Source organism: Nocardia sp. XZ_19_385 (assembly GCF_015355755.1).
GTDB lineage: Bacteria > Actinomycetota > Actinomycetes > Mycobacteriales > Mycobacteriaceae > Nocardia.
This window is the reverse complement of the sequence record NZ_JACVEE010000001.1, coordinates 740315-854974: the sequence shown is the minus strand read 5'-3', so window position 1 is coordinate 854974 and position 114660 is coordinate 740315. Positions and strand designations below refer to the sequence as shown.

Genomic DNA, 114660 nt, shown 5'->3' with positions numbered 1-114660 from the left:
GTTCCCTGGCGGGAGCGCCGGGGCCGAGGGGCGGCGGACCGCTGGTTACCGCGCTCATCAGAGCGCGCGCCGGTTCGCCGACCAGTTCGTGCAGCAGCCCGGCGCGACTACCGAATCGGTGAAAGATGGTGCCTTTTCCGACGCCCGCCGCCGCGGCGACCCGATCCATGGTGACGGCTTCGGCTCCGTGCTCCGCGAGCAGGGCCTTGGTGGCGTCGAGAATCGCGCGCCGGTTGCGCGCGGCATCGGCCCGTTCCCTGGGTTGCCCGTCGGACATCGCACCCGCTTCCTTCAACAGCATTGAGCCACAAGAGCATTGACAAAGTTGACCGACAGTCCATAACGTCGGAGTCAATTGGACCGCTAGTCAACTTATGGAGTTATCGATGAAGGCAATCGTAATGACGGGCGTCGGCGGGCCCGAGGTGCTGGTCCCTCGGGAAGTGCCCGAGCCTCGGCCTGGTGCGGGCGACGTGGTGATCCGCGCCGCGGCGATCCCGGTGTTGTTCGCGGAGACGAGGCTGCGCTCGGGTGAATACCCGCTGCCGGTCGAGCCGCCGTTTTTGTTCGGATTTCAAGCCGTAGGGACGGTCACCGAGGTCGGCGCGGACGTGGACGCGGGCCTGATCGGTCAGCGCGTCGCGATGGCCACCATGGGCTTCGGCGCATACGCCGAATACGTTTGCGCCCCAGCCACTTCCGTGACTCCGTTGCCGGACGGTTTGTCCGCGACCGACGCGGCCGCCGTTCTGATGGGCGGCTCGGTGGCACTGACCTTGCTCGACACCGCCCGCCTGACCGGATCGGAAACGGTACTGATCGAAGCCGCCGCCACCGGTGTCGGCGCCGCCCTGACTCAGCTCGCCAAGAACAGCGGCGCCGCCCGCATCATTGCCACCGCCGGCGGCCCGGCCAAAATCGCCCACGCCCGGAAACTCGGCGCCGACGAGGTAATCGACCACACCGACCCGTCCTGGCCCACCCACCTCCACGAAACCCTCACAAGCACAACCCTGGACGTCGTCTTCGACTCGATCGGCGGCCCCACCGCCGCAGCCCTCCTCGACACCGTGACCCCACTACACGGCCGCATCCTCAGCTACGGATTCCTCTCCGGCACCCCCGCCCAGATCTCCGCCGCCGACCTGATCCCCCGCGGCCTCACCCTCACCGGCTGCGCCGGCCCCCACTGGCTCACCCGCGTCGCCCAATCCCGCCCCGCCGCCCTCAACCTAGCCGCCGCCGGAACCCTGATTCCCCAAATCGATTCGATCCTCCCCCTCGACGAAGCCGCCACCGCCCACCACCTCCTGGAGTCCCGAACCCCCCTCGGCACCGTCATCCTTACCCCCACCCAAGCCTGAGCGGTTGTATCCAACACCCCAACCACGCGTGACGCAGCGCCCCCCGAACCCCTGATCGCGCGTGAAGGCCACCCTCAAACCTCAGTCACGCTTGACGCGGCCGCCCTCTCAAAGTCCAGTCACGCGTGACGCGGCCGCCCTCAAACCCCCTGTCACGCATGACGGGCCGTCTTCAAAGTCCAGTTTGCGCGTGACGCGGCTGCCCCCAAACCCTGTTACGCGTGACGCGGCAAACCCCCGGTCAGGCGTGACGCGGCTGCCCCCAACTCCCGGCCACGTTTGAAGGAGCCGCACTCAGTAGCGGTCGGGATTGCCTTCGGGCCGGTCGGCGGTTGCGGCGACCGCGTCCGGGGCGCACTCACCGCGCCCCAACTGCTCGCATCCCGCGCAGCCGTGAACCGCGTCTCAGGCTTCACAGCACGTGTTGATGCTTCACAGCACCTCCAACCGGCTGCAGGTGCTGTGAAGCATCAAGCGGGGTTGTGAAGCTTGAGTGGGGGACTGAAGGAGGAGATATTCAGAACTGGGGGGTTTATCCACATTTGGGGGTGGGGGTGGGTGACAGGGGTTTTGGTGGTCATGCTGCGGGGATGGGTGTGCAGCGGCCGATTTCGCGGCGGGATGCGTTGGAGGCGGGGATGTCGGATGTTGAGTTGCGGCGGCTCTGTCGGAGTGGGGAATGGCGGCGGGTGCGGAGGGGGCAGTATTTGGGGTCGTCGGGTGGGGATTTGGATGGTGTGGGGCGGCATTTGGTGTTGGTGCTGGCGGCGTTCGGTGGGGTGTCGGATTGTGCTGTGGCGAGCCACTGTTCGGCTGTGGTGCTGCATGGGATGGACTGTTGGGGGGTAACGATGGGGCGGGTGCATTTGACGCGGGATCGGCCCAACGGTGCTCGGGTGGGTAGGAGGACGGTTGTGCATTCGGCGCGGTTGGCGGCGGATGAGATCACTGTGGTCGATGACATCCAGGTGACCACACCAGCGCGGACGGTGGTCGACATGGCGCGGTCGGTGGATTTCGAGCAGGCGGTGGTTATTGGGGATTCAGCCTTGCGGAAGGGCCTGACCACGGCGGATGAGCTGCGTCGTCATTTGGGGCGAGCTCCGCATCGGCCGGGTTCGCGCAAGGCGGCCAAGGTGATCGAGTTTCTCGACGGCCGCAGTGAGAGTGTCGCGGAGTCGCGCTGTCGGGTGGCGTTCCGGCGTGCGGGACTGCCGGACCCAGAGCCGCAGGCCCAGGTTTGTACAGATGATGGTGCCTGCGTCGGTCGCGTCGATTTCTTGTTCGCCGAGCTCGGTGTCATCGTCGAGTTCGACGGAAAGGTGAAGTATCAGAGCGAATTACGGGGTAGGCGCACGGCCGAGCAGGTCGTGATCGCCGAGAAGATCCGTGAGGATCAATTGCGTGCGCTCGGCTGGCTTGTGGTTCGACTGACTTGGGCTGATCTCGAGGATCCGGTAGAGCTGGTCCGGCGGATCCGCGCGGCCGCGGCGATCGCTGCGCGCGTCCGGCGCGGTGGTTACTGGACTACGACACCGAAGTGAGCCGCGCATCGAGTCGGCAGGAGGGGTGCCGGTTGCGAGGTTCGCAGAGGAGCTTGCTGCGTCACACCGTCGGCTGACGGGCCGCGGAAGGAGAAGGAGGCGGGGCGGCCGCGGGCGGGTTGGCGCCCGCGGCCGCCGGCCCGGATCAGAAGATGCCGGGGTCGGGGTTGTAGGCGAAAAAGCTGAAGAACAGTGCCAAGAAGTCCATTTCATCCCATCCTGCGTGTGAACGACGCGCAATGTTAGCGCGCTGGTTGGGCAAACGGAGGTGGAATCTCGGTGACCGGATGGTTGTGGGCCGCAAGGGAACTCGGGGGAGGGGTTGCGGGGTGCGGAGCTAGCGCGGAGCAAGCGGGGGCGGGGGACGGGCGGGGAGCGGTGCGTGGCCGGGCTCACAGGGGCGCGCGTGGCCCGGCTCACAAGGGATATGCCTGGTGGAAGCACGGATTGGGGCGCTGTTAGGCTGCTAGCCGTAAGACATCCTTTAACGGACCGTTCAGTGAGGCGGGGAAGGAGGTCGGCATGGCTGTGCCTGGAGATCGGGCGGCCAAGTCCGGCGAGCAATCGCAGAGGCATACCCCGGAGTGGGTGGCAGCGGGGCGTGAGCTGCTGTCGCCATCCGATGTCAGTCGGACCATCGCGCGTATCGCGCACCAAATCATCGAGAAGACCGCCCTGGATTCGGACGATCCCACCGCGCCGCGTGTGGTGCTGATCGGTATCCCGACCCGCGGCACCACCCTGGCCGCGCGGCTGACGGAGAAGATCGAGGAATTCTCCGGTGTCCGCCCGGCGCTCGGTTCCCTCGACATCACCCTTTACCGCGACGACTTGCGGACCCGTCCGCATCGCCCGCTGGAGCGCACCTCGGTGCCCGAGGGCGGTATCGAGGACGCGCTGGTGGTCCTCGTCGACGACGTACTGTTCTCCGGCCGCACCGTGCGCTCCGCCCTGGACGGGCTACGCGACCTCGGTCGCCCCCGCTCCGTGCAGCTGGCGGTGCTGATCGACCGCGGCCACCGCGAACTCCCGATCCGCGCGGACTTCGTGGGTAAGAACGTCCCCACCTCCCGCTCGGAAGACATTTCCGTACTGCTCGCCGAACACGACGGCCGCGACGGCGTCTACCTGCATCAGGAGGACGAGGCGTGAGGCATCTGCTCAGCGTCACAAATCTGAACCGGGCCGCCGCCGTCGAAATGCTCGACGAAGCCGAACGTTTCGAGCAGGCACTGCTGGGCCGCGAGGTGCACAAGCTGCCGACGCTGCGCGGCCGCACCGTGATGACGGTCTTCTACGAGAACTCCACCCGCACCCGCGTCTCCTTCGAGGTCGCCGGCAAGTGGATGAGCGCGGATGTCATCAATGTCAGTGCCAGCTCCTCCTCGGTCTCCAAGGGCGAATCGCTGCGCGACACCGCGCTCACCCTGCACGCGGCCGGCGCGGACGCGCTGATCGTCCGGCACCCGGCCTCGGGCGCCGCGCATCAGATCGCCCGCTGGATGGATGCCTGGGCCGGCCAGGAAAACCGGCAGGGCCCGGCGATCATCAACGCCGGCGACGGCACGCACGAGCACCCGACCCAGGCCCTGCTGGACGCGCTCACCTTGCGCCAGCGCCTCGGCGATATCGAGGGCAAGCGGGTCGTCATCGTCGGTGACATCCTGCACAGCCGGGTCGCCCGCTCGAATGTCTTCCTGCTCGCCACCCTCGGCGCCGACGTCACGCTCGTCGCGCCGCGCACCCTGCTGCCGATCGGCGTCGAATCCTGGCCCTGCCGCGTCGCGAACTCCCTGGACGCGGAACTGCCCGGCGCCGACGCGGTGATGATGCTGCGCGTCCAGCAGGAGCGGATGAACGGCGGCTTCTTCCCGTCGCCGCGGGAGTACGCGGTCAACTACGGACTCAGCGAACGCCGGATGGCGCTGCTCGACGACCACACCGTGGTCCTGCACCCCGGCCCGATGCTGCGCGGCATGGAAATCGCTCCCGCCGTTGCGGATTCGGAGCGGGCCGCGATTCTGCAGCAGGTCACCAACGGTGTGCACATGCGCATGGCGGTGCTGTTCCGCCTGCTGGTCGGCACCCAGGAGGCAGTCGCATGACACAGAAAGGTGGTGCCGTGGAACTGGTGATCAAGGGCGCCCGCCCCTATGGCGAGGGCGACCCGGTCGACGTGCTGATCCGGGACGGCGTGATCGCCGAGATCGGCACCGACCTCACAGCTGACGAGGTGATCGACGCCCAGGGCCAGATCCTGCTCCCGGGCTTCGTCGACCTGCACACGCATCTGCGCGAACCCGGCCGCGAGGACACCGAAACCATCGAATCCGGTTCCTCCGCAGCCGCTCTCGGCGGTTACACCGCGGTCTTCGCGATGGCCAACACCAACCCGGTCGCCGACTCCCACGTCGTCACCGACCATGTGTGGCGTCGCGGCCAGGAAGTGGGCCTGGTCGACGTCTACCCGGTCGGCGCGGTCACGGTCGGCCTCAAAGGCAAGCAGCTCGCCGAAATGGGCACCATGGCAGCGGGTGTGGGTCAGGTCCGGATGTTCTCCGACGACGGCCACTGCGTCTACGACCCGCTGATCATGCGCCGCGCCCTGGAGTACGCGACCTCCCTGGGCGTGCTCATCGCCCAGCACGCGGAGGAGCCCCGCCTCACCGAAGGCGCTGTGGCACACGAGGGCCCGAATGCCGCCAGGCTGGGCCTGGCGGGCTGGCCGCGCGCCGCCGAGGAAGCCATCGTGGCCCGCGACGCCCTGCTCGCCCGCGACGCGAAGGCCCGCGTGCACATCTGCCACGCCTCCACTGCGGGCACCGTGGAACTGGTGAAATGGGCCAAGGCCCAGGGCATTTCGATCACCGCCGAGGTCACCCCGCACCACCTGCTGCTGGACGACTCGCGCCTGGAAACCTACGACGCGGTCAACCGGGTCAACCCGCCGCTGCGCGAGGCCTCCGACGTCGCCGCGCTGCGCCAGGCCCTGGCCGACGGTGTCCTCGACTGTGTCGCCACCGACCACGCCCCGCACGCCGAACAGGACAAGTGCTGCGAGTTCTCCGCGGCCCGCCCCGGCATGCTCGGCCTGGAAACGGCGCTGTCGATCATCGTGCAGACCATGGTCGAGCCGGGCCTGCTGGACTGGCGCGGCGTCGCCCGGGTGATGAGCGAGAAGCCCGCCGCGATCGTCGGATTGGACGAGCACGGCCGCCCGATCGAGGTCGGCGAGCCCGCCAACCTCACCCTGGTCGACCCGGACGCGTCCTGGACCGTGCGGGCCCAGGAACTCGCCAGCATCTCGAACAACACACCGTTCGAGGAGATGACGTTCCCGGCGAAGGTGACGGCGACGATGCTGCGCGGCCGGGTCACCGCTCGCGATGGGAAGGCAGTGCTCTAAATGGAGAGAACGCTGTGGGCTGTCGGTTGCTTCGCGCTGTGCGCGCTGGCGCTGTGGCTGATGTATCGGGGCTGGCAGAACCGGGCGGCCCGCCAGGCCGAACGGATCGGTGAACTGCCGCAGGTCCCTGCCGATCTGGGCGCGCAGGTGCTGGAACCGACCACGGGCCTCTACCTGGGCAGCACCTTCGCGCCCAGCTGGCAGGACCGGATCGCGGTCGGGGACTTGGGTTTCCGCGCTACCGCGGAATTGACCCGGTTCGAAAAGGGAATCCTGCTCGAACGCGACGGCGCCACGGTGCTCTGGATTCCGCAGGAGTCCATCAGCACCGTGCGGACCGAGCGCGGTCACGCGGGCAAGGTAATGACAGAAGATGGTGTGCTGGTAATTCGCTGGACACTGCCGACCGGAACCGAGATAGATACCGGTTTCCGAGGTGACGACAAGACGGTGTATCCGGCCTGGGCCAGGACTTTGACGGGAGACGACGAGTGACGAAACAAGAACAAGCCGCTCTCGTGCTGGAGGACGGCCGCGTGTTCCGCGGCTCGGCCTACGGCGCGCTGGGTGAAACCCTGGGCGAGGCGGTGTTCTGCACCGCGATGACCGGCTACCAGGAGACCTTGACCGACCCCAGCTACCACCGCCAGATCGTGGTGGCCGCGGCCCCGCAGATCGGCAACACCGGCTGGAACGACGAGGACGACGAGTCCAGCAAGATCTGGGTCGCCGGTTATGTCGTGCGCGACCCCGCGCGCCGCGCCTCCAACTGGCGCGCCACCACGACACTGCCCGAGGAGATGCAGCGCCAGAACGTGGTCGGCATCGCGGGCGTCGACACCCGCGCCCTGGTCCGCCACCTGCGCACCCGCGGCTCGATGAAGGCGGGCATCTTCTCCGGGCCCGCGCTGGCCGACGCCGAGCAGTTGCTGTCGCGCGTCACCAACCAGCCCTCGATGCTCGGCGCGGACCTGGCCGACGAGGTCAGCACGAACGAGATCTACACCATCGACCCGGTCGGTGACGCCCGCTTCACCGTCGTCGCCGTCGACCTGGGCATCAAGACCAACACCCCGCGCATGTTCGCCGAGCGCGGCATGCGGGTGCACGTGGTCCCGTCCAACGCCACCCTGGACCAGATCAAGGAACTGAACCCGGACGGCGTCTTCCTGTCCAACGGCCCGGGCGACCCGGCCACCCAGGACGGCGCGGTCGCGCTGACCCAGGGCATCCTCTCCGAGGGCCTGCCGCTGTTCGGTATCTGCTTCGGCAACCAGATCCTGGGCCGGGCACTGGGCCGCAACACCTACAAGATGAAGTTCGGCCACCGCGGCATCAACATCCCGGTCGTCGAGCACAGCACCGGCCGCATCTCCATCACCGCGCAGAACCACGGTTTCGCGCTGGAGGGCGAGCGGGGCGAGGTCTTCGACACCCCGTTCGGCAAGGCCCAGGTCAGCCACATCTGCGCCAACGACGGCACCGTCGAGGGCGTGCAGCTGGTCGACGGCCGCGCGTTCTCGGTGCAGTACCACCCGGAGGCCGCCGCCGGCCCCCACGACGCCGCTTATCTCTTCGACCGTTTCGCCGGTCTCATGGAAGGAGCCTGATGCCTCGCCGCGAGGATCTGAAGCACATCCTGGTGATCGGCTCGGGCCCGATCGTCATCGGCCAGGCCTGCGAGTTCGACTACTCCGGCACCCAGGCGTGCCGCGTGCTCAAGGCCGAGGGCTTGCGCGTCTCGCTGGTCAACTCGAACCCGGCGACGATCATGACCGACCCGGAGTTCGCGGACTCGACCTACGTCGAGCCGATCACCTGGGAGTTCGTCGAGAAGGTCATCGCCAAGGAGCAGCCGGACGCGATTCTGGCCACCCTGGGCGGCCAGACCGCGCTGAACTGCGCGGTCGACCTGCACGAGAACGGCATCCTGGAGAAGTACAACGTCGAGCTGATCGGCGCCGACTTCGAAGCCATCCAGCGTGGTGAGGACCGGCAGAAGTTCAAGGACATCGTCGCCAAGGTCGGCGGCGAGTCCGCGCGCTCCAAGGTCTGCTTCACCATGGACGAGGTCCGCGAAACCGTTGGCGAGCTGGGTTTCCCGGTGGTCGTGCGCCCGTCGTTCACCATGGGCGGCCTCGGCTCCGGCATGGCCTACAACCACGAGGATCTCGATCGCATCGCCGGCGGCGGCCTGGCCGCCTCGCCCACCGCGAACGTGCTGATCGAGGAATCCATCCTGGGCTGGAAGGAATTCGAGCTCGAGCTCATGCGCGACCGCAACGACAATGTGGTCATCGTCTGCTCGATCGAGAACGTGGACCCGATGGGCGTGCACACCGGTGACTCGGTCACCGTCGCCCCGGCCATGACGCTCACCGACCGCGAATACCAGAAGATGCGCGATCTCGGCATCGCCATCCTGCGCGAGGTCGGTGTCGACACCGGCGGCTGCAACATCCAGTTCGCGGTGGACCCGGCCGACGGTCGCCTGATCGTCATCGAGATGAACCCGCGTGTCTCGCGCTCGTCCGCGCTGGCGTCCAAGGCGACGGGTTTCCCGATCGCCAAGATCGCCGCGAAGCTGGCCATCGGCTACACCTTGGACGAGATCGTCAACGACATCACCAAGGAAACCCCGGCCTGCTTCGAGCCCACGCTCGACTACGTGGTCGTGAAGGCGCCGCGGTTCGCCTTCGAGAAGTTCCCGGGCGCCGACGCCACGCTGACCACCACCATGAAGTCGGTCGGCGAGGCGATGTCGCTGGGCCGCAACTTCTCCGAGGCACTCGGCAAGGTGCTGCGTTCGCTGGAGACCAAGGCCACCGGCTTCTGGACGCAGGAAGACGGCCAGTGGGCTCCGGTCGACGGTGATGTCCGCGGCGCGATCGAGAAGATCCTGGAAGACCTGCGCACTCCCACCGAGGGCCGGATCTACCAGGTCGAACGCGCCCTGCGCTACGGCGCGAGCATCGAAGAGGTCGCCAAGGCCTCCGGTATCGACCCGTGGTTCGTCGCCGAGGTCGCGGGCCTGGTGGAACTGCGCCAGGAGATCCTCGACGCCCCCGTGCTGGACGAGGAACTGCTGCGCCGTGCCAAGCACTACGGCCTCTCCGACCGCCAATTGGCCGCGCTGCGACCGGAATTGGCGGGTGAGACCGGCGTGCGCGCACTCCGCCACCGCCTGGGTGTGCGCCCGGTGTACAAGACCGTCGACACCTGTGCCGCCGAGTTCGAGGCCAAGACCCCGTACCACTACTCGGCTTACGAACTCGATCCCGACGCGGAATCCGAGGTCGCGCCGCAGCCCGACCGCGACAAGGTGCTGATCCTGGGTTCCGGCCCGAACCGGATCGGACAGGGCATCGAGTTCGACTACTCCTGTGTGCACGCCGCGCTGACGCTGTCGGAGGCCGGGTACGAGACCGTGATGGTCAACTGCAACCCGGAAACCGTCTCCACCGACTACGACACCGCCGACCGCCTCTACTTCGAGCCGCTGACCTTCGAGGACGTGCTCGAGGTCTACCACGCGGAATGCGAATCCGGCACTGTCGCAGGCGTTATCGTCCAGCTCGGCGGTCAGACCCCGCTGGGTCTGGCGCAGCGCCTGACCGACGCCGGTGTCCCGGTGGTCGGCACCAGCGCCGCCGCCATCGACCTGGCCGAGGACCGCGGCGAGTTCGGCGACGTGCTGGTGGCCGCGGGCCTGCCCGCGCCCAAGTACGGCACCGCCACCACCTTCCCGCAGGCCAAGAAGATCGCCAACACGATCGGCTACCCGGTGCTGGTGCGCCCGTCCTACGTGCTGGGCGGTCGCGGCATGGAGATCGTCTACGACGAGAACGCGCTCGAGGGTTACATCTCCCGCGCCACCGAGATCAGCCCGGATCGCCCGGTGCTCATCGACCGGTTCCTCGAAGACGCCATCGAGATCGACGTCGACGCCCTGTGCGACGGCGAAGAGGTCTACCTCGGCGGCGTGATGGAACACATCGAAGAGGCCGGTATCCACTCCGGTGACTCCGCCTGCGCGCTGCCCCCGATCACCCTGGGCCGCAGCGACATCGAGGCCGTGCGCCGCTCCACGGTGGCTCTGGCCAAGGGCATCGGCGTCAAGGGCCTGCTGAACGTGCAGTACGCGCTCAAGGACGACGTGCTCTACGTCCTCGAGGCCAATCCCCGTGCCAGCCGGACGGTTCCGTTCGTCTCCAAGGCCACCGCGGTGCCGCTGGCCAAGGCGGCGGCCCGAATCACCATGGGCGCCACCATCGCCGAACTCCGCAAGGAGGGCATGCTGCCGGCCGAGGGCGACGGCGGCCACGTCCCGTTCGACGCTCCGGTCGCGGTCAAGGAAGCGGTCCTGCCCTTCCACCGCTTCAAGCGCGCCGACGGCAGCGGCGTGGATTCGCTGCTCTCCCCGGAGATGAAGTCCACCGGTGAGGTCATGGGCATCGACGCCGACTTCGGCACCGCCTTCGCCAAATCGCAGGCCGCCGCCTACGGTTCGCTGCCTACCGAGGGCGCGGTGTTCGTCTCCATCGCCAACCGTGACAAGCGCGCCATGGTGTTCCCGGTGAAGCGCCTGCACGACTTGGGTTTCCGCATCCTCGCCACCGAGGGCACCGCGGAAATGCTGCGCCGCAACGGCATTCCGTGCGAGCAGGTGCGCAAGCACTCCGAGGACAGCCCGGCCGACCAGCCCACCATCGTGGAGATGATCCGCGACGGTGAGGTCGACATGGTGTTCAACACCCCGTACGGCAACTCCGGCCCCCGCGTGGACGGTTACGAGATCCGCACCGCCGCGGTGGGCGCGAACATCCCGTGCATCACCACCGTGCAGGGTGCGGCCGCGGCCGTGCAGGGCATCGAGGCCGAGATCAACGGCGGCATCGGCGTGCGGTCCTTGCAGGAACTGCACTCGAAGCTGCGCAGTGTTTGATTGGCGGCGCCTGCGGCACCGCGTGTTCGCGGCCCCCTGATGTCTCGCTTTCGAGCGGCCGAGACTCGCGCCTGCGGCGCATGCGCTTCGGCCGCTCGAAAGCGAGACGGGCCGCGAACGGTCGGTCGTAAGACTCCCTCCGTGCGGGGCCGGGTTTTGTACGGAAGGCTCGTGAAAGCTCGGGCATTGCAGGTGATTACAGGAGGTTCTCAGTGACATCGTTCGGCACGCGTTTGCAGCACGCGATGCGGCAGTTCGGTCCGCTGTGCGTCGGCATCGACCCGCATCCGCCACTGCTCGCGTCCTGGGGCCTGACCGATGACGTGGCGGGCCTCGCGAAGTTCACCGAACTCTGCGTGGACGCTTTCATCGGCACCGTCGCGCTGGTCAAACCCCAGGTCGCCTTCTTCGAGGCCTACGGTTCCGGCGGACTCGCGGTCCTCGAGCACGCCATCGCGGACCTGCGCGACGCGGGCGTCCTGGTGCTCGCCGACGCCAAACGCGGCGACATCGGCTCCACCATGGAGGCCTACGCTCGCGCCTGGCTCGGCGAGAGCCCACTCGCCGTGGACTCGCTGACCGTCTCGCCCTACCTCGGATTCGGTTCGCTCGCACCGGCATTGGACCTCGCCGAGCGCAACGGCCGCGGCCTGTTCGTGCTGGCCGCGACCTCCAATCCCGAAGGGGCGCAAGTGCAAGGCGCGCTCGGCGCGGACGGGCGCAGCATCGCCCAGACCATCGTCGACGAGTGCGCCCAGCGCAACGCGGGGCAGGAATTCGGTTCTGTCGGAGTCGTTGTCGGCGCGACGCTGACCGAGGCACCCGACTTGTCCGCGCTGAACGGTCCGATTCTCATGCCCGGCGTGGGCGCGCAGGGCGGCGGCGCGGAGTCCATTCGCGCGCTGGTTCCCGAATCGGTGCTGCCCCTGGTGGTGCCGAACGTCTCCCGTGAGGTCCTGCGCGACGGCCCCACCGTCGCGTCGCTGCGCGCCAAGGTGAGCGCCCTGCAGGAGGACTTCGCGTTCCTGCGCGCATAACCGCCGAAACACCCTGCAAATGCCTCTGACGGCGCCCAGAACGCATGCTGGGCGCCGTCAGAGGTATTGGGCCTAGAGCCGGAAGATGCGCCCGCCGGAGCCCCATCCCGCGCTGGACCAGTTCGGGCCGAAACAGCCGACGGTGCCGGCCTGGCCGACCGGCAGGTCCTGCCGGACCGTGTAGGGCCCGAGGGCGAGCGGGTTGAGGCTGTAGCCGAAGCAGTCGACCTCGAGGCGGTACATGCCCTCGCCGCCCTTGCAGACGCCGTTGTAGGCAAAGCCCGCGTTCATCACGCCCTCGCAGCCGTCAGGGCCCGGTGCGGCGTCTGCCGTAGCGGGCGCGTCACAGCGCATCCCATGGACATGTGTTCGATCCGACACGCGGGTGAAAGCGGCGACACGCGGAAAAATTCGAGAAACTTCCTGGTCGCGCGCGTGACTGTTTGCTACGCGGCCGAAACCCGTTGTCGCAACTATCCCGCTAACCCAGTTCGGTATCGAAAACCCGCTGGTACCAACACATTTCGGGTTCGTCCCAGCAAGATCGCCAGCGTGACCGGGGCGTCCTTCGCATCCACGCGCGCGCACCCTTACGACATCGGCGAATCATGCGCTGACCTGGGGGGTGGGTTCGCAATCGCGGACCGACGTGGGTACGGTCGCTGAGACTGCCGGGGTTACTGGCAGGGTTGATGCAATAAACGATGAGACGGAGGAACCGTGGCCCTTCCCCAGCTGACTGACGAGCAGCGCGCCGCTGCTTTGGAGAAGGCGGCTGCCGCTCGCCGCGCTCGGGCGGAGCTCAAGGAGCGCTTGAAGCGCGGTGGCACCGACCTGAAGAGCGTCCTCAAGGATGCCGAGACCGATGAGATTCTCGGCAAGATGAAGGTGTCGGCTCTGCTCGAGGCCCTGCCGAAGGTTGGCAAGGTCAAGGCTGCCGAGATCATGAGCGAGTTGGAGATCGCCCCCACGCGGCGTCTACGCGGCCTGGGCGACCGGCAGCGCAAGGCGCTGCTGACGCGATTCGACTTCGACGCCTCCTGATTACGAGGGTGATCGAACACACGCGGAAGGGTCGACTGGTTGTACTGGTCGGCCCCTCGGCCGTGGGTAAGTCCACGGTCGTGCGGTGCGTGCGGGAACGTCTGCCGCAACTGGTCTTCAGTGTGTCCGCGACTACCCGGGCCCCCCGGCCCGGGGAGGTCGACGGACGCGACTACCGGTTCGTGTCCCGAGACGAGTTCGACGCCATGATCGAGGCGGGCGAACTCCTCGAATGGGCAGACATCCATGGCGGGTTGCAGCGCTCGGGCACCCCGGCGGCCCCGGTTCGGGAGGCCATGACAGCGGGACTGCCCGTGCTCGTCGAGGTAGACCTCGAGGGCGCGCGGTCGGTGCGCGCCGCGATCCCCGAAGCGACATTGGTGTTCTTGGCCCCGCCGAGCTGGGATGAGTTGGTCTCCCGGCTGGTGTCGCGCGGCACCGAGACACCGGAAGTCATCGAACGCAGGCTGACCACGGCGCGGACCGAAATGGCGGCCTGTGACGAGTTCGACATAGTCATCGTGAACGACGAGGTGACCAGCGCCTGCGAGCAGTTGGTATCCTTGTTCGTTAGCACAAATTCGAGGTAGGCCCCACACTCTCGTGTGATCCGCTTGCGACTGCTTGCAGGTCGCTCGAAAAGGCCAGCTCGAAGACCCGCCGATTTCCATCGACTACCTCCCAGGAGCCTCCCTAGTGAGCGACACCAAAGTTGTGCCCGCGTACGACACTCCGATCGGCCTGACCAACCCGCCGATCGACGAGCTGCTCGAGCGCACGTCGTCCAAGTACGCCCTGGTCATCTACGCGGCCAAGCGCGCGCGTCAGATCAACGACTACTACAACCAGCTCGGCGACGGCATCCTGGAGTACGTCGGCCCGCTGGTCGAGCCGGGTCTGCAGGAGAAGCCGCTCTCGGTCGCCATGCGCGAAATCCACTCCGATCTGCTCGAGCACTCCGAAGGCGAATAGTCTTCAGCACAGATCGTGTCCGTTGAGCAGCAGGCAGCCGGAGGGGCAGTGACCACACGCATCGTCGTCGGAGTCGGCGGCGGGATCGCCGCGTACAAGGCGTGCGCGCTGGTCCGGCGGTTTACCGAGACCGGCCACCAGGTGCGGGTCATCCCCACCGCCTCGGCGCTGGAATTCGTCGGCAAGGCGACTTTCGAGGCGCTGTCCGGGAACCCGGTGCACACCGACGTGTTCTCCGATGTGCCCGAGGTTCCGCACGTGCGGCTGGGCCAGGAGGCGGATCTCGTGGTCATCGCCCCCGCCACCGCCGACCTGATGGCTCGTGCCGCGCAGGGCCGCGCCGACGACCTGCTCACCGCCACGCTGCTGACGGCTCGCTGCCCGGTCCTGTTCGCGCCCGCGATGCACACCGAGATGTGGGAGCACCCCGCGACGCAGGAGAATGTCGAGACGCTGCGCCGGCACGGCGCGATCGTGATGGAGCCCGCGCACGGGCGGCTCACCGGCGCCGACACCGGCGCCGGGCGGCTACCCGAGCCCGAGGAGATCTTCGCGCTGGCTTCGCTGCTGCAGGAACGCGCCGACGCCATCCCGCGTGATCTCGAAGGCCGGCGCGTGGTGATCACCGCGGGCGGCACCCGGGAACCGCTGGATCCGGTGCGCTTCCTCGGCAACCGCAGCTCCGGCAAGCAGGGTTACGCGCTCGCTCGCGTCGCCGCCCAGCGCGGTGCGCAAGTGACGCTGATCGCGGGCAACACGATCGAGATGGCCGCCCCCGCGGCCGTCGAACTGGTGCACGTGACCACCGCCGAACAGCTCAAGACCGCCGTGGACAAGCACGCGATCGGCGCGGACGCGGTGATCATGGCGGCGGCGGTGGCCGATTTCCGGCCCACCTCGGTGGCCGCGGCCAAAATCAAGAAGGGCGCCGGCGAACCCGACGTCATCGCGCTGACCAAGACCGAGGACATCCTCGCCGGTCTGGTGCAGTCGCGCCGCGACGGTCAACTGACCGATACCGCGATCGTCGGATTCGCGGCCGAAACCGGTGACGAGCACGGCGACGTGCTCACCCATGCGCGCGCCAAGCTGGCGCGTAAGGGCTGCGACCTGCTCGTGGTCAACGCCGTCGGCGAGGGTAAGGCGTTCGAGGTGGATACCAACGACGGCTGGCTACTCGGGGCCGACGGCACCGAACAGGCTCTCGACCATGGATCCAAAGCGCTGCTGGCGAGTCGAGTGCTTGATGCCCTCGGCCCACTGCTGCGGAAGTAGTCCCGGATGATGTCGCGATACCAGCGCAATCGATGTTACGAATGTCGTTGACCCGCTGAGTAATTAACGATCTGTGGCCGAGCCCGGCGCGATCGATACGAGCGCAGCAAAAGCTGCGCCGGAGATGACGGTTCGCCGAATAGTCTCCTGACAGCGATCCGACCTGGATCGCCGTGTCGATGGTTTGGAATAGTCTGAGAAGGGTTGCGGCGTGCGAACACCGCAGAATCACCGCGACCCAATACGACCCGTTGAGGGAGAGGGAACAACTGTGCGCACGTCTGGCAGCCGCCTATTCACCAGTGAGTCCGTGACCGAAGGTCATCCGGACAAGATCTGTGACGCCATCAGCGATTCCATCCTCGACGCGTTGCTCGCCGAGGATCCCCGCAGTCGCGTCGCGGTCGAGACCATGGTTACGACCGGTCAGGTTCACGTCGCCGGCGAGGTCACCACCTCCGCCTACGCCGATATCCCGCACATCGTGCGGGAGAAGATCCTGGAGATCGGATACGACTCCTCCGCAAAGGGTTTCGACGGAAACTCCTGCGGTGTCAATATTGCCATCGGCGCGCAGTCGCCGGATATCGCGCAGGGCGTGGACACCTCGCACGAGGCCCGCATCGGCGGTTCCGACGACGAGATCGAAAAGCAGGGCGCGGGCGATCAGGGCCTGATGTTCGGCTACGCCACCACCGACACCCCCGAGCTGATGCCGCTGCCGATCGCGCTCGCGCACCGGCTGTCCCGGCGTCTGACCGAGGTGCGCAAGTCCGGTGTGCTGCCGTACCTGCGTCCCGACGGTAAGACCCAGGTCACCATCGAATACGACGGTGACAAGCCGGTCCGCCTCGACACCGTCGTCATCTCGACCCAGCATGCCGCCGATATCGACCTGGACAACCTGCTCGCGCCCGATATTCGCGAGAAGGTGCTGGAGTCGGTGCTGGCCGATCTGAATCTGCCGAACCCGCTCGACACCGCCGATGTGCGGCTGCTGGTCAACCCGACCGGCAAGTTCGTGCTCGGTGGCCCGATGGGTGACGCGGGCCTGACCGGTCGCAAGATCATCGTCGACACCTACGGCGGCATGGCCCGTCACGGTGGCGGCGCGTTCTCCGGCAAGGACCCGTCGAAGGTGGACCGTTCGGCCGCCTACGCCATGCGCTGGGTCGCGAAGAACGTCGTCGCGGCCGGCCTGTCCGAGCGCGTCGAGGTGCAGGTCGCCTACGCCATCGGCAAGGCGGCCCCGGTCGGTCTGTTCGTCGAGACCTTCGGCACCGAGAAGATCGACCCGGTCAAGATCTCCGCCGCCATCGGCGAGGTCTTCGACCTGCGTCCGGGCGCGATCATCCGCGACCTGGACCTGCTCCGCCCGATCTACGCCCCCACCGCCGCCTACGGCCACTTCGGCCGTACCGACGTGGATCTGCCCTGGGAGCGGACCGATCGCGCGGAGAAGCTGCGCGCCGCCGCCGGACTGTAAACTCCGGACCGCGTGGACGACATCGCGGAAACGACATCGACAACAGCGGGACACCCGATCGCTCGGGTGCTCCCGCTGTTGTCGCCTGCCCACCTCGACCGCGACTTCGACTACCTGGTACCCCCGGAGTTCGACGAGATCGCCCAGCCGGGCGTACGGGTACGCCTGCGTTTCGCGGGCCGCCTGGTCGACGGTTACCTGCTCGAACGCCTCGAAAAATCCGAGCACACAGGCAAGCTCGTCAAACTCGAACGCGTCGTCTCACCCGAACGCGTCCTCACCCCGGAAATCCTGCAACTCGCGATCGCGGTAGCCGCCCGTTACGCGGGCACCCGCGCGGATGTCCTACGCCTGGCCATCCCACCCCGGCACGCGGGCGCGGAAACTGGCAAGAAACCAAAGGTCAGCAAGAAGGCCGCAGCGGCCCGAGCGGAACCGGTACCAGTGGATCTCGACGACGAAAATGTCGCCGAGTCGATGGAGACTGAGGCTACGGCATCACGAACGGTCGGAGCCGAATCCCGTAGTGCCGACGCGCTTTCGGCCGGGGTGCAGGTGGGGATCCCTGAGCCGAGCGCCGCATCCGGCGCTGATGCCCTGGCCCCCGGCCAAAAGCATGCCGAGTTGGCGGAGTCTGGGTTGTCGGGAGCGACGGAGGTTGAGGCTGGGCGTGCTGCGGATGTGGCGGCCGGGCAGTCCGACGGCATCGCGGGTGAGTCGGGCACTGTTGCTGTGCAGGGCGATTCGGCCGCGATATCGGTAGCGCCAATAGATCTCGGACCTTGGGGGCGGTATGTGCATGGGGAAGCGTTTGTTTCGGCGCTAGCCCAGGGCAAGGGGGTTCGGGCGGCGTGGCAGGCGTTGCCGGGGGAGGACTGGGCGGCGCGGTTGGCGGAGCTGGCGGCGACGGTGGTGGGGAGTGGGCGCAGTGCGGTGTTGCTGGTGCCGGATCAGCGGGATTTGGATCGGCTGCTGACGGAATGTGTTCGGTTGGTGGGGGATTCGGCGGTCGGGTTGTCGGCTGGGCTGGGGCCCTCGGCGCGGTATCGGCGATGGTTGTCGGTGCTGCGGGGGAGTGCGCGCATTGTGGTGGGGACCCGGGCTGCTGTGTTCGCTCCTGCGAAAGACCTTGGGCTGATCGCCATTTGGGATGACGGCGATGACACCTACGCCGAACAGCGCTCGCCCTATCCGCATGCGCGTGAGGTGGCGATGTTGCGGGCGCACGAGAGCGGGGCGGCGTTCGTGGCCGCTGGTTTCGCGCGGACCGCGGAGATCCAAGCGGTGGTGGACTCCGGCTGGGCGCATGACTTGGTTGCCGATCGCGATGTGCTGCGCCAGGCGACACCGCGGATCAGTGCGCCCGGTGACAGCGATTGGGCGCTGGAGCGCGACCCGATCGCCAACGCGATCCGCATCCCGGGCATCGCTTTCGCCGCGGCTCGTGCCGCGTTGAAAGAAGGTGCGGCTGTCCTCGTGCAAGTGCCTCGGCGCGGCTACGTCCCCGCCTTGTCGTGTGCGAAATGCCGCACTCCAGCCCGTTGCCGACATTGCAACGGGCCCTTGGCCTTACCGCAGGGCCCGCGGGCGGATGAGGCGCACAGCCCGAGCTGTCGCTGGTGCGGCATCGTAGAGGCCGCGTACCGCTGCCCGGCCTGCGCTTCACGGGCGTTGCGCGCGGTGGTCATCGGCGCTGTCCGGACCGCCGAAGAACTCGGTCGTGCGTTCCCCGGTGTGCCGATCCGTGGGTCCGGCGGCGGCGCCATTCTCGACACTCTCGAGCCCGGCCCCCAGGTCGTGGTCGCCACTGTCGGCGCCGAACCCCTGATTCGCGGCGGTTATGCCGTGGCGTTGCTGCTCGACGGCTGGGCGCTGCTCGGCCGCGCGGATCTGCGCGCCGCCGAGGACACCCTGCGCCGCTGGATGTCGGCCGCCGCCCTCGTGCGCTCGCGCGGCCAGGTCATCGTGATGGCCGAACCGTCCGTCCCGACCGTGCAGGCTTTGATCCGCTGGGATCCGCTCGGCCACGCCCGCATCGAGGTCGAGGGCCGCACCGAGGTGGGGTTCCCGCCCGCCGTCCGCCTCGCCGCCGTCGACGGCACCACCGAGTCCATCGCCGAATTGCTCTCCACCGCACAGCTTCCCGACGATGTCGAAGTGCTGGGCCCGGTCCCGCTCCCGCCCGGCGCACGCAAACCGTTCTCGAGCGGCGACGATCCCGCCGAAGTCGAGCGCATGCTGCTGCGTGTCCACCGCCGCTCCGGAGCCGCGCTCGCGAAGGCCCTCACCACCGCCCAGGCGATCCGCAGCACCCATCGCTCCGACGCCCCGTTGCGCGTGCAGATCGATCCGATCGACATCGGCTGAGGCCCTGCTGCACCCTGCCGCCCCGGGTTTGCTGCGGCCTGCTGGGCGGTGACCCGCTGGTCACGGGCCGGAAAATCCGCGTACCGTAGGTGTTTCGAACACGTCGTGGACGCGATCGGGGGCGAAGCGACATGGCTGGATCCGGATGTCCGCCGGTGCCTACAGGAGATAAGTGTGGCCCGCGGTGAGTGGGCCGGAGACGAGTCGATAGACCGCGAGCCCGCCACCGGTCCGCCGGCAGGACACCGCCCGATACCCGCTTGCCATCAGCTCGTGCACGACGGCGCAGAGGTCGTGGTGCTGGGCGGCGGTGGCGGAGTGGTAATCCCAGTCGTCGGGGATGGCCAGCAGCATCGAGTCGTAGTCGACCCGGCGGTCGCGGACCGGCTGCCCGAGGACGAGGCCGGGCGGGGGTTCGGGCCAGTGCCGCCCGGGGGCGTCGAGATCCCAGCGGGCGACGAGGCGGTGGGTCGGGAAGCCGCGGTCGCGTCCGGAGTCCTCGACGCCGTACATGTTGTCGATGAACTCGTAGCCGCAGGCGCCGATGACGTCGAGGTAGAAGTGGGCGTTGGCGGCGCGCAACGGGTCGTAGGCCCAGTAAATTCGTTGCAGCCCACGGCGTATCGCGATGGCGCGTACCTGGTGCATGAGGGTGCGCCCGATCCCGGCGTTCTGGCAATCCGGCCGGACCACAAGCAATTCCATGTAGTGGTAGGCCCGTTGCGCATCGAGGTGCCCGATCGGGGCGCGGCCCGGGAAACCGTAGCTGAAGCCGACCAATTCCCCGTCCAGGTAGGCTCCGACAGCAATTCCGCCGTTACGAACCAGCGACACGAGCAGGCGCGGACTGGGCGCGGGATCGGTGGTACAGAGCCGAAAGACCTGGCGGTAAAGGGCAATTGGGTCGCGCATGGTGTCGACGCTGGTCAGTTCGCTGACCAGTACCTGCCGGACTACCGTGGTCACCCCATCACCGTACCCACCTTGCCCGGTAATCGGCCAGCCCCAACGGCTTCCAGTTTCCAGGGCGTGACCAACGGCCAAACTGTCGGCAATAACGTGACATTCGACGTCCTCGTACGCGGGGGAGTTATCTTCGACGGCACCGGCAGGCCCGGCTATCGTGCCGATATCGGCATCGCGGACGGCCGGATCCGCGTCATCGGTGACCTGGCGGCCGCCCAGGCCAGGACCGAGGTGGATGCGGCCCAGCGGTACGTACTGCCGGGTTTCATCGATGCCCATGTGCACGGCGAGGGCGCGGTGCTGGACCCGGCGGTGCAGCTCGCGACGCTACGGCAAGGGGTGACGACCTTCGTACTGGGCCAGGACGGCTTGTCCTTCGCCCCGGCGACACCGGCGGCATTGCGCTGGGTGGCCCGCTATTTCGCGGCGGTCAATGGGCCTGTCCCGTCGGTGCTGACCTGTTCGGACAACGGACTGACCGTTGCCGAGCTAATGTCGTGTTACCACCACACCACCGCGATCAACACCGCGTATCTGGTGCCGCACGGGACAATTCGCTACAGCGTCATGGGGGGTTCGCCGCTGCCCCCGGACGCGGAGCAACTCGCCGCCATGGTCGCCCTCGCCGAGCAGGGATTGGACCAGGGCGCGGTGGGCGTGTCCTCCGGATTGGGTTATCTCCCAGGACGATTCGCCGACGCGGAGGAGCTGGGGGCGGTCTGTGTGCCGGCGGCCCGGCGCGGGTTGCCCTATGTCACGCACATGCGGACCTACGGCGACGCCGCCGACAAGGGCATGTCCGAGGCGTGCGCGGTGGGCCGGATCAGCGGTGCCGCCGTGCACATTTCGCACTATCACGGCCCGGGGGAGATGCTGGCCGGGCTGGTCGACACGGCCCGCGCGACCGGTCAAGATGTCACCTTCGACACCTATCCGTATCTCCGTGGTTGCAGCATTCTCGCCAAAATGCTGCCGGACTGGCTGGCCACCGCCGACTTGGACGGCACCCTCGAGGCCCTGTCGGACCGCGCGGTCCGGGAACTGCTCGACACCCAGATCGACGAGAGACTCTGGCACGCTTTCATACTCGCCCACGTCCCGGCCGGGCGCTACCGGTGGGCCGAAGGGTTGCCGCTGGATATTGCGGCGGCATGGGCGGGCGTCCGCCCGGCCGCGTTCTGCGCCGACGTGCTCGTCGAGTCGGCATTGGATGTCGGCATCGTCTTCGACTATCCCGAGCGCGCCCTGGAGGAGTCGGTGCGCTGCCTGCTCCGGCACGAAGCCCACATGGGCGGCTCGGACGGCATCTACCTGGGCGGACGTCCGCACCCGCGGGGCTACGGCGCCTTCGCGCGGATGCTGTCCCGGCACTGCCGGGAGCTCGGCGACTGGACCTGGGTGGACGCCGGCGTGCACCTGGCGGCCCGGCCGGCGCAACGGTTCCGGCTCACCGATCGGGGTGTGCTGGCCCGGGGCAAGGCCGCGGATCTGGTCGTCATCGACCCGCGCACCATCCGGGATCGCGCCACCTACGCCGCGCCGCGCGAGCCCGCGACCGGAATCGATGACGTGATCGTGGGCGGGGTGCCGGTGCTCGCGGGCGGGCGGCGGACCGGGCGATTACCGGGCACTGTGTTGTCCGCGTGTTGAAAGCTCAACGACGGGAACGAGTTTCGGCTACCGTTACCCGCAAGTCCCGCCCAGCTGAGGTGGTTACCCGCCCTGGGCGCCCGCGAGGAAGGACTTGACGTGGCAACCACCGGGCGGCCGCTCACCGTCGGGGAGCGGATCGAGATCCGGCGGCGCAGGCTCGGGCTTTCTCGCCGGGTCGTGGCGCAGTTGGCCGGTCGCAGCGAGGAATGGCTGCGGCAGATCGAACGCGGGCACCGCGAACTCGACAGCATCGCCGCGCTCTATCGCATGGCCGAGGTGCTGCACCTGGACGATCCGACCGCGCTGCTCGGGCATCCGACGTCGAGCCGGTCGGCCGCGCGCGATATCGCGCCCGTGCTGACCCCGCTGAACCACGCGATCATGGATCACCCCACCGCACGGGCCTTCGGTGTCGAACCCGGGCCGCCGCCGCCACCGGAGCGGGTGCGGGCCGCGCTCGAGCAATGCTGGCAGGCCTGGCTCGGCGCACCCGATCGCTACACCCGGCTCACCACCCACCTACCCGTGGTGCTGCGGTCGGCACGCTCGCTCCGGGCCGCAACGCGCACTACCGCGAGCGGCTCGGCGCACGACGCCGGATTGCTGCTGGCCGAGTCCTATCACCTGGCCCGCTTCCTGCTCACGCGCGTCGGCGACTATCACCTGGCCTGGCTGGTGGCCGACCGCCCGGTCGGCATCTTCGCCGACGCGAAGCAGCCGATCCTGGTCGCGGTCAGCGCCTGGCATGTCGCCGCGGCGCTGAACAATCTCGGATATCACGCCGAATGCCGGGACTATGCGCTGGCCGCGGCGCGCCGGCTGGAACCGGTGCGCGCGGGGCGATCGGTGCTCGGAGCATTGCAGTTGGTCGCGGCGTACGGCGCTGCGGGCGTGGGTGATTCGATCGGCAGCCAAGATCTGGTGACAGCGGCCCGGGCGACTGCGGCCGGGTTGGATCCGGAGGCTGCGGAGCGGCGCGATGTCTGGTTCGGGGTTGCCGAGGTGGCCATTGCCGAAATCGATATCGCGGTCCGGCTCGGTCGGCTCAGTGACGCCGTCCGCCACGCCGCCCAGGTGGAATTGGCCGACAGCGCCTCGATCGAACAGCGAGTTCGCTACTACACCACCATCGCTCACGTCTATGGGTTGCTCGGTGACGACATCGCCGCCGTGGTCGCGCTGCAACGAGCATGCCAGGCCTGTCCCGAGGACATCCGCTACGACTGGCTGGTGCACCGCACCCTGCAACGACTTTCTCGTCGCGACCACCACCTGGTGCGCCGTGAGCTGACCTCCTTGCTCACCGTCGCCGGTCTGGCCTGATCATCCCGGCACGCTCCAGACCCCAACTTTTTTGGACCCGGAAACCCACAAATAGTTGGACCCGAGCAAACCCGCACGGAGCCAGCACTTTTCGCGACCGAAATGGTCGCCTGCCAGCGTGGCGAACTACCGGGCTCATCGAACTTATGGTCGGTTATCACCAACTCCGTCGAGGAACGGACGAACCCATGACCACACCACTGACCAACCCGCCCGCCGAGCCCCGGCATCCAGTCAACGGAACCGCCGCCGCCCAGCCCGAATTCGCGCCCCCGATTCTCGGTGTCGCTACCCAGCCGCGCCTGGACCGGCTCGAATGGCCGTGCCTGCTCGACGCCCGGCACGAGTACATGCTCGGTCATCTCTTCGCCGGTCGGCCGGTCCTGTCCGGCGCGGCGTATCTCGAGCTGTGGCACGCCGCGGCCAAGGAACTCTCCGGCGCCGACGAGATCACGTTGCGCGACATTCGTTTTCGCCAGATGTTGCCGCTGTCCGGACTCGGCACCGGCACCGTGACCTTGCGCATAGTCGCGCAGGCCGAACAGCACGCGTGGCGGTTCCTCGCGGTCGGCCCGGACGAGAGCGTTCTCGCCCAGGCGCGCACCGAGGACGACCCGCCCGCCCTGGAGCCGCCGGTCCTCGCGGAGGCGCGATCCCGCTGCATCCGCTGGCAAGCCGGAGGACGGTTCTACAACCAGCACTATCTCGCCGGAAACCAATGGGTCGGCGCTTTCCGCCGCATTGCCGAAATGTGGTTCGGGCCAGGCGAAACCGTCGCCCGCATCCGGGGCGCCTCGGCCGGTCACACCACACTGCCCGCGCTGGATGCCTGTCTCCAAACGGTTTTCACGCTGCTGCCCACCGCCGCCGACAGCCCGATGATGCTGACGGCTATCGACCGGGTCCGCTTCCGGAACACACCACTGCACCCGCAGTGGTGCCTGACGCGCGCCGTCCGCAACGACGACAGCGGTTTCGCCGGTGACATCACCGTCTACGACGGAAATGGCACGGCCATCGCCGAACTCAGCGGTGTGCGGGTCGGGGCGGTGCGCGTTCGCCGCGCCGCGCCGCCACCGCCCGCCCGGGAAACCCCGCTGCGTTCGCTGCCCTTCCACCCCCGAAGTGGTTCTCCTGCCCGCGAAGCCGAGTTGCACCCGCTCCAGCGCGGTAGCGCTACCTCGATGGCCGAATTCCGGACTGCCTGGCAGACAGTCGAACTCGGAAGTCCGGAACGCGAGGACCGCGGCCGGGTGCTGATCCGGCAGAGTGGGACCGCCCTGGATGCCGCGGTGATCGCCGAACTCCGGAACGCGGGCCACACCGTGTTCCCGGTCGCAGCACACGCCGACGCCGACGCGATCCGCGCCGACCTGGGACCGGACCGGCCGCTGCACGCAGTGCTGAACATGGCCGCGCTGGGCTCGGTGACGCACACGAATTCCTCTGCCCGCCAGGTGTTGTCGACCGCGGTCGGCCTCTGCGCCGGCGCTCTGGCCACCGCCCAGGCCACGCCGGCCGGAGCCCCCACGATCCTGGTGACCCGCGGTGCCCGGGCGGCCGGCCCCGACCCGCGCTGCAGCGCGCCCTGGCAGGCGGCCCTCTGGGGACTCGGCCCGGTACTGAGTCGCGAGCAGCAGCGCGAGGTCATCCTGGTGGATCTGCCCGAAAGCGGCGAGTCCCTGGCGACCGAGGCGGCCCGGTTGACCGCCGTGGCTCGCGCCGCGGCGACCGAAACTCGGCTTGCCCTGCGCCGCGGCCGCTGGTGGGTGCCCCGCCTGGTCCCGCTCGACACCGCCTACCGTGCCGATCCGGACGCGATCTGCGGCGGCATCCGGCCCGGCGTGACGTATGTGATCACCGGCGGCCTCACCGGAGCCGGCGAACACTGCGCCCAATGGCTGGTCGACCGGGGCGCGCGGTCGCTGCTCGTCATCGGGGCCACGGAAGTCGAATCGGCGGTGCCACAACGACTTCGAGGGTCGGGGGTGGTTGTGGAACAGCACGTGGCGGACATCGCCAACGAGCACGCCGTCGCCCGCATCCTGGCTTCGGCCGAACGCCGCTCGATGCCGATCGCCGGTGTCGTGCACGCCGCCGTGCAACCGGAGCATTGCCACCCCGATCCGACACCGGCCCAACTCGAACACGCGCTACGTGCGAAGGTGGCCGGCGCCTGGACCCTGCACCGGCTGCTGTCCGCCCGCCCGCTCGACTTCTTCGTGCTGCTGTCCCCGGCGACAACCCGCCAGCTCGGCGCCGACGCCGCGTCCAATGCCTTCCTGGACGCGCTCGCCGACCACCGCCGCGCCGCGGGTCTGCCTGCCACCGTGGTGAATTGGAGTATCGCCGGTGACCCGACCCCGGCCCCGCCCACCAGCGCCCACCTGGACCTGGAGAACTATCTCCTGGATCAGGTCGCCCGAATGCTGGGCGCCGCGGTGGGATCCCTGGATCGGCACGGCTCGCTGATCCAGCTCGGCCTGAGCTCTCTGCACGCGGTGGACCTGGCCCACCGCCTGCGCGAGGATCACGGCATCGAGCTCACCCTGTCGGACGTGCTGGACGCGGCCAGCGTGGCCGAGCTGGCGCTACGGCTCTTGATGGGCACGCTGGCGTGAACCCCGCTCAACCCGCAGCTGCGGCAACGAGGTTGCCTTGCCGCTCGTACAGATCCGGCAGCTCTCCGGTCTCGGTGCACCAGCTGATCAGTTCCGCGATATCGGCTGGTCGCACCTCCCCGGGCAGTCCGAACGCCGGGCACCGGAAACGGCGATGCGGGCCGGGCTGGGTGATCCCCCGGAACTCGGGTCCGAGCACGACGACGTGCCGGGTTTCTTCGGGTTGTGCCAGGACATACCGGACTACGACGCGCCGGTTCGCCGAAATGATCGTGAGTGTGGGCGTGCCCGGGGCGTTGTAGTTTTCCCAGTCCTCCTTGACCCACCACAGGAACTCGCGGTCTCCGACCACGATCCTGCGCTTCCCCTTCTTGCTGATTGCCATGGGCCCAACGCTAGATCGCCGACGTGCCTGTGCGCATTCGGTTTTCGCCGGGCCGAGGCGGACCCTCAGCGGAAGGCAGGCAGATTGCGGGCGGCCCAGGCGGCGTAGGGGAGGGGTGCGCGGCCCAGGACTCGCTCGACGTCGGGGCTGATCTGGAGTTCCTCGTCGGTGGGTGCGCCGAGGATGGCCAGGGTGGTGTCGGCGACCTCGGGCGGCATGAACGCGAGCATTTGCGCACGCGCCTCCTCCGGGGTCTGCTCCACGAAACGCACTGTCTCACCGAGGAGTTCGCCGAGGTCGCGGGTGCGCTCGCGCGGAGACTCCGGCTCGGGGCCGGTCAGCACGTAGGTACGCCCGGCGTGACCGTCTTCCAGCAACGCGGCCGCGGCCATCGCCGCGATGTCGTCCGGATCGACGAACGGGATGGCGACGTCGCCGAAGGGTGCGGCGACGACGCGCTGCTCGCGGACGGAATCGGCCCAGGCGAAGGTGTTCGACTGAAATCCGCTGGGGCGCAGGATGGTCCACTCCAGGCCCGAATTCTGGACGGCGGTTTCGACCGCCTTGCCGAACTGCCCGTGTGAGGCGCTCTCGGGGCGGGTGCCCACGCCCTGGGAAGACAGCAGCACCACGCGGCGTACTCCGGAATCCTTTGCGGCGGTGAGGATTGCGGGTACGTCCGCCGCGAACGAGCCGGGGGCGAAGAGCAGGAACAGCTGCTCCGCGCCGTGGAAGGGAAGGCTGCCGACCTCGGTCACGTCAGCGCTTACGGCCTGAACGCCCTCCGGCAGTTCGGCGGGCAGGGTGCGGGATACCGCCGTCACCTTTTCGCCCGCCTCGGCCAGCATCCGCACCAGCGGACGTCCCACATTTCCGGTTGCTCCGGTTACCACGATCATTGTTCGAACTCCCGAGTTAGTTGACTGACTAACAAGAAGCTAGCGCACGATGAGCGGGTTGTCTACAGTTAGTTGGGTGACCAACTCAGTGGCCGGTACCAAGCCCGGCAAACGGGAACGCCTGATCGAGGCTGCCGTCCGCGTGTTCTACGAGCGGGGAGTGGAGAAGACCACCATCGCCGACATCGCCCGGGTGGCCGAGGTTCCGGTCGGCAACGTCTACTACTACTTCAAGACGAAAGACCAGCTCATCGAGGCCGCCATCGGCGCACACGCCCGGACTCTGGACCAGCTGATCGCGGAACTGAATCGCCTCGAGTCCCCGCGGGATCGGCTGAAGCGGCTCATCGATGGCTGGGTGCAGGAGCGGGAGCTGGCGGCGCGCTACGGGTGCCCGTTCGGTTCGCTGACAGCGGAACTGCACAAGCGGGACGACCCGCTCGAAGGCCGGGCCAGCGAGGTGATGCAGGCGCTGGTCGACTATGCCGCGGAGCAATTCGAAGCCATGGGGCGCGCCGACGGCAAGCAGCTCGGGATCGCGCTGATCGCCTCCTATCAGGGGATTTCCCTGCTCACGAACGCTTTTCGTGATCCCGAGTTGATGGTCGCCGAGGGGAAACGGCTGCAGGACTGGATCGACTCGCTCTAGCTCCGCCACTTCCAGAGGCGCGTCCCGTATCGGGGCGCGCCTTTTCTGTGTGGCAAGGAATTCTCGACACGAACCTTGCGTTGGATAGATTGTCGATATATCGTCGATAACATGAGATACACACGAAAGCCTGAGGAGGCAGTCATGGAAAACATCGAGAACATGGAGAACAGAGACTTCGGCCGGCGCGGACGTCGCCGCCGCCCCGGAGCCGAGGAATGCGGCCCGGAGCGGGGCATGCACCCCCGCCACGGCCGGCGCGGCTTCGGCCCCGAGTTCGGGCCCGGCGGTTTCGGCCCCGGTTTCGGCCCGCACTTCGGTCGCGGACGTGGCCGTGGTGGTCGCGGCCGGCGCGGCGATGTGCGCGCGGCGGTCCTGCTGTTGCTCACCGAGCGCCCGATGCACGGCTACGAGTTGATCCAGCAGATCCGCGAACGCAGCGACGACGTCTGGCGTCCCAGCCCGGGCTCGATCTACCCCGCGCTCGCGCAGCTGGAGGACGAGGGCCTGGTGCTCATCGAGAAAGTGGCCGGTCGCAAGACCGCGCAACTGACCGAGGCCGGCACCGCATTCGTCACCGAAAACCGCGAGGAGCTGGGCGATCCGTGGGCCGACGTCAAGGGCGACGTGGGCGATCAGGCGATCGACCTGCGCGCACTGATCGGCGCACTGATGGGCGCGGCGGCTCAGGTCGCGGCGGCCGGCACACCGGAGCAGGCGGCCAAGGCGGCCGAGGTGCTCACCGAGGCGCGCCGGGCGCTCTACCGGATTCTCGCCGAAGACGATAGCCCCGAAAAGTCTTAGGCACGAAACACCCCGCTAGCGCAGGCATTTCACCCGAGTTCGGTAAATAATTGTGGAATGGAACAGCCTGAGGGCCCGTGGGGTTGGGGTAAGTCACAGTTGATGAGAGCGGCTATCGCCATAGCCGGAGCCGGCTTGCTCGGCTCCGGCGCGGCGCCCGCCCTCGCCGAACCGGCGCCGGTCGTCGAAGTAGCGCCCTATCGTGCAGCAGATGTGCCGACCATCCCCGGTCCGGTACAAACCGATCACCTGGCATCCGCCATCTACCAGAAGACGCACCCCGGCTCGGTTCCGCTGGGCGTCAACAACTTCGAGTGTGCCCCGAGCGCCGCGCACCCGCGCCCGGTAGTGCTCGCGCACGGCACCGACTCCAGTGCCTACTCCGACTATTCGGCCATCGGCCCCAAGCTGGTGGCGGCCGGGATGTGCGTTTTCGCGCTGAACTACGGCGGCGCGCCGGGTGCCGACAGCTACGGTACCGAGGACGTCCGGGTCAGTGCCCGCCAGCTCGGTGATTTCGTCGATTCGGTGCTGGCGGCGACGCACGCGACCCAGATCGACCTGGTCGGATTCTCGCAGGGCGCCAACGTGACCCGGTACTGGGTCAACCAGCTCGGCGGTGCGCCGAAGGTCGGCCAGTGGGTCGGCTTGGCCTCGCCCAGCTATGGCGGCGTCATGTACGGGCTGGTGCCGGTCGTGCAGGCGGTCGGCATTCTGGACGCGTTCGTGAAGGTCACCTCGCTGGCCGCGGTGCAGCAGGTGCAGGGCTCGCCGGTGATGACCGAACTCAACGCGGGCGGCGACACCGTCCCCGGCCCGAAGTACGTGACCATCGGCAGCCGCGTCGACGAAATGATCCAGCCCTTCGACAACATCGCACTGCGCGGCCCGGGCGCCCGCAACCTCGTCTTGCAGGACCTGTGCCCCAGCGATCTGACCGGGCACTTCCACATGGTCTACGACCCGTTCGTCCAAGACCTGCTGGTGCAAGTGCTGGATCCGGGCAGCCCCGCCCCGGTGTGCCGCGCGGTTCCGCTGGGCACCGGCATCCCGCAGGTGATCATCGCCGGTAATTCGTGACCCGTGAGCGAGCGCGCGAGCGAACCATAGACACTGCGCCCGGGGCGCGGCGGAACCGAGCGTCAGCGAGGTGTAGCCGTGACTTGGGCGGCCGGGCGGAGGGATCGACACCCCGCCCGGACCGCTTCCGGAGTTGTACCAGTTCCAGGGCTTGGTATCGGGGATATCGGAGTGATCGGCGTCGCTCATTAGAATGAGACGACCGTATCCACCGTTTGCCGGGAGCCGCCGTGACCATTCAGCCCGTTCGCCTGTTCGGCGATCCGATTCTTCGCGCCCGGGCGGCGGAGGTCACCGAATTCGATCGGGAGTTGCGTCAGCTCGTCGAAGACCTGACCGACACCATGTATGACGATGGTGGAGTCGGGATGGCCGCGCCGCAGATCGGCGTCGGGTTGCGAGTCTTCGTCTATGACACCGGGGATGCGCAGGGGCACGTGGTGAACCCGGTGTACACCGTCGAAGGTGACGAGGAACAGGTCGGGCCGGAAGGCTGCCTGTCGATTCCCGGGCTGCGCTATGACGTGCGGCGGGCGCTGCGGGTGCGGGTCTCCGGTGTGGATATGAAGGGTAAGCCGGTGGCGTTCGATGCCACCGAGCTGCTGTCGCGCTGTGTGCAGCACGAGAACGACCACCTGGACGGGGTGCTGTTCATCGACCGCCTCGACCCGGCCGACCGGAAGGAAGCGATGCGCGGCATACGGGAATCGGACTGGTTCACCGCGGGAATCACCGTCCGCGCCTCGCGCGGCAGCAGTGACGCGGCTGGCCCTTTCGAGCGGCCTGCAAGCAACCGCTACGCGAAGCCGAACCCGTTCGGGCGTGGTCGCTGATGCGCATCGTCTTCGCGGGCACGCCCGAACCGGCGGTGCCGTCGCTGCAGCGGTTCATCGACTCGACCCGGCACGAAGTAGTTGCCGTGGTCACCCGGCCCGACGCCGTCGCCGGCCGGGGCCGCAAGGTGAAGCGCTCCCCGGTCGGGCAGCTGGCCGACGAGCACGGCATCCCCGTGCTCACCCCGCGCCGACCCGCCGAGCCCGAATTCATCGACCAGCTCACCGAATTGGCGCCCGACTGCTGCCCGGTCGTCGCCTACGGCGCCCTGCTGCCGCAGCGGGTACTCGACGTCCCCCGCTTCGGCTGGATCAACCTGCACTTCTCGCTGCTGCCCGCCTGGCGCGGCGCGGCCCCCGTGCAGGCCGCCATCGACGCCGGTGACGAGTTCACCGGCGCCTCCACCTTCCAGATCGAGGCGGGCCTGGACACCGGCCCGGTCTTCGGCGTGGTCACCGAGAAGATTCAGGTCACCGACACCGCGGGCATCCTGCTGGAACGGCTCGCCGACAGCGGCGCCCGCCTGCTCGAAACCACCCTCGACGGTGTGGAAGACGGTGCGCTGCAAGCGGTCCCGCAACCGACCGAGGGTGTCTCGCACGCCCCCAAGGTGAATGCCGAGGACGGGCACATCCGCTGGGACCAACCGGCCCTGAACATCACCCGCCGCATCCGCGCCGTCACCCCGGCCCCCGGCGCCTGGACCGAGATCGCCGGCACCCGCCTCAAACTCGGCCCCGTCGAAATGGTCGAAGAGGACCTGCCCGCGCGCACCATCGAGGTCCGCAAAACCGGCGTCTTCGTCGGCACCGCCACCACCGCGGTCCGCCTCGACCAGGTCCAGCCCCAAGGCAAACGCATGATGGCCGCCCTCGACTGGGCCCGCGGCGCCCGGCTGGAGCCCGGCGCGGTGTTCGAATGACAGATCTGACACAGGGCGCAGCTGCTTCGGCAGTCATGCCGGAACCGAGCAACAGCGAGGAGCAGGTATGAGTGCCGAGGATAGGCGCAGGGCGCGAGAACGTAATAAGGATTCGGCCGGTCCGGACGACAGCAAGCGGGGCGCGCGCGGAAACGCCGCACCCCGCAAGGCCGTTGGGCGGATCGGGTCCTTCGATCGTGGAGCGGACGCACCAGCCGGTGATCAACCGCGCCGGTCTGCAAACGGAACGACCGGTGGGGCGAAGGCGAGTACGCGGTCGGACAGCCGGGCTTCCGGTCCGCGAGGTGATGGCCGCGCAAGTCGTTCCGGACTGAAGTCGACCGATGGGTCCGGCGGCCCGAAAGGGCAAGGCCAGGGCGGTCGTTCAGTGCCCAAGTCGGCAGGTAAATCCGGCGGTTCGAAAGCTGGTGCACCGCAGAAGGATCGGGAGACCGCCCAGCCGGGTAGCCGGAGCGGTGTAGACCCGGTGCGGCTGGTTGCGCGGGATGTTCTGCGGGCCGTGCGGGAACGGGACGCATACGCGAACCTGGTGCTGCCGACTTTGCTTCGGGAGCGCGGGATCTCGGGTCGTGATGCGGCGCTGGCGACGGAGCTCACCTACGGTGCGTGCCGGTCGCTTGGATTGCTCGACGCGGTGATCGAAGCCGGTTCGGGTCGGCCGGTCGAGGAGATCGACGGCGGATTGCTGGATGTGATGCGGCTGGGCGTGTATCAGTTGTTGCGTACTCGGATCGGGGCGCATGCCGCGGTCGACACCTCGGTGGCGATGGCGCGCAACGAGTTCGGGCAGGGGCGTTCCGGTTTTGTGAACGCCGTGCTGCGCCGGGCGGGGGAGAAGACGGCCGAGCAGTGGGTCGAGGAGTTGGCCCCGGCGGATCCGGTGGGGCGCTTGGCTTTCGAGTTCGCGCATCCGGTGTGGATCGCGCAGGCGTTCGCGGACGCGCTCGGGGTGCGGGCCGGGGAACTCGCTGATCTGCTGGCCGCCGATGATGCTCGGCCGCTGGTGCACCTCGTCGCGCGGCCGGGTGAGATCTCCGCGGAGGAGCTCGCTCTCGTCACCGGGGGTGAAGAGGGCAAGTGGTCGCCGTACGCGGTGTACCTCGACGGCGGCGACCCCGGAAAGCTGGAGCCGGTGCGCGAACGCCTGGCGAGCGTGCAGGACGAGGGCAGCCAGTTGGTCGCGCTCAGCTTGACGCGCGCTCCGCTGGAAGGCCCGGACGGCGGTCGCTGGCTGGACCTGTGCGCGGGACCGGGCGGCAAGGCGGCCCTGTTGGGTGCGCTCGCGGCGATCGACCAATTCAAGGTCGACGCGGTCGAGCCTTCCGAGCATCGCGCCGAGCTGGTCCGAAAGTCCACGAAGGATCTCCCGGTCGAAGTCCATGTCGTGGACGGCCGGAACAGCGGCTTGACCCCGGGCTACGACCGCATTCTGGTCGACGCACCATGCTCCGGTCTCGGCGCGCTGCGTCGGCGTCCAGAGGCGCGGTGGCGGCGCACCCCGGCCGACGTTCGCGAATTGGTCGTGCTGCAACGCGAGTTGCTTTCCGCCGCATGGGAATTGCTGCGTCCGGGTGGCGTGGTCGTCTACTCGACCTGCTCGCCGCACCTGGCCGAAACGGTTTCCGTCGTGGGTGATTTCGTTCGCCGCTCCGGCGCGGTCGAACTCGACACTCGCGAACTGCTCCCCGGTGTCACCGATATCGGCGACGGCCCGGGCGCACAGCTGTGGCCGCACCGCCACGGCACCGACGCCATGTTCCTGGTGGCGCTGCGTAAACCGCTGTAGCCGGAGTCTTGTTCCAAATGTCCAAGCCGGGCCGCCGGCCCGGGGGCAGACTGAGCGGTATGGGAATCACGTGGCAACGCGTCGTCGAACTGGCCACCGAGCTGCCGGGCGTGGCGGAATCCACGTGGTGGCGGAGCCCGGCGCTGAAGGTCGGTAAGAAGGGTTTCGCGCGGTTGCGCGACGAGGCGGAGGGCGGACTCGTGCTGCAATGCGAGATGGTGGAGAAGGAAGCGCTCCTGGCGTCGGGCGATCCGACCTTCTACACCACCCCGCACTACGACGGGTATCCGTACATCCTCATCGACCTGGACCGCATCCACGAGGATCAGCTGCGCGAATTGCTGGACGCGGCCTGGTGGCTGTCCGCGCCGGCGAAACTTCGCAAGCAGCGCGAACAGCAATCGAGGTAACTACTCGCGCTCCGACAGTTCGCGCAGGCGGGCAAGGGTTTTCGTCAGGATCCGGGAGACGTGCATCTGGGAGATGCCCATCTGCTTGGCGATCTGGGTCTGGGTCATCGACTCGAAGAAACGCATGGTGAGGATGCGGCGTTCGCGCTCGGGCAGACCCGCCAGCAGCGGCCGGATCGCGACGTACTCCTCGACCCGTTCGAACTGCCCTTCCTCCTCGCCGAGGGTGTCCAGCAGCGAGGCGTCGGTGTCGCGTCCGAGCGAGGCGGCGTCGATCGAGCTCGGCTGGTAGGCGTTGCCCGCGATCACCGCCTGGGTGACCTCGTCCGGATCGACATCGAGGTGCGCCGCGATCTCCTTGGCGGTGGGGGAGCGCCCCAGCGTCTGGGAGAGCGCGTCGATCGCCGCACCGATGCGCAGGTGAGTTTCCTTGACGCGGCGCGGGACTCGCATCGCCCAGGTGTTGTCCCGGAAGTATCTCCGGACCTCGCCCATGATCGTCGGGACCGCGAAGGACAGGAAGTTCGAGCCACGGGCCGGGTCGAACCGGTCCACCGCGTGCACCAGACCGACGCGCGCCACCTGGGTGAGGTCGTCGAACGGCTCGCCACGACCGCTGAATTTGCGGGCGATGTGGTCGGCGAGCGGGATGCAGCGGCTGATCAGTTCGTCGCGTAGCGCATTGTGCTTCGGGGTGCCCGCGGTCGCGGCGGCGAGCCGTTCGAACAGCGCGCCGAGATCGTCGTACCCGGAAGACGAGCCGACCTCCTCGACGATTTCGGTGTCTTCCTCGGCCTCCTCGGGGGCCGGTTCCGCCTCTTGTGGCGCGGCATCGGCCGCCGGTGCGGGTGCTTCGCCGGTGCCGGGCTGGTCGTCCTTGCGCTCCGGGTCGAACACTGTCTCTTCTTCCGCCACTACGCCTTCCCCCGGACGCGACGGAACTCCACCGTCGTCGGATATCCGGAAGCCGCCGAGTCGTACGGGTCTTGCGTCGCCTGCACCGAATCGGTGAGGGTCCGCAGCACATGCCAGCCGAAGCTGCGCTGGTCCGGCAATCCCTCGGCTGCCGCGAGCCCGCTGACGCGCACCAGTAGCTCGGTGTCACCGATGGTGAACCGGCACTGCAGGCTCGAGCCCGGCTTCGCGACCGCGATCAGCGTGGAGCACACCTCGTCGACGGCCAGCCGGATGTCGGCGACCTCGTCGAGGGTGAATTCGCTGAGCAGCACGAGAGTTTCGGCGAGCCCGCGCACGATGGGCAGCTGTGTGACCGATGCGGCCACCCGAATCTCCACCGGGGAGCTGGTCCCCTGTTCCGCCGAAATATTGATCACCCTGAGAAGGCTACCCATTCCTACGCCCCGCAATCACAGTTTGCCTGGTCTGGAGGCACGTTCGGCTCTGGTGCGGGCCCCTCGGTACACTCCGGCGTTGTGTCCACACCGACGTTTTCGCGACCGGCCCAGCCGATGATCGCCCCCTCCATCCTGTCCGCCGACTTCGCTCGTCTCGCGGACGAGACCCGGGCCGTCGCGACCGCCGACTGGTTGCACGTCGATGTGATGGACGCGCACTTCGTGCCGAACCTGACGCTGGGCCTGCCGGTGGTGCAGAGCCTGTTGAAGGCCACCGACATTCCGCTGGATTGCCATCTGATGATCGAGGATCCGGGTCGCTGGGCGCCGCCGTACGCCGAGGCGGGCGCGTACAACGTGACCTTCCACGCGGAAGCCACCGACGATCCGGTGGCGGTGGCGCGCGACATCCGTGCCGCGGGTGCGAAGGCCGGGCTGTCGGTGAAGCCGAACACCCCGATCGAGCCGTATCTGGAGATCCTGAAGAGCTTCGACACACTGCTGGTGATGAGCGTGGAGCCGGGATTCGGTGGGCAGTCGTTCATTTCGCACGTGCTGGAGAAGGCGCGCATCGTGCGCAACCTGGTCGACTCCGGTGAGCTGCGGTTGATCGTGGAGATCGACGGCGGAATCAACGCCGACACCATCGAGCAGGCAGCGGAGGCGGGTATCGACTGCTTCGTCGCCGGATCGGCGGTCTACAACACGGCCGATCCCGGCGCGACGGTGGAGAAGCTGCGGCATCAGGCCGCGGCACACTGGCTGTGAGTCGAAAAACTCAGTTGTAGTGCGGTTTCCGGCGGGTGCCGAGCGCCCGCGTGGCCTCGATGACCGCGCTGATGGGTGGCAGGGTGGTGGCGTGCTCGGGCTGCTGGACCCAGACGCGGTAGCCGGTGCGTTCGTCGTCGGGGGAGGGCAGCACCACTTGGCTTCCGGTGCAGGCGACGGTGGCGTAGAGCCGGAACAGCTCGGCGGAGATGTGCTTGTTCAGTGTTTCGGAGTGGGCGGGACCGGTGATGAAGGTCCATCGCCTGGCCCGGGGGTGGTGCACGACGGGTGCGGCGAGCCGCGCCTGGGTCAACTGCCGCTGGACTTGTTCGCCCAACTCCGACGGCATGGTGATGGCGCCGTAGTGCTGACCGATGTGCAGCAGGATGTGGCGCGACGCCGGGTCGATCGAGGCCGGCATCTGGAATTCGCTGCGGTACTGGCTGCAGCGAACTTCTAGCGTCGCGTCGAGAAGAGTGGTCACGCAACACCCCCGCTGTGTGGTGGATTTACCATGAAGGATCCGCTTCCAACTGCTGGTAGAAGGCCGTTCGTGTCAGTCTCGGGAGCGAGAATTGAACGGTCGGAATCAGGTACATAACAATATTGCATCCATTTCCGTTTGGATGCAAGGGAAATGTGTAGGCGTGTTTTCCGCTGGGTACCAGCAGGATTCGCGATCCGGTGCGAAATGGTCTTGATTCAATCGTGATGCGCGGAAATTCTGGGCAGTCTGTTTATCTCGCTGGGGTAAATCCCCGGCAATTTCGTATAGCTGTACAGAAACGCGGCCCCCTGCCGGTCCCGCGGTCTGTTCCGGCGGCGGCGAACCGCTGGACGGAACCGCGCTGCCTACCTACGACCCGGCGTCGTTACCCTGGGTGCGAGCGGGAATAGCAGCCGGCCCCGGCTTGTTCCGCCCACCGACACACGAACGCGACCAGGGAGTGCAGCGCATGTTCACAGGCATCGTCGAGGAGCTTGGCGAGATCGTCGCCACCGAGCCGCTGGCCGACGCCGCGCGCCTCACCATCCGGGGCAAGCTCGTCACCTCCGATGCCGGACACGGGGACTCCATCGCGGTCAACGGCGTCTGCCTCACCGTCGTGGACGTCATCGACGGCGACAGCTTCACCGTCGACGTGATGCAGGAGACCCTGAACCGCTCCAGCATCGGCGGCCTCAGCGCCGGCTCGCGGGTCAACCTGGAGCGCGCCGCCGCGCTGAACAGCCGCCTCGGCGGGCACCTGGTGCAGGGCCACGTCGACGGCACCGGCACCGTCCTCGCCCGCACGCCCTCGGAGAACTGGGAGGTCGTGCGCGTCTCGCTGCCTGACGCCATCGCGCGCTACGTGGTGCAGAAGGGCTCGATCACCGTCGACGGGATCTCGCTCACCGTCTCCGGCCTCGGCCAGTCCGAGGACCCCGCCGCCGACGGCAATCGCGACTGGTTCGAGGTGTCGCTCATCCCGACCACGCTGTCCATGACCAACCTCGGCGCCGCCGCTGTCGGCACCAAGGTCAATCTCGAGGTCGACGTGATCGCCAAGTACGTCGAACGATTGCAGCAGCGCGGTTGAGCCGGTACCGGCCTCTGGTGCGAAGATAGTTCCAGCATCCGGGTCTGACCCGGCCCGTTCGGAGGGAGTCTTACGACCGACCCGTTCGCGGCCGTCTCGGTTCCGAGCGGCCGAAGCGCAGGCGCCGCAGGCGCGAGTCTCGGCCGCTCGGAACCGAGACAACAGGGGCCGCGAACACGCAGCGCCGCAGGCGCTGCAGAATGGACACCGCACTTCTTTCGATATGGAGCACAGCTGACGTGACCAGGTTCGACACCATCGAGCGCGCAGTCGCCGACATCGCCGCCGGTAAGGCCGTCGTCGTCGTGGACGACGAGGACCGTGAGAACGAGGGCGACCTCATCTTCGCGGCGGAGAAGGCCACCCCCGAGCTGGTCGCCTTCATGATTCGCTACACCTCCGGCTACATCTGTGTGCCGCTCATCGGTGACGACTGCGACCGCCTCGGCCTGCCGCCGATGTACGCGCAGAACCAGGACAAGCACGGCACCGCCTACACCGTGTCGGTCGACGCGCGCGAAGGCATCACCACCGGCATCTCCGGCGCCGACCGCGCCACCACCATGCGCCTGCTCGCCGACCCCGACGCCAAGGCCGACGACCTGACCCGTCCCGGTCACGTGGTTCCGTTGCGCGCCAAGGACGGTGGCGTGCTGCGCCGCCCCGGCCACACCGAAGCCGCGGTCGACCTGTCCCGGATGGCGGGCCTGCGCCCGGCCGGTGTCATCTGCGAGATCGTCAGCCAGAAGGACGAGGGCCACATGGCCCGCACCGAAGAGCTACGTATCTTCGCCGACGAGCACGATCTGGCGCTGATCTCCATCGCCGACATGATCGCCTGGCGGCGCAAGCACGAGAAGCAGGTCGTCCGCGTCGCCGAGGCCCGCATCCCCACCGCGCACGGTGAATTCCGCGCAGTCGGTTACCAGAGCATCTACGACGACGTCGAGCACGTCGCGCTGGTGCGCGGCGATATCAGCGACGGCGAGGACGTGCTGGTCCGCGTGCACTCGGAATGCCTCACCGGCGACGTGTTCGGCTCGCTGCGCTGCGACTGCGGCCCGCAGCTGGACGCCGCACTGGAAATGGTGGCCAACGAGGGCCGCGGCGTGGTGCTGTACATGCGCGGGCACGAGGGCCGCGGCATCGGCCTGATGCACAAGCTGCAGGCCTACCAGCTGCAGGACTCCGGCCGCGACACCGTCGACGCCAACCTCGACCTCGGCCTGCCCGCCGACGCGCGCGACTACGGCACCGGCGCGCAGATCCTGGTCGACCTCGGCATCAAGTCCATGCGCCTGCTCACCAACAACCCGGCCAAGCGCGTCGGCCTGGACGGCTACGGCCTGCGGATCACCGAGCGGGTCCCGATGCCGTTGCGCGCCAACGCCGAAAACCTGCGGTACCTGCGCACCAAGCGGGACCGGATGGGGCACGACCTGATCGGGCTGGACGAGCTCGACCTCGGCGAGACGGCACAGTAACCGCCCCGGCTCATACCGGGACCCACGAAGGAAGGCTTTCAATGAGCGGCACCGGCGTACCCAGCTTCGAGCTGTCGGATGCCAAGGACCTCCGGCTCGGCATCGTCGCCTCGCGCTGGCACACCGAGATCTGCGACACCCTGGTGGCCAACGCCGAGCGGGTGGCCAAGGAAGCCGGCGTCCAGCACGTGACCACGGTCCGCTGCGCGGGCGCCATGGAGCTGCCGGTCGTCGCCCAGGAATTGGCTCGCACCCATGACGCGGTGGTCGCCCTCGGCGTCGTGATCCGCGGCGGCACACCGCATTTCGAGTACGTGTGCGATGCGGTCACCGCCGGTCTCACTCGCGTTTCGCTCGATGCCGCGACGCCGGTCACCAACGGTGTGCTCACCACCAACACCGAAGAACAGGCCCTCGACCGCGCCGGCCTGCCCGGCTCCGCCGAGGACAAGGGCGAGCAGGCCGCCCAGGCCGCTCTCGACGCCGCGCTGACGCTGCGCGCGCTACGAGAGTCGTTCTGAGCCGATGCCCGTTGTGCGTATCTGGCGTCGTGAGCAACCGGCCGCGGACGCCCCCGAATGGGATCTCGAGGTGCGTCCGCGCCGCTCGGTCCGCACCGCCTGGATCTGCGCGACCCTGGTCGTCGTGGTCTTCGGCATCGGCGGTATCTGGCTGCGTTCCGGCTCCACCGGCGTGAACTTCCGGATCATCGACCAGTTCGCCATGATCGGCGTCGGCCTCCTCATCGCCGCCGGAATCCTGACCCTCACCCGCCCCCGCCTGCGCGTCGGCGCCAAGGGTGTCATGGTCCGGAACATCCTCGGCGACAACCTGTTCACCTGGGAACACGTCATCGGCGTCTCCTTCCCGGACCGGAAGTCCTGGGCTCGCCTGGAACTCGTCGACGACGAATACGTCCCACTGCTTGCCATCCGCGCCAACGACAAGGCGCACGCCGCACAGGCCATGGACCGCCTCCGCGAGCTCGGCGCGAAGTACACCGCGGATCAGGCCGCTGAGTGAGTATGCAGATCGTGCAGTTTCGCTGAACTGAGGCGATTTCGGCCAAGTTCGTCCGGAAAAGTGCACGATTTGCATACAACTCGGCCACCTTGATCGCCTCGGGTGTCAGCGGTGCTGCGGGGGCATTGCGCCTCAGGCGGTGGGCCTTAGCGGACGTCGCCGAAGACGGCTCCTTCGCGGCGGGGGTCGGCGCCGCCGATCCAGCCGCCGCTCGGGTCGAGTTTCAGGGTGCTGAGGCCACTGACCTGGGGTGTTACCGAGACCTGGTGGCCCATTTCGCGCAGGCGGATGACGAGTGGGTCGCTATCGCCCTTGTTTGTCGCGTTGATGGCGGGGTGTTCGCCGCCGATTCCGGTGGACGGGGTGTTGCCCGCGCCGAAGGAGACGGCGGAGACCGCTTGTTGCGGGTCCAGGCCCCAGTCCAGGAGGCCGACAAGGGTTTTGACGACGAACTGGATGATGACCGAGCCGCCGGGGGAGCCGGTGATGTGGGTGAGGGCGCCACGCGCGCCGTCCGGGGCCCGATCGAAGACCAGGGTCGGGGCCATCGAGCTGCGGGGGCGTTTGTTCGGCTGGATGCGGTTGGCGACCGGTGCGCCGTCGGCGCCGAGGGGGTCGGCGGCGAAGTCGGTGAGCTGGTTGTTGAGGACGAAGCCGTCGACGACGTGGAACGAGCCGAAGGCGGATTCGACGGTGGTGGTCAATGCTGCCGCGTTGCCGTATTTGTCGACCACGGAGATGTGGCTGGTGCCGTGTTCGGGCGGCTGCTGGCCCACGCCGAGCGGGACCGGGCCGAAGTCGCCCGGCTGGGCGGTGCCCATGCTGCGGCTCGGGTTGATCAGTCCGGCGCGCTGCTTGAGGTAGTTCTTGTCGATCAGGGTCTGCATGGAACCGCCGGGCAGCGGGATGAAGTCCTCGTCGGCGACATACTTGTTGCGGTCGGCGTAGGCGAGCCGCTCGGCCTCCGCGATCAGGTGCACCGCTTCGGCTTTCGGCTTGCCGCCGTTGGCGTCGAGTGCGTCGGGCTTCAGTGCGGCCAGATCGAAGTTCTCCAGGATGCCCAGCGTAGCGGCGACCGTGCTGCCGCCGGAGGAGGGCGCGGGCATGCCGCAGACCTCGTGGACGCGGTAACCCGAGCACAGCGCGGTGCGCTTCTTCGGCTGATATCCGGCGAGATCGGCCATGGTGAGCTGGCCGCCCGTGCGCCCACCGGCGGTGGAGGCCGCGGCGTCGACGATGGCCTGCGCGATGGCGCCGGTGTAGAACGCGTCCGCGCCGTCGGAGGCGATGGCGCTCAACGTCTTCGACATGCCCGGGTTGGTCAGCAGCGTGTTGACCTTCTTCCCAGACCCGTCCGGATTCAGGAAGTACGCCTTGGCCGCTTCGTCGGTGGCGAGATCTTTCGCGGACTCGGCGATCTGCCCGGCCAGCCGGGGGCTGATCTCGAAGCCGCGGTCCGCCAAGCCGATTGCCGGATCGAACAACTCCCGCCACGAGGTCTTCCCGTGCTCCCGGTGCGCGAGCTCCAGCATCCGCAGAATCCCGGGGACGCCGATGGAGCGTCCACTGGCCCGGGTGTTCGGCTTGGGTTCGGTGCGGTCCTCGTCGCTGACCCAGCGCAGATAGTTCTCGGTGGCCGCCGCCGGCGCGATCTCGCGTCCGTCATAGGCTTCGATGCCCTTGCTGGCCGCGTCGTAGTACAGCAGGAACCCGCCGCCACCGATCCCGGAGGCCTGCGGCTCGACGAGCCCGAGTACCGCCTGCGCGGCGATCAGCGCATCCGCCGCCGTCCCGCCCTTGTTCAGCACCTCACACGCGGCCTTGGTGGAAATCGGGTTGGCCGTGGACACCGCGTAGGTCTTGGTCCGGACGGCTTTCATCCCGGACCGATATCCGGACGCGATCTCCGGATTCGTCGCGATATTCGTCGACCCGGTCCCGCTCGCCGGGGCTGCCGTTACCGGGGTTCCGTTCGGCGATTCTCCGCACGGCCCGGCGGCCTGCGCGTCCTCCCCGGAACACCCGGTGACGATCCCGACTACAAGCGTCAACGCCGCCCCAGCGCCAACCCACCTACCGCGTGTGCGCTTCATGCACGGACTTTAACGCCGATCACCGACAAGCGTCGGGAGATCGCGACGGAAAGATCTCCGCCGCAACCACTCCGGAGACCATCCGGCAGCCGGTCGCGTCAGCGCGGACGATTGAACCATCGGGCCGCGGACTGCCCGCCCATCAGGCACGCGGTCAGGATTCCGACAATGATGCCGAGCGGGCCCGGAGGCTGCATGGACGCCATGCCGCCGAGGCCGATGACGGCCTCGATGATCGACAACGTGATGACAGTGGTTCGGACTCCACGCCCGCCACTGCCGAACTGGAACGCGAAAATAGCGATGATCCAGGCGAACAGAAAACCGAAGGTCATACCGCCGGCGCTCTCGGCACCGAATCGCATGCCCACCAGCACGGTGAGGACGAAGCCCAGTCCGGCCGTGAGGAACGAGATCACCCGCGCCGCGCGCACCACACCCGGCATCCGGCCGTTGTTCGGCTGATAATGCGCATAGTGCGCGCCCGCGTATTCGGGACTCGTGTACTGCGGCAGTTCCTGCTCTGGATTGGGGTACTGCGGCAGTTCCGTCTCGGGGTTGGGGTAGTGCGGTAGTCCTTGCTCGGTCATGTTCGTCCTTCGTGCTCGGAATACGGACGACGACATGCCTGTTCGGTTGTGAACGATCCATGCCCCCCGTTGGCCATATTCAAGATCATTCCGCACGCTTCCGCCACTGCGAACCTGGCGGGCGAAGGGTGTCGGTGGCACTCGATAGGCTGTTCGGGTGGCAGATCCAGCGACGTACCGGCCTGGGCCGGGGACGATTCCCGTCGGACCCGGGGTGTACAAGTTCCGGGACGCGCATCGGCGGGTTATCTATGTCGGCAAGGCGAAGAGCCTGCGAAGCAGGCTGAATTCGTACTTCGCCGATGTGGCGTCGCTGCATCCGCGGACCCGCCAGATGGTCACCACCGCGGCCGGCGTCGAGTGGACGGTCGTCTCCACCGAGGTGGAGGCGCTGCAGCTGGAATACAACTGGATCAAGGAGTTCGATCCGCGCTTCAACGTGCGGTATCGCGACGACAAGTCCTATCCGGTGCTCGCGGTCACCCTCAACGAGGAATTCCCGCGGCTGTTCGTCTATCGCGGCGCCCGGAAGAAGGGTGTGCGGTACTTCGGGCCGTACGCCCACGCCTGGGCGATCCGGGAAACCTTGGATCTGCTGCTGCGCGTGTTCCCGGCGCGTACCTGTTCGAACGGAGTCTTCAAGCGGCACAACCAGATCGGGCGCCCGTGTCTGCTCGGGTACATCGACAAGTGTGCCGCGCCCTGCGTCGGGCGCGTGAGTGCCGACGAGCACCGCAAGATCGTGGAGGACTTCTGCGACTTCCTGGCCGGCCGAACCGACCGGATGGTCCGGGAACTGGAACGGCGCATGCAGGACGCCGCCGAGGATCTCGATTTCGAGACCGCCGCCCGCCTGCGCGATGACGTGCAGGCCTTGCGCCGCGCGCTGGAGAAGCAGGCGGTGGTGCTCGGCGACGGCACCGACGCCGACGTGATCGCCTTCGCCACCGACGAACTCCAGGTCTCGGTGCAGATCTTCCACGTCCGCGACGGCCGGGTGCGCGGCCAGCGCGGCTGGGTGGTCGACAAATCCGGTGACGCCATCGACGCCCCCGAGGCCGGTGGCGAGATGGCCGCCCTGGTGGAGCAGTTCCTCACGCAGTTCTACATCGAGCAGGTCGCGGTGGCCGAGCAGTCGGTCGAGGAGCAGGCGGCCACCGTGGTGCCGCGTGAGGTGCTCGTCCCCGAGCTGCCCGCCGACGCCGAGCAGATTCAGGAGTGGCTGAGCAAGCTGCGCGGCTCGGGCGTCAAGCTCCGTGTTCCCCAGCGCGGCGACAAGAAAGCCCTCGCCGAAACCGTGCAGCGCAATGCGATGGGCGCGCTGGCCCAGCACAAACTCAAGCGCGCCGGCGATCTGACCTCGAGATCAGCTGCCCTGCAAGATATTCAAGACGCCCTCGAACTGGACAGCGCCCCGCTGCGGATCGAATGCGTCGACATCAGTCACGTCCAGGGCACCGATGTGGTGGCCTCCCTGGTGGTGTTCGAGGACGGGCTGCCCCGGAAATCCGAGTACCGCCACTTCGCCATCAAGGAGGCGGCGGGGGAGGGCCGCTCCGACGATGTCGGCAGCATCCGTGAGGTGACCCGGCGGCGGTTCTGGCGACTCCGTAAGGAACGCGAGGAGTTGGAAGCCGCCGAATTGCAGGCGGCGCGAAGCGTTCCCAGCGACGACGAACTCGCGAACCCCGATTCGAGCGCGCTCGAAATCGATGAGGACGGACTGGACGGCACCCTCGATCCGGACGATCTCAACCCGGCCCCCGGTATCGATCCGCGCACCGGCCGCCCGCGCAAGTTCGCTTACCCGCCGAACCTCTATGTCGTCGACGGCGGCGCACCCCAGGTCGCGGCGGCCGCCGAGGTCCTCGACGATCTCGGCATCACCGATGTCGCCGTCATCGGCCTGGCCAAACGCCTCGAAGAGGTCTGGGTCCCAGGCGAACCCGACCCGTTGATCATGCCGCGCAACAGCGAGGCCCTGTTCCTGCTGCAGCGGGTCCGCGACGAGGCGCACCGCTTCGCCATCACTTTTCATCGCAGCAAACGATCCCGCCGGATGACCGCCTCCGCCTTGGACTCGGTCAAAGGCCTCGGTCAATCTCGCCGCACGGCCCTGGTCACGCACTTCGGGTCGGTCGCCAAACTCAAGGAGGCAACTATCGAGCAGATCACCGAGGTCCCAGGGATCGGCGTCGCCACGGCAAAAGCGGTTCTCGAGGCTCTCGAGTCGGACCAACCGGGCGCGACACGCGGCCCAGCGAGCGACAATTGATGAAATCCGTGTCGCGTACGTTGTGTGTCTGCGCCCGATACGAGATTCGGTACGGGATGATCGAGAGGCACCCTAGACACAGATCCGGTAGGACATGACACGCGTCGAATCGAACAGCACTGCGGGCGGCCCCCGGTCGGCCGCCGATTCCGGCGCGCCTATATCCGGTTTGCAGCAGGTCGAGGTTGTCATCGTGACCGGTCTGTCCGGTGCGGGCCGCGGTACCGCGGCCCGGGTACTGGAGGATCTGGGCTGGTACGTCACCGACAACCTGCCGCCCGAGTTGATCGGCCGCATGGTCGAACTCGGCACCTCCGCCGATCCCCCGATCCGCCGATTGGCCCTGGTCATGGACGTGCGCAGTCGCTTCTTCACCGGCAATCTCTCGGTCGTCACCGAAGAGCTGCGGGCGCGCGGCGTGCGCACCCGCATCCTGTTCCTGGAAGCCTCCGACGACGTCCTGATCCGCCGTTTCGGTTTCGCGCGGCGCCGGCATCCGTTGCAGAGTGAGAGCTCCGACGGCACCTTGTCCGCGGGCCTCGCCTCGGAACGGATTCGCCTGTCGACCGTGAAAACCGCGGCCGACCTGGTCATCGATACATCGGAATTGTCGATCCACCAATTGCATCGCAAGCTCGAGGAGGCCTACGGCGGCGGGACACCCGCCGCATTGCAGCTGACCGTGCAGTCCTTCGGCTTCAAATACGGGGTTCCGCTGGACGCAGACATGGTGTTGGATGTGCGTTTTCTACCCAATCCGCATTGGATACCGGAACTTCGGGAACATTCGGGACAGGAAGCGGTGGTCAGCGAGTACGTGCTGTCGCGCCCCGGCGCGGCCGACTATCTGCGTACGGCGCACCACCTGGTCGACCTGACGACGAACGGTTACCGCCAAGAGGGGAAGCGATACATGACGGTGGCAGTGGGCTGCACCGGAGGCAAGCACCGCAGCGTGGCGATAGCCGAGGCGCTCGGAGAACTGATGGGCGCGCAATTCGACGAGTCGGGCGAGTCCGACGTCGTGCGCGTGGTGCATCGGGATCTGGGGCGCGAATGACTGGCTGGGAATCCAATCCCGCCATCGTGGCGCTAGGCGGCGGGCACGGACTGTATGCGACCTTGACCGCGGTGCGGCGGCTGACCCGCAAGATCTGCGCGGTCGTCACCGTGGCCGACGACGGCGGTTCCTCCGGCCGGCTACGTGCCGAACTGGGCGTGCTACCCCCGGGTGATCTACGAATGGCGTTGGCGGCCTTGGCAGCTGACCCGGAAGGCGTCTGGACGCAGTCGATCCAGCACCGCTTCGGCGGCACCGGCGCGCTGGCGGGCCATTCGGTCGGCAATCTGATCCTGGCGGGCCTGACCGAGGTGCTCGGCAATCCGGTGGACGCGCTCGACGAACTCGGGAAGGTGCTCAAGGTGACCGGCCGGGTCCTGCCGATGTCACCCATCGCTCTCGATATCGAAGCGGATGTGTCTGGGCTGGAAGCGGATCCGCGCGTCAGCCGCTGCATCCGCGGCCAGGTCGCGGTCGCCACCACGCCGGGCAAAGTGCGCCGCGTGCGTTTGATCCCGTCGGATCCGCCCGCGAGCCCGGAGGCCACCTCCGCCATCGAACACGCGGATGTCGTTGTGCTGGGCCCGGGTTCGTGGTTCACCAGCGTGATCCCGCATGTGCTGGTCCCCGAATTGCGGGACGCGCTGGTCTATACCCGTGCGCGCAAGGTACTGGTGCTGAACCTGGCCGCGGAGCCGGGCGAAACGGCGGGGTTCTCCGCCGAACGTCATCTGCATGTATTGTCCCAGCACGCACCGGAATTCGTGGTCGACGAGGTTTTGGTCGATTCGGGCTCGGTGCCGGAAGGCCGAGAGCGCGAACATGTGGCCAGGGCTGCCGAACAGTTGCGGGCGCGAGTAACCTTTTCCGATGTCGCCGAAGCGGGAACCGACCGGCATCACCCCGGAAAGCTCGCCGCCGCACTGGATCAGCTGATCCGGCAACCTCGGCCGCAAAAGGCAGGGCTTCGAGTCGAAGGACGGCACATGGGCGCGGATGTGCGGTCCGGGTTGGGTGGAAAGGAGCGCGTCTCGTGGCAATGACAGCCGAGGTGAAAGACGAGCTGAGCAGGCTCACCATTTCACAGGTGAGTTCCCGCAAAGCCGAACTGTCCGCGCTGCTACGTTTCGCCGGAGGCCTGCATATCGTCGGCGGCCGGGTGATCGTGGAAGCCGAAGTGGACATGGGCTCCATCGCACGACGGCTCCGCCGGGAAATCTTCGAGCTTTACGGCTACGGCTCCGACGTGCACGTGCTCGGTGCGGGCGGTCTGCGTAAGACCTCCCGCTACGTGGTGCGCGTGTCCAAGGAGGGCGAGGCGCTGGCGCGCCAGACCGGGCTGCTCGATGTGCGCGGCCGTCCGGTGCGCGGGCTGCCCGCCCAGGTGGTCGGCGGCAGCATCGCCGACGCCGAAGCCGCTTGGCGCGGAGCGTTTTTGGCGCACGGCTCGCTCACCGAACCCGGTCGTTCCTCGGCGCTCGAGGTCAGCTGCCCCGGTCCCGAGGCGGCGCTCGCGCTCGTCGGCGCCGCCCGGCGGCTCGGCATCACCGCCAAGGCCCGTGAGGTGCGCGGCACCGACCGCGTCGTGGTGCGCGACGGTGAGGCCATCGGCGCCCTGCTGACCCGCATGGGCGCGCAGGACACCAGGCTCACCTGGGAGGAGCGCCGGATGCGCCGCGAGGTGCGCGCCACGGCGAACCGCCTGGCCAACTTCGACGACGCGAACCTGCGCCGTTCGGCCCGGGCCGCGGTCGCCGCCGCAGCGCGTGTGGAACGCGCGCTGGAGATCCTCAGCGACGACGTGCCGGATCATTTGGCCGCCGCCGGCAAACTGCGCGTCCAGCACCGCCAGGCCTCCCTGGAGGAGCTCGGCCAGCTCGCCGACCCGCCGATGACGAAAGACGCTGTGGCGGGCCGCATTCGACGCTTGCTGTCGATGGCCGACCGGCGCGCCAAGGAACTCGGCATTCCGGACACCGAGTCCGCCGTCACCGCCGAATTGCTCGACGAGGCCTGACAATTTCGGACAAATCCGCCGCTCCGGGACCTCTCGGAGCGGCGGATTTGTCGTATCCGCTACCAGCGAAAGTCCTGATGCCAGCGGCATTCGCGGTCCGCGAACGTCCAGCGTCGGCGGTGCCGCGCGGGGCGGGGGACTCACAACGGCAGGTGCATGTCGGAGAGGTGGTGCCTGGGCATTAGTGTGGTTGGGGCATCGGAATGTATCCCGCTTGAAAGCTGAGGAGCGATAAATTGACTGTCCGGGTAGGTATCAACGGTTTCGGTCGTATCGGACGCAACTTCTTCCGGGCGGTGGAGGCGCAGAAGGCGCTCGGCACCACCGACATCGAGATCGTGGCGGTCAACGACCTCACCGATAACGCGTCCCTGGCAACTCTGCTGAAGTACGACTCGATCCTCGGCCGCCTGCCGCAGGACGTCTCGCTCGACGGCGACGACACCATCGTGGTCGGCGATCAGCGGATCAAGGCCCTGGCCATCAAGGAAGGCCCGGCGGCGCTGCCCTGGGGCGACCTGGGCGTCGACGTGGTCGTCGAGTCGACCGGTATCTTCACCGACGCGACCAAGGCGAAGGGCCACCTCGCGGCCGGCGCCAAGAAGGTCATCATCTCCGCGCCCGCCAAGGGCGAGGATCTGACCGTGGTGATGGGCGTCAACGACAACCAGTACGACGGCAGCCAGAACATCATTTCCAACGCCTCGTGCACCACCAACTGCCTCGGCCCGCTGGCGAAGGTGCTCAACGACACCTTCGGCATCGAGCGTGGCCTGATGACCACGATCCACGCCTACACCCAGGATCAGAACCTGCAGGACGGCCCGCACAGCGACCTGCGTCGCGCCCGCGCCGCCGCCCTGAACATCGTGCCCACCGGCACCGGTGCCGCCAAGGCCATCGGCCTGGTGCTGCCCGAACTGCAGGGCAAGCTGGACGGCTACGCGCTGCGCGTGCCGGTCCCGACGGGCTCGGTCACCGACCTCACCGTGACCCTGGCCAAGTCGGCTTCCATCGAGGCGATCAACGCCGCGTACCAGGCCGCCGCCGAGGGTGCGCTGAAGGGCTACCTGAAGTACAACGTGGACCCGATCGTGTCCAGCGACATCGTCACCGACCCGCACTCCTGCATCTACGACGCGCCGCTGACCAAGGTCATCGACGATCAGGTGAAGGTGGTCGGCTGGTACGACAACGAGTGGGGCTACTCCAACCGTCTCGCCGACCTCATCGGCCTCGTCTCGAAGTCCCTCTGACGCGCATGACAGTCAAGACTCTTCAAGACCTGCTGAACGAGGGCGTCGAAGGCCGGGGCGTGCTGGTGCGCTCCGACCTCAACGTGCCGCTCGACGACAACGGCGCGATCACCGATCCGGGGCGCATCATCGCCTCGGCGCCGACCATCCGCGCGCTCGCCGAGGCGGGCGCCAAGGTCGTGGTGACCGCGCATCTGGGCCGCCCCAAGGGCGCGCCGGATCCGAAGCTCTCGCTGGCGCCCGTCGCCGCGCGGCTGAGCGAGGAACTGGGCCGCAATGTCCAGTTGGCCGGTGACGTGGTGGGCCAGGACGCGCTCGCGCGTTCCGAGGGCCTCACCGACGGTGACGTGCTGCTGCTGGAGAACATCCGCTTCGATGCGCGCGAGACCAGCAAGGACGACGCCGATCGGCGGAAGCTGGCACATGCGCTGGTCGAGTTGGTCGGCGACGACGGTGCGTTCGTCTCCGACGGTTTCGGTGTGGTGCACCGCAAGCAGGCCTCGGTCTACGACGTGGCGACGCTGCTGCCGCACTACGCCGGTGGCCTGGTCGCCGCCGAAGTAGAGGTGTTGCGGAAGCTGACCACCGACACCGAGCGCCCGTACGCGGTCGTGCTCGGCGGCTCGAAGGTGTCGGACAAGCTGGCCGTCATCGAGGCGTTGGCTCCCAAGGTCGACACCCTGGTGATCGGCGGCGGCATGTGCTTCACCTTCCTTGCCGCACAGGGCCTTTCGGTCGGTTCCTCGCTGTTGCAGGAGGAGATGATCGATACCTGCAAGAAGCTGCTCGACGACTGGGCCGATGTCATCCACCTGCCGCGCGACATCGTGGTGGCGGACAAGTTCGCCGCCGACGCGGATTCGAAGGTGGTGCCCGTCAACGAGATTCCGGACGGCTGGATGGGTCTGGATGTGGGCCCGGAGTCGGCGGACCGTTTCGCGGCGCTGCTGACCGAGGCGAAGACGGTGTTCTGGAACGGCCCGATGGGCGTGTTCGAGTTCGAGAACTTCGCCGCCGGCACCCGCGGAGTCGCCGAGGCGATCGTGAAGGCCACCGGCAAGGGTGCGTTCACGGTGGTCGGCGGCGGCGACTCGGCCGCGGCGGTGCGTGCGCTCGGCCTGCCCGACGACGGTTTCTCGCACATCTCGACCGGTGGTGGCGCGTCTCTGGAATACCTGGAAGGCAAAGAGCTGCCCGGTATTTCGGTTCTGGAGGACTGATCAATGGCACGTAAACCGCTCATCGCGGGCAACTGGAAGATGAACCTCAACCACCTCGAGGCCATCGCCCTGGTGCAGAAGATCGCCTTCGCGTTGCCGGAGAAGTACTTCGCCAAGGTCGACGTCGCGGTCATCCCGCCGTTCACCGACCTCCGCAGCGTGCAGACCCTCGTCGAGGGCGACAAGCTGCTGCTCACCTATGGTGCGCAGGATGTTTCGGTGCACGAGTCGGGCGCCTATACCGGCGAGATCAGCGGGGCCATGCTGGCCAAGCTGGGCTGCAGCTTCGCGGTGGTCGGGCACTCCGAGCGCCGGCAGTACCACAGCGAGGACGACGCCACGGTGCTGGCGAAGGCCAAGCAGGCGCTGAAGCACGGGATCACGCCGATCGTGTGCATCGGTGAGGGCCTGAACATTCGCGAGGCGGGCACGCACGTCGAGTACAACCTCGAGCAGCTGCGTGGCTCGCTGAAAGGCCTGACGGCGGAGGAGATCTCGAAGATCGTCATCGCCTACGAGCCGGTCTGGGCCATCGGCACCGGCAAGGTGGCCTCGGCCGCCGACGCGCAGGAAGTCTGCGGCGCGATCCGCAAGGAGCTGGCCGAGCTGGCTTCGGCGGAGGTCGCCGCGGGTGTCCGGGTGCTCTACGGCGGTTCGGTGAACGCCAAGAACGTCGGCGAGCTGGTCGGCCAGACCGATATCGACGGCGCGCTCGTCGGTGGCGCTTCGCTCAAGGGTGACGAGTTCGCCACCCTGTCCGCGATCGCCGCGGGCGGCCCGCTGCCCTGATCGGCGGCAGTTGACTGGATCGGCCCGGGACCGCGTTGCGGTTCCGGGCCGATTGCTGTGCAGGGCAGGGTGATTACGGCTCCGCGCGCAGGACCAGGCCGTTGCCCTCGGCGTTCTTCAGGGTGAGGATGTCGGCGTCGATGGTGAGGGTCACCGTGCCGGTCAAGGCCTTCAGCACGCCGGCCTCCACTTCCATCACGTCCGGCTGGCAGACCATCCTGGTGGTACCGAAATCCTTGCCGTTGAATTCGATGGTGTTCCCGGCGGCGGACTTCGTGATCGGGGCTTTGCCGCTGAATTTGTTGCAGCCGGCGCTGCCCGATATGCCGTTGTCCCGCAGCGCCAGGGTGGGCTTGGATTCGTCGATCGCGACCGAGGCGATCCGGGCGTCCGGGGTGATGATCTGGGTGACCCGCCACACGGTGTGCTCGAGCGGCTTGTCCGGGGTGGCGATCTTCTTGTCCAGCAGGATGACCGTCTGATCCTGATTCTTCAGGGTCAGCGTACTGTCCTTCAGCTCCCAGGAAGGCGCGGAGGCCAGCAGGCCGCCCATCCACTCGTCCGCGCGGGCGCGGTCGCCTTCGCAGCCCATCAGGGTGGTCGCGAGCTGGCCCGCGGTGAGTGTGTTGTTGTCCAAGGTGACCGGCGCGGACCCGGTGTTGCAGCCCGCGGTCACGCTGACCCGGCCGTCTTCGGTGAAGGTGAGGGTGAGCGGCCCGCCACCGGGAATCTGCGGCCCCTGCACCTCTTTGGAGATGTAGGTGTGCCCCGTCGGGGTCGGCGGCACCGCCGTCTCGGCCGGGGTGGGGCTGGGGGTCGGGTCGGCGGCGTCGCTCCCGCCGCTGTCGCATGCGGCCGTGGCACAGGCGAGCAGCAGGATCGGAACGAATCGCAGGAGTTTGACCGACATGTGCGCGATGCTACCGACGCCACCGCCCCGGCGGCGACGACTCGCGGTCGGACGGCATGCCGGAGAGCGCGATCCGGCATGCCGTGTGCCGCTCAGACCGGCATGCCCAGCGCCGAGGCCAGGGTCTGCCCGAGGGCGTGGACGACGGCCGCGAAGGCGCCCGGGTCCAGGATCTGCAGCGGGACATCCCGATTGGTGCAGCCCTGCGGAGCCGGGATGCCGTTGAGCCGGTCGTTGAGCCACAGTACGGCCGAACCGGCGCCGGAGACGGCCGCGATGCCGTGTTCGCTGATCAGCTCGCGGGTGTAGAAGACGCTGGCATTGGGGTCCTTGCAATAGGTGTCGTAGGTCCGGTTGACCGCGTTCACCGGCATGACCTCGTCCAGTGGCGCCTCGTAGATGTAGATCGGGGCGCGGGGTGTGCCGCGGTGGCCGAGGGTCAGTTCGTCGAGCACGTGCTGGATCTCCGGTGCGCGCATCGGGTCACCGGGGTAGTCGAACAGGCCCTTGATGTTGACGAACGGGAATCCGGCGAATTGCAGTGTCACACACTGGCCTTCGTGCACCACCCGCACGGCCTTGCCGAACGGGTTCATGTATCGGTCGATGAAGGCGTTGACCTCCGGGTATTCCCGCGCGACACCGAACAGCCCGCCCAGCACGGCACCGCCGAAGGTGGAGGTGCCGTTGTTGTAGTCGACCGCCATGCGGATGTCGGCCAACAGGCCACCGGAGGCCGAGCCGACCAGGTTCAGTTCCGGCGCGTATTCGGCGTGCAGTTCCGCGGCGTGCGCGGTCGGGATGGCGCCGCCGGAGTAGCCCCACATGGTGGTGCGCGTGGCTGTCCCAGGCAGACCGGCCGGCTCGAAGTTCTGGGCCGCGCGGATGCCGTCGAGAGTGATGCGGGCGCCGAGTGGACCGGCCGCGTAGGCGGCGCTGGGGCCTTGATGATCGGGGACCACCACCGCGTGTCCCAGTTGCAGCATCGCCTGCACCTCGATGAACTCCGCGCCGATCACCGGGTTCAGCGGGTTCGGCATCGAACCCATCTGCAGCGTGTAGGAGGGTGCGCAGTTGATGGACAGCGAATCCTCGGCGAACTGGAACGAGACCAGTCCGCGCTGTCCGCTGGGCGCGGGGCGGTGCGGCACGATGACGGTCGCGACCGCCGGGATCGCCTCGCCACGGGTGTTGGTGCTGCGGTAGGAGACCTGCCAGGCGTTGGTGTTGAGCGGGATGAGCCAGAAGTTGGCGAGATTGACCTGCCGGGCGGACAGGATCTCGCCGGGCTGGGCCGCGGCGACCTTGGCCGGATCCGGGTTGTAGAACGCCGGATCGAGGTACGGCGGCGCGGGCGGCATCGGGAACGGCAACGCGGGCGCTACCGGAACTGGTTGCGCGGCAGCGTTATTGGCCATTACCGGACATATCGCGATGGTCAAGCCCGCGGTCATGGCCAGGCAAACCCGGGTGACCTGCCGGCCCCGCGCGGTGGTCGTTCTCATGCAGATACTCCTCGACGAATCCGCTGGGCTGACCTGTTGAGCGCCACGCCGCGCGGTTGCTCCAAAAAGGGAGCAGCTATTTCCTAACTGGCGTCCCAGACTGTAAAGCGCGGCTGCGTCCTGTGTCAACGGTCACCCCACCCGGCTTTTGTAACGGCCGGAGTCCCGTGCAGGATGGTCAGCCATGACCCCGAGCGCCGAGCGCGCGCAGCCCGCGGAGCGCCCACCGGCCGGCTCCCAGCGTCCGCGCCGCACCCAGTCCGAACGCCGGGCCGCCACCGTGGCCAAGCTCGTGGACGCCACCATCGCGGCCATCGGCGAGGTCGGCTATCAGCGCGCCACGGTGCAGGAGATCTGCGGCCGCGCCGGGCTTTCCGTGGGCGCGATGTTCCGCCAGTTCGACAGCCGCCTCGACCTGATCGTGCGCACCTCCGAGGAAATCATCGCCCGCCAGATCGCCGCCTTCGGCGCGGTCATGGAACAGCTGGGCAGCCAAGAGAATTCGCTCGACACCGCCCTGCGCTTCCTGCGCGACGCGCAAGCCAACAACCTCACCCACGCCCTGCGCGAGATCTACCTGGCGGCACGTTCGGACGCCGAACTGCGCACCCGGATCGCGCCGAACGTCGAGAACTACTACGAGCGCATCGTCTCCGAAGTCGAGCGCACCCGGGTGCTCGCTCGTTTCCCGCAGGACAAGCGTGAACCGCTGTTCTTCCTTGTGCTGCACCTGTTCTCGGGTCAGGCGGTGGTGCGCGGGGTAGTTCCGAACTCGGCGATGGATGACGCGGTGCTGGCTCTCATCGAGGAGCTGCTCGTCGCCTATGCCGAAAAGGGCTCCGGCGCATAGGCTTAACCCAATGAGGTTGTGGACGTTGCAGGCGCCGGAGGTTGTCGAAGCGCTCCGGTCCACCGGCAGTCATCGGGCCGATTGGGACCTGGTGACCCCGAACTGGCGGCCCGCTTTTGCGGACATGGTCGGCGAGATGCGCCGCCGCGGCATCGATTGCGCTGCGGCCCCGCCGATCTGGTGCTGGCGCGGGCGTGCGCGGCAGCGGCGTGCCGTGCGGTCGACAGCGAATTTGCTACTCGGGTACCACGAGTGGGCCCACGGCCGCTGGCTGATCAAGCTGAACGTGCCGGACAACCAGATCCTGGCAACCTCTTACTCGGCCTGGAACGACTACCTCGGATTTCGCGGCGGCTACGACACCGAGCTCGTCGAAGGCCCGCACCGGATGGATTGGACGCCACGCTGCCAATCACGTTGGGACGAACTGCAATACGCGATCCCGGAACTGCGCACCGACTGGGTTGTCCGCGCCCGCCAATACCCGCCGGACGCCGACACGATGGCCCAGATCATGGCCGATCCCTATTGCCGCGAGATATTTCAACGGCGTCAGGAGGACGGACCCGATCTCGTGCCGCATTCGGAAAGCCCGGCGCGGCCGAGTGATTCGGTCAGGGCAGTACGTCGACGATGACGCGGGGGTCGAGCTCGCGGAGCTTGTCCGGGCGGTCGGTGAGGCAGGACCAGCCGCGGTTGACCGCTTCCAAGGTGACGTGGCCGGCGGTGACCATGGTGTCGGCGTCGCGGCGGCCGAGCAAGGTCGCGCCCACCTGTCTACTGGCCGGGCCGTCCAGCCCGCGGATGACGGTGTTCGGTAGATCCAGCAGCGCGGACAGGATGTCGTGGCGGCGCACCGGGATCAGGGCGCGGGCCGCAACCAGCGCTGTCACCGGGACGAGCAGGGTGTTGCCCGCTTCCGAGGTGGTCCACACCACGGATTGCGCGTACATGACGCGATGCGCCCAGGCGGTCAAAGCCGCGGTATCGAAAACGACGCCGCTGAGTTCACTCCGGTCGGTCACGACTGCGCCTCGCTAGCGCTCGGCTCCGTCGTGCCCAGGGCACGCTGGCCCATGGCTCGCTCGCTCACGTACGCCTCGCATGCCGCCCCCGCGGCTCTCATCCCCCGGTCGGGCGCCCTCACGCGGCACCGGGACGGCGCTCGTCGAATTCCTTCTGCGACAACGGAGGCAGGCCCTGCATCGCCCGGGCCCGATTGATCATTTCTAAGGGCGGTGGCCCGCCGATCACCTCTTCGACCTTGGCGAGCGCTTCCACCCGGTCCATCTCGGCGCGATCCATCCGCGCCTTCACCGAATCCGCCACATACGCGGAGACCGAAGTGATCTGGCCGCGCTCGCGCCAAAGATCCAGTGTGGCCGCAATTTCCTCGGGAAGGGTGATCGTCACCTTCCGGGTTTTGCGCTCCGCCGTCATGGCGTGATTCTAACGTCGACATGCCTCTGAGCGGGGCGGTTGCGGAGGGTTACCGCAGTGTTCTCCCGGCGCTCGCGGGTGGCTGCCGGGACCGGCGATATGCTCACCCGAGTGACCACTGCCGACGCGATGACTCCCATCTCCACCTGGGCACCTCTGCGCTCGCGGATCTATCGGTCGCTGTGGATCGCGCAGCTGGTTTCGAACCTCGGCACCTGGATGCAGACCGTCGGTGCGCAGTGGATCCTGGTCGACGAGCCGAACGCGGCGGCGCTGGTGTCGTTCGTGCAGACCGCGATCACGTTGCCGGTGATGATGCTGGCGATTCCGTCCGGCGTGATCGCTGATCTGGTGGATCGGCGCAGGTTGTTGCTCGGTGCGCAGTCGACGATGGCGGTGCTGGCCGCGGTGCTGGCGGTGGCGACGGCGACCGGTCATACGACGCCCGGCGTGCTGCTGACGCTGCTGTTCCTGATCGGGTGCGGGCAGGCGCTGACCGGTCCGGCGTGGCAGGCGATTCAGCCGGAACTTGTTGCGCGCGAGCAGATACCGGCCGCTTCCGCGCTCGGCAGTATGAACATCAATATCGGGCGGGCGGTGGGACCCGCGGTGGCCGGTGTGCTGGTGTCGCTGTCCGGGCCCACGCTGGTGTTCGCGTTGAACGCGGTCTCGTTCGCCGGGATCGTGGCAGTGCTCGCGGTGTGGAAGCGACCGGCGACCGCGCGCAAGCTGCCGACCGAACGGCCGCTGGCGGCGTTGCAGGCGGGCACCAGGTTCATCCGGGCTGCGCCCGCGATCCGGCGGGTGTTGCTGCGGTCGATCCTGTTCATCGCGCCCGCGAGCGCGCTGTGGGCGTTGCTGCCGGTGATCGCGCGCGACGAGCTGGGACTGTCGTCGTCCGGGTACGGCCTGATGCTCGGTGCGCTCGGGCTCGGGGCGGTGCTCGGCGCGCTCGGGCTGTCGCGGATCCGGGCGCTGCTGACGCCGACGCAGCGGTTGACGGCGGCGGCGGTGCTCTTCGGTCTCGCCTCGGCAGGCGCGGCGGTTCTGCACAGTGTCCCGCTCGTGCTGGTGCTGCTCGTCGGCGCCGGGCTGGCCTGGCTGCTGGCCATGTCGACGATGAACGCGACCATGCAGTTGCTGCTGCCCGGGTGGGTACGGGCGCGCGGGCTGTCGGTGTATCTGCTCGTGTTCATGGGCGGGCAGGCGCTCGGATCGCTGATCTGGGGTCTGGTCGCGCACGAGCTCGGGGCGGTATCCGCGCTGCTCATCGCTTCCGCATTGCTCGCCTGCAGTGCGATCAGCAGCGTCTGGTTGCCGATCCGGCACAACGCCGAGGAAGTGGACCTGACCCCGTCGGCGTACTGGCCGGACCCGGAGCTGGTTTTCGAGCCCGATCCGGAAGACGGCCCGGTCTTGGTGCTGCGCAGCTACGACGTGCCAGCCGAGAACGCCGACGACTTCCTCGCCGCGATGGTGTTCGTGGGCCGGTCCCGGCAGCGCACGGGTGCGATGGAGTGGCGGCTGTACCGGGACGTCGGCGTCCTGGACCGCTACGTCGAAGCGTTCGTGGTCCGATCCTGGGCCGAGCACATGCACCAGCACCAGGAGCGGCTCACCGCCGCCGACTTCCTGCGCGAGCAAGAAGTGTCGCGCTACACCGTCGGCGACGACCAGATCACCCACCTGGTAGCCGTCTAGTCGCACCGCCCGGCCGGGCCGATTAGGGGGCTGGGGGCGGCACCCCATACACTGATCGCCATGCGGATGTTCCTGGATATCCTCCTTATCGCCACCAGCGTGCTGCTGGTGCTCTTGGTGTTGCTGCACCGCGCCAAGGGCGGAGGCCTGTCCAGCCTTTTCGGTGGCGGCGTGCAATCGAGCCTCTCGGGCTCCACCGTCGTCGAGAAGAACCTCGACCGATTGACGATCTTCACCGGTCTGATCTGGTTGATTGCGATCCTGGGCATCGGCCTGGAGATCAAGTTCGCCTGAGCCTGCGCCTCTGGGGCCGAGGAACGGTTCCGGAGACGAAGCACGGTCGGAAGACATAGCGAAGTTCGAGGCGCGGCATAGCCGCGCCTCGCTTCGTGCGATCAGTCGGCGCGGGGTATGCGGCCGTCGATGTCGGTGAAAGAGTAGGCGTCGGCTAGGTCGGCTACTCGGAAGGCGTTGCCGGTGCGGGACTTTCGGTTCGGGTCCGTTGCCAGGGCTACGACGGCGCGGCCGGGGAAGCGTGGGGTTTCGGCTTCGGCCAGGTCGTAGGTGGCTTCGCCGGGGAGGGTGATGAGGCGTTTGCCGTCGGTGTCGGCCGGGACCAGTTGCAGGAGTTCGGTGTCGACGATGCCGGGCCAGAGCGAGACGACGGTGACGCCGGTGTCGGCGAGGTTGTGGGACATGTCGGCGGTGAGGCGGTCCAGGGCGGTTTTCGCGACGCCGTAGACGGCGTTGTGCATGTAGCGTTCGGCGCCCGGGGACGAGATGTTGACGATCAGGCCGGCCGCTTCGATCAGTAGCGGGGCCGCGAAATAGCTTGCGGCGTAGTGGGATCGGACACCCACGTCGAAGGTTTCGTCCCAGGCCTTGGGCGGCACTTCCCAGAACGGTTTGCCGAGCCACCGGGCGGCGGCGGGGGAGTTGTAGACGTTGTTGACGAGGACGTCGAGTCTGCCGTGCTCGGTCTGGACCTGCTCGAAGAGCTGTCGCACGGCGTCGTCGTCGCGGTGATCGCAGACGACCGGGACACCCGTGCCGCCGAGTTCGTCGATCTGCGCGGCGGTTTCGGCCACCGTGCCGGGGAGCCGGCCCGCGGTCGCCGTGCGGCCGGTGACGTACACCGTCGCGCCCGCCGCGCCGAGTTCCAGGGCGATGCCCTTGCCGATGCCGCGGCTCGCGCCGGTGACCACCGCGATCTTTCCGTCGAGCCTTTGCGCTATTCCACTCACGACTCCGAGACACTACCGTGAAAATGAGAACACGTTCTAGGTTTGGAGGCAGCGTGGTTGCAGAGCAGGGACCGGCCCATCGGTTCGTGGAAACCGACGGTGGGCGGTTGCATGTGGTGGAACAGGGCGAAGGGCATCCGGTGGTCTTCTGCCACGGATTCCCGCATACCTGGTACATGTGGCACCGGCAACTGCCGGCCGTCGCGGCCGCCGGGTTTCGCGCTATCGCGCCGGACCTGCGGGGTTACGGCCGCACCGAAGTCCCCGACGATCCGGACGCCTACACCAACCGCGCGGTGATCGGGGATCTGCTGGCGCTGCTCGACGACATCGGGGCCGAGAAGGCGGTTTTCGTCGGCCTGGACTTCGGCGCACAACTGGTGTGGGAGCTGGCGTTGCGGGCTCCGGAACGGGTCAGCGGCCTCATCGTGCTGAACAACCCGTTCGCGCCCCGCCCGCCGAAAGCCCCGTCGGAGCTGTGGGCGCGGGCGGCGAAACGGCACTTCCTGCACCTGGATTACTTCCAGCAGCCGGGTCCCGCCGACGCCGAGCTGGCCGCGAACCCGAAGGCATTCCTGGAACGCGTCTACTTCTCGCTCAGCGCCGACTACCACTACCTCGACACCTGGCAGCATCCGGCCGAAGGCACCGGGTACCTCGATGTGCTCCCGGAGGCTCCGGCGCTGCCGTGGCGCTGGTTCTCGGAAAGCGATATCGACACCCTCGCAGCCGAATTCGACCGCACCGGCTTCACCGGCGGCCTGAGCTGGTACCGCGCCCTGGACCGCAACTGGGAACTCACCGCCGACTACGCCGACGCGAAAGTCACCGTCCCCGCCTACTTCATGTACGGCGACCGCGACCCCGACATGGAGGGCTTCAGCGGCCGGGACCCGTTGGGCACCATGCAGGCTCACGTCCCGAACCTGCGTGAGGTCACCAAGATCTCCGACGCCGGTCACCTGGTCCAGCTGGAACGCACCGACGAGGTGAACACCCTGCTCATCAGCCACCTGCACGATCTGCTCCAGGACCAGTAGCGGCCGTCGAAAGGGCTGTAGCTCATAAGGTTTCGATAAGCGAATCTGTCGGTGGGGCCGGATACTGTCGCGCCATGAGTTACAGCCTGAGCCTCTACCTGGTCGATCTCGCCACCGTCCGCTCCGCGATCGGGTCCAAGGACGACAAGCTGCGACGCATGATGGGCGGGCGCTTCAAAACCCAGTTCGCCCATTCCGACGAGTACTGGTCCAGTGAGATCGCGGAGGGCGCGCCGACGAAGTACGAGGCGGTCCGGGCAGTGATCGACGGCGGCCCGTTCGACGACTCGTACGCATATCTGTACGGCTATGCCTACCAAGCGATCTGCGAATTCCACGGCCGGTTCCTGGACAACAGCTCCTTCAGCCCGTTCCGCAGCGGTTGGCTCGAACTCGTCGACGAAGGCATGGTGGCGCTCGGCCTGGACGCCCGAATCAGCGACTTCTGGTACGGCAGCCTGCCCGCCGAACTGCCCCGCCCGGACTTCGTGCCCTGCTACGGCGAATGGACCGCCGACGAGTGCACGAAACTCCTGGAGCAGTGGGCGGCAACAACTCCTGAGCAGTACGCCGACCTGGACCCCTACGTCATCGAAGCCATCGAGTCCTGCGTCGGTTGGGCCCGCGCAGCCCGCGCCAAACCAGGCGCAGGCATCGCGGGCTTCTTCTTCTGAGCGTCCTCCGCGCACAAGATCATCAGGACCTCATGGCGGAGCTACACGCACATTGCCGCCACCAATGCCTGATGATCTTGAATTACTGGTATTCGCTGGCGAGGGGAGGGTAGTCGGACCAGCTGGGGAGGGGCTTGCCTTCGAGGTAGGCGGTGAGGCGGTCCAGGAGGTACTGCCAGCGGGGGCCGATGTCGGGGGCGTCGGCGGGGCAGAGGTGGCGGCGGACGAGTTCCAGGTTCGTGAGGACGCCGACCTGAGTGAGGTGCAGTTCGAGAATGCAGCCGTCGAGGTGGATGACGAGTTCGTGCGGGGCGACGCAATGGTCCACACGGATAGCGAGGGGGCCGGGGACGGGGCCTTCGAGCAGTTCGACGGTGAGGTTGCCGTTGCCGCCGGCGACGGGGCCCAGCCAGCGCGACAGCTGGCCGCGGTCGGTGCAGGCGGACCAGACATCGAGCACCGGCAGGCGGAAGGACCGCAGGTAGTGCAGCAGGACGAGGTCGGCATCGCGATCATGCTCGGGACGCACTTCGCCGAGCGTGGACATCGTGGTCATGCGGCTGTCCTTTCCCTGCGGGGCCGTGGCTCGTCCACTGTATTTCCCGTGCGTGGCAGGTGAATCCGAAACACGCCAAACGAGCACGCGTGCCTTATTCGGCGAGGAGTTTGCCCGCCGCGGTCTCGATGGCGGCCTCGTCGAGCAGCACGGTGGCGGCGGCCGGGCCCAGCGGAATGAAACTGTCGGCGCTGGTGACGCGCGCGATGCGACCCTCGAAACCGGCGTCGATCAGGGCGGTGCAGACCGCTTCGGAAACACCTCCGCTGCGGCGGGTTTCGTCGGCGACCAGCACGCGGCCGGTGGCGCGGGCGTGCTCGAGCAGGTCATCGATGGGGAGCGGGGCGAGCCAGCGCAGATCCAGGATGCGGGTGCCGTGGCCGTGCTCGTGCAGGCGGTGCGCCACGCGCAGACTCATCGGAACACCGTTGCCGAAGGTGACGATGGTGAGATCGTCCCCGTCACCGTAGACGCGGGCACTGCCGAGCTCGACATGCTCATCACCGATCGGGGCGGGCCAGGCGTCGTCGCCGGTGTGCAGGTCACGGGTGTGATAGAGGGCGATGGGCTCGACGAAAACGCACACACGCCCGTCGACTCGGGCGGCCGACACGCACGTGCGCAACATGGCGGCGGCATCATCGGCACGCGACGGAACGGCAAGCACCAGACCGGGGATATCCCGCAGCACCGCAAGGGAATTGTCGTTGTGGAAGTGCCCGCCGAACCCCTTCTGATAGGCCAGCCCGGCGATCCGCACCACCATCGGGTTGCGGTAGCGGCCGTGCGAGAAGAACGACAGGGTCGCCGCCTCGCCCCGCAGCTGATCCTCGGCATTGTGCAGGTAGGCGAGATATTGGAGCTCCGGGATCGGCACGAAACCCGCGAGTCCCGCACCGAGCGCGGTGCCGAGCACGCTCTGCTCGTCGAGCAGGGTATCGAAGACGCGCCGCGCCCCGAACTGCTTTTGCAGCCCCTTGGTTACACCGTAGACGCCGCCTTTCCGGCCGACGTCCTCGCCGAAAACCAGTACATCGGGGTTACCTTCGAGGAGGGCGGCGAGGGTCCGATTGATGGCCTGCGCCAAGGTCATTCGGGTGTCACCACCGGAGCTTGCGACGTCGTCGGAGCCCGACTGCGGCTGCGAGGCCGCCTGCTCCTGCCCCGGCTCTCGGTCAATGGTCAGCGGGGTTGTCCGGGGCAACTCGTGGTTGAAAGCATTGTCGCGCGGCTGAGGTGTGTCGGCCGGGGTGTGGTCCGGGTCAGCGGACTCGAGGGCCGCAGCTGCCGTCTGCCCTACGCCGCCGGAGGTGGAAGCGGGACTTCCGGCGGTTACCGCACCGGGCGATCCCGCAGGTTGCGCTCGACGGGTGGTGCGGGACTCGGCCGATCGCAGAACGTCGGCGCGCACCTCCTCGGGATGTGAGGGTGCCAGCGGGGCGGTCACGCCAGCGCCGGAGGTCAATTTCGGTTCCCGCCAGACCGATTCGGCGATAGCGGTGACTCGGTGGGCGATGTCGTCGTAGCGGGCGAGGATCTGCTCCGGAGTGGCGATGCCCGCGGCGACGAGCATACGGCCGGTCGCGAGTACCGGGTCACGCTCCAGGTCGGCGGCGATTTCGGCCGGTCGCCGGTAGGCGGCCTCGACATCGGAGCCCGCGTGACCCAGCAGCCGCACCGTCCGCAAACGCAGGAACGCGGGTTTGCGCTGTTCCCGAACCCATTGCGCGGCAGCGGAAGCCGTGGTGAGTGTGTCGATCAGATCGCAGCCGTCGGCATAGAAGTACTGCAATCCGAGCCGCACTCCGTAGGCCTGCTCGATCCAGTCCGGGGGAGTCGGCACGCTGATCCCGATCCCGTTGTCCTCGCACACGAACAGGATCGGCATCGGAACACCTTGGTGTGCGGTATGAATCGCGGTGTTGATAGCCCCCACCGCTGTCGAATGATTTGCCGAGGCATCCCCGAAGCTACAGAGCACCACCGAATCCGCGGGCCACTCATTCGAAATCCCGAGCCGTGCAGCCCGTTCCAATGCGAACGCCAACCCCACGGCTCGCGGTAGATGCGAAGCGATGGTCGAGGTCTGCGGGATGATATTCGCCGGTTTGCTCCCGAAAACCTTGTGCCGCCCTCCGGAAATCGGATCAGCCGCCGCCGCAACCACTCCCAGCAACACATCCCGAATCGGATCCAGCTCAGGAACCTGCCGGCACCGTTGCACGAAGAACGCCCCGGACCGATAGTGCAGCAATGCCGGGTCGCTCACCCGCAGCGCCGCCGCCACTGCCGCATTCCCCTCATGCCCCGACGACCCGATGCTGTAATAACCGCGCCGCTGCACCCCCAACTTCCGCGCCGCCAGATCCAGATGCCTACTCGCAGCCTGCGATTCGAACAGCTCCAGGAGTTCACCCCCGCTGAACCCACCCCGATCGCCCGCCCCCGCACTCGGCGTCAGCGCCGAGATCGCGGCCCGAAACCGCCCATCCAGATCGACTCGCTGCTCGGTCATGCAGCGATCATTGCCGACAAACGCCGTCCGAGTCACCAGATTCCACGCCGATTCCTCGAAAAAATCCCGACCGGTGCGAATTCAGCCGAAAGATTTCCGGTGGCGCCGGGGCTCAGCCCGACCGCACCACCCGGAACCGCTCTGCGACCACCAGCGTTTCGTCATCGACAGTGAACTCCGGGTTCCCTAGCGCCTTCCGCATCTTCGCGCTGTGCCAGAACCGCTCATGTCCGGTCCGCCACTCCGCGACCGAGCCATATCCCTCGCCCTCGTCGAGCGCGTGCTGCAGGTCGACCGCGCCGAGCGGCAACACCCGCACGTCCGTCACCTCGATCACCGCGACCTCGCGGCCGTCGGAATCGATGAGCCCCGAGCGTTCGCCGATCACCGGGAGTTCCTCCCGCGCCGCCTCGTAGTCGGCGAGCAGCCCGGTTGTCGAGACCTTCTCGCCGGACAGGACAGCCGCAACCAATTGATCGCGCAACGGCCCTGGAAAGGCGAGCAAGAACGGTTTGCGAGAGTTGCTGCTGGACACGTCCACAGTCTGGCAGCTCATTCCGTCAGAGGCCCGCCAATGCTTTCACAGATCTTGTTGATGCTTCACACCCCTGCCAGGAGGTCTTGTATCCGCACATTCTCGTCACCGCCTCGATGCCGCGGTCGCTGTCGCGCTGGCCGGAGCCGTCGCCTGGTTGCTGCGCAGCCGCCCGCGGTGGCCTCCGGAGCCACCGCGGATCGGTTACTCGCGCAATGGTTCTCCGCAGCCGGTCAGCGTCGACGGCCGCGGCGAGGCCTAGGTTCCGGCCCCGCCGTTGGCCTCCGGGATCAGCGGCTGATCGGCGGGGAGTGGTCAGCGAAGGATTCGATCAGGCTCGCGCCGCTGTCGGCCTCTATGTTCATGGTTTGGAGGCCGTTGGCAGCGTGGATGACAGGACTGGCCGGCTACCCGAGGTCCGCGGCCGCGTCCTTGTCGAGGAGCCAGGTAGTCGACTCCGTGCCCTGCGCACCGGCAGCTGGGATGTCGACGGCCTTGGCGCCAGCGATAGCGGCGGCGACGGCTTCGGCCTTAGCGGCTCCGCCGACAACCAGCACGACGTGGCGCGTGCGGCGGACAGCGGGCAGCGTCAAGGTGACGCGGACCGGTGGGGGTTTCGGCGAATTCGTCACCGCGACAACGAGTTCGTGGTCTTCGCGGACCGCGTCGGTGTCGGGGAACAGGGAGTTGACGTGGCCTTCGCCGCCCATACCGAGCAGGTGGAGGTCGAAGGAGCCGTGTTCGGCGAGGTGGGCGTGGACGGCGGCCGAGTACTCGGCGGCGGCCTCGATCGGGTCGGGGTATTCGCCGTCGGAGGAAGCGACCGGATGGACGCGGGACGGGGTGACCGGGACATGGTCGAGGAGGGCTTCGCGGGCTTGGAGTTCGTTGCGTTCCGGGTCCGCGGCGGGGACGAAACGTTCGTCACCCCAGAAGATGTCGAGTTTGGACCAGTCGATCGTGCCGGGGGACTTGCGGACCCGTTTGAGCAGGCCGATGCCGGTGCCGCCGCCGGTGAGGACGACGGAGGCGGAGCCGCGGGCGGCTTGGGCCGCCACGACGACCTCGACGAAGCGGACGGCGGCCGCGGCGACCAGCGCTTCGGTGTCGGGGTGAACTTCGACGGTGTCGGCGGGGGTGCGGTCAGTCATAGATCACCTTCTCGATTCCGGCGAGGGCCTCGACGTAGATCTCGTCGGCATCCAGGCGACGCAGTTCTTCGGCGAGGCAGTCGCGGGTTTCCCGGCGGGCCAGGGCAATTCGCTGATCGGGGTCGCCGGTGCGGGTCAGGGTGGCGGTGCGGCCGTGCTGGGGGCGCTGGATGGCGATGGACACCGAGGAGCGGTGCAGTTCCACCCGGAGCTCACCGGTCTGGCGATGCACCGGGCAGCCGAGCCGCCCGGCCAGCCAACCGGCCAGCATGTCCAGCGCCGGTTCCTCGCGCAGGCCGGAGATCGTCACGTTCTCGATCGGCTCGAACGGCGGCTGGTCCAAGGCTGCGGTCAGCAGCGCCCGCCAGTAGGTGATCCGGCTCCAGGCCAGGTCGGTGTCGCCGGGCGCGTAGGAGTCGAGCCGCTTCTTGATGGTGTCCTGCGGGTCCGGCGCGAAGGTGGCGTCGGTGATGCGGCGGGTCGCCAGGCGGCCCACCGAATCCTTCGACGGGAACTCCGGCGCCCCACGCGGCCACCAGGCGACCACGGGAGTGTCGGGCAGCAGGAACGGGATCACCACACTGGATTCGTGGTTGATCAGCTCGCCCTGCAACCGCAGCACGATGACCTCGGCCGCGCCCGCGTCGCCGCCGACACGGATCTGCGCGTCCAGCTTGGTCGGCGCCTCCCGGTCGCCGCGCGCCAAAACCACCACGCGGCAAGGATGTTCGCGGCTGGCGTCGTTGGCGGCGTCGATCGCGTCTTCGGCTTCGGAGCTGTCCAAGGTGCACACCACGAGGGTGAGCACCCGGCCCATGGTGATGACACCGTTGCTTTCGCGCAGCTGCACCAGGCGCTTGGTGACCGCGCCGGTGGTGGTGTCGAGCATGTCGACGATCACGGGCGCCGCCATTCCCGGCCGGTGCGCTCCAGCATCTCGTCGGCCGAGGACGGACCCCAGGTGCCCGCCTCGTAGGACTCCGGTTTACCGCCCGCGGCCCAGTGATCGATCACCGGATCGAGGATGCTCCAAGACAATTCGACCTCCTCGTTCACCGGGAACAGCGACGGCACCCCGAGCAGCACATCGAGGATGAGACGTTCGTAGGCCTCGGGGGAGGACTCGGTGAACGCTTCGCCGTAGCTGAAATCCATGTTGACGTCGCGCACCTCCATGCTGGATCCGGGCACCTTCGAGCCGAATCGCATGGTGATGCCCTCGTCCGGCTGCACCCGGATGACGAGTGCGTTCTGGCCGAGTTCCTCGGTCATGGTCTGATCGAAGGGCAGGTGTGGTGCGCGTTTGAACACGATCGCGATCTCGGTGACCCGGCGCCCCAAGCGTTTTCCGGTGCGCAGGTAGAACGGCACCCCGGCCCAGCGGCGGGTGTCCACCTCGAGGGTGATCGCGGCGTAGGTCTCGGTGCGCGACTGCGGGTCGAAACCCTCCTCGTCGAGCAGCCCGACCACGTGCTCGCCGCCCTGCCAGCCCTCGGAATACTGTCCGCGCGCGGTCGTCTCATCAAGGGGCGCAACGAGTTTGGTTGCCGAGAGCACCTTGATCTTCTCGATCTGCAACTGCTTGGGCTGGAAGCTGATCGGCTCTTCCATCGCGGTGAGCGCGAGCAACTGCAGCAGATGGTTCTGGATGACGTCGCGTGCGGCGCCGATGCCGTCGTAATAGCCCGCGCGCCCGCCCAATCCGATGTCCTCGGCCATGGTGATCTGGATATGGTCGACGTAGTTGGCGTTCCAGATCGGGTCGAACAGCTGGTTCGCGAAACGCAACGCCAGCAGGTTCTGCACCGTCTCCTTGCCGAGGTAGTGGTCGATGCGGAACACCGTCTCCTCGGGGAACACCCCGTTGACCAGTGTGTTCAGTTCGACGGCGCTCTTCAGATCGTGCCCGAAGGGCTTCTCGATCACCACCCGCCGCCACGGCTCGCGCCCGTTGGCGACCGGCCCGGGGCCGTGGGCCAGCTTGTGCTCGGAGAGCTGATCGAGCACCACCGGGAACATGTCCGGCGGAATCGACAGATAGAAGGCGTGATTGCCGCCGGTGCCGCGTTCCTTGTCCAGCTGTGCCAGCGTTTCGGCGAGCTTGGCGAAGGCCGCGTCGTCGTCGAAACTGCCCTGCACGAAACGGAACCCTTCGGCCAGGTGATCCCAGACCTCCTGGCGAAACGGCGTGCGCGCGTGCGCTTTCACCGCGTCGAGCACGACCTGCGCGAAATCCTCCTGCGCGTAATCGCGCCGCGCGAACCCGACCAGCGCGAAACCTGGGGGCAGCAGCCCCCGGTTCGCCAGGTCGTAGATGGCCGGCATCAGTTTCTTCCGGGACAGATCGCCGGTGACCCCGAAGATCACCATGCTGCACGGGCCCGCGATGCGCGGAACCCGCTTATCCCGCTCGTCACGCAGCGGGTTCTTGCTGACCTCTGCTGTGCCGGCCATCGTTGTCAGTTACTCCCTGCTCCACGCAGTTCTTCGGCGGTGGCGGTAAGCAGCTCTTCCCAGGACTTCTCGAACTTCTCCACGCCTTCGCGTTCGAGCACGCGGAACACGTCGTCGAGGTCGATGCCGACCGCGGTGAGCTTGTCGAAGACCGCCTGCGCCTCGTCCGCGGTGCCGCTCATGGCGTCGCCGCGGGTCTCGCCGTGATCGGCGAAGGCCTCGAGGGTCTTCTCCGGCAACGTGTTCACCGTGTTCTTCGCTACCAGTTCGGTCACGTAGAGGGTGTCGGAGTAATCCGGGTTCTTCACACCGGTCGACGCCCACAGCGGCCGCTGCCGGTTGGCGCCGGAGGAGGCCAGGTGCGAGTAGGTGGAGGTGTGCTTGCCGCCGTCGAACACGTCCTGGTACTCGGCGTAGGCGAGGCGGGCGTTGGCGACACCGGCCTGGCCGCGCAGCTCGAGCGCCTCCGGGGTGCCGATCGCTTCCAGGCGCTTGTCGATCTCGGTGTCCACGCGGGAGACGAAGAACGAAGCGACGGAATGGATCTTGGCCGGATCGTGGCCCGCGATCTTGGCCTTGTTGATGCCGTCGAGGTAGGAGCCCATCACCGCGCGGTAGCGGGCGACGGAGAAGATCAGCGTCACGTTGACGCTGATGCCCTCGGCCAGCACCGCGGAGATCGCGGGCAGGCCTTCCTCGGTCGCGGGGATCTTGATGAACAGGTTCGGGCGGTCGACCGTCTTCCACAGGTCGATGGCCTGGGCGGTGGTCTTGTCCGCGTCGAAGGCGAAGCGCGGGTCGACCTCGATGGAGACCCGGCCGTCGACGCCGCCGGACGCCTCGTACACCCCGGCGAGCACGTCACAGGCCGAGCGCACGTCGTCGGTGGTGATGGTGCGGATCGCCGAATCCACGTCCGCGCCCTGTGCGGCAAGGTCTTTGACCTGCTTGTCGTAGGCGTGGCCCTGGCTCAGCGCGCCCTGGAAGATGGTCGGGTTGGTGGTGACGCCGACGACGCTGCGGGTGTTGATCAGCTCGGCCAGATTGCCGGACTGGATGCGGTCCCGGGAGAGGTCGTCGAGCCAGACGGAGACACCGGCCGCGGAGAGGGCGGCGAGATTCTCGTTCTGCGACATTGGTTCTATCCCTTCACGTTTTCGAGCGTGCGCTGCGCGGCAGCGACAACAGCTTCGGTGGTGATACCGAACTCGCGGAACAGGGTCTTGAAATCAGCCGAGGCGCCGAAGTGCTCGATCGAAACGTTCTCGCCCGCGTCGCCGGAGAACCGGTGCCACGGCATCGCGATACCGGCTTCGACCGTGACCCGCGCCTTGACCGAGGGCGGCAGCACCTCGTCGCGGTAGGCCTTGTCCTGCGCGTCGAACCACTCCACACACGGCATCGAGACCACGCGGGTGCCGATGCCCTGCGCCTCCAGCGTAGTGCGCGCGTCGACGGCCAGCTGGAGCTCGGAACCGGTGGCGATCAAGATCACCTGCGGGGTGCCGGTGGAAGCCTCGGCCAGCACGTAGCCGCCCTTCTTCACACCCTCGAAGCTGGTGCCCTCCTGGATCGGCAGATCCTGGCGGGTCAGCGCCAGCGCGGACGGGCCGTCCTGGTGCGGCATCTCCGAGACCGAGAAGTGCGAGGTGTGCTCGGCGGAATCCCGCTCGAGGATGGTGCGCCAGGCGTAGGTGGTCTCGTTGGCGTCGCCGGGGCGCACCACATTGAGGCCGGGGATGGCGCGCAGCGCGGCCAAGTGCTCGATCGGCTGGTGCGTGGGGCCGTCCTCGCCGAGGCCGATGGAGTCGTGGGTCCATACGTAGATCGCGGGCACCCGCATCAGCGCGGCCAGGCGCACCGCCGGGCGCATGTAGTCGGAGAACACCAGGAAGGTGCCGCCGTACGGGCGGGTCGGGCCGTGCAGCGCAATACCGTTGAGGATCGAACCCATGGCGTGCTCACGCACACCGAAGTGCAGGGTGCGGCCGTACGGGTTGGCCTTCCACATGCCGGTCGAGATCGACTCCGGGCCGAAGCTCGGGGTGTCGGGCATGGTGGTGTTGTTGGACTCGGCGAGGTCGGCCGAACCGCCCCACAGCTCCGGCAGCACCGGCGCCAGCGCGGCGAGCACCTTGCCGGAGGCCTTGCGGGTGGCCATGCCCTTCGGGTCCGCGTCCCAGGTGGGCAGGCTCTCGGCCCAGCCCTTGGGCAGATCCCGCTTGGCGAGCCGGTCGAACAGCTCCTTGTTCTCCGGGTTGGCCGCGGCCCACGCGTCGAACTGCTGCTGCCATTCCTTGTGCGCCTGCTGACCGCGCTCGATCGCCTTGCGGGTGTGCGCGATGACCTCGGGGGCCACGTCGAAGTTCTTCTCGGGGTCGAAGCCGAGGATCTTCTTGGTGGCGGCCACCTCGTCGGCGCCCAGGGCGGCGCCGTGTGCGGCGCCGGTGTTCATCTTGTTCGGGGCCGGGTAGCCGATGATGGTGCGCAGCACGATGATCGAGGGCTTGTCGGTCTCGGCCTTCGCGGCCGCGAGCGCCGACTCGATGGCGACTACATCCTCGCCGCCCTCGACGACCTGCACGTGCCAGCCGTAGGCCTCGTAGCGCGCGGCCACGTCCTCGGTGAAGGCGATGGTGGTGTCGTCCTCGATGGAGATCTTGTTGTCGTCGTAGATCAGGACGAGGTTGCCCAGCTGCTGGGTGCCCGCCAGCGACGACGCTTCGGAGGTCACACCCTCTTCCATGTCACCGTCGGAGGCGATGACATAGATGAAGTGATCGAACGGGCTGGTGCCGGGCGCGGCCGCCGGATCGAACAGGCCGCGCTCCCGCCGCGCCGCCATCGCCATGCCGACCGCGGAGGCCATGCCCTGGCCGAGCGGGCCGGTGGTGATCTCGACGCCGTCGGTGTGCCGGAACTCCGGGTGACCCGGGGTCAGCGAACCCCACTTGCGCAGGGTCTTCAGGTCTTCCAGCTCCAGGCCGAAACCGGCCAGGTACAGCTGGATGTACTGGGTGATGCTGGAGTGCCCGCAGGACAGCACGAAGCGGTCGCGCCCGACCCAGCTCGGGTCGCTGGGGTCGTGGCGCATGGTGCGCTGGTAGAGGGAGTAAGCGAGCGGCGCCAGGCTCATCGCGGTACCGGGATGACCGTTTCCGGCGTTCTGGATCGAATCGGCGGCCAGCACCCGTACTGTGTCGACGGCCTTGGTGTCCAGATCCGTCCAGTCGTCCGGGTGGTTCGGCTGAGTGAGGGCGCGGATGTCGTCTGTGACTGACACGACCGAGGTTCTCCTGACATTGGTTTCGTCGACAAGGGAGTGCGTCCACACCACCCTAGATGTGCCTCATGACCGGCATTGCGGTAACCCGCCTTACCGGCGGGTATTGACGACTACCGACCGGTCGAAACGCTCCTGCGCGCGGCTACCGGGCGGGGGCGCGAGCGGGAGCACCCCCGGCGAGGGTCTACCATCCTCTGTAGTAGTAGCCGCGCCGCTGGGGTTGCGGGCTGCGAATTCCATGGCCGGATGCGATGCACAAACGTGCGAGGAGAGACAGTGCGGATTGGGCAACAGCCGGGTGACAATCCCGCTCCTGCGCCGGGGAATATCGCGGACGCGCACGGCTCTTCGACAGTTCTCGCCGACCGGCTGCAAGGTGACGGGCTCGTCTCCCGACTACTGCGCCGCCCCCTCGCCTACATCGCGCTGACCAAACCGCGAGTCATCGAGCTGCTGCTCGTCGCGACGATTCCGACGATGCTGCTCGCCGACCGCGGCAACGTCGATATCCGGCTGATCCTGGTCACCCTGTTCGGCGGCTGGATGGGCGCCGCGAGCGCCAACACGCTGAACTGCGTCGCCGACGCCGATATCGACAAGGTCATGAAGCGGACCGCCAAGCGCCCGCTCGCGCGCGAGGCCGTGCCGACCCGCAACGCCTTCATTTTCGGTGTGCTGCTTGGCGTTGCGTCGTTCGCATGGCTGTGGTGGCAGGCGAATCTGCTCAGCGGGTTGCTCGTAGTCGCGACCATTCTGTTCTACGTCTTCGTCTACACCCTCGGCCTCAAGCGCCGTACCTCGCAGAACGTGGTGTGGGGCGGGGCCGCCGGCTGCATGCCCGCGCTGGTCGGCTGGTCCGCGGCGACCGGCGGCATCGGGTGGCCCGCGATCGCGCTGTTCGGCGTCATCTTCTTCTGGACGCCGCCGCACACCTGGGCGCTGGCAATGCGCTACAAGGAGGACTACCGGGCGGCCGGGGTGCCGATGCTTCCGGTCGTCGCGACCGAGCAGGTGGTGACCAAGCAGATCGTCATCTACACCTGGCTGACTGTCCTCACCACGCTGGCGCTCGCGCCCGCGACCGGTGTCATCTACGCGGCCGTGGCGCTGGTCGCCGGAGCATGGTTCCTGCTCATGGCCCACCAGCTGTATTCCGGTGTGCGCCGCGGCGAGTCGGTCAAGCCACTGCGCCTCTTCTTGCAGTCCAACAACTATCTGGCCGTGGTCTTCTGCGGACTCGCGGTCGACTCCGTGCTCGGCTGGGACACGATCGGCAGCTTCTTCAGCTGAGTCGCTGATTGTTTCAATTGTGTTGAGCGCTGCTAACTTCTGCGCGTGAGTGAAAAGTACCACCCGGTCCCTTCTTGGGCTGCGAAGGCGACGTGTGCGATCGCTGTATTCGCTACCTTCGCGTCGTCTCTCAGCGGTTGTTCCGCTGACCTGCCGGACGCTCGTGCGACAGGCGCCGCGCCGGGCCTGGACGCGTTCTATGGGCAATCCGTCGACTGGGTCACCTGCGGAGACGGGGTGACCGGCGAGTGGTTCACCGAGCCGATCGCGGGGCAGCAGTGTGCGCAGGTGTGGGCGCCGCTCGATTATCAAGGCGTGCAAGGACGTTCGATCGCCGAGGTGCCGACGGTTCGGCTCGCGGTATCGCGGCTGCCGGCGAGCGGGGCGAGGAAGGGCGCGTTGCTCGCCATCAGCGGCGGGCCTGGCGGCGAGGGACTGGGATTGATCGAGTCGGCCTATCCGCCGGAAGTGCGCGAGCAGTTCGACATCGTCTCTTACGACCCGCGCGGCGTCGGCCGGTCCACGCCGTTGATCCAGTGCGCAGGTGGGCTGGATACCGACAGCACGACCGATGACACCGAGGCGATCGAGGCAGCCGAGCGAGCGGAGGTCGCGGCCTGTGTACGCGACACCGGACTCCACGTTTTGCGCCACATTGGTTCCGATGAGGCGACGAACGATGTCGACCTGCTGCGAGCGGTGCTGGGGGAGAAGCAGATCAACCTGCTCGCCTACTCCTACGGCACCCAGATCGCCGCGATGTACGCGCTGCGCTTTCCACACAACTACCGCGCTGCGGTGCTCGATGGCGTCGTCGATATCGCCGAGCGGCCGCACGAGTGGATAGTCGGTCAAAACCGCGGCTATCAAGCCACCTTCACCCGGCTGGCCGCCTTCTGTGCTGATGAATATGACGCGGAATGCCCGCTCGGCGACGACCCGGCGATCGCCGAGGCGACTTTCCAGCAGTTGTTGCGCGACGCCGACTCGGCTCCGGTGCCCGCTGACGAGGGCGAGGCGGTGAGGGCGGACGACATCCTTGTGGCGACCTATACCGGCCTGCTGTGGCGGTCCATGTGGGAGCCGTATCTCCGCGCGCTGCAAGAGGTCCGACAGGGCGACGGCACGACGATCCGGCGTTTCGCTGACTGGCAGGACAGTGCTGGCACCAACGCGATTACCGCCATAACCTGTACCGATATCGCAGAACCGACTGCTGATCGCGCGGCCAGGCAGCAGCAGGCGGCGGCCAGATATGACGCCGCGACCTACGACAACTACGACCCGCGCCCTGCGGAGTTCCCATTGGAAGACTGCGACCTGTGGCCTTTCCCGGGCAAGATAATTCCGGGCAAGGCTCTCCCCTTGGCGCCCTCCCGCATCGAATCAGCCGCGCGGTTGCTCTTCGTTGGTACTCGTCACGACCCGACCACTCCCGTCGGCAATGCCGAGCGGATGGCGAAGTACATGACGAGCCCGCTGCTCATCCGTGAGGGCGATGGACACTGTGCCGTCTTCAATGACGAGAACAGCTGCGTCGACGCCGAGGTGGTCCGCTATCTGAAGGATCCGAACTCGGTGGGAGACAAGGTGTGTGCGTGATTCACCCGAGCCACGGTGAGCGCCGCGCCGTCGACAGCTGCCACGTAGTTGTCGGGGCGGACGTGGACGGTGGTTCCGTCGGCGGCGTGGTACGCGGCGTAGGCGTGACCATCCACATCGACCAGGTAGGGGCCGTTCGCGGCCATTCCCGGGCGTAGGACGGCGTACTCATCGGACTCGGTTGGCAGCGGGCCTGTTTCGCCGAAGTGCAGCACCGTCGAATGCGGACCGTGGAACAGATCGAAAAGCCGGACCGGATGTCCGGCAGCGTCTTGCAGCGGCGCGTCCGGGGCGCGATCACCGGCGACGAGTGCGCCGGTATCGGCGGGCGAGCGGTAGCTGATATCCAGTTGGCGCGTCTGCTCGCCGCGTTCCATGGCGTCTTCGTGGCCGTCGACCAGCTTGTCCAGCAGTTCGGTGCTCACACCGAGAACTCGCGCCGCGACGGTGCGGCGTTCGGATTCGTAACTGTCCAGCCAGGATTCGTCGCCGGTTAGGGCGGCGGCGAGTTTCCAGCCGAGGTTGTAGGCGTCCTGGATGCCGGTGTTCATGCCCTGGCCGCCGGTGGGTGGGTGGACGTGGGCGGCGTCGCCGGCGAGGAACACGCGGTTTGCTCGGAAGCGCTGGGCCAGGCGGATATTCGGGCGCCATACCGTCGCCCAGGTCAGGTCGGTCAGGGTGATGTCGGTGCGGGTCGAGTAGCGGTCGATGAACTCCTGCAGGGTTTTCAGGGTTGGTTCGACGTGGTGGGGGAGCGGTACGGCCAGCTGGAAGTGGCGGCCGCCGGGCAGCGGGGACAGGGCGATTCCCTCCATGGGGCGGTCGGCGGAGGCGGCGAACCAGTAGCCGAAGTCGTGGTCCAGTGCGTCGGCGCGGACGTCGCCGAGCAGCATTCGGATGGATTCGTCAGTGGTTCCTTCGAAGGGGATGCCGAGGGCTTTGCGGACGGTGCTGCGACCGCCGTCGGCGCCGACAAGGTATGCGGCGCGGACGGTTTCACCGCCGGAGAGGGTTGCGGTGATGCCGGTGGCGTCCTGTTCGAAAGAGAGCAGCGCTGTACCCAGATCCACGCGCACCCCGAATTCGGCGAGCCGATCCCGCAGGATCGCTTCGGTGCGTGACTGGCCGAGTACCCAGAGGTTGGGGTAGGGGATCGCCGGTGTGGGCGCGACGGGCTCGGCCATCCGGCGCTCGCCGACGAACTCACCGCCGAAGTACGCGCGCAGCACCGGGGTCGGTGTTCCGGCTGCCAGTACGGCGTGGAGTACGCCGAGATCCTCGAATACTTCCAGCGTGCGGGGCTGGATGCCGTCACCGCGGGAGCCTGCGAAGAACTCGGATGCCTGATCGATGAGCCGCACCTCGATGCCTCGCCGGGCGAGATCGATGGCCAGGGTCAATCCGGTGGGTCCGGCGCCTGCGATGAGTACCGACACGGTTTCTCCTATGATGAATTTAGATTCACTGAATGTAGATTCAGCATGGAGGTTGGTAGGTTTCCCTGTCAAGGAGGTGATGTCGGTGACCAGCAGTCGCCAAGAGAAAGCGGCCGAAACTCAACAGGCTCTCAAAGCCGCAGCGCTGCGCGTCTTCGCCGAACGCGGTTACCTCAACGCCAAGATCACCGACATCACCGCGGCCGCCGGGCGCGCGGCCGGCTCGTTCTACAACCACTTCGCGAGCAAGGAAGAACTCCTGCAGGCCCTCCTCCAGGACCTGGCCGACGCAGGAGACGAACGCGCCGAATCCGACGACCACACACCGGATTTCAGCGACCCGGAAGCAGTCCGCTACCACGTCGCCGGCTACTGGACCTTCGCCCGCGAGCACGCCCCGGTCCTGCGCGCGGTCAACCAGGCCGCGACCGTCAGCGAAGACTTCGCCCGCATGCTCGGCCAGTTCGCGGTCCAGCAGCGCTCCGACATCGCCGACCACGTGGAAAGCTTCCCGGACAAGGGCTTACAACTCCCCAGCACCCCGGACGCCACCCTCGCCATGATGTTCCTGCTCATCCAAAGCCTGCTCCAAGCAGTCGAAGAGGGAACAGTCGAGCTATCCGACCAGCAAGCAATAGACGGCCTCACCCGATTCGTCTACCGCGGCATGACCGGCCGCGACTACTGACCCTGCTCGCCGACTTCCAGCTCAGACCGACTGCCCCGCACGTTCGACCAGGCCACGATGCCAGTGGCCTGCCCGTGGGGCCCGAATGAGCCCGGGAGTGGCTTGCCTGTCTGACCGGGATCGGGTGCACGAGTGGTGTGCCCGTGGGACCCGGATCGGGTGCGGGGTGGCTTGCCCGTGGGACCCGGATCGGGTGCGGGGGTGGCTTGCCTGTCGGACCCGGATCGGGTGCGGGGGGTGGCTTGCCTGTCGGACTCGAATCGGGTGTACGAGTGGCGTGCCCGTCGGGCCCGAATCGGGTGCGGGGAGGACTCGCGCCAGCTGCGCGGTCGAAAGTCACTCCGGGGGCGTTCCTCGCCTCGGCGGGATGTTCGCATGGTGAGCAGGCGCGGACGCGAATCGGCGATGGGGCGGGAGTGCGGCCTAGCATTGGAGGATGACGGGCGACGTGGTGGCGGAAATCCGTGCGGTGGCGGAGGGTTGGGCGGCTGCGATGGTGGCCAATGATCTGGATCGGATTGCTGGGTTCATGGCGGATGAATGGTTGATTGTCTCTGAGTCCGGGATCACCACCAGGGCCGATTTCCTCGAACTCATCAGCTCGGGTGGGTTGACGCACTCGGCGATGGATGCGGTGGGAGAGCCGCAGGTTCAGGTGTATGGGGACACCGCCGTGTACACCGCGCGGGTGACGAATACTGCGCACTACCAAGGGGAACGGTTCGACGCCGACGAGTGGACCACGGACGTGTTTGTTCGCGATGTGAGTGGCTGGCGGTGCGTGCGCAGCCACATCACTAACGCTAAGGAGTGAACCCGGGCACGTGCCCGAAGGGTAGTGAACCTGGGAACGTGGCGGCCGGCTTCAGCTCGCCACCGGTGCCGGTCGGGAGGTATGCAAATCGTGCAACCGCGCGCCGATTCTGGTGATTTCAACCAGCTCCGGGCGCGGATTGCACGATTTGCATACTCAGGGCAGCAGGACGATGGAGCCGGTTGTCTTGCGGCCCTCCAGATCTCGGTGTGCTTGCGCGGCGTCGGCGAGCGGGTAGGTGGCGCCGATGCGGATGTTGAGTTTGCCCTCGGCGATGGCGTTGAAGATATCGCCTGCGCGCCAGCGGATTTCGGTGCGGTCGCGGGTGAAGTCGCCCAGTTTGGGGCGGGTGACGACGAGGGAGCCCAGGCCGTTGAGGCGTTGCAGGTCGAAAGGTGGGACCGGGCCGCTGGCCGCGCCGAACAGGGCGAGGAGGCCGCGCACGCGGAGGGAGGCGAGGCTGGATTCGAAGGTGTCCTTGCCGACGCCGTCGTAGACGGCCGCGACGCCGACGCCGTCGGTGAGCTTGCGGACCTGTTCGGCGAGGTCGTCGGAGTAGCGCAGCACCTCGGCCGCGCCCGCCTCGCGCGACAGCGCTTCCTTCTCGTCGGAGGACACCGTGCTGATCACGCGCACGCCGCGTGCAGCGGCCAGTTGGGTCAGGATCAGGCCGACGCCGCCCGCGCCCGCGTGCACCAGGACCGTCTCGCCCGGCTCGGGCTTGTACACCGACTCCAGCAGGTAGTGCGCGGTCATGCCCTGCAGCAGCGCCGACGCCGCGACCGGCGCCTCCACGCCGTCCGGCACGGGGATCGCCACCGCCGCGTTGACCGCGACCTTCGCCGCATAGCTACCCGGGGCGGCACACCACGCGACCCGGTCGCCGACCTTGAACTCGGTGACGTTCGCACCCACCTCGGCGACGACACCGCTGCCCTCCGACCCCGGGATATAGGGCGTGGCCTGCGGATACATGCCGGTGCGGAAGTAGGTGTCGATGAAGTTGATGCCGATTGCCTGGGTGTCGACCAGGAGCTGGTCCGGCCCGGGCTGCGGGTCGGGCGCCTCGACGGACTGCAGGACTTCGGGACCACCGTGCTCGGAAACCTGAATGGCGCGCATGAGATTCAGTTCTAGCACTGACACGGAGTGACCTGTACCCCGCAGGTATGGACTGAGGCCTACTGGTCGGTAAAGTAGGGCCCATGAGCGTTGAAGCCGCCACCCCCGTGAAGCTGTCGGGCGCCCTCGTGTCCTCCGTCAAGGGATTCGTCGCCGATCACGGCGGCTCCGCCACCGCGGTCCTGCAGCCCATCGGGCGCATCGGCGTCCGCGTCACCCTGGTCGGCCAGGATGGCATCCTCGGCGACCGCGTCGTCGGCTCTCTGGCCGAAGCCAAGCACCTCGTCGAAACCGTCGACGGCCTCACCGAAGCCGACGAGTGGGAGCGCGAACTCACCTCCATCGTCACCCCCCGCAAGAGCCACTTCGCCCAGATGGCCGGCTGGGTCGCCCGCCAGACCCGCTTCCCGAAGGCCCGCAACGAGAACTGAGGTTCCCGGAAAAGGCCGTTGCATCGAAAAGCGCTGAGCGGCTAGCGTTTCCGCGTGAGTGATACGCAAGACGCAGATATCGAGGAACGTTTCTACGAACCGACGTGGAATCTCCTCGACAGTGTGTGGGCTGGGTGGGGGCGCATCGATCCCGAGTACCATTCCCCGCGCTACCAATCCAGGATCTTTCCCGCCGAGATCTGGAACAACATGGGGATCAACGAGGCCGAACCGGCCAGCGTCGAGCACCCCAGCTTCCGGGTGATCCGCCGCCAATACGGTGTGCTGGCAACGAGTTACGGATTGTCGTTCCCCATCGCCTGGTCCGACGCGGATCCCACCAACGGCGTCGAGGTCGAGGTATTCGCGGCGGCTACCGGCACGGACTTCGCCGAGATGTCGACCGCGGACGTGCTGTCCTCCTGGCTGGGGCAAATGGTGCGTGCGGTGACCGAGAACTGGTCGAGTGGCGGATTCTCGTTCACCAACGCGCTGCAGCGCTACGGCACCCTCACCATCACGTTGCCCGGTGTGCAACTCCCGGCCGAGGCGGCCGACTATCTCGATGACAACGGCAACCCCACCGTGCTCCTCGGCGTGACCGATCCCGGCCTGCCCGAACGCGTCGACGGCCCGCTCTCACCGATCCGCCTGGTGGGCATCAAACTCCTCACCCGCGCCGAGACCCAGCACTGCGTCTCGGGCACCACCGGCGTCGAAGATGCCCGCACCGACCTGGCCCGACTGCTCGCCGGGCAGGGCGAGGTCATCTGGTCCAGCCTGACCCGCCCCTCCGTCGTCTGACGTGCGACCGGGGCTCTGACCCATCGAGTGACACATGGTTGCGGTGTTCGCCGAGTGGCCGCACCGCAGTGTGCCGCTCGGCGGCTGGTTAGGCGGGTTGGGTGGCGGTTGGAAGCTTGGCCGGGAGCGGTTCGCGGGTGCGGAGGGATGCCCAGAGGGCTGCGGTAGCCGCGACGCAGGCGCCCGCGCCGGCGACGTGGATGGCGACGAGAGCTCCGGGGACGTCGGTGAAATATTGGACGACGCCCACCAGGGCTTGGGCGCAGACTACGGCAAGTAGGACGAACAGTCGGGTGCGGACCGGTTTGCTGATGCCGACGGCGTAGAGGCCGAAGCCCAGGCCGATGAGCAGGGCCAGGTAGCCGACCAGGAACTGTGAGTGCAGGTGCACGAGGGTGGTGATTTCGATCTGGAGGCGGGCGACCGGGCGCTCGATGCTCTTGTCGCCGGCGTGCGGTCCGGCGGCGGTGACGAGGGTGCCCGCGATGAGGACACCGGCCAGGGCGACGCCGCTGAGCGCGGTGAGCCAGCGCAAGGGTGCCGGGGCCTGGACGATTTCGACGCCGTCATCGGGTTCGCAGATCTTCGCGTAGAGCACCATCGCCAGCCAGACCATCGCCATGGAGGCGAGCAGGTGGACCGCGACGGTCCACCAGAGCAGCCCGGTGCGCACCGTGATGCCGCCGATGATCGCCTGCACCACGGTGCCGCCGGGCATCAGCCAGGCGTAGACGAGGACTTCGTGGCGACGACGAGCGCGGGTCACGGCGAGCACGATGAGTGCCGCGAACAGTGTCACCACGAAGGTGAGCAGGCGGTTGCCGAACTCGACGGCTTGATGGAAGCCGGGGACCTCGGCGACGGCGACCGGGGTGAAGCTGCCGGGGAAGCACTGCGGCCAGGTGGGGCAGCCGAGCCCGGAGGCGGTCACGCGGACCACCGATCCGGTGACGGCGATACCGGCCTGGGTCAGGACGACCGCGATGGCGGTCAGCCGTTGCACCCGCAGCGAGGGCAGCGGGAGGCGGTCGACGACTCGCAAGAACGCGCGATACAGCACGCGACGATGGTAGCGGCCGCTCGGAGCCCGCTTTCAACCGGTCTACTACAAGCTGTCGTTCAGTTCAGTGGAAGCGGAAGAACCGGGTTGCAAGGAACCCGCACACCAGGCCCCACGTGGCGAGGACGCCCAGGCCGAACCAATCGATGCTGCTGCGCAGAGCCTGTTCGAGGGCGACGGCCAAAGCGCCCGACGGGATCAGCCGGGCGATGATGTTCACCGCGGTCGGCAGATCGTCGGAGGCGAACACGATGCTGGCGATACCGAGCATGACGAACCACAGGATGTTCGCGAGCGCCAGCACGATCTCGGCCTTCAGGGTGCCGCCCAGTAGCAGTCCCATCGCCGCGAAAACGGCTGTGCCCAAAGCGATCACCACCGCGCCCAGTAGCAGCCCGCCGAGCCCTGGTCGCCACCCGAGCGCGAACCCGATGGCGCCCAGCAGGATCGCCTGCAACACCACCACGATGAGCACCGCGGCACTCTTGCCCGCGATGATGCCCCAGCGCGGAAGCGCGGTCGCCCCAAGGCGTTTCAGCGCCCCGTAGCGTCGATCGAACCCGACCGCGATGGCCTGTCCGGTGAACGCGGTCGACATCACCGCCACCATCATCACCGCCGGCACCAGCTTGTCGATGCGGTCCTGCCCGAGGCTGCCGAACGGCAGCAGCGTCAACCCGACCAGCAGGGTGATCGGGATGAACATGGTCAGCAGCAGCTGTTCGCCGTTGCGCAGCAACAGGACCAGCTCGAGGCGGGTTTGCGACGCGAGCATGGCGGCGCGGGTGGTGGGCCGCGGATCCGGGGTGAAGGTGCCCGGTGCGAAGCGGTTCGGAGCTGCTTGGGTCATCCGCGTAGATCCCGTCCGGTGAGTTCCAGGAAGACGTCCTCGAGGCGGCGCTGATCGATGCGGATGTCGGTGGCGAGCACGTTCATCCGGGCGCACCAGGCGGTCACCGTCGCCAGCACCTGCGGGTCGATCTCGCCCTCCACCAGGTAGGAGCCCGGATTCGTCTCGCGTGGCGAGAAACCTTCCGGCAGTGCGCTTTCCAGCAGCTCCAGATCGAGTTTCGGTGGGGCGGTGAAACGTAGCTGTCCGGCGGCGCCGTGCGCGGTGACCTCGGCGGGGGTACCGGAGGCGACGATCTGCCCGTGATCGATGATGACCAGCTGGTCGGCGAGCTGTTCGGCCTCGTCCATCACGTGCGTGGTGAGCAGCACGGAGACGCCGTCGCGGCGCAGCGCGTCGATCAGTTCCCAGACGATCAGACGGGCCTGAGCATCCAGACCGGCGGTGGGTTCGTCGAGGAAGACGATCTCCGGCCGCCCGACCAGCGCGCAGGCCAGGGCGAGCCGCTGCTGCTGACCACCGGAGAGCCGACGGTAGGGGGTGCGCCGATTGTCTTGCAGCCCAAGGGTTTGCAGCAGCCAGTCCGGGTCGAGCGGATCGGCCGAGTACGAGGCGACCAGGTCGAGCATTTCCCCGGCTCGGGCGCCCGGATACGCGCCGCCGCCTTGCAGCATCACGCCGATGCGTGGGCGCAGCTTGTCGGAGTCGGCGATCGGGTCGAGTCCGAGCACCCGCACCGAACCCGCGTCCGGGGTGACGAACCCTTCGCACATTTCCACGGTGGTCGTCTTGCCCGCGCCGTTCGGCCCGAGCAGCGCCAGCACCTGTGCTCGTTCGACTTCGAAGGACAATCCGTCGACCGCGAGGGTCTCGCCATAGCGCTTGACGACGCCCTCAACGCGCACAGCGGGTCCGGAAAAGGTCACGACTGCGCCTCGCTAGCGCTCGGCTCCGTCGCGACCTTGCGGGCTGGCTCTTCGGTTCGCTCGCTACGCTCCCTCACGAGGTCACACGGTAAGCCGTGGGCTCCTGTGACGGAGCCGACACCCCCGCCTGCTGTGCCCGCCAGGGCAGCACATTCCGGGTGAGCACGATGAACAACACGGCCACGATCGCGGTCGCGATCGCCGAGCCGACGATCTGGAACACCTCGAAATCGCCGCCGCGCGGCATCTGCAGCACGCTGACGACCGCCGAGAACGCGACCGCGGGCCCGCGGAATATCGGTCGCGTCGCCCAGGCCGCCAGCGGGACGATTGCCCACAGCAGATACCAGGGCTGCACCACCGGGAACAGCAGCACGATCGCGCCGAGCGAGACGCCCAGCGCCCCGACCGGATGCAGTCGCCCGGTGCCGGCGGCGACCAGCATGCGCACCGTCACGTACGCCGCCACCGCCGCGGCGATCGGCCGGGTAATGCTGAGCAGCGCCGTGGTGTGATCGCCGAGCCCGAGCAGCACGCCACCGAATCCGGTGATGATGCCGATCGCGGTCGGCAGCGACATCCAGCTGCGCACCGCGTTCGCGACACTGAGCGTGTGGATCCACCCGAAACCGAGATCGCTCAGCGAACTGATGAGAGCCGTTACCCCCAGCGCTATTCCGCCGAGCATCGCCGCCGAAGTCACCAGTGTTCGTAGCCCGCCGTTCCAGCGGCGGGCCAAGGCCACCCAGACGAACCCCATGACGATCATCGAGGTGACTTTTATCGATGCCGACAGCGTGATCACCACCGCTCCGGTGATCAGCAACGCGTAGGCCCGGCCGTCGAACACGGGGGCGTCGTCGATCGCGCGCAGGCACAGCTCCAGGCCCGCCAGCATCAGGCCGAGCATCAGCGCGTCGTTGTGCACGCCGCCGACCAGGTGGAACAGCACGAGCGGATTGGCCGCGCCGAGCCACAGCGCACTCACCGGCGCGACACCGCAGCGCACCGACAGACGCGGCAGCGCCCACACGATCAACGCCACACCTCCGAGCGCGAGCAACCGGTGCATCCACACGCCGAGCAGAATGTTGTCGCCGGTGATCTCGGCGATGATCCGCCCGGCCCATAGGAACAGCGGCCCGTATGGCGCGGGCGTCTCCCGCCAGATATTCGGCACGTTCCGGGTCAGCACGTTGTCGTTGCCGAGCGCCTGCGACGGCCCCACCACATACGGGTCGAGCCCGCGCGCACTGATCTCACTCTGTGCCAAATACGAATACACGTCATTGCTGAACATGGGCGGCGCGATCGCCAGCGGCAGCACCCACAGCAGCAACGTCCGATCCATCTGTGACCGCGTCAGCCGGTGCAGCGGATTACCGCCGAGCCCGCCAACCGCGAACCGCCCCAACAGCAGCCACGCCAGCACGACGAACGTGGTGCCCACCATGCACACCGCGAGCGAGGCCGTATGTGCCCGCCCGAAGATCGCGAAGATCCGCATCCCCGACACCGGGTTCTGCAGCACCGGCTGCGCCCCCACCCCGAGCGCACTGATCACCATCAGCACCGACCCGGTCGCCCCCATCAACCGAATCCGGTTGAACTGCGACATCTCCCGCGCATCGAGCTCCGGCACCGCCGTCTCGTCCCGATGCAGCACCGCGACCGTGTGATCGGAAGCCGGCACGTCGAGCCCCAAGGCCCGGCGCCCAACCGCCAATGTCCGGCGCCGCGCGCCCTCCAGTACCGCCACGACCCGAAGCCTAGTGCGCCGAACGAAACCGGCCGACCCGCAACCCGCCGAGCTGCACTGCCCGCCCGCGAAGCCGAGCGCCCCACCGAGCGACGGGAAAGGCCATGGCAACACCGAGGGTGGTGTCGCGGGGCAATCGTCCGACCCGCAACCGGCTGAACTCGCTGACCGCCTGGGAAGCCGAGCTTCCTGCCGGAGGATGGGTGAGTCCGCTGGCGGGTGTCGGCCCGAGCACGGCGAAGCCGAAGGACTTGTGGGCGCGACCAGGGGTCGCAGCCCTGCTGCCGTTGCGTCGCCGGACTTCAGTGTCCTGGCGGACCAGCCGAGCGACTCTGGTAGCGATCCAGCAGGTCCTGTTGCTGGTGAGCCACCCCGACTTCGGTGTGGCTGGACCGGGAACATGTTTGGTGAACCGGCTGTAGCCGGTGCACGCTGCCGGATGGGGTGCTCGGTATGGCCCGGACCGGCGTGCGTTGGGCCGGGATGGTGGGGTCGACGGGGTAGCCCTCGGGGTCGCGCCAGACTTGGCCGGGGTTGTCCGGCTCGGCGCCCTGCGGTGTGGGGGAGTCCACCTGTCCGGCTTGCATCCATTGGCCGTCGGCGGGGCGAGGTACTGGCAGCGCACAATCGAGCACATGGTTTCGGAGTCCAGGCGGCGGATCGAGGTTGCGGCGGCGGGGTTGCTGGCGCGGCATGGGTATCACGGGTTCGGGTTGAAGAAGTTGAGTGCGGCGGCGGGGTTGCCGTATGGGTCGATTTATCACCACTTTCCGGGTGGGAAAGAGGAGATCGCGGTGGCGGCGATTACCGGGACGGCGGTGTTGTCGAGTCGGGTGATGGCGCAGGCGCCGGGGGATGTGTTCGCGTCGACGCGGACGATGTTCGAGTTCATGGTGGCGAAGCTGGCGGGGTCGGAGTGGACCGATGGGTGTCCGGTGGGGACGCCCGCGCTCGATGGGGGCAGTGATGTGGAGGCGATCCGGGTCGCGTGTGTGGCGGCCTTCGAGATGATGGAGCGAGCCTTCGCTGGGCTGCTGACCGAGGTCGGTTTGCCGGTGGAGGAGGCCGAGCGGCTGGCGGTGACGGTGGTAGCGGCCTATGAAGGGGCGACGATCCTGTCGCGGGTACGGCGGTCCGAGGAACCGCTGCGGGCGGTGGCCGCGGGGATGGAGCGGTTGATCAGAACGACGCTCGCGGATGCAGATGTCGCAGCCAGATGACTGGCGTGTGAGAGAACTCGGCGGAAAATTTCCGGAAGTTGGTGCTGCGCAGAATGATCGGCCCCTCGGCCATTGACTAGAAAGAACGTTCTAGCGAGACTCGATGAATGAAGCGTTTGACGTTGTCCGGCCCCGGCGCACTCACCTGGGAAGACGTCCCCGAACCCGAAATCACCGCTCCTGGACAGGCTCTCGTCCGGCCGATCGCACTGGCCACCTGCGATATCGACCCGGCGGTGTTGCGCGGATCGTTTCCACTGTCCGGGCCCTACCCATTCGGGCACGAGGGCGTCGTCGAAGTGGTCGCGGTCGGGGAGCAGGTGCGCACGGTCCGGGTCGGTGACCGCGCCGTCGTCCCGTTCCAAATCTCTTGCGGCACTTGCAAACCCTGCCTGCGCGGCCGCACCGGCAACTGCGCGTCCCATCCACCGCTGTCCACCTTCGGCCTCGGCACGCTCGGCGGTCTCGACTGGGGCGGTCTGTGGGCCGACCTCGCCCTGATCCCGCACGCCGACGCCATGCTCGTCCCGCTCCCGGCCGGGGTCGATCCGGCCACCGTGGCCAGCGCCAGCGACAACATCCCGGACGGTTACCGCGCCGTCGGCCCACAGCTGGCCGCCGATCCGGGCGCGGAAGTACTGGTCATCGGCGGTCCAGGGGCTCCGTCGATCGGGCTCTACGCGGCCGGTCTCGCCGTCGCGCTCGGCTCGGATCGCGTTGTCTACCTGGATGATTCGGCCGAACGATTGGCGATCGCCGAGAAGCTCGGCGCGCAGGCGGTCGAAGGCCGGCGCGACACTCGCGTCGGCCGGTTCCCGATCACGGTCGAGTCCGCGGGCGGGTCGAAGGCCCTGCGCGCCGCCATCGACGCGACCACCTACGACGGCTGGTGCACCAGCGTCAGCGTGCAGCTCTCCGACGTCGCCCTCCCGGTCTTCGACATGTACAGCCGCTGCTGCACTTTCCACACCGGCCGCGCCCATGCCCGCCCGGCCATCCCCGCGGTCCTCGACCTCGTCGCGGCCGGCAGCTTCGATCCGTCGGTAGTCACGAGCGTGACGGTGCCGTGGCACGATTCCGCCGAAGCGCTCCTGGAAACCCCGATGAAACTGGTAGCCGTGCGCTGAATTCGATCAGCCCCATACGCACGATTCGAATTGTGCGCCAAGTCGCACGATCACTGCCGGTTCACCCCCGGCGAATCTCTGGATACCCTCGATCCCGGCCGAGCGCGCCTGCGCAGGGCTGGAAACTGCTGCTGCAATCCCGCTTGATGTGCGCTGATAGTCGATCTACAAGACTGTGCAATGGATCACTATCGGCCCGATCTGCGCCCACCGCGAACCCCCGGCATCTCGGGTTATGCGCCCGCTGGAGCCCCCAGCATGATCAAATGCCGAGCTCGGGGGCGCTTTCCAAGGGGACCCTTATTAGATTTAGGGAACGAATTCCGCCACACTGGTGTTGTGAAAACCATGGGTTTGCGGAATGACGACGAAAGGGCCGGTCGCAAGGCTGGTACCGCGTCGGCGCCTGCGCCCGTCGGCACCGAGGGCCACACCCGGGCCGCCATCGTCCAGCTGCTGCTGGAGGACGGCCCGATCACCGCGACCGCCATCGGCACCAGGCTGGGCCTCACCCCGGCCGGCGTGCGCCGGCATCTCGACGCCCTGATCGATTCCGGTCAGGCGCGGGCAAGCCGATCCGCACCGTGGCAGCAGAAGGGCCGCGGCCGCCCCGCCAAGCAATACCAGCTGACCGCCGCCGGACGCGGCCGCCTCGGCCACGCCTACGACGACCTCGCCGGGGCCGCCATTCGCCAGCTCGGCGAGATCGGCGGCGAACAGGCCATCACCGAATTCGCCCGGAAACGGGCACGGACTATCGTGGCCGGGATCGACGCGGTCGAGGACCACACTCCGCAGAACACCGAGGCGAAAGCCGAGGAAATCGCGGAAGCCTTCACCGACGCCGGATTCGCCGCCTCCACCCGCAAGGTGGGCGCGGGCGTGCAGATCTGCCAGCATCACTGCCCGGTCGCGCACGTCGCCGAGGAATTCCCGCAGCTGTGCGAGGCCGAACTCGAGGCGTTCCGGGAGCTGCTCGGCACCCACGTGCAGCGGCTCGCGACGATCGCCAACGGCGACTGCGCCTGCACCACCCACGTACCGCTACTCGCACTACCGATAACGAAAAAGTCTGCTCCACAAACCGCCGCACAGCCCGCGACGGTACGAACGAACGACTCCGGAAGGAGTGCCGAATGACGACGACCACCGACCAGGTGCAACCGCTCACCCAGGAAGAAACCATTGCTTCGCTGGGCAAATACGGTTACGGCTGGGCCGATTCGGATGTGGCCGGCGCCGCCGCGCAGCGAGGTCTGTCCGAGGCGGTTGTCCGAGACATCTCGGCCAAGAAGAGCGAGACCGAGTGGATGCTCGAGCAGCGTCTCAAGGCCCTCCGGATCTTCGACCGCAAGCCCATGCCGAACTGGGGTTCCAACCTCGACGGCATCGACTTCGACAACATCAAGTACTTCGTGCGTTCGTCGGAGAAGCAGGCCGCGACCTGGGAAGACCTGCCCGAGGACATCAAGAACACCTACGACAAGCTCGGCATCCCCGAGGCGGAGAAGCAGCGCCTGGTCTCCGGTGTCGCCGCGCAGTACGAGTCCGAGGTCGTCTACCACTCCATCCGTGAGGATCTGGAGAAGCAGGGCGTCATCTTCCTCGACACCGACACGGCGTTGAAGGAGCACCCGGAGCTCTTCCACGAGTACTTCGGCTCGGTCATCCCCGCCGGTGACAACAAGTTCTCCGCGCTGAACACCGCGGTGTGGTCGGGTGGCTCGTTCATCTACGTGCCGCCGGGTGTGCACGTCGACATTCCGCTGCAGGCCTACTTCCGGATCAACACCGAGAACATGGGCCAGTTCGAGCGCACCCTGATCATCGTCGACGAGGGCGCCTACGTGCACTACGTCGAGGGCTGCACCGCGCCGATCTACAAGTCCGACTCGCTGCACTCCGCGGTCGTGGAGATCATCGTGAAGAAGGGCGGCCGCTGCCGCTACACCACGATCCAGAACTGGTCGAACAACGTCTACAACCTGGTCACCAAGCGGGCCAAGGCCGAAGCGGGCGCGACCATGGAGTGGGTCGACGGCAACATCGGGTCCAAGGTCACCATGAAGTACCCGGCGGTCTGGATGACCGGCGAGTACGCCAAGGGCGAGGTCCTCTCGGTCGCGTTCGCGGGCGAGGGCCAGCACCAGGACACCGGCGCGAAGATGCTGCACCTGGCGCCGCACACCTCCTCGAACATCGTGTCGAAGTCGGTGGCGCGCGGTGGCGGCCGGGCCTCCTACCGTGGCCTGATCCAGATCAACAAGGGCGCCTACGGCTCCAAGTCGACCGTGAAGTGCGATGCGCTGCTGGTCGATACGATCAGCCGCTCCGACACCTACCCCTACGTCGACATCCGCGAGGACGACGTGACGATGGGCCACGAGGCGACCGTCTCGAAGGTGTCCGAGGATCAGCTGTTCTACCTGATGAGCCGCGGCCTCACCGAGGACGAGGCGATGGCGATGGTGGTGCGCGGCTTCGTCGAGCCGATCGCCAAGGAACTGCCGATGGAATACGCGTTGGAACTGAACCGGCTCATCGAGCTGCAGATGGAAGGAAGCGTCGGCTGATGGCGACAGGTGTCATTGGAGCGGTTGAAGGCGAGAACGCCAAACCGATTCAGAACCCGGGTGCCGGAGCCGCGACCAACAAGGGCGAGGTTTTCACCTCGTTCGATGTGGAGGCTTTCGAGGTCCCGTCGGGCCGCGACGAGGAGTGGCGCTTCACCCCGATGCGCCGCCTGCGCGGCCTGCACGACGGCACCGCCGTGCAGGACGGCAAGGCGACCGTCGAGGTCAACTCGGTCGAGGGCGTCACCGTCGAGACCGTGGGCCGCGATGACGCGCGCCTCGGCCAGGCCGGTGTGCCCGCCGATCGTGTTGCGGCCCAGGCATATTCGAGCTTCGAGTCGGCGACCATCGTGTCGGTCGGCCAGGAGATCGAGGTCGCCGAGCCGGTCGTGCTCACCGTGACCGGCCCGGGCGAGGGCAAGACCGCCTTCGGCCACACGCAGATTCGGCTCGCGAACTTCGCCGTCGCCACCGTGGTCGTCGACCAGCGCGGCAGCGGAACCTACGCCGAGAACGTGGAATTCGTGCTCGGTGACAGCGCGAAGCTGACCGTCGTCCACGTCCAGGACTGGGCCGATGACGCCGTCAACACCACCGCGCATCACGCCAAGGTGGGTCGCGATGCCACGCTGCGCCACATCAACGTCACCCTCGGCGGCGACCTGGTTCGTCTGACCGCGGGCGTGCGCTACGACGGTCCCGGCGGCGACGCCGAACTGCTCGGTCTCTACTTCGCCGACGCCGGCCAGCACTTCGAGCAGCGCCTGCTCATCGACCACGCGGTCCCGAACTGCAAGTCGAACGTGCTGTACAAGGGTGCGCTGCAAGGCGATCCGGACTCCAAGAAGGGCGATGCCCGCACCGTGTGGGTCGGCGACGTGCTGATCCGCGCGGCCGCCGAGGGCACCGACACCTTCGAGGTGAACCGGAACCTGATCCTCACCGACGGCGCCCGCGCCGACTCGGTGCCGAACCTGGAGATCGAGACCGGCGAGATCGCCGGCGCCGGACACGCCAGTGCCACCGGACGTTTCGATGACGAGCAGCTGTTCTACCTGCGCTCGCGCGGCATCCCCGAGGACGCCGCCCGTCGCCTGGTCGTGCGTGGCTTCTTCCACGAGATCATCCAGAAGATCGCGGTCCCCGAGATCCGGGAGCGGCTGGAGTCGGCCATCGAGGCCGAACTCGCCGCAATCGGCGCCTGACAACACAGACCATTACCCCGCAAAGGAATTCAACTCCGATGACCACCCTGGAAATCAAGGACCTGCACGTCGAGGTGGCTACGCCGGAAGGCGAGGCCAAGGAAATCCTCAAGGGCGTGAACCTCACCATCAAGTCCGGTGAGACCCACGCCATCATGGGCCCCAACGGCTCGGGCAAGTCGACGCTGTCCTACGCGATCGCCGGACACCCGAAGTACACGGTGACCTCCGGCTCGATCACCCTCGACGGCGAAGACGTGCTGGAGATGACGGTCGACGAGCGCGCCCGCGCCGGCCTGTTCCTGGCCATGCAGTACCCGGTCGAGGTCCCCGGCGTCTCGATGACGAACTTCCTGCGCACCGCCGCCACCGCTGTCCGCGGCGAGGCCCCGAAGCTGCGGCACTGGGTCAAGGAGGTGAAGGAGTCGATGAACGAGCTCGAGATCGACGCCGCCTTCGGTGAGCGCAGCGTCAACGAGGGCTTCTCCGGCGGCGAGAAGAAGCGCCACGAGATCCTGCAGCTGGGCCTGCTCAAGCCGAAGATCGCCATCCTCGACGAGACCGACTCCGGCCTCGACGTGGACGCGCTGCGCATCGTCTCCGAGGGTGTCAACCGCTACAAGGAGCGCGAGAACGGCGGCGTCCTGCTGATCACGCACTACACCCGGATCCTGCGCTACATCAAGCCGGAATTCGTGCACGTCTTCGTGGGTGGCCGCATCGTCGCCGAGGGCGGCGCGGAGCTGGCCGACGAACTCGACGCCAACGGCTACACCAAGTTCATTCCCGCGACCGCTGGAGCCTGATATGACCGCCATGGTCCATAACGCTCTCGACGTGGCCCGCATCCGGGCCGACTTCCCGATCCTGGCCCGCACGGTCCGGGACGGGAAACCGTTGGTGTACTTGGACTCCGGCGCGACTTCCCAGCGGCCCCTGGTGGTGCTCGACGCGGAACGACAGTTCCTGATCGAAAGCAATTCGGCGGTGCATCGCGGTGCGCACCAGCTGGCCGAGGAAGCGACCGACGCCTACGAGAACGCGCGCGCCGATATCGCGCGCTTCGTGGGCGTCGATGCCGGGGAGATCGTGTTCACCAAGAACGCGACCGAATCGCTGAACCTGGTGACCTACACTTTCGCCGACCCGCGGTTCCCGCATCATGTGGGCCCGGGTGACGAGATCGTCGTCACCGAGCTGGAGCATCACGCGAATCTCGTTCCGTGGCAAGAGCTCGCGCGGCGCACCGGTGCGACGCTGAAGTGGTACGGCGTGACCGAGGACGGCCGGATCGATCTCGATTCGCTCGAATTGTCGCCCGCCACCAAGGTTGTCGCGTTCACGCATCAGTCCAACGTGACCGGCGCGGTCACCGATGTCGCCGAAATCGTCCGGCGCGCAAAGGCAGTCGGCGCGTTGACGGTGCTCGACGCCTGCCAGTCGGTGCCGCACATGACGGTCGACTTCCGGGCGCTCGACGTCGATTACGCCGCGTTCTCGGGGCACAAGATGTTCGGCCCCTCCGGCGTCGGCGTGCTCTACGGCCGCCGTGCGCTGCTCGAGCAGATGCCGCCGTTCATCACCGGTGGCTCGATGATCGAGACCGTCACCATGGCCGCCAGCACCTACGCCCCGCCGCCGCAGCGGTTCGAGGCCGGTGTGCCGATGACCTCGCAGGTGGTCGGATTGGGTGCGGCCGTGCGGTATCTCGAAGAGCTCGGCATGGAAAACATTGCCGCGCACGAACATGCGCTGGTATCGAAGGCGATCGAAGGCTTGAGTGCGATCGAGGGTGTGCGGATCGTCGGACCGATCGAGAACGTGGATCGCGGTTCCGCGGTGTCGTTCGTGGTCGACGGGATCCACGCCCACGATGTCGGCCAGATCCTGGACGACGAAGGCGTCGCCGTGCGCGTCGGGCACCACTGCGCGTGGCCGCTCATGCAGCGCCTGGGCATTCCCGCCACCGCGCGCGCGTCCTTCGCCGCCTACAACACCCTGGACGAGGTGGACGCACTGGTAGCCGCCGTGCGGAAGGCTCAGAAGTTCTTCGGAGTTGCATAAGACATGCGCATGGAGCAGATGTACCAGGAAGTGATCCTGGACCACTACAAACACCCGCACCACCGCGGGCTGCGGGAGCCGTTCGGCGCCGAAGTGCACCACGTCAACCCGACCTGCGGTGACGAGGTGACCTTGCGCGTCAACATCGCCGACAACGGTGAGGTCACGGATGTGTCGTACGACGGCCAGGGCTGTTCGATCAGCCAGGCCGCCACGTCGATCCTGGCCGACCAGGTCATCGGGCTGCCGGTGCAGCAGGCGCTGAAGGTCGTCGACTCCTACAGCGAGATGATCTCCAGCCGCGGCACCATCGAAGGCGACGAGGACGTGATCGGCGACGGCATCGCCCTCGCCGGCGTCGCCAAGTACCCGGCGCGGGTGAAGTGCGCGCTGCTGGGTTGGCTGGCGTTCAAGGACGCCGTGGTGCGGATATCCGATAATTCCTCCACGAATGGGGCGAACTCATGACCGAGACACCGGCCACCGAGACCGAGCAGGCTGCTGCTCCGGTCGAACTGTCTGCCGAGGAGATCAAGCACCTCGAGGACATCGAGGAGGCGATGCGCGACGTCGTCGACCCCGAACTCGGCATCAATGTCGTGGACCTCGGCCTGGTTTACGGCATCTCGGTCGAGAACGAGATCGCCAAGCTCGACATGACCTTGACCTCGGCCGCGTGCCCGCTCACCGACGTCATCGAGGACCAGACCCGCAACGCCCTGGTGCGCAGCGGCCTGGTCGAGGACCTGACGATCAACTGGGTCTGGATGCCGCCGTGGGGCCCGGACAAGATCACCGACGACGGCCGTGAACAGCTGCGCGCGCTCGGATTCACCGTCTAGTAGCCTTCGGGCACTGGACAATTCGATACATAGCAAGCGAAGATCCTCCCCGTAAACGTTCTGAAACGGGGAGGATCCTCTTGTCTGTGCTCGGTAAGTCCGCTCTGGTCGCCGCTGTCACCTCATCGGCCGCGGTCACCGTCTTCGCGGCCGCGCCGGCCGAGGCGGCCGGGAAGTACTACGGCACCTTCGGGATCTCGTGGAGCACCGGTAAAACGATCGCCTCCGTCGACCATCCCTCCAAGGTGGCCGCCGACGCCGCCGCCATCCGCGACTGCGGCGTCTACGACTGTGAACTGGTGCTGCGCATCGTCGACGGCTGCGGCGCCATCGCCCGCGGCGCGGACGGCAAATGGGGCTGGGCCGCCGGCGGCTCCCTCGCGGACGCCGAACAGGCGGCCGTCGCCTCCCTTGGCGAATCCGCGCCGCCCTTCCCGGATCTCGGCAGCTCCCAGCCGCGCGCCGCGGCCGTCGTAACCTCCGCCTGCACCAAGAACATTCGCTGAGCGGAGGTCGCGTGCGGCGGCCCGAAACTACTTGGACAATTGGGATCTTCTAGGCGATGATCTTCGCTGACATCACCTTTGAACCGGGGAGGATTCTTTTGTCTTTGTCTCGTAAGGTTGCCGCGGGCGCGGTCGCGTCTTTCGCAACCGCGATCGTGTTGTCCGGCATGAGTCCGGCCAACGCGGCCACCCAGAGTGGCGTGGCGATCATGGAAGTCGAGGGCTACCATGCCACGTCCGTGGACGGTGGCTTCAACGCCGCCCGCGGCGATCTCTATGGCGCGCTGGCGATTTCGCGGAGCAGCGCCCGCGTGTCCTCGGCCGTCAACTACGGCAGCTGGGCCGCGGCCGAGAACGGCGCGCGGGCCGAATGCGCCCGTCGCGACTGCGAGGTCGTGGTCAACTTCCGCAACGCCTGCGGTTCGGTGTCCCAGGGCGCCGACTACCGCTTCGGCTGGTCCTGGGCGCCCGGTCGCGGTGAGGCCGAACGCCTTTCGAACGAGGTGCTCGGCATGAGCGCCCCGCCGTTCCCGGATCCGGGCAGCGCTTCGCCGCGTCCGGCCCGGGTCATCCTGTCCGCCTGCACGGCGAACGCGGGCTGACCCAAAAGCACAGCGGCTCGGCACGATTCGCATTCTCGCGAGTCGTGCCGAGCCTTTTTGTGCCTAGCGCCGCAGGACCTTCCGGGCCAGCCAGTTGCCGAGGAACTGGATGCCCTGCACCCCGGCGATGATGATGAGCGTGGCCACCAGGGTGACCTGCCAGTCGAAGCGCTGATAGCCGTAGACCAGGGCGAAATCGCCCAGTCCGCCGCCGCCGACAGTGCCCGCCATAGCCGACATGTCGACGATCGCGATGACGACGAAGGTGTAGCCGAGGACCAAGGGGCCCAAGGCTTCCGGGATCAGCAGTGTAAAAATGATCCGCAGCGGACCCGCGCCGACCGCGCGGGCAGCTTCGATCACGCCGGGATCCACCGTCACCAGATTCTGCTCGACGATGCGGGCAATGCCGAACGACGCCGCGACGATCATCACGAACGCCGCCGCCTCGGTGCCGATGGTGGTGCCGACCACCTCCAGGGTGATCGGGCCGAGCGCGGCCAGCAGGATGATGAACGGGATCGGCCGCACCACGTTGACCAGCACGTTCAGCAGCACGTGCACGGGTGTGTTGGCCAGCAGACCGCCCTTGCGGGTGGTGTAGAGCGCGGTGCCCAGGAACAACCCGATCACCCCGCCCACCACGAAGGTGAGCAGCACGAGATAGATGGTGGTGCCGATGGATTCGAGCAGTACCGGCTGGAGCTTGTCCCAATCCGTATGCACGGCTACCCCTTTCCGGCTGTCTCGAGTTCGCCGATCACCTTGGCGACGGCGTCGTCGGGGCCGTGCAGCGCCAGCGTGAGGCTGCCGAATGTCTTGTCCTGCAAGGTCCGTACGCCGCCGTAGACCACTTCGAACCGGACGTCGGCGTGCGTGGCCGTGGCCAGCGCCGCACCGATGCCGCGCTCGTCATCGATGGCGACTGTGACCAGCCGGCCGCCGTGCCGGTCGGTCAGTGTCTTCCGCTCCGCGTCCGAAGGCCGGTCGTGCAGCACGGTCTCCACGAAGGACCGGGTCGGCGCCGCCTGCGGGGTCGCGAAAACCTCGAAGGTGCTGGCCAATTCGACGATCCGGCCCTCGGCGAGCACCGCGACTCGGTCGGCCACCGCGCGGATCACATCCATCTCGTGGGTGATGACCACGATGGTGACGCCGAGCTCGCGGTTGATCTTGCGGAGCAGTCGCAGCACCTCGCCGGTGGTCTCCGGATCCAGCGCCGAGGTCGACTCGTCGGCGAGCAGCAGCGACGGCGAAGTCGCCAGCGCCCGGGCGATGCCGACCCGCTGCTTCTGCCCGCCGGACAGTTGATCCGGATAGCTGCGGGCCTTGTCGGACAGGCCGACGAACTCCAGCAACTCGGCGACCCGCGCCTTGCGTTCGGCGCGCTTCCAGCCCGCCACCTTCAGCGGATACTCGACATTGCCTGCGGCCGTGCGGGATCGGAACAGGTTGAACTGCTGGAACACCATGCCGATATCGCGGCGCAGCCGCCGCACCTCGCGCTCCGACACCCCAGTGATGGGGGTGCCGGAGATCTCGACGGTGCCGCTGGTCGGCTTCTCCAGGGCGTTGATCAGCCGCACCAGCGTGGACTTACCCGCGCCGGAATAGCCGATGACGCCGAAGATCTCACCCTTTTCGATGCGCAGGTCGATGTTGTCGAGCGCGGTCTGGCGCTGCTCGCCCTTGCCGAAAACCTTGGTGACCGAACGGAATTCGACGGCCGGGACGTCGCTCACTTGCCGTCGCGGGTGGTCTGCTGCACCCGGGTCAGGATCTGTTCCAGGTCCCCGGCCGGGCGGTTCACCGAGACAGCGGTGCCCTTGGTGACTTCGCTGTGCGCCTGCTGCACCGCCGGATCGCGCCAGATGTCGATGAGCTGGTTGTAGAGCGGGTTGTTCTTGTCCTCGGCCCGGGTCACGATCACGTTGATGTACGGCTCGGCCGCCGGGTTCGCCGGATCATCCTTGTAGAGCGCTGATTTCGGGTCTACGCCGGAGCGCTCCAGGAAGGTGTTGTTGATGATCGACCCGTCCACCGAGGCGAGCGACAACGCGGTCTGGGCGGCGTCGACCGGGGTCACCTTCACCTTCGACGCGCCCTTGTCGATATCGGCGGGCGAGGGCTGACGGGTGTCCGAGGACAGCTTCAGCAGACCGGCGGCCTGCAGCACGAACAGCGCCCGCGCCTGATTGGTCGGGTCGTTCGGGATGGCGATCTCGCCGCCGGCCGGGATGTCGGCCAAGCTCTTGTGCTTCTTCGAGTACAGGCCCAGTGGCACGATGTAGGTCGAGCCGATCGGGGTGAGGCTGTCGTTGTTGGCGACGTTGTAGGCCCCGAGGAACTGCAGATGCTGGAAGAGATTGACGTCGATCTGCTTCTGCGCCAGCGCGAGATTCGGCTGCTTGTAGTCGGAGAAGTTGGTGATCTTCAGGGTGATGCCCTTGTCCTTGGCCTTCTGCTCGAAGACCTCCCAGGCCTTGTCCTTGTCGGTGGTGCCGATACGCACTACCGTGCCGGAGGAGCTCTCGTCTTTACCGCAGGCGGTGAGGGTGAGGGCCGCGGTGGCTACGAGGACCGGGATCGCCAGTGCCCGAGTGAACTTCACAACTACTCCTGAATGCTTGTGGCGGATACGAACCCGGTTATCCAAGCGGGGGAGTGGTGCGGTGGGCAACGGTTCGAATTGTGCTGAGCAAAACTCTGGCGAATTCCTGGACGCGCGTCTAGGTTGCCTCCAATGCGAAATCTGCGCCGAGTGCTGCTGATCCCTCTGCTGTTAGCCCTGCTCACGACGGTCGGCTGTGGCCGCGAGCACAATGCCGACGTGGTGCGCGTTGGTGTGAACGATCTCGCACAGCCGCACTGGGAGGTCTTCAAACGGAAGGCTGCCGACCAGGGCATCACGGTCGAGTTCGTCAACTTCACCGACTACAACCAGCCGAACCCGGCGCTCGCGCAGCAGCGGATCGACATCAACAAGTTCCAGCACGTGCGGTACCTGGCCAACTACAACGTCCGCAACAACGACACCCTGGTGCCGATCGGCGCCAGCGAGATCTTCCCGCTGACGCTGTACTCGCGGAAGCACAAGTCGGTCAAAGACATTCCGCAGGGTGGGCAGATCACGCTGAGCAACAATCCGGCCAATCAGGTGCGGCCACTGCTGGGCCTGGCCGCGGCCGGGCTGATCGTACTGAAGGGTGGACCGAGCTGGGATTCCAAGATCGAGGACGTCGATACCGCCGCCTCGAAGGTGAGCCTGAAGGCCATCGACCCGACGCTGACCGCGCCGTCGCTGGAGAGCGTGGACGCGGCGTTCGTCGACGACACTTTCGCGCGACCGGCCGGGCTCACGCAGCAGGAGGTCATCTACACCGATGATCCCGAGCGCCCGGAACTGAAGCAGTACATCAACATCTTCGCGGTTCGCGCCGCCGACAAGGACAACCCGCGGCTGCTCGCGGTGGCCAAGCTCTACCACGATCCGGAGGTCGAAGCCGCGGTGCGCGCGGAGACCGGGTATGACGGCATCTTCAAGACCAACGATCCGGCCGACCTACAGGCGACACTGCGGGAGCTGGAAGCGAAGTTCCGGAAGTAGTTGGCGTACAACAGTGCTCGAGCCCGTTCATCCGGAAGGTGAACGGGCTCGGCGCATTCGGGACTACTCGGGAATACGTTCGGCGTACTCGGCCTGCAGCCGATCCATCTTGGCCCAGAACGGATCCGGGGTGCGCTCGGCCAGCCGGGAGGCCAGCAGATCCAGGTGGCAGTGCCAGCCGGAGGAGACGCCCACCATCTCCGCGCGATCGGGCAGCTTGCTGTGGGTCAGCTCCAGGTGCACGCGGTCCTCGACCGGTGTCAGCGTGATCGTGATGATCGAGCCGTTGCTCCAGGTGAAGGCGAGCAGGCGCGGCGGATCGCAGGACAGCACCGTGCCGTGCTCGCGGTGCTCACCGGCGTGCTCCTTCGGCGCCGGGTCCTCGGGTCCGGTCAATTCCGCGTTGCGCCAGATCAATTCGGCGCTGCCGCCGTCCTGGAGTTCCATATCGCCGGCGGCCAGCCAGGAGCGGCGCAGTTCGGCGTCGGTGACGTAGCGCCAGACTCGGTCGATCGGGCCGGGCAGCAGGCGCTCCAGACGCACCGCGCCGGGTTCGGTCACTGTGCCGTAGTCGGAAATCTGTTGTGCGGTCATGCTTCGTCCTCTTTTCGCAGGAGTTCTTCCAAGCGATCGAGCCGCTCGGTCCAGAAGCGCTCGTAGTAGCGCATCCATTCGGCACCCGCCCGGATCGGGGCGGGATCGAGGCGGCAGAGATGAATCCGGCCTTGCACACTGCGGCGCACCAGCCCGGCCCGCTCCAGCACCTGCACGTGCTTGGAGGCGCCCGCGAAGGTCATCGCGTACGGCTCGGCCAGCTCGCCCACGCTGCATTCGTGCTCGGCGAGCTGCCGGAGCATGCCGCGCCGGGTCGGATGCGACAGGGCGTGGAACAGGGCGTCCAGCCGCTCGGATTCATGTTCAACCACATGGTTGAGTATGCCGGGGTCCGCGGCATTGGTCAACCAATTGGTTGAATAAATTGCGGACCTGAGCCGAAACGGGTGTATCGGACGTCCGTACCGGAGATGATTTGCGGTGTGGACGAGGCAAAGTACCGGGAGACCAGGGAGTCGCTGCACGGGATCGCGGAGCTGCTGATCGCGGGACCGCAGTATCGCGAGTTCGGGACCATCCGGCTACGGGTGGTGCTCGGCGGATTCGGCGGCGCCAAACTGGCGGTGTCGGTACTGGGGACCGGCCTCGTGGGCCCGGGCGGGGGCCGAGTGCCGTTGGAGGGCACCTACAACCAGATCGCGAAGGCCGCCGGGATCGGGCCGGGCGCACCGGAAGGGTTGTACGCCGACACCACCGGCCGGCAACTCGACGACGAGGTCCACGTCGATCCGGAGGCCGCCGCCATCATCGGGGACTGGTTCGCCACCGGCGACGCGGCGCTCCGCTGCCTGGCACCCGACGTCACCCCGGTCCTGTGGCCCGAGCACTTCGACCTGGCCAGCAGCCGGGCCGAGGTGAACTTCGGCGTCTCCCCGGGCGACGCGGGCCACCCCGCCCCCTACGCCTACGTCGGTCCCTGGACCCCGCGCACCGGCGAGTTCTGGAACGCCCCGTTCGGTGCGCTGCGCCCGCGCGAGGAACTGCGAACGGCGTCGAGCTTGCTGGCGTTCTTCGAAGAGGGACGCGCCCGCGCCGAGGAAGGCTGACCCCCGCCATGCGCTGACCGTCAGCGGATGCTGCCGCGGCCTTCCCCGGCCAGGCGGCCGCGGCGGATCAGGGCCCGTTTGGTGCCGGGGGCGATCGGCGGCAGCGCTTCGTCCTCCGAGACTTCCTGGGGCTCATCGGGATTCGGGCGGACGAACAGGGTGACGGTGGCGGCGGCGGTGAAGCCGCTGCGGGTCATCAGGGCGGCGGAGGCGGCGTTGCGCTCCTCGACGTCGGTGACGATGCGGCGGGCCCCGGCGGCGAACAAGGCGGCCGAACAGACGTCGACCAGGCGGCGGGCGAGACCCCGGCCCTGCATGTCCGGTGCGACCGCGATCCACTCCAGGTAGCCCCAGTCGTCGCGCAGCTCGAATTCCATCGAACCGAGGACGAATCCGACCACGCGATCGGAGTCGAGGGCGACCCAGCAGGCGTTGTCGTGGCTGTCGAGATGTTCGGCGACGCTGGTCAGCGACCACGAGGTGTAGGGCTTGGCGGTGGTGTCGAAAACCTCGTGCCCGAGGTCGAGCACTTGGCGTAGGTGACCAAGGCCCATCGGGACGATCGCTATGGCGGAGTCCATGCCGCCAGTTTGCCAGCAGCGCGCGCAACCGTGGTCGCGCCGCTCCAGGCGGGTAATGCGTGTTTGCTCACGCCCCCTTGCGGGCCGCGGCCTTCTTCGCTGTCTTCTTGGCCGGCTTGTCGGCGGCCTTGGCGGTGGACTTGGTCGCCTTCGCGGCGGCTTTCTTCGCCGGCGCCTTCTTGGCGGGTTTCTTCTCCGCGCCGTTACCGGAGGCCGAACGGCGGCCACTGGCTTCCAGGCTGCGCTGCAACGCGGCGACCAGGTCGACGACCTCGGCATCCATTTCCGCGGGCGCCGCTTCGGGCTGGCTCTGCACCTTGCCGGTGCCGCTGGCAATGGCCTCGTCGAGCAGCCGCTTCAGTTCGATCTGATATTCGTCCTTGTAGAGATCGGGATCGAAATCGTCGGACATGGTGGCGACCAGCGTTTCGGCCATCTTGATTTCCTGCGGTCGCGGTTCGGCGGCATCCTCGAGCGATTCGAATTCGACGGCGCGCACCTCGTCCGGCCACAGCAGCGTCTGCAGCACCAGCACGCCGTCGCGCACCCGCAGCGCCGCCAGCCTGGTTTTCTGCCGCAGCGTGAAGTGCACGAGCGCGGTCCGGTCGATCTGTTCGAGCGTCGTGGCCAGCAACACGTACGCCTTGGGCGTATTCGAATCCGGCTCCAGGTAGTAGCTCTTCTCGAACAGGACCGGGTCGATCTGTTCGGAGGGCACGAACTGCAGGACCGGAATCTCGTGTTTCTCCGCGGCGGGAAGTTTCGCGAAATCCTCGTCGGTCAACATGACCTTTTCGCCCTCGGGCGATTCATAGGCCTTGTCGATGTCGGCGTATTGCACGGATTTCCCGCAGACCGTGCATACCCGGTCATATTTGATGCGCCCGCCGTCTTTGGCGTGCACCTGGTGGAACCGGATGTCATGGTCCTCGGTGGCGGTGTACACCTTGACCGGGACGTTGACCAGCCCGAACGCGATCGAGCCCTTCCAAATAGCTCGCATCTCTCCATGATGGCGGAAGCAATTCGAATACGCGAGCGAAACGGACTTCCGCGCGTCGCGGATCGGTACCCGACCGGTAGGGTCGTAGCCAGCCAAGGCGCGCCCGCGTGGATGGGACGGACGTCGGTGGTGGAGGAAGGACAGCGATGACGTATCCGCCTGGGTTCGGTGGCGGACCCTACCCGCAGCGGGACCCGGACCGGTGGGGGCAGGAACCCGAGTGGGTGTCCTGGCCGGACGAGGTAGCGAAAGTTCCTGAGGCGCCGAAGAATTCGGGGGTTCTGGGGTGGGCCGATTTCGCCGCCGCACCGACTGATCTGCAAACCTCAGCTGTGGAAGTTCCTGCGCTAGAGGACAATTCGCGGCGGGGGCCCGGCCGCCTCGTCGCGCTGAGTCTAGTCGCGTTGCTTGTGCTGACGGCGGGTAGCGCGTTCTTCCTGTTCCGGGACAACGGGTCGACCACGGAAGAGGCCTCCGGCGCAACGAGTTCGGTGTCGTTGGCACCTAATGCGCCCAGCCCCACCCAGCAGGTTCCCGTCAAGCCCGGTGATCGCTTCAGCTACACCGAATTCGGTATGGACACCTGGAATTTCAAGTTCGGGAGCGTCGAGCTGCACGCCGAATGGGTCGACGGACGCGACTACGACAGCTGCCGCGATATCGAGCGCGACACGAAGCTCACCGCGCTCGGGTGCCAGTACGCCTCGGAGTTGGTCTACCGCAGCGAGAACGGCGGTTTGATGCTCACCCAGTTCGTGCTGACGATGCCCGACGAGCAGACCGCGACGGCCGTGCAGGACAAGTTCACCGGCAAGGATCTGCGCCTGCGCCCCGGCTCCTATGTGCCGGACTATGCCCAGGGCAAGTGGAAGACCGAGGCCAAGAAGAACTTCCTGGTGGTCACCGTCGCGACCGCGACCGATGTTGTCGCCGAGGCGGTCGTCGACAAATACCTGCGCTACCGGCACACCGATACCGCGCTCGCCCTGATGTTCCGTTAACGGCGGGGGAGGACCGCCGTCGCGAGGGTGTGGCGCAGGCGCATCGGGAGCGCGGCGAACAACGCGGTCATCGCGGCCGCGGTGCCCGGCAAGTCGGTACGCCCGGACAGGTAGGCCCGCTGTGAGTGCGGGTGGAGCGTGAAGAAGGCGTCGAAGAAGAGCGGAATATCGTTGGGCGGCAGGGCGAGTAGCGCCCGCAGCCCGGCGGACCGCAGTTTGTGGACGGCGCGGCCGGACCGCGGCCACGGGGATGCGCCCGCCGCTACGGCATCCGCCGCGGCGAGCGACGCCGCGACGCTGTATCCCGTTGCGGGATGGGTGAATCCGCCCGCGGCCCCGAACCTGCCGCGTCCGGGACGGCCGCCTTCGACCGGGAATCGGACCCGCTCGACCGGCTCGGTACCGTCGAGTTCGATTCCGCGCGAACGCAACCGATGCTGCAACCGGGTGCGTAACTCGGTCGAATCCAGGGCCGGGCGTCCGGCCAGACAGGTTTCCTCGAGCAGCATCGCGCCACCGCCGAGCGGCACCGCGTAGAGAAACGACCGTGGCGCATCAGGATTCGCGCCGTTGTCGGTCCGCCAATCCATGAACAACGGTTCGAGCCCAGCTGCGCGCTGCTCGTCGACGATCACGCCATAGGCGGTCTGCTCGGCTCGCTCCGGGGATCGGGCGAGCCCCCGAGCATCGATCACCCGCTCTGCGGTAATTGTCGCGCCGGACGCCAGCGTCACAGAGTTCCGGTCGATGTCAGTCGCGCGATCCGAAATAACCTGTGCCCCGGTTATATCCAGCGATTCCTGGAGCTTCGCGGTGTCGAGGACCGTGTACGTCCGGCCCAGTTCGTGACGGCGCGTTCCCCAGGCCACGGGCCTGTCGACTGCCGCCGCCACCACCGTGGGATCCAACCATCCCGGCAGCTCGTCCAGCCACGCCGCATAGGTGGCCGTCCACCGCCGCTCCGGCGCTGGATCGACCACCGTCACCGACAGCCCGTGCGCCAGACCGCGATGCGCCAAGGCCCGCCCGGCCGGCCCGAGCCCGCACACCACGATGTCGACGGTCACGGGCGCGAGCCTAGTTCGCTCAGAGACCGCCGGTGGACAGCAGTCCGCCGTCGACGCGAATGGTCTCGCCGGTAATCCAGGCGGACTCCTCGGAGACCAGGAACGCGATCAGCCGCGCCACATCCTCCGGGGTGCCGAGTCGCTTCATCGGGTAGATGCTGGCCGCCTTCTCCTCATCGGCCGAGTACAGCGCATCGGCGAACTTGGTCTTGATGACGCCCGGCGCGACCGCGTTCACCCGAATCTTGGGCCCCAGCTGCCAGGCGAGCTCATCGGTGAGCCGGATCAGCGCGGCCTTGGACGCACCGTAAGCAGCGATCACACCGGTCGAGCGAATACCGGCCACGCTGGCGACATTCACCACCGCCCCGCCGTGCTCACCCATCCACGCCTTGTACGCCTCCTGCACATAACCCAGCGCCGCAACGACATTCACGTCGAAAATCTTGCGCACGGCATCCAGGTCCGCCTCCATCAGCGAGCCGTAGACGGGATTGATGCCGGTGTTGTTGATCAAAATATCGAGCGACCCGAATTCGGCCACCACCCGCTGCACCGCCGCGGTCCGGCTCTCCGCATCCCCGGAGTTCCCCGCCAGGGCGCTGACCTGCCCCTTGTAGCCGAGCTCCCGCAGCTCTCCGGCCGCCTGCTCCAGCGGCTCCGGCTTACGGGCCGTGATCAGCACATTCGCCCCACGCCGCAGCAACTCCGCCGCCACCGCCTTACCGATACCCCGGCTCGCGCCGCTGACCAGTGCACTCTTACCCAGGAGGTCTTCGCTCATGTGACGGCACGGTACTTCAGTCAGTTGATCTGTGCCAACGCGCCCCATGTCGGGAGCTCATGCCCGCATGGAACCGGTGATTCCGCGGCGTTCGACGAGGTCAGGATGGCAGCCCGTTGGGGAAGCAGACCGGCCGCCAGATCGTGCCGCAGAAGAAGTTGTTCAGGTCGGCCGAGCCGCTGGCGATCCCGCTGTTGCCGATCGCTTGCGTCTCGGTCGCCTGAGGTTCGACGGGGGCGTGCGCCTGTGCGGGAGCGACGGACATCAGTACCGCACCGCCCAGCAGTGCACCGGCGACGAGGGAGCGATTGACTCGAATCATTGGAAACCGATCTTCTCGTAGTGGATCCGGTCATGGACATGACCTCGGTGAGAGCATCGAGTGTCCGGCGTCCTCCGTTACCGAAAGCATTGCGTTGCAATCGAACTCGTACCAGTCCGGCCTTCGGTCTGAGATAGCGCGTACTGCTGGGGCCGGACCCGCTCAGCCCGGCTGTAGCACATCGGCTATCTCGGAAAAGCCGCGCCGGACGGCATGGTCATAGGCGGTGTGGCCGTCGGCGTCGCGGATGGAGACATCGGCGCCGTTGTCCACCAGCGTGCGGACGATATCGCGATAGACGGTGCTGCCGTCGCCGTAGTAGACGGCCTCGAGCAGTGCAGTCCAGCCGAGGTCGTTGACGTGATCGATGTCGATGTCGGTCTGCCGCAGCACTTCCCGGACGTAATCGAAGTGCCCCTTCTCCGCTGCGGGAATGAGGGCGTTGCCCCCGAAGCGATTACGCAACGACAGATCCGGCTGCGCGGGCAACAGCGCTTCCATCATGGCGACGCTGCCGGTGACCCCGGTATTCACCCAGGGACTTTCGCCGCGGTTGTCCTGCGCGTCGGGGTCGGCGCCGAATTCCAGCAGGACGCGAGCCACAGCGAGGTTGTCGTCCAACACCGCGTTCATCAGCGGGGTGCGACCCGCACTGTCCCGGGTGTCGACCTGGGCTCCCTGCGTCAGCGCGGCGCCCACAGCGTCGGCATCTCCGGCTGCCGCGGCGGACAGCAACGCACCGTTCACCTCTCCCACGGGCACGCCGACGGCCCTGGTGCTGTCGGGCGTCGTGACCGGTGCCGCCGTCGAATCGGTTCCGGCTGTACAGCCGGCTACCAGCAATGCGCCGGTCAGCAGCGCGACGCCGTAGTGGAAGGGCCGCGCCCGCCGCCTCGAGATGTTCATATCCGCTGCTCCGTTCGTCGAAAGGACTTACGGTTCCCATGCTGCGGATCGGTGGCCCACCGCGAATCGGCGCACCGGCTGGTTCTGCGAACCGTCCGGCCGATGCCCGGGTCAACCGATCGGACGACCATTACCGCGCGGACATGCGAAATCCAGCCGACCACATCCGCGGCGGAGGCGTCACTCCTGCTCGATATGCAGTTGTGCGCCCCTGCTCGCCAGGGTGGAGGGGGTGAATCCGAACATTCGATGGAAAGTGTCGGTGAAGTGTGAGGGTGTGGCGAATCCGGCATCGGCGGCGCATCTGGTGCCGTCGTACCCGGATATGTGTCCCTGGGCGGCTCGCAGCATGCGCGCCCATTGGATGTAGCGCCGGAAACTGGTTCCGGTCTGCTCGGCGAACAGGCGCAGAAAGTAGGACTGCGACAAACCCACCTCGGCGGCGAGCTTCGCCGCTCGATGCGGAGCGGCAGGGTCGGCGCGAATAATGCTCGCCGCCTTGGCTATCCGTCGGTCGCGGGTCGTGGCCGCGGGAACGCTCGCCAGCTCCAGCACGCGGTCGACGTCGAGGTCGGGGCGGTCGCACAGCGCGATGAGCTCCGCTTCCCGGTGGTGATCGACCGCGCAACCGTGGACGGTGCGACGCATGCCCCCGAGACTGCGCGCCATCGCCGTGGCGGTCGGGTCGAAGTAGCAGAACAGCAGGCGGCCGGCGCTCTGGACTACCTTGTGCCGCTTGCGTGCCCGAAACAGGAAGCTGCGTGTGGTGATATCCGGATGCTCGTCCGGCCGAACGGTGAACGGCCCGTCCACCCCGACCCCGAGACAGGCCAGCGCGCTGGAATGGGCGTCCAGCTCCATCGACGGGCCCAGGCTCACCACATGCCCTAGCCGCAACCACACGACCAACGGCTGAGTCGGATGGCACGTTTCTGACAGCACCGGCGAGGCCATGTCGGCAACGATACGGATCATGCCGAACGAAATCGCCTTGCCTGTACAGACATTCGTCAAACACTTCACCGACGCCTGGGCAGACCCGACTCCCGAACGGCTCCTCACCCTGGTTCACGCCGACGTGGAGCTCGTTCAGCCGCTCAGTCGCAAAGTCGTCGGCCACGTGCAGGTCGCCCGCTGGCTGTCTCGCACCTTCGCGATCGTTCCGGACCTGCGCGGTGAGGTGCTCAGCTGGGCCTATCGCGATGACGTCCTGTTCATCGAGGTGAGGTTGCGCGCCACGATCGGTCGTCGGACTGTGGAATGGATCGCCGTCGACCGCATCACCCTCGACGGGGACAAGGTGCGCCGAAGGGTCGCCCACTTCGACCCGACCCCCCTCATCCTGCCCATCGTGCTGAGCCCACGAACTCTGCTGCGCGCAGGTTCAGCCACCCTGAACATTCGTTTATGAGTCGGCAACATCGTCGAATTCGAGGAGCTGGCCGAGACGGTCGCCGACGCCCACCGCGATCGCGTTGCTGGACTGATGATCTTTTCGAATGTCTGTGCTGCACACGGAGATCTGGGTAGGCTGGGCACCTAGAACCCGGCGGGGCGTCTCGGTGGGCGAGAGAATCGGATTCCATGGGGGTGGGCGTGGCCATCGAACGAATCGAAATGCCGGACGGCACGGTAATTCTCGCGCAAATCGATGCCGATGAGGACATTTCGGGCACCGATGTGTCGTTGCGCCGCCGTCGGGGCAACGGCGATGAGTCGTTGCGCGAGGGGCTGCGGCTGGAGAATCTCAGTGCGACGGTGCGCAGTGTCGCCGGCACGGTCAAAGACGGGCTGGTCGGAATGAAAGCCGATCGGGTGTCCGTCGAGTTCGGTCTGGAGCTGGCCTTCGACACCGGTGCGGTGGTGGCGGTGCTCGCCAAGGGCGGGGTCAAAGCGGCCGTGAAGGTCAAGTTGGAATGGGATTCCGAGGACTGAGGGGCGATTCCAGGTGCCCGATTCCGGCATAGACGGATTCCTGCTCGATGCCACCGCCATCGTGTACGAGGACGCGCGGGCGACCCGGGCGATCGGTACGGCGTTCCGGGTGGCGCCGGAATATGTGGTCACCGCAGGGCATGTGGCCGATGCGGTGGATACCCGATGCTTTCTCGGATTCGGCGCCGATCTGGATGCGGCGTCGGCGCGGGTGGTCGCACGCTTCAGCGGGCCGCGCAGCGGCAGAGGCGACTGGAGTTTCGATGATCTGGCGGTGCTGCGGCTCGAGGAGCCTGATCGGGTGGCGGCGCCCTGTGTCCTGCTTGCCGAGCCGGTAATGACTTTGGGCGATGAATTGATCGCCTGCGCCATGAACGGGATCTTCCAGGAGGAATTCCTGGAGATCTACCGTGCACCGGAGGCCAGGGCGCCCGGCGAACCGCACGCCGGGTATCGGGTGCGGCACGTCCACGAGGGCGGCTGGTTCACCATCGACGGTCATCGCGCGGTAGTGCCGGGGATGTCGGGCGGGCCGGTGTATTCGGTGCGGCACGGCGGCGTGGCGGGCTTCATGAAGGGCAGCGAGAATCGCGACGCCACCGGCGGTGTCGTGGTGCTGCTGCTGGACGGCTTGCGCCGGCTCTGCGACCGGGAGTTGTACGAGGACTTGGTGGTATCGCATGACGCCTACCACCGTCCGGGCGGCGACTCGTCCTGGTCGGATCATCTGACCGGCCGGGATGCGGTGGTCCGGCGGTGGCTGGTGCGCATCCTGGGTGTGCTGGCCCGGCTCCCGCGGGGCCAGGCCCAGGATGTGCCACCCGGGTTGGTGGACCTGCTGTTCCGAGATTTCCTGCCGCCCCCGGCGGATCGGTTCGTGGTGCTGCGGGATCTCGCGGAATATCTCGGCACGCAGTCCACGAATCCGGCCTACGACCTGGCCCGATTTTGTGTGCTCACCGCACAAAATATTGCGCCGCAACCGGATTCGGGGATAGCCGAAGAACTCTGCACGCTGGCGGAACAAATGTTGCCACCGCGCCAGCGCGCCGGATTCCGGCATCAATTTCCGTGTGCGGGCGCGGTTCAGCCCGCTACCACCACGGTATTCGGCGTCATCCGGGCCGAGGAGGTTCCGTGGGTGGGCGCCGAGCCGCCGCCATTTCGGTTCGAGCTGTTCCGCAAGTACGGCGACCATGACATCGATCCGTATCAGGTGTCCGAGCCGTGCCCGGATTACGGTCAGGCCAAAGCCGCGTTGAAAGCGGAACTGGACACCCTGCTGCGTGCCACCAGCGGTGCGGTCGAGCTCGTGATCGCCTTGCCCGACAACTATCTGTCGGAGGAGCCGCTGCACCAGTGGCGGCGGCCGCGCGACGGCCGCCCGTTCAGCCGGTTTGTGATGCGCTTGCGGCGCAGCAATACCTGGGAGAAGGACGCCGAGCAGTCCGCCGAACTCGAACAGCGCTTTCGCCGGTTGCGTGCGCGCGCCGAACAGGGGTTGCTGTGGTTGGAATGCGCGGATCCGCGTTCGATGGACCTGCCGGGATTGCAGGACCTGTTCGCCGATCCGGAACCGGCCGCCCTGGACGGGATCGCGGTGGTCGAGCCGCCCAGCGCCGAGGTGCTGACCGCGGCGCAATCCAACGCCCTGCCGGTGACGCTGTGGCGGATCGACCGATGTGCGGCGCACCCGACGGGAATCGATTGCCCGGGAACCGAATTCAGGGAGGCGCTGCTGGAACGGATGCACGGTGTGCCCCCGGAGGAGTGGCACCCCCTGATTTGGCGAGAACAACGGAGCAGCGCGATCTCCGACGCGCGCGACCGCTTGTGGAGGAGAATCATCTGCATCTTCGATAAGCCTGGGGAAAGCGTGCGGTCGTACCCGTTGTCGGGGCCGGAGCCGACTCGGAGGGATGCGGTATGACGGTGTCGAACTGGCATGTGTTTCGAGGAACGGGCGAACCCCGCCCGGACGGCTGGGCGGCGGTCCCGGACCCGATGACGGCCCGCACCTTCACCGGTGCGCCGCTGCTGCCTTTCCCCGAGGCCGGACCGGAGGACTCGGATCAGATCCGCCGCAAACTCGGCGTCGACGGGATCGGCGCACACCAATTGCGTTCCAGCGACCTCGATGTGATCAACGCGGCGCTGCTGTGCCGGCGCCCGTTGCTCGTGACGGGCGCGCCGGGGCTCGGCAAGTCGGCACTGGCCTACGCCATCGCCCGGGAACTCGCCCTGGGACCTGTGCTGCACTGGCCGATCACCAGCCGCAGCACCGTACGCGACGGTCTCTATCTCTACGACGCGTTGCGCCGCTTCGAGGAAGCGCACATGCCGGGGGTGGCCGCCTCGAACGGGGCGCCGGACCTGGCCGACTATCTGACGCTGGGCCCGCTGGGTACCGCGCTGTTGCCGTACGGCAAGCCCAGAGTGTTGCTGATCGACGAAATCGACAAGGCCGACATCGATCTGCCGAACGATCTGTTGCATGTTTTCGAGAACGGCGAATATCAGATCGACGAGTTGCGCCGGATTCGCGGCCATCGCCCGGAGGTCACGGTGTTCACCCACGAAGGCCGGGAACGGGTCGAGGTGCGGGAAGGCACCGTGCTCTGCAACAGTTTTCCGGTCGTGATCATGACCAGCAACGGCGAACGCGAGTTCCCGCCGGCATTCCTGCGCCGATGTTTGATGCTGCGCCTGGAGAAACCGGAACGGTCCCAACTGGAACGGGTGGTGGCGGCCCATCTGGGCGAGGACGTGGTCGAGGAGTACGGCGACGTGATCGACACCTTCCTGCGCCGGCGCGGCGAATTGGGCGCGTTGCCCACCGACCGGTTACTGATCGCACTGCATGTGCTCACCCAGGCGAGCCGGACCGGCAGCGCTACCCCAGCGGATCGGCAGTTGCTGGCCGAACGCCTCATGCAGCCCACCGACTCCGGTGGGTGAGACGGGATGGGGCTTGGCGAATTCATCGACGCCGTGCACGGCTTGGATGCTGACGGTGAACTACTCGCCGAGGCATTGTGGCTGGCCAAACATATCGCCGACCAACCGGTTCCCATTGTCCCGCAGCCGGATTCGACGGAAACAACTACACCGTCGGAACAGGTCGAACTCCCGTATAGTGGGATCCAATCCGGGATAGGGCTGACGCCCAGGGACCCGGTGGCAGCGGCGCTGTCCGGTCATCGCGACATCCGCACCCGCCCGGGGGAGGTCCTGCTTTCCGCCCCGGCACCCTTATCGTCCGCTGCGACGTTGCGCGGAGAGCTGCGACCGTTGGCTCGGCGTCTCCCGGAGCCGCGACAGCGGGTGTTCGACGAGGAGGCGACGGTGGACCGCGTCGCACACACCGGAGTCAGCTGGCCACTCACCAGGCCCGCGCTCCTCCGGCAGCGTGACGTCGCGCTGGTCTTCGATCGGCATCCCTCGATGGCGGCCTGGAGCGGTTTGGCGGCCGGGGTCCGCAATATTGTCGAATCGGCCGGATTCCGCCGCGTGGACACCTGGTATCTGGACGAATCCGGCGATGGGGCCCTGCGTATCTCCGCCAACGCCCGCGCCCCCGCCGACCGGCCACTCAGCGCATTGCGCGATCCTTCCGGGCGCCGGGTGATCGTGCTCTTCAGTTCCTGTCTGGGTGATGCGTGGTCGTGGGGCACCACGGCCGCGGCGTTATCCGAGCTGGCTCAGCTCTCACCGGTCGCGGTGGCGCAACCATTGCCTAACAATCTGTGGAGCCGGACAGGCCTGGTATGGGGGCGGGAACGAATCACTCCGGTGATTGCCGAATGCCCCTCCCCGCTGCGTCTCTCGGTGCCCGACGACAGCGCACTGCTGCCGATTCCGATTCTGGAACTGGCGCCCGGCTGGATCGGCCCCTGGGCACAGTTGCTGTCCGGGCAGCGCCGCACGGCCGGATACCCGCTGCTGCGCTGGGAGAAGCGCCGGTCCGGAGACCGGGCAAGCCGCCGCGCCCGCCAAGATGCCGAACTCGGTCCCCGTCCGCTGGATCGGGTGCGCCGCTTCCGCGCCGCCTCGTCACCGGATGCGTTCCGGCTGGCCGTGAGTCTGGCGCAGGTGCCGCTGCGGCTGCCCATCATGCGGCTGGTGCAGCAGGCGGTGTTGCCGGGCAGTAAGCCGAGCGTGCTGGCCGAGGTGCTCGCGGGCGGCCTGATCGAGGACGCAACGACCGACACGGTGCCGACCTACACGGTGCCCGAGGAAAGTCGCGCGTTCAGCTTCCGCCCGGGCGTGGAAGTGATTCTGCGGGAGGCGATTCCGCGCGGTGAGGCGAACCGGGTGCTGGACGAGGTGTCGCGGTTCATTGCGCGCCGCTACGACGTGCCGGCCACGACGTTCCAGGCAACCGTGTCCGAATACTCCGACAGTGACCGCTCGTCGTTCGCCTACCTGTCCCCGGAGACGCTGCGCCGGATCGCGCCGAATCTGCCGCCCCCACCACCGGATCCGCCCAGCGACCCGGAGCAACGGCGATACCTCGAACTGGCGCGGGCAGCGGAGTCGGCGGCCGCCGACGGCGATCCGGCGGCGGCGCTGACCGCCGCGCGCGAGGCGCTGGCCGTGATCCCACAGGGCCGTCTGGAGCGTGCCGGGCTGCTGCGCCTGCTGACCGAGTTGCTGAGCGCGCGCTGGAATACCGAGGGGGACATCGAGGTGCTGGACGAGGCGATCGCGGTGGCGAAACTGGCGCTGCGGGAGACGACCTCCGACGACAGCGCCGTGACCGCCTTCTCCGCCGAATTGGGTGAGCTACTGCTGCAACGATATTCGACTGCCGGTGGCGCGGACTTCCTGATCGACGGTGTCCGCGTCCTGCGCGCTGCCATCGACGGTCTCGAGCCCGGCGACCCCCGGGGCGCGGCCTGGGGCGAGCGGCTCGGCGACGCGTGCGTCTGGCGCTGTGAGGCCGCCGGGGAGCCGCTGTACGGCTGGGAGGCGGTCGATCTGTACCTGGATGCCGGTCGCGCCGCACCGACCGCGGAGCGCGGGGCGGTCCTGATGCTCAAGATCGCCCGCGCCTACCTCGATATCGCCGACATCTCGGCCTACCCGGAGCCCGATCTCGAAGAATTGGCGCTGGACCAGTTCCGGTGGGCCGCGGCGCAGGCGACCGGTCCGTGGTCCGAGGAAATGGTGGACGCGCTGCGGGAGACGGTCATCCGGGTCGAGCGGACCGTCTCGGCGGGTGTTTTCCCGCCGGCGTTCGCGGTGCGCTGCGCATCGATTCTGGCGTCGGTGCCGGACGCACCCGCCGAGGCGTTGCGCATCCTCGACCATGTCGCTGGTACCGGCGGCATGGGGTAAACGGTGCCGGACATATCGCTGGAAAAGGAAGCGAGCAGCCGGTTTTCGCGTTGGGCGCGCTGGGGTGCCGCGGCGCTGGTGGTCTCGGTCGCGGCCGGGCTCGGCGCGGCAGCGCTGCAATTCATCCTCGGCGTCGCCACCGCTTTGCTGCTCGAATCGGCGGCGCCCGAACTCGCCGACAGCGCCGAGGCGCGACAGATTCCGCTGGGGCCGCTGTCGGGCCACGCCAGGTGGGCGCTGCCGGTACTCCTCGCCGCGGTCATGGCCGCGGTGGTGGGACTGTCCAGGCTGGCGCGCGGGCGGGCACTGGGCACCGACGAGGTGATCGCGGCGGCGCGCACCGGCGAGCTGCGCGACCTCACCACCCGGGCCGCGGCCGGGAAGCTCGCGGGTACCGCCGCAACCCTGGGAGCCGGTGGCTCGGGCGGCACCGAGGGACCGGTCGCGGTGGTGTCGGCGGCCCTGAGCGGCGCGGTCACCCGGGCTTTTCGGCTCCCGGCGACCGACCGATCGCAACTGGTGGCCGTTGCCATGGGGGTGGGGGTGGGCGCGCTGTTCCAGGCCCCGCTCGGTGGCGCGCTGCTTGCCGGTGAATTGCTTCGACGGCGCGGAATCGACTGGCGGGCAACGGTAGTGGCGCTGCCGCTGGCATTCGTGGCCTTCGGTACCTTCATCGCGTTGCACGACGCCGAACCGATGTTCGGGCACGCCACGCTCGGTGCGCTGTGGTCGCCCGGATCCTTTGTGGCGCTGGCCGCGGTCGGGGTGTGCGGTGCGTTGGCGGCCCGGATGTATGTCGGGCTCTTCACCCTGGCGGGCGCCGCGCGAAATCGGGTGCGCCGCTTTCCCGAAGCGGTCGCTGCGCTGGCGGGAGCGCTGGTGGGGATCGCCGGAATCTTCGTGCCCGCTGCGCTGGGCACCGGCTATGGCACGGTAGCGGCGCAACTGTCGGCAACGACCGTCGCGGCCGCCCCGCTGTGGTTGCTGGCCGTCCTGCCGCTGGCCAAGATCGTGACCACCTCGATCACCTTGCGAACCGGGGGAGTTGGTGGCGTCTTCGGGCCGGCGATGGTGATCGGTGCGGCGGTGGGTGCGCTGTGCTGGCGCGGTTTCGTGGCGGCCGGTTTCGATCCCGGGCCGGTGGCACTGTTCACCATGGCCGGAATGGCCGCGACCCTGGGACCGGCGGTGCGGGCGCCCGCCGCGGCGCTCCTGCTGGCCGCCGCCGCGACCGGAAATCTGGTCCCGCCGGTGGGATTGGTGGGTGCGGTCGGTATCGCCCTGTGTTGTTCAGGCGGGGTGACGCTGTTTCCCAGTCAGGCGGAAGGGACAGGGCTGCGAGAACGCCTGCGCAGGGCCGCAAGCGCGGCCCGGAGCGAATTGTCCAGGCGGAGCTTCTCATCGGTATCTGTGGAGGTTTCCCGAGCCCTGCGTTCGGTAATGTTGAAGCTGAGCCCGCAAGGGAGGGGGGTCGATTGAGTCGAACAAAATTCGGGATGCTGTGCCGGACCAGGGACAGCGCCGACCACGGTATTTCGGACCTGTCGGAATGGCCGCTCGAGGCACTGGTGCGGCCGGATTGCCCGGTGGTGCGTGAAGCCTTCGAGTTGGCATTGGATCGCCGCGCGGCCGTCGGTATCACCTTCGCTGGTTTCAGCGGGGGCGGCGGCGCGTGACCAGTGCCGGGAATCGAGGGTGACGTGGGTGCCGACGTGCACATGCCGGAGCCTCGTGCGCCGAATTCCCCTGCCTTCCTGACCATTTCGGACGAATGCCTGGACTCGTTCGCCACCTTGAACGACGCACCGGGCAGTGCGGAACTACTCGAGCGTGCCCAGCTCAGCCGCAACCTCGCCTTCCTCGCGGGGGTCCTGGGCGCTGGCGCGGCGGATCGACTGGCGCGGGATGGTTTCGCGCTGCTGGTCGATGTGCAGCGCCACGACCCCGCGCTGGCCCGGAAGGTGCTGTCGCATCCGAGGTTCGGAGCCTGGGCGGCCGCCTGCGCGACCGGATCCGGGCCGGAAACGGAGGTGGCGCACCTGGCGTCGTTCGCGGCGGCGGCCGCGGTCTCCGCACGGATGGAATTCGGTCTCGACGTGCCCGTGGTGGGGGATTCCGTCGTGCTGCCCGGGCTGGGCTGCTGGAGCGGGTCCAATTCCGGCACCGCGCGTATCCGCACCAGTGGAGGCGTACCGGCTGTCGCGGGGTGGCGCTGGACACCGCTGCGGAAGTTGACCGCTCGCACCGCGCACGACCAGGTCGAGGTCGAGTTCGACGACCTGCCGGCCACCCCCTCGGCCTGGCCGGATGTCGCGCCGGTCGCGCGCTGGCACCCGTGGGACTCGACGGAATTCGAGGTCTGGCAGGA

At 67.6% G+C, this 114660-nt stretch carries 113 protein-coding genes and 1 pseudogene (2 of these 114 only partly in view); 73 read left to right on the top strand and 41 right to left on the bottom strand.

Annotated features, from left to right (window positions below):
- Positions 1-277, bottom strand: the beginning of a protein-coding gene (locus tag IBX22_RS03935; RefSeq protein ID WP_194814003.1) for a TetR/AcrR family transcriptional regulator. It extends 299 nt beyond the left edge of the window; 277 of the gene's 576 nt are visible here — the first part of the coding sequence; its start codon is at positions 275-277; its stop codon lies off the left edge, out of view.
- Between the two features lie 109 nt (positions 278-386).
- Between IBX22_RS03935 and IBX22_RS03930 the strand changes: the two genes are divergently transcribed.
- The 10 genes and pseudogenes from IBX22_RS03930 (at position 387) to pyrF (ending at position 12296) form a co-directional block, all read left to right on the top strand.
- The gene (locus tag IBX22_RS03930) at positions 387-1364 is read left to right on the top strand and encodes a zinc-binding dehydrogenase (protein WP_194814002.1); all 978 of its coding nucleotides are present in this window, start codon (positions 387-389) and stop codon (positions 1362-1364) included.
- 590 nt (positions 1365-1954) lie between these two features.
- Positions 1955-2059: pseudogene (locus IBX22_RS38465) on the top strand (type IV toxin-antitoxin system AbiEi family antitoxin domain-containing protein); the annotation flags it as partial.
- 54 nt (positions 2060-2113) lie between these two features.
- Positions 2114-2908 carry an endonuclease domain-containing protein gene (locus tag IBX22_RS03925; RefSeq protein ID WP_228538171.1) on the top strand — a complete coding sequence of 265 codons (795 nt, stop codon included), beginning with the start codon at positions 2114-2116 and terminating at the stop codon, positions 2906-2908.
- A gap of 522 nt (positions 2909-3430) precedes the next feature.
- Entirely contained in the window at positions 3431-4060 is a 630-nt protein-coding gene (gene pyrR / locus IBX22_RS03920) for a bifunctional pyr operon transcriptional regulator/uracil phosphoribosyltransferase PyrR (protein ID WP_228538170.1), read from the top strand.
- Positions 4057-5013 carry an aspartate carbamoyltransferase catalytic subunit gene (locus tag IBX22_RS03915; RefSeq protein WP_194814000.1) on the top strand — a complete coding sequence of 319 codons (957 nt, stop codon included), beginning with the start codon at positions 4057-4059 and terminating at the stop codon, positions 5011-5013. The genes pyrR and IBX22_RS03915 overlap by 4 nt, the downstream gene beginning before the upstream one ends.
- A complete protein-coding gene (locus tag IBX22_RS03910; protein WP_194813999.1) occupies positions 5010-6314 on the top strand; it encodes a dihydroorotase in 1305 nt (434 codons plus the stop codon). Before IBX22_RS03915 ends, IBX22_RS03910 begins: the two co-directional genes overlap by 4 nt.
- Entirely contained in the window at positions 6315-6809 is a 495-nt protein-coding gene (locus IBX22_RS03905; protein ID WP_194813998.1) for a transporter, read from the top strand.
- Positions 6806-7924: a glutamine-hydrolyzing carbamoyl-phosphate synthase small subunit gene (gene carA / locus IBX22_RS03900; RefSeq protein ID WP_194813997.1), complete on the top strand. Its 1119-nt coding sequence runs from the start codon at positions 6806-6808 to the stop codon at positions 7922-7924. The genes IBX22_RS03905 and carA overlap by 4 nt, the downstream gene beginning before the upstream one ends.
- A complete protein-coding gene (gene carB, locus IBX22_RS03895; RefSeq protein WP_194813996.1) occupies positions 7924-11259 on the top strand; it encodes a carbamoyl-phosphate synthase large subunit in 3336 nt (1111 codons plus the stop codon). The genes carA and carB overlap by 1 nt, the downstream gene beginning before the upstream one ends.
- Before the next feature lie 212 nt (positions 11260-11471).
- Positions 11472-12296, top strand: coding sequence for an orotidine-5'-phosphate decarboxylase (pyrF, locus tag IBX22_RS03890; protein ID WP_194813995.1), 825 nt, complete (start codon positions 11472-11474; stop codon positions 12294-12296).
- A gap of 72 nt (positions 12297-12368) precedes the next feature.
- On the opposite strand, the gene IBX22_RS03885 is transcribed toward pyrF, so the two are convergent.
- A complete protein-coding gene (locus tag IBX22_RS03885; protein ID WP_194813994.1) occupies positions 12369-12587 on the bottom strand; it encodes a hypothetical protein in 219 nt (72 codons plus the stop codon).
- 429 nt (positions 12588-13016) lie between these two features.
- Here IBX22_RS03885 and mihF point away from each other — a divergent pair, with 429 nt between their 5' ends.
- The 6 genes from mihF to IBX22_RS03855 all read left to right on the top strand — a co-directional run bounded on the left by mihF (position 13017) and on the right by IBX22_RS03855 (position 19440).
- Positions 13017-13340 (top strand): integration host factor, actinobacterial type, encoded by a 324-nt coding sequence (gene mihF, locus IBX22_RS03880; RefSeq protein ID WP_194813993.1) that lies wholly within the window; start codon positions 13017-13019, stop codon positions 13338-13340.
- Positions 13341-13348: 8 nt separating this feature from the next.
- Positions 13349-13930 (top strand): guanylate kinase, encoded by a 582-nt coding sequence (gene gmk, locus IBX22_RS03875; RefSeq protein WP_194813992.1) that lies wholly within the window; start codon positions 13349-13351, stop codon positions 13928-13930.
- A 106-nt stretch (positions 13931-14036) separates the two neighbouring features.
- Positions 14037-14312, top strand: coding sequence for a DNA-directed RNA polymerase subunit omega (rpoZ, locus tag IBX22_RS03870; protein WP_194813991.1), 276 nt, complete (start codon positions 14037-14039; stop codon positions 14310-14312).
- 12 nt (positions 14313-14324) lie between these two features.
- Positions 14325-15587 carry a bifunctional phosphopantothenoylcysteine decarboxylase/phosphopantothenate--cysteine ligase CoaBC gene (coaBC, locus tag IBX22_RS03865; RefSeq protein WP_375540223.1) on the top strand — a complete coding sequence of 421 codons (1263 nt, stop codon included), beginning with the start codon at positions 14325-14327 and terminating at the stop codon, positions 15585-15587.
- Between the two features lie 271 nt (positions 15588-15858).
- On the top strand, positions 15859-17073 hold the full coding sequence (gene metK / locus IBX22_RS03860; RefSeq protein ID WP_194813989.1) for a methionine adenosyltransferase: 1215 nt from the start codon (positions 15859-15861) through the stop codon (positions 17071-17073).
- Positions 17074-17085: 12 nt separating this feature from the next.
- Positions 17086-19440 carry a primosomal protein N' gene (locus IBX22_RS03855; RefSeq protein WP_375540197.1) on the top strand — a complete coding sequence of 785 codons (2355 nt, stop codon included), beginning with the start codon at positions 17086-17088 and terminating at the stop codon, positions 19438-19440.
- 159 nt (positions 19441-19599) lie between these two features.
- On the opposite strand, the gene IBX22_RS03850 is transcribed toward IBX22_RS03855, so the two are convergent.
- Positions 19600-20406 (bottom strand): GNAT family N-acetyltransferase, encoded by an 807-nt coding sequence (locus IBX22_RS03850; RefSeq protein WP_194813988.1) that lies wholly within the window; start codon positions 20404-20406, stop codon positions 19600-19602.
- A gap of 63 nt (positions 20407-20469) precedes the next feature.
- On the opposite strand from IBX22_RS03850, the gene IBX22_RS03845 reads away from it, so the two are divergent.
- The 3 genes from IBX22_RS03845 to IBX22_RS03835 all read left to right on the top strand — a co-directional run bounded on the left by IBX22_RS03845 (position 20470) and on the right by IBX22_RS03835 (position 26003).
- Complete coding sequence (locus tag IBX22_RS03845; protein WP_309234412.1) at positions 20470-22056, top strand: amidohydrolase family protein; 1587 nt, start codon at positions 20470-20472, stop codon at positions 22054-22056.
- A gap of 99 nt (positions 22057-22155) precedes the next feature.
- Positions 22156-23382 carry a helix-turn-helix domain-containing protein gene (locus IBX22_RS03840; protein WP_194813987.1) on the top strand — a complete coding sequence of 409 codons (1227 nt, stop codon included), beginning with the start codon at positions 22156-22158 and terminating at the stop codon, positions 23380-23382.
- 188 nt (positions 23383-23570) lie between these two features.
- The gene (locus tag IBX22_RS03835; protein WP_194813986.1) at positions 23571-26003 is read left to right on the top strand and encodes a KR domain-containing protein; all 2433 of its coding nucleotides are present in this window, start codon (positions 23571-23573) and stop codon (positions 26001-26003) included.
- A gap of 7 nt (positions 26004-26010) precedes the next feature.
- Here IBX22_RS03835 and IBX22_RS03830 read toward each other — a convergent pair whose 3' ends face one another.
- A complete protein-coding gene (locus IBX22_RS03830) occupies positions 26011-26388 on the bottom strand; it encodes a hypothetical protein (RefSeq protein ID WP_194813985.1) in 378 nt (125 codons plus the stop codon).
- Positions 26389-26453: 65 nt separating this feature from the next.
- Complete coding sequence (locus IBX22_RS03825; protein ID WP_194813984.1) at positions 26454-27287, bottom strand: NAD(P)H-binding protein; 834 nt, start codon at positions 27285-27287, stop codon at positions 26454-26456.
- A gap of 76 nt (positions 27288-27363) precedes the next feature.
- On the opposite strand from IBX22_RS03825, the gene IBX22_RS03820 reads away from it, so the two are divergent.
- From IBX22_RS03820 to IBX22_RS03790, 7 genes are all read left to right on the top strand, one after another.
- The gene (locus IBX22_RS03820; protein WP_309234411.1) at positions 27364-27936 is read left to right on the top strand and encodes a TetR/AcrR family transcriptional regulator; all 573 of its coding nucleotides are present in this window, start codon (positions 27364-27366) and stop codon (positions 27934-27936) included.
- 162 nt (positions 27937-28098) lie between these two features.
- Positions 28099-28740 (top strand): PadR family transcriptional regulator, encoded by a 642-nt coding sequence (locus tag IBX22_RS03815; RefSeq protein ID WP_194815559.1) that lies wholly within the window; start codon positions 28099-28101, stop codon positions 28738-28740.
- 102 nt (positions 28741-28842) lie between these two features.
- Positions 28843-29820, top strand: a complete 978-nt coding sequence (locus IBX22_RS03810) for an alpha/beta fold hydrolase (protein WP_194815558.1) — start codon at positions 28843-28845, stop codon at positions 29818-29820.
- Between the two features lie 230 nt (positions 29821-30050).
- Entirely contained in the window at positions 30051-30653 is a 603-nt protein-coding gene (gene def, locus IBX22_RS03805; RefSeq protein ID WP_194813982.1) for a peptide deformylase, read from the top strand.
- Positions 30653-31576, top strand: a complete 924-nt coding sequence (gene fmt, locus IBX22_RS03800; RefSeq protein WP_194813981.1) for a methionyl-tRNA formyltransferase — start codon at positions 30653-30655, stop codon at positions 31574-31576. Before def ends, fmt begins: the two co-directional genes overlap by 1 nt.
- Before the next feature lie 388 nt (positions 31577-31964).
- A complete protein-coding gene (locus IBX22_RS03795; RefSeq protein ID WP_309234410.1) occupies positions 31965-33383 on the top strand; it encodes a transcription antitermination factor NusB in 1419 nt (472 codons plus the stop codon).
- A gap of 59 nt (positions 33384-33442) precedes the next feature.
- Positions 33443-33793, top strand: a complete 351-nt coding sequence (locus tag IBX22_RS03790) for an MmcQ/YjbR family DNA-binding protein (RefSeq protein WP_194813980.1) — start codon at positions 33443-33445, stop codon at positions 33791-33793.
- Here the strand turns inward: IBX22_RS03790 and IBX22_RS03785 are convergent, their stop codons facing one another.
- Positions 33794-34708 carry an RNA polymerase sigma factor SigF gene (locus IBX22_RS03785; RefSeq protein WP_194813979.1) on the bottom strand — a complete coding sequence of 305 codons (915 nt, stop codon included), beginning with the start codon at positions 34706-34708 and terminating at the stop codon, positions 33794-33796.
- Positions 34708-35127, bottom strand: coding sequence for an anti-sigma factor (locus tag IBX22_RS03780; RefSeq protein WP_194813978.1), 420 nt, complete (start codon positions 35125-35127; stop codon positions 34708-34710). Before IBX22_RS03780 ends, IBX22_RS03785 begins: the two co-directional genes overlap by 1 nt.
- A gap of 135 nt (positions 35128-35262) precedes the next feature.
- Here IBX22_RS03780 and rpe point away from each other — a divergent pair, with 135 nt between their 5' ends.
- Positions 35263-35916, top strand: coding sequence for a ribulose-phosphate 3-epimerase (gene rpe, locus IBX22_RS03775; protein ID WP_194815556.1), 654 nt, complete (start codon positions 35263-35265; stop codon positions 35914-35916).
- Positions 35917-35926: 10 nt separating this feature from the next.
- On the opposite strand, the gene IBX22_RS03770 is transcribed toward rpe, so the two are convergent.
- Positions 35927-36400 (bottom strand): hypothetical protein, encoded by a 474-nt coding sequence (locus IBX22_RS03770; protein ID WP_194813977.1) that lies wholly within the window; start codon positions 36398-36400, stop codon positions 35927-35929.
- Between the two features lie 472 nt (positions 36401-36872).
- Between IBX22_RS03770 and IBX22_RS03765 the strand changes: the two genes are divergently transcribed.
- From IBX22_RS03765 to IBX22_RS03750, 4 genes are all read left to right on the top strand, one after another.
- On the top strand, positions 36873-37496 hold the full coding sequence (locus IBX22_RS03765) for a riboflavin synthase (protein ID WP_194813976.1): 624 nt from the start codon (positions 36873-36875) through the stop codon (positions 37494-37496).
- 239 nt (positions 37497-37735) lie between these two features.
- On the top strand, positions 37736-38980 hold the full coding sequence (locus tag IBX22_RS03760; protein ID WP_194813975.1) for a bifunctional 3,4-dihydroxy-2-butanone-4-phosphate synthase/GTP cyclohydrolase II: 1245 nt from the start codon (positions 37736-37738) through the stop codon (positions 38978-38980).
- Positions 38981-39021: 41 nt separating this feature from the next.
- Positions 39022-39501, top strand: a complete 480-nt coding sequence (ribH, locus tag IBX22_RS03755; RefSeq protein ID WP_194813974.1) for a 6,7-dimethyl-8-ribityllumazine synthase — start codon at positions 39022-39024, stop codon at positions 39499-39501.
- 4 nt (positions 39502-39505) lie between these two features.
- Complete coding sequence (locus IBX22_RS03750; RefSeq protein WP_194813973.1) at positions 39506-40003, top strand: PH domain-containing protein; 498 nt, start codon at positions 39506-39508, stop codon at positions 40001-40003.
- Between the two features lie 146 nt (positions 40004-40149).
- On the opposite strand, the gene IBX22_RS03745 is transcribed toward IBX22_RS03750, so the two are convergent.
- Together IBX22_RS03745 and IBX22_RS03740 are read right to left on the bottom strand one after the other, a co-directional pair.
- Complete coding sequence (locus tag IBX22_RS03745) at positions 40150-42096, bottom strand: gamma-glutamyltransferase family protein (protein ID WP_194813972.1); 1947 nt, start codon at positions 42094-42096, stop codon at positions 40150-40152.
- Positions 42097-42194: 98 nt separating this feature from the next.
- Positions 42195-42686, bottom strand: a complete 492-nt coding sequence (locus IBX22_RS03740) for a hypothetical protein (RefSeq protein WP_194813971.1) — start codon at positions 42684-42686, stop codon at positions 42195-42197.
- 157 nt (positions 42687-42843) lie between these two features.
- Here IBX22_RS03740 and uvrC point away from each other — a divergent pair, with 157 nt between their 5' ends.
- The 7 genes from uvrC (at position 42844) to tpiA (ending at position 51303) form a co-directional block, all read left to right on the top strand.
- The gene (uvrC, locus tag IBX22_RS03735; RefSeq protein ID WP_194813970.1) at positions 42844-44961 is read left to right on the top strand and encodes an excinuclease ABC subunit UvrC; all 2118 of its coding nucleotides are present in this window, start codon (positions 42844-42846) and stop codon (positions 44959-44961) included.
- Between the two features lie 94 nt (positions 44962-45055).
- On the top strand, positions 45056-46021 hold the full coding sequence (gene rapZ, locus IBX22_RS03730; RefSeq protein ID WP_194813969.1) for an RNase adapter RapZ: 966 nt from the start codon (positions 45056-45058) through the stop codon (positions 46019-46021).
- Complete coding sequence (gene yvcK, locus IBX22_RS03725; RefSeq protein WP_194813968.1) at positions 46018-47064, top strand: uridine diphosphate-N-acetylglucosamine-binding protein YvcK; 1047 nt, start codon at positions 46018-46020, stop codon at positions 47062-47064. The genes rapZ and yvcK overlap by 4 nt, the downstream gene beginning before the upstream one ends.
- Positions 47061-48038 carry a DNA-binding protein WhiA gene (whiA, locus tag IBX22_RS03720; RefSeq protein WP_194815555.1) on the top strand — a complete coding sequence of 326 codons (978 nt, stop codon included), beginning with the start codon at positions 47061-47063 and terminating at the stop codon, positions 48036-48038. Before yvcK ends, whiA begins: the two co-directional genes overlap by 4 nt.
- A gap of 236 nt (positions 48039-48274) precedes the next feature.
- Positions 48275-49294 carry a type I glyceraldehyde-3-phosphate dehydrogenase gene (gap, locus tag IBX22_RS03715; RefSeq protein ID WP_194813967.1) on the top strand — a complete coding sequence of 340 codons (1020 nt, stop codon included), beginning with the start codon at positions 48275-48277 and terminating at the stop codon, positions 49292-49294.
- A gap of 5 nt (positions 49295-49299) precedes the next feature.
- The gene (locus tag IBX22_RS03710) at positions 49300-50514 is read left to right on the top strand and encodes a phosphoglycerate kinase (RefSeq protein ID WP_194813966.1); all 1215 of its coding nucleotides are present in this window, start codon (positions 49300-49302) and stop codon (positions 50512-50514) included.
- A 3-nt stretch (positions 50515-50517) separates the two neighbouring features.
- On the top strand, positions 50518-51303 hold the full coding sequence (tpiA, locus tag IBX22_RS03705; protein WP_194813965.1) for a triose-phosphate isomerase: 786 nt from the start codon (positions 50518-50520) through the stop codon (positions 51301-51303).
- A gap of 73 nt (positions 51304-51376) precedes the next feature.
- Here the strand turns inward: tpiA and IBX22_RS03700 are convergent, their stop codons facing one another.
- Both IBX22_RS03700 and IBX22_RS03695 read right to left on the bottom strand, forming a co-directional pair.
- Positions 51377-52213 carry an META domain-containing protein gene (locus tag IBX22_RS03700; RefSeq protein ID WP_194813964.1) on the bottom strand — a complete coding sequence of 279 codons (837 nt, stop codon included), beginning with the start codon at positions 52211-52213 and terminating at the stop codon, positions 51377-51379.
- Between the two features lie 92 nt (positions 52214-52305).
- Entirely contained in the window at positions 52306-53718 is a 1413-nt protein-coding gene (locus IBX22_RS03695; protein WP_228538165.1) for a lipase family protein, read from the bottom strand.
- A gap of 184 nt (positions 53719-53902) precedes the next feature.
- On the opposite strand from IBX22_RS03695, the gene IBX22_RS03690 reads away from it, so the two are divergent.
- Positions 53903-54568 (top strand): TetR/AcrR family transcriptional regulator, encoded by a 666-nt coding sequence (locus tag IBX22_RS03690; RefSeq protein WP_194813963.1) that lies wholly within the window; start codon positions 53903-53905, stop codon positions 54566-54568.
- A 10-nt stretch (positions 54569-54578) separates the two neighbouring features.
- Complete coding sequence (locus tag IBX22_RS03685) at positions 54579-55205, top strand: hypothetical protein (RefSeq protein WP_194813962.1); 627 nt, start codon at positions 54579-54581, stop codon at positions 55203-55205.
- Here IBX22_RS03685 and IBX22_RS03680 read toward each other — a convergent pair.
- Both IBX22_RS03680 and IBX22_RS03675 read right to left on the bottom strand, forming a co-directional pair.
- Positions 55183-55593: a hypothetical protein gene (locus IBX22_RS03680; protein ID WP_194813961.1), complete on the bottom strand. Its 411-nt coding sequence runs from the start codon at positions 55591-55593 to the stop codon at positions 55183-55185. The two genes, IBX22_RS03685 and IBX22_RS03680, sit on opposite strands and share 23 nt — an antisense overlap.
- Positions 55594-55711: 118 nt before the next feature.
- Positions 55712-56008, bottom strand: coding sequence for a hypothetical protein (locus IBX22_RS03675; RefSeq protein ID WP_194813960.1), 297 nt, complete (start codon positions 56006-56008; stop codon positions 55712-55714).
- A gap of 99 nt (positions 56009-56107) precedes the next feature.
- Here IBX22_RS03675 and IBX22_RS03670 point away from each other — a divergent pair, with 99 nt between their 5' ends.
- Both IBX22_RS03670 and secG read left to right on the top strand, forming a co-directional pair.
- The gene (locus tag IBX22_RS03670; RefSeq protein ID WP_194813959.1) at positions 56108-57709 is read left to right on the top strand and encodes an MFS transporter; all 1602 of its coding nucleotides are present in this window, start codon (positions 56108-56110) and stop codon (positions 57707-57709) included.
- A gap of 60 nt (positions 57710-57769) precedes the next feature.
- On the top strand, positions 57770-58003 hold the full coding sequence (secG, locus tag IBX22_RS03665) for a preprotein translocase subunit SecG (RefSeq protein ID WP_194813958.1): 234 nt from the start codon (positions 57770-57772) through the stop codon (positions 58001-58003).
- A 101-nt stretch (positions 58004-58104) separates the two neighbouring features.
- Here secG and IBX22_RS03660 read toward each other — a convergent pair whose 3' ends face one another.
- Entirely contained in the window at positions 58105-58953 is an 849-nt protein-coding gene (locus IBX22_RS03660) for an SDR family NAD(P)-dependent oxidoreductase (RefSeq protein ID WP_194813957.1), read from the bottom strand.
- 23 nt (positions 58954-58976) lie between these two features.
- Between IBX22_RS03660 and IBX22_RS03655 the strand changes: the two genes are divergently transcribed.
- Both IBX22_RS03655 and IBX22_RS03650 read left to right on the top strand, forming a co-directional pair.
- Positions 58977-59993 (top strand): alpha/beta fold hydrolase, encoded by a 1017-nt coding sequence (locus tag IBX22_RS03655; protein WP_194813956.1) that lies wholly within the window; start codon positions 58977-58979, stop codon positions 59991-59993.
- 74 nt (positions 59994-60067) lie between these two features.
- A complete protein-coding gene (locus tag IBX22_RS03650; RefSeq protein WP_194813955.1) occupies positions 60068-60667 on the top strand; it encodes a hypothetical protein in 600 nt (199 codons plus the stop codon).
- Between the two features lie 82 nt (positions 60668-60749).
- On the opposite strand, the gene IBX22_RS03645 is transcribed toward IBX22_RS03650, so the two are convergent.
- The 8 genes from IBX22_RS03645 to tkt all read right to left on the bottom strand — a co-directional run bounded on the left by IBX22_RS03645 (position 60750) and on the right by tkt (position 71161).
- Positions 60750-61223, bottom strand: a complete 474-nt coding sequence (locus IBX22_RS03645; RefSeq protein ID WP_194813954.1) for a hypothetical protein — start codon at positions 61221-61223, stop codon at positions 60750-60752.
- 94 nt (positions 61224-61317) lie between these two features.
- Complete coding sequence (locus IBX22_RS03640) at positions 61318-63738, bottom strand: thiamine pyrophosphate-dependent enzyme (RefSeq protein WP_194813953.1); 2421 nt, start codon at positions 63736-63738, stop codon at positions 61318-61320.
- A 112-nt stretch (positions 63739-63850) separates the two neighbouring features.
- The gene (locus IBX22_RS03635) at positions 63851-64273 is read right to left on the bottom strand and encodes an ASCH domain-containing protein (protein WP_309234408.1); all 423 of its coding nucleotides are present in this window, start codon (positions 64271-64273) and stop codon (positions 63851-63853) included.
- 407 nt (positions 64274-64680) lie between these two features.
- On the bottom strand, positions 64681-65424 hold the full coding sequence (gene pgl, locus IBX22_RS03630; protein WP_194813951.1) for a 6-phosphogluconolactonase: 744 nt from the start codon (positions 65422-65424) through the stop codon (positions 64681-64683).
- Positions 65417-66325 (bottom strand): glucose-6-phosphate dehydrogenase assembly protein OpcA, encoded by a 909-nt coding sequence (gene opcA / locus IBX22_RS03625; RefSeq protein WP_194815553.1) that lies wholly within the window; start codon positions 66323-66325, stop codon positions 65417-65419. The genes pgl and opcA overlap by 8 nt, the downstream gene beginning before the upstream one ends.
- Positions 66322-67878, bottom strand: a complete 1557-nt coding sequence (zwf, locus tag IBX22_RS03620; RefSeq protein WP_194813950.1) for a glucose-6-phosphate dehydrogenase — start codon at positions 67876-67878, stop codon at positions 66322-66324. Before zwf ends, opcA begins: the two co-directional genes overlap by 4 nt.
- A gap of 5 nt (positions 67879-67883) precedes the next feature.
- Positions 67884-69014, bottom strand: coding sequence for a transaldolase (gene tal / locus IBX22_RS03615; protein ID WP_194813949.1), 1131 nt, complete (start codon positions 69012-69014; stop codon positions 67884-67886).
- Positions 69015-69019: 5 nt separating this feature from the next.
- The gene (gene tkt, locus IBX22_RS03610; protein ID WP_194813948.1) at positions 69020-71161 is read right to left on the bottom strand and encodes a transketolase; all 2142 of its coding nucleotides are present in this window, start codon (positions 71159-71161) and stop codon (positions 69020-69022) included.
- 372 nt (positions 71162-71533) lie between these two features.
- Here tkt and IBX22_RS03605 point away from each other — a divergent pair, with 372 nt between their 5' ends.
- Both IBX22_RS03605 and IBX22_RS03600 read left to right on the top strand, forming a co-directional pair.
- Positions 71534-72454: a heme o synthase gene (locus IBX22_RS03605; RefSeq protein ID WP_228538445.1), complete on the top strand. Its 921-nt coding sequence runs from the start codon at positions 71534-71536 to the stop codon at positions 72452-72454.
- Between the two features lie 237 nt (positions 72455-72691).
- Positions 72692-74056, top strand: a complete 1365-nt coding sequence (locus tag IBX22_RS03600) for an alpha/beta fold hydrolase (RefSeq protein ID WP_194813947.1) — start codon at positions 72692-72694, stop codon at positions 74054-74056.
- Here IBX22_RS03600 and IBX22_RS03595 read toward each other — a convergent pair.
- Positions 74011-75492, bottom strand: a complete 1482-nt coding sequence (locus IBX22_RS03595; protein WP_194813946.1) for an FAD-dependent monooxygenase — start codon at positions 75490-75492, stop codon at positions 74011-74013. The genes IBX22_RS03600 and IBX22_RS03595 overlap by 46 nt on opposite strands.
- Positions 75493-75577: 85 nt before the next feature.
- Here IBX22_RS03595 and IBX22_RS03590 point away from each other — a divergent pair, with 85 nt between their 5' ends.
- Positions 75578-76180 carry a TetR/AcrR family transcriptional regulator gene (locus IBX22_RS03590; RefSeq protein ID WP_309234407.1) on the top strand — a complete coding sequence of 201 codons (603 nt, stop codon included), beginning with the start codon at positions 75578-75580 and terminating at the stop codon, positions 76178-76180.
- 436 nt (positions 76181-76616) lie between these two features.
- Positions 76617-76994 carry a nuclear transport factor 2 family protein gene (locus IBX22_RS03585; protein WP_194813944.1) on the top strand — a complete coding sequence of 126 codons (378 nt, stop codon included), beginning with the start codon at positions 76617-76619 and terminating at the stop codon, positions 76992-76994.
- A 156-nt stretch (positions 76995-77150) separates the two neighbouring features.
- Here IBX22_RS03585 and IBX22_RS03580 read toward each other — a convergent pair whose 3' ends face one another.
- A complete protein-coding gene (locus tag IBX22_RS03580; RefSeq protein WP_194815551.1) occupies positions 77151-78116 on the bottom strand; it encodes a quinone oxidoreductase in 966 nt (321 codons plus the stop codon).
- Positions 78117-78199: 83 nt separating this feature from the next.
- Between IBX22_RS03580 and IBX22_RS03575 the strand changes: the two genes are divergently transcribed.
- Both IBX22_RS03575 and IBX22_RS03570 read left to right on the top strand, forming a co-directional pair.
- Positions 78200-78547: a hypothetical protein gene (locus IBX22_RS03575; RefSeq protein ID WP_194813943.1), complete on the top strand. Its 348-nt coding sequence runs from the start codon at positions 78200-78202 to the stop codon at positions 78545-78547.
- A 54-nt stretch (positions 78548-78601) separates the two neighbouring features.
- A complete protein-coding gene (locus tag IBX22_RS03570) occupies positions 78602-79351 on the top strand; it encodes a hypothetical protein (protein WP_194813942.1) in 750 nt (249 codons plus the stop codon).
- Positions 79352-79439: 88 nt separating this feature from the next.
- Here IBX22_RS03570 and IBX22_RS03565 read toward each other — a convergent pair whose 3' ends face one another.
- The 4 genes from IBX22_RS03565 to mptB form a co-directional block, all read right to left on the bottom strand.
- A complete protein-coding gene (locus IBX22_RS03565) occupies positions 79440-80411 on the bottom strand; it encodes a heme A synthase (protein WP_194813941.1) in 972 nt (323 codons plus the stop codon).
- A gap of 64 nt (positions 80412-80475) precedes the next feature.
- A complete protein-coding gene (locus tag IBX22_RS03560; RefSeq protein WP_194813940.1) occupies positions 80476-81261 on the bottom strand; it encodes an ABC transporter permease in 786 nt (261 codons plus the stop codon).
- Positions 81258-82187, bottom strand: coding sequence for an ABC transporter ATP-binding protein (locus tag IBX22_RS03555; RefSeq protein ID WP_194813939.1), 930 nt, complete (start codon positions 82185-82187; stop codon positions 81258-81260). The genes IBX22_RS03560 and IBX22_RS03555 overlap by 4 nt, the downstream gene beginning before the upstream one ends.
- 73 nt (positions 82188-82260) lie before the next feature.
- Positions 82261-83946: a polyprenol phosphomannose-dependent alpha 1,6 mannosyltransferase MptB gene (gene mptB / locus IBX22_RS03550; RefSeq protein WP_309234406.1), complete on the bottom strand. Its 1686-nt coding sequence runs from the start codon at positions 83944-83946 to the stop codon at positions 82261-82263.
- A gap of 104 nt (positions 83947-84050) precedes the next feature.
- Here mptB and IBX22_RS37250 point away from each other — a divergent pair, with 104 nt between their 5' ends.
- The 12 genes from IBX22_RS37250 to IBX22_RS03495 all read left to right on the top strand — a co-directional run bounded on the left by IBX22_RS37250 (position 84051) and on the right by IBX22_RS03495 (position 94085).
- Entirely contained in the window at positions 84051-84368 is a 318-nt protein-coding gene (locus IBX22_RS37250; protein WP_228538162.1) for a hypothetical protein, read from the top strand.
- A gap of 213 nt (positions 84369-84581) precedes the next feature.
- On the top strand, positions 84582-85166 hold the full coding sequence (locus IBX22_RS03545) for a TetR/AcrR family transcriptional regulator (RefSeq protein ID WP_194813937.1): 585 nt from the start codon (positions 84582-84584) through the stop codon (positions 85164-85166).
- Positions 85167-85273: 107 nt separating this feature from the next.
- The gene (locus IBX22_RS03540; RefSeq protein ID WP_194813936.1) at positions 85274-86293 is read left to right on the top strand and encodes a zinc-binding dehydrogenase; all 1020 of its coding nucleotides are present in this window, start codon (positions 85274-85276) and stop codon (positions 86291-86293) included.
- Between the two features lie 348 nt (positions 86294-86641).
- Positions 86642-87433 carry a metalloregulator ArsR/SmtB family transcription factor gene (locus IBX22_RS03535; RefSeq protein WP_305082253.1) on the top strand — a complete coding sequence of 264 codons (792 nt, stop codon included), beginning with the start codon at positions 86642-86644 and terminating at the stop codon, positions 87431-87433.
- Complete coding sequence (gene sufB, locus IBX22_RS03530; protein WP_194813934.1) at positions 87430-88866, top strand: Fe-S cluster assembly protein SufB; 1437 nt, start codon at positions 87430-87432, stop codon at positions 88864-88866. Before IBX22_RS03535 ends, sufB begins: the two co-directional genes overlap by 4 nt.
- Positions 88866-90071: a Fe-S cluster assembly protein SufD gene (gene sufD, locus IBX22_RS03525; RefSeq protein WP_194813933.1), complete on the top strand. Its 1206-nt coding sequence runs from the start codon at positions 88866-88868 to the stop codon at positions 90069-90071. Before sufB ends, sufD begins: the two co-directional genes overlap by 1 nt.
- Positions 90072-90109: 38 nt before the next feature.
- Positions 90110-90877: a Fe-S cluster assembly ATPase SufC gene (gene sufC / locus IBX22_RS03520; RefSeq protein WP_194813932.1), complete on the top strand. Its 768-nt coding sequence runs from the start codon at positions 90110-90112 to the stop codon at positions 90875-90877.
- Position 90878: 1 nt separating this feature from the next.
- Positions 90879-92135 (top strand): cysteine desulfurase, encoded by a 1257-nt coding sequence (locus IBX22_RS03515; RefSeq protein WP_194813931.1) that lies wholly within the window; start codon positions 90879-90881, stop codon positions 92133-92135.
- 3 nt (positions 92136-92138) lie between these two features.
- Positions 92139-92603, top strand: a complete 465-nt coding sequence (gene sufU / locus IBX22_RS03510) for a Fe-S cluster assembly sulfur transfer protein SufU (RefSeq protein ID WP_194813930.1) — start codon at positions 92139-92141, stop codon at positions 92601-92603.
- Complete coding sequence (locus tag IBX22_RS03505; protein ID WP_194813929.1) at positions 92600-92977, top strand: metal-sulfur cluster assembly factor; 378 nt, start codon at positions 92600-92602, stop codon at positions 92975-92977. The genes sufU and IBX22_RS03505 overlap by 4 nt, the downstream gene beginning before the upstream one ends.
- A gap of 86 nt (positions 92978-93063) precedes the next feature.
- Entirely contained in the window at positions 93064-93483 is a 420-nt protein-coding gene (locus tag IBX22_RS03500; RefSeq protein WP_309234572.1) for a DUF4189 domain-containing protein, read from the top strand.
- Positions 93484-93587: 104 nt separating this feature from the next.
- A complete protein-coding gene (locus IBX22_RS03495) occupies positions 93588-94085 on the top strand; it encodes a DUF4189 domain-containing protein (protein ID WP_194813927.1) in 498 nt (165 codons plus the stop codon).
- A 63-nt stretch (positions 94086-94148) separates the two neighbouring features.
- Here the strand turns inward: IBX22_RS03495 and IBX22_RS03490 are convergent, their stop codons facing one another.
- The 3 genes from IBX22_RS03490 to IBX22_RS03480 are packed head-to-tail and all read right to left on the bottom strand — an operon-like array spanning position 94149 to position 96696.
- Positions 94149-94811, bottom strand: coding sequence for a methionine ABC transporter permease (locus IBX22_RS03490; protein WP_194813926.1), 663 nt, complete (start codon positions 94809-94811; stop codon positions 94149-94151).
- A 2-nt stretch (positions 94812-94813) separates the two neighbouring features.
- A complete protein-coding gene (locus IBX22_RS03485) occupies positions 94814-95827 on the bottom strand; it encodes a methionine ABC transporter ATP-binding protein (protein WP_194813925.1) in 1014 nt (337 codons plus the stop codon).
- Positions 95824-96696 carry a MetQ/NlpA family ABC transporter substrate-binding protein gene (locus IBX22_RS03480; RefSeq protein WP_194813924.1) on the bottom strand — a complete coding sequence of 291 codons (873 nt, stop codon included), beginning with the start codon at positions 96694-96696 and terminating at the stop codon, positions 95824-95826. Before IBX22_RS03480 ends, IBX22_RS03485 begins: the two co-directional genes overlap by 4 nt.
- 132 nt (positions 96697-96828) lie before the next feature.
- Here IBX22_RS03480 and IBX22_RS03475 point away from each other — a divergent pair, with 132 nt between their 5' ends.
- Positions 96829-97692, top strand: coding sequence for a MetQ/NlpA family ABC transporter substrate-binding protein (locus tag IBX22_RS03475; protein ID WP_194813923.1), 864 nt, complete (start codon positions 96829-96831; stop codon positions 97690-97692).
- 63 nt (positions 97693-97755) lie between these two features.
- Here IBX22_RS03475 and IBX22_RS03470 read toward each other — a convergent pair whose 3' ends face one another.
- A complete protein-coding gene (locus IBX22_RS03470; RefSeq protein ID WP_194813922.1) occupies positions 97756-98286 on the bottom strand; it encodes an SRPBCC family protein in 531 nt (176 codons plus the stop codon).
- Entirely contained in the window at positions 98283-98618 is a 336-nt protein-coding gene (locus tag IBX22_RS03465) for a helix-turn-helix transcriptional regulator (RefSeq protein WP_194813921.1), read from the bottom strand. Before IBX22_RS03465 ends, IBX22_RS03470 begins: the two co-directional genes overlap by 4 nt.
- 111 nt (positions 98619-98729) lie before the next feature.
- Here IBX22_RS03465 and IBX22_RS03460 point away from each other — a divergent pair, with 111 nt between their 5' ends.
- Positions 98730-99353: a hypothetical protein gene (locus IBX22_RS03460; RefSeq protein WP_309234405.1), complete on the top strand. Its 624-nt coding sequence runs from the start codon at positions 98730-98732 to the stop codon at positions 99351-99353.
- A 20-nt stretch (positions 99354-99373) separates the two neighbouring features.
- Here IBX22_RS03460 and IBX22_RS03455 read toward each other — a convergent pair whose 3' ends face one another.
- Positions 99374-99934 (bottom strand): GNAT family N-acetyltransferase, encoded by a 561-nt coding sequence (locus tag IBX22_RS03455; protein WP_194813919.1) that lies wholly within the window; start codon positions 99932-99934, stop codon positions 99374-99376.
- 67 nt (positions 99935-100001) lie between these two features.
- Positions 100002-100937: a Ku protein gene (locus IBX22_RS03450; RefSeq protein ID WP_194813918.1), complete on the bottom strand. Its 936-nt coding sequence runs from the start codon at positions 100935-100937 to the stop codon at positions 100002-100004.
- Positions 100938-101083: 146 nt separating this feature from the next.
- On the opposite strand from IBX22_RS03450, the gene IBX22_RS03445 reads away from it, so the two are divergent.
- Positions 101084-101938 carry a hypothetical protein gene (locus IBX22_RS03445; protein ID WP_194813917.1) on the top strand — a complete coding sequence of 285 codons (855 nt, stop codon included), beginning with the start codon at positions 101084-101086 and terminating at the stop codon, positions 101936-101938.
- On the opposite strand, the gene IBX22_RS03440 is transcribed toward IBX22_RS03445, so the two are convergent.
- The 5 genes from IBX22_RS03440 to IBX22_RS03420 all read right to left on the bottom strand — a co-directional run bounded on the left by IBX22_RS03440 (position 101935) and on the right by IBX22_RS03420 (position 105992).
- Positions 101935-103005 (bottom strand): lycopene cyclase family protein, encoded by a 1071-nt coding sequence (locus IBX22_RS03440; protein WP_309234404.1) that lies wholly within the window; start codon positions 103003-103005, stop codon positions 101935-101937. The two genes, IBX22_RS03445 and IBX22_RS03440, sit on opposite strands and share 4 nt — an antisense overlap.
- Before the next feature lie 19 nt (positions 103006-103024).
- On the bottom strand, positions 103025-103789 hold the full coding sequence (locus IBX22_RS03435; protein ID WP_194813916.1) for an SDR family oxidoreductase: 765 nt from the start codon (positions 103787-103789) through the stop codon (positions 103025-103027).
- 100 nt (positions 103790-103889) lie between these two features.
- The gene (locus IBX22_RS03430) at positions 103890-104111 is read right to left on the bottom strand and encodes a hypothetical protein (RefSeq protein WP_194813915.1); all 222 of its coding nucleotides are present in this window, start codon (positions 104109-104111) and stop codon (positions 103890-103892) included.
- A gap of 162 nt (positions 104112-104273) precedes the next feature.
- Positions 104274-105017 (bottom strand): ankyrin repeat domain-containing protein, encoded by a 744-nt coding sequence (locus IBX22_RS03425; protein WP_228538160.1) that lies wholly within the window; start codon positions 105015-105017, stop codon positions 104274-104276.
- A gap of 180 nt (positions 105018-105197) precedes the next feature.
- The gene (locus IBX22_RS03420) at positions 105198-105992 is read right to left on the bottom strand and encodes an AraC family transcriptional regulator (RefSeq protein ID WP_228538159.1); all 795 of its coding nucleotides are present in this window, start codon (positions 105990-105992) and stop codon (positions 105198-105200) included.
- Between IBX22_RS03420 and IBX22_RS03415 the strand changes: the two genes are divergently transcribed.
- The 8 genes from IBX22_RS03415 to IBX22_RS03380 all read left to right on the top strand — a co-directional run.
- The gene (locus IBX22_RS03415; protein ID WP_194813914.1) at positions 105991-106428 is read left to right on the top strand and encodes a nuclear transport factor 2 family protein; all 438 of its coding nucleotides are present in this window, start codon (positions 105991-105993) and stop codon (positions 106426-106428) included. The two genes, IBX22_RS03420 and IBX22_RS03415, sit on opposite strands and share 2 nt — an antisense overlap.
- 185 nt (positions 106429-106613) lie before the next feature.
- On the top strand, positions 106614-106952 hold the full coding sequence (locus tag IBX22_RS03410) for a CU044_2847 family protein (RefSeq protein ID WP_194813913.1): 339 nt from the start codon (positions 106614-106616) through the stop codon (positions 106950-106952).
- 13 nt (positions 106953-106965) lie between these two features.
- Positions 106966-108882, top strand: coding sequence for a serine protease (locus tag IBX22_RS38200; protein WP_194813912.1), 1917 nt, complete (start codon positions 106966-106968; stop codon positions 108880-108882).
- Positions 108879-109910, top strand: coding sequence for a MoxR family ATPase (locus IBX22_RS03400; RefSeq protein WP_194813911.1), 1032 nt, complete (start codon positions 108879-108881; stop codon positions 109908-109910). Before IBX22_RS38200 ends, IBX22_RS03400 begins: the two co-directional genes overlap by 4 nt.
- Positions 109911-109916: 6 nt before the next feature.
- Positions 109917-112292, top strand: coding sequence for an SAV_2336 N-terminal domain-related protein (locus tag IBX22_RS03395; RefSeq protein ID WP_194813910.1), 2376 nt, complete (start codon positions 109917-109919; stop codon positions 112290-112292).
- 3 nt (positions 112293-112295) lie between these two features.
- Entirely contained in the window at positions 112296-113771 is a 1476-nt protein-coding gene (locus IBX22_RS03390; protein ID WP_194813909.1) for a chloride channel protein, read from the top strand.
- Complete coding sequence (locus IBX22_RS03385; RefSeq protein ID WP_194813908.1) at positions 113768-113968, top strand: hypothetical protein; 201 nt, start codon at positions 113768-113770, stop codon at positions 113966-113968. Before IBX22_RS03390 ends, IBX22_RS03385 begins: the two co-directional genes overlap by 4 nt.
- 42 nt (positions 113969-114010) lie before the next feature.
- Positions 114011-114660 carry the 5' portion of an HEXXH motif-containing putative peptide modification protein gene (locus IBX22_RS03380; protein ID WP_194813907.1) on the top strand. Its footprint extends 547 nt past the window's final position, so 650 of the gene's 1197 nt are visible here — the first part of the coding sequence; its start codon is at positions 114011-114013; its stop codon lies beyond the right edge, outside the window.

Excerpts from the sequence above, each read along its gene's own strand:
- IBX22_RS03645 (WP_194813954.1), bottom strand. The coding sequence starts at position 61,223 with ATGACCACGATGTCCACGCTCGGCGAAGTGCGTCCCGAGCATGATCGC.
- IBX22_RS03745 (WP_194813972.1), bottom strand. The coding sequence starts at position 42,096 with ATGAAGCGCACACGCGGTAGGTGGGTTGGCGCTGGGGCGGCGTTGACG.
- IBX22_RS03430 (WP_194813915.1), bottom strand. The coding sequence starts at position 104,111 with ATGATTCGAGTCAATCGCTCCCTCGTCGCCGGTGCACTGCTGGGCGGT.
- zwf (WP_194813950.1), bottom strand. The coding sequence starts at position 67,878 with ATGGCCGGCACAGCAGAGGTCAGCAAGAACCCGCTGCGTGACGAGCGG.
- pgl (WP_194813951.1), bottom strand. The coding sequence starts at position 65,424 with ATGACTGACCGCACCCCCGCCGACACCGTCGAAGTTCACCCCGACACC.
- pyrR (WP_228538170.1), top strand. The coding sequence starts at position 3,431 with ATGGCTGTGCCTGGAGATCGGGCGGCCAAGTCCGGCGAGCAATCGCAG.
- IBX22_RS03765 (WP_194813976.1), top strand. The coding sequence starts at position 36,873 with ATGTTCACAGGCATCGTCGAGGAGCTTGGCGAGATCGTCGCCACCGAG.
- IBX22_RS03475 (WP_194813923.1), top strand. The coding sequence starts at position 96,829 with ATGCGAAATCTGCGCCGAGTGCTGCTGATCCCTCTGCTGTTAGCCCTG.
- yvcK (WP_194813968.1), top strand. The coding sequence starts at position 46,018 with ATGACTGGCTGGGAATCCAATCCCGCCATCGTGGCGCTAGGCGGCGGG.
- sufD (WP_194813933.1), top strand. The coding sequence starts at position 88,866 with ATGGCGACAGGTGTCATTGGAGCGGTTGAAGGCGAGAACGCCAAACCG.
- IBX22_RS03450 (WP_194813918.1), bottom strand. The coding sequence starts at position 100,937 with ATGCGAGCTATTTGGAAGGGCTCGATCGCGTTCGGGCTGGTCAACGTC.
- tal (WP_194813949.1), bottom strand. The coding sequence starts at position 69,014 with ATGTCGCAGAACGAGAATCTCGCCGCCCTCTCCGCGGCCGGTGTCTCC.
- IBX22_RS37250 (WP_228538162.1), top strand. The coding sequence starts at position 84,051 with ATGGCAACACCGAGGGTGGTGTCGCGGGGCAATCGTCCGACCCGCAAC.
- IBX22_RS03910 (WP_194813999.1), top strand. The coding sequence starts at position 5,010 with ATGACACAGAAAGGTGGTGCCGTGGAACTGGTGATCAAGGGCGCCCGC.
- IBX22_RS03560 (WP_194813940.1), bottom strand. The coding sequence starts at position 81,261 with ATGACCCAAGCAGCTCCGAACCGCTTCGCACCGGGCACCTTCACCCCG.
- IBX22_RS03750 (WP_194813973.1), top strand. The coding sequence starts at position 39,506 with ATGCCCGTTGTGCGTATCTGGCGTCGTGAGCAACCGGCCGCGGACGCC.
- IBX22_RS03655 (WP_194813956.1), top strand. The coding sequence starts at position 58,977 with ATGAGAACACGTTCTAGGTTTGGAGGCAGCGTGGTTGCAGAGCAGGGA.
- IBX22_RS03395 (WP_194813910.1), top strand. The coding sequence starts at position 109,917 with ATGGGGCTTGGCGAATTCATCGACGCCGTGCACGGCTTGGATGCTGAC.
- IBX22_RS03825 (WP_194813984.1), bottom strand. The coding sequence starts at position 27,287 with ATGATCGTGGTAACCGGAGCAACCGGAAATGTGGGACGTCCGCTGGTG.
- IBX22_RS03675 (WP_194813960.1), bottom strand. The coding sequence starts at position 56,008 with ATGACGGCGGAGCGCAAAACCCGGAAGGTGACGATCACCCTTCCCGAG.
- IBX22_RS03885 (WP_194813994.1), bottom strand. The coding sequence starts at position 12,587 with ATGAACGCGGGCTTTGCCTACAACGGCGTCTGCAAGGGCGGCGAGGGC.
- IBX22_RS03505 (WP_194813929.1), top strand. The coding sequence starts at position 92,600 with ATGACCGAGACACCGGCCACCGAGACCGAGCAGGCTGCTGCTCCGGTC.
- rpe (WP_194815556.1), top strand. The coding sequence starts at position 35,263 with ATGATCGCCCCCTCCATCCTGTCCGCCGACTTCGCTCGTCTCGCGGAC.
- IBX22_RS03515 (WP_194813931.1), top strand. The coding sequence starts at position 90,879 with ATGACCGCCATGGTCCATAACGCTCTCGACGTGGCCCGCATCCGGGCC.
- sufC (WP_194813932.1), top strand. The coding sequence starts at position 90,110 with ATGACCACCCTGGAAATCAAGGACCTGCACGTCGAGGTGGCTACGCCG.
- IBX22_RS03470 (WP_194813922.1), bottom strand. The coding sequence starts at position 98,286 with ATGACCGCACAACAGATTTCCGACTACGGCACAGTGACCGAACCCGGC.
- IBX22_RS03690 (WP_194813963.1), top strand. The coding sequence starts at position 53,903 with ATGACCCCGAGCGCCGAGCGCGCGCAGCCCGCGGAGCGCCCACCGGCC.
- IBX22_RS03585 (WP_194813944.1), top strand. The coding sequence starts at position 76,617 with ATGACGGGCGACGTGGTGGCGGAAATCCGTGCGGTGGCGGAGGGTTGG.
- IBX22_RS03740 (WP_194813971.1), bottom strand. The coding sequence starts at position 42,686 with ATGACCGAGCAAGGACTACCGCACTACCCCAACCCCGAGACGGAACTG.
- IBX22_RS03455 (WP_194813919.1), bottom strand. The coding sequence starts at position 99,934 with ATGGACTCCGCCATAGCGATCGTCCCGATGGGCCTTGGTCACCTACGC.
- IBX22_RS03685 (WP_194813962.1), top strand. The coding sequence starts at position 54,579 with ATGAGGTTGTGGACGTTGCAGGCGCCGGAGGTTGTCGAAGCGCTCCGG.
- secG (WP_194813958.1), top strand. The coding sequence starts at position 57,770 with ATGCGGATGTTCCTGGATATCCTCCTTATCGCCACCAGCGTGCTGCTG.
- IBX22_RS03670 (WP_194813959.1), top strand. The coding sequence starts at position 56,108 with ATGCTCACCCGAGTGACCACTGCCGACGCGATGACTCCCATCTCCACC.
- IBX22_RS03700 (WP_194813964.1), bottom strand. The coding sequence starts at position 52,213 with ATGTCGGTCAAACTCCTGCGATTCGTTCCGATCCTGCTGCTCGCCTGT.
- IBX22_RS03535 (WP_305082253.1), top strand. The coding sequence starts at position 86,642 with ATGGGTTTGCGGAATGACGACGAAAGGGCCGGTCGCAAGGCTGGTACC.
- IBX22_RS03425 (WP_228538160.1), bottom strand. The coding sequence starts at position 105,017 with ATGAACATCTCGAGGCGGCGGGCGCGGCCCTTCCACTACGGCGTCGCG.
- IBX22_RS03540 (WP_194813936.1), top strand. The coding sequence starts at position 85,274 with ATGAAGCGTTTGACGTTGTCCGGCCCCGGCGCACTCACCTGGGAAGAC.
- whiA (WP_194815555.1), top strand. The coding sequence starts at position 47,061 with ATGACAGCCGAGGTGAAAGACGAGCTGAGCAGGCTCACCATTTCACAG.
- ribH (WP_194813974.1), top strand. The coding sequence starts at position 39,022 with ATGAGCGGCACCGGCGTACCCAGCTTCGAGCTGTCGGATGCCAAGGAC.
- IBX22_RS03830 (WP_194813985.1), bottom strand. The coding sequence starts at position 26,388 with ATGGCAATCAGCAAGAAGGGGAAGCGCAGGATCGTGGTCGGAGACCGC.
- sufU (WP_194813930.1), top strand. The coding sequence starts at position 92,139 with ATGCGCATGGAGCAGATGTACCAGGAAGTGATCCTGGACCACTACAAA.
- rapZ (WP_194813969.1), top strand. The coding sequence starts at position 45,056 with ATGACACGCGTCGAATCGAACAGCACTGCGGGCGGCCCCCGGTCGGCC.
- IBX22_RS03905 (WP_194813998.1), top strand. The coding sequence starts at position 6,315 with ATGGAGAGAACGCTGTGGGCTGTCGGTTGCTTCGCGCTGTGCGCGCTG.
- IBX22_RS03810 (WP_194815558.1), top strand. The coding sequence starts at position 28,843 with ATGAGAGCGGCTATCGCCATAGCCGGAGCCGGCTTGCTCGGCTCCGGC.
- IBX22_RS03710 (WP_194813966.1), top strand. The coding sequence starts at position 49,300 with ATGACAGTCAAGACTCTTCAAGACCTGCTGAACGAGGGCGTCGAAGGC.
- sufB (WP_194813934.1), top strand. The coding sequence starts at position 87,430 with ATGACGACGACCACCGACCAGGTGCAACCGCTCACCCAGGAAGAAACC.
- IBX22_RS03835 (WP_194813986.1), top strand. The coding sequence starts at position 23,571 with ATGACCACACCACTGACCAACCCGCCCGCCGAGCCCCGGCATCCAGTC.
- IBX22_RS03930 (WP_194814002.1), top strand. The coding sequence starts at position 387 with ATGAAGGCAATCGTAATGACGGGCGTCGGCGGGCCCGAGGTGCTGGTC.
- IBX22_RS03445 (WP_194813917.1), top strand. The coding sequence starts at position 101,084 with ATGACGTATCCGCCTGGGTTCGGTGGCGGACCCTACCCGCAGCGGGAC.
- IBX22_RS03415 (WP_194813914.1), top strand. The coding sequence starts at position 105,991 with ATGCCGAACGAAATCGCCTTGCCTGTACAGACATTCGTCAAACACTTC.
- IBX22_RS03435 (WP_194813916.1), bottom strand. The coding sequence starts at position 103,789 with ATGAGCGAAGACCTCCTGGGTAAGAGTGCACTGGTCAGCGGCGCGAGC.
- fmt (WP_194813981.1), top strand. The coding sequence starts at position 30,653 with ATGCGCATCGTCTTCGCGGGCACGCCCGAACCGGCGGTGCCGTCGCTG.
- IBX22_RS03695 (WP_228538165.1), bottom strand. The coding sequence starts at position 53,718 with ATGAGAACGACCACCGCGCGGGGCCGGCAGGTCACCCGGGTTTGCCTG.
- tpiA (WP_194813965.1), top strand. The coding sequence starts at position 50,518 with ATGGCACGTAAACCGCTCATCGCGGGCAACTGGAAGATGAACCTCAAC.
- IBX22_RS03790 (WP_194813980.1), top strand. The coding sequence starts at position 33,443 with ATGGGAATCACGTGGCAACGCGTCGTCGAACTGGCCACCGAGCTGCCG.
- IBX22_RS03420 (WP_228538159.1), bottom strand. The coding sequence starts at position 105,992 with ATGATCCGTATCGTTGCCGACATGGCCTCGCCGGTGCTGTCAGAAACG.
- IBX22_RS03545 (WP_194813937.1), top strand. The coding sequence starts at position 84,582 with ATGGTTTCGGAGTCCAGGCGGCGGATCGAGGTTGCGGCGGCGGGGTTG.
- IBX22_RS03650 (WP_194813955.1), top strand. The coding sequence starts at position 60,068 with ATGAGTTACAGCCTGAGCCTCTACCTGGTCGATCTCGCCACCGTCCGC.
- IBX22_RS03640 (WP_194813953.1), bottom strand. The coding sequence starts at position 63,738 with ATGACCGAGCAGCGAGTCGATCTGGATGGGCGGTTTCGGGCCGCGATC.
- IBX22_RS03580 (WP_194815551.1), bottom strand. The coding sequence starts at position 78,116 with ATGCGCGCCATTCAGGTTTCCGAGCACGGTGGTCCCGAAGTCCTGCAG.
- carB (WP_194813996.1), top strand. The coding sequence starts at position 7,924 with ATGCCTCGCCGCGAGGATCTGAAGCACATCCTGGTGATCGGCTCGGGC.
- IBX22_RS03815 (WP_194815559.1), top strand. The coding sequence starts at position 28,099 with ATGGAGAACAGAGACTTCGGCCGGCGCGGACGTCGCCGCCGCCCCGGA.
- IBX22_RS03575 (WP_194813943.1), top strand. The coding sequence starts at position 78,200 with ATGAGCGTTGAAGCCGCCACCCCCGTGAAGCTGTCGGGCGCCCTCGTG.
- IBX22_RS03400 (WP_194813911.1), top strand. The coding sequence starts at position 108,879 with ATGACGGTGTCGAACTGGCATGTGTTTCGAGGAACGGGCGAACCCCGC.